Raw genomic sequence first — 115343 nt, forward strand, 5'->3', positions numbered from 1 at the left:
CGAAGCCGATCTGCAGCGCCAGCCCTCCGCTGAGCTCGGGATGCTCCTGGAGCAGGCGATGAGTGGCGAGTGGGATCGAGGCCGCTGAGGTGTTGCCGGTCGTCTCGATGTCGCGAGCGATCACGGTCGTCTCAGGGAGCTTCAGCTGCTTGGCGAACTCGTCGATGATCCGCATGTTCGCCTGGTGCGGGATGAAGGCTGCGAGGTCGGACGCCTCGACGCCGGCGACCTCGAGCGCCTGCTTGGCGACCTTGGCCATCTCCCAGACCGCCCAACGGAAAACGGTCGGCCCCTCCTGTCGCAGCGTCGGCCAAGGCGTCTTTCCGTCGCGAAACTCGGTGAGGGTGTGGTTCATGCCGACCGCGTCCGCCTTGGAACCGTCCGAGCCCCAGACCGTGGCGGAGATCCCCGGGGTGTCGCTCGGGCCGATCACGACCGCGCCCGCGCCGTCTCCGAGCAGGAACGAGATGCTGCGGTCGGCGGGGTCGACGACATCGGAGAGCTTCTCGGCGCCGATCACGAGGGCGTTGCGGGCGGCTCCGGCGCGAACGAGCGCGTCCGCCTGTGCGACCGCATAGGCGTACCCGGCACACGCCGCGTTGACGTCGTAGGCCGCGGCCGGGTTCGCGCCGACCCGGTCGGCCACGATGGCCGAGACCGACGGCGTCTGCTTGGGATTGCTGATGGTCGCCACGATGACGAGATCGATGTCGGAGGGGGCGAGGCCGGACTTTTCGATGGCCTCAGTGGCCGCGGCGGTGGAGAGGTCGATCGCGTCGGTCTCGGGCACGGCCCTGACTCGCGTGACGATGCCTGTACGCTGCCGGATCCACTCGTCGCTCGAGTCGATCGGACCGATGAGGTCTTCGTTCGGGACCGCGTTCTCCCCGCGCGCCGCGCCGACGGCGTAGATGCGGGTGTACGCCGGACCGGTGGCCTGCTTCAGCGTGGTCATGCGCCTTCTCCGTTCGAGGGGGTGTCGTTCAGCAACGCGACTGCCGCGTCGATGTCTTCGGGGCCCTTCACAGCGATCGCTGGCACTCCGCGAAGGCCGCGCTTGGCGAGACCGGTCAGGGCGCCGGCGGGGGCGAGCTCGATGAGCCCGGTGATCCCGTTCTCGGCGAACGATGCCATACAGAGGTCCCAGCGCACGGGCGAGGAGACCTGGTCTACGAGGTTTGCCAGCGCGGTGCGACCGTCGGCGAGGACCGATCCGTCCCGGTTGGTCCACAAGGGGATGCGGGGATCGGCGGGGTCGACGCCGGCGACCGCCGCGCGCAGCTTCTCGACGGCCGAGGCCATGAACGGAGTGTGGAACGCGCCGGCGACCTGCAGCGGGATGACGCGGGAGCCGCGGACCGGGGCATCGGCGAGGGCGGTGAGCGCGGGGAGCGCGCCGGCCGCGACGATCTGCCCGCCCCCGTTGTAGTTCGCAGGCGTGAGGGCGAGGTCTGCCAGCAGGGCGAGGACCGCGTCCTCATCGCCACCGACAACGGCGCTCATGCCGGTCGGAGTCTGCGCGGCGGCGTCCGCCATCGCCCGGCCTCGGACGCCGACCAGTCGCATGGCTTCGAGGGGCGCGATGACGCCGGCGCCGACCAGGGCGGCGAGCTCTCCCACCGAATGCCCCGCGATGCCGTCGGCGAATCGGCCGGAGCGCTCACGCACCTGCGCGGCGGCGATGAGGGAGGCAGCGACGATCAGCGGCTGAGCGATCCGAGTGTCGCGGATCGTGTCGGCGTCAGAGACGGTGCCGTGCCGGATCAGGTCGACCTCTGCTGCCTCGGAGTACGCGGCGAGCTCTTCGGCGACCCCGTCGAGCTCGAGCCAGGGGGAGAGGAAGCCGGGGGTCTGAGAGCCCTGTCCAGGGCAGGCGAAGACGATCACCTGTCCAGTCTGCCAACGATCGGACGGCAACGGTGGCACTTTCCTCACAAGAATCAGTCGAACTGTTGTGAGTGTCGTATAGGCAGGGGGTGGCTTCGCGTCATCAGCGAGGGCGGCGCGGGGCGGTGCGTCGGCGAATGGGCTCCGTCGAGCCGATCGACCCCAAGACGAGAGCCGTCTGCAGGATGAACGCCTCGCGGGGACCGGTGGCGTCCCAGCCGATGACCTCGCTCACGCGCTTGAGCCGGTACCGCACGGTGTTGGGGTGCACGAAGAGCTCTCTGGCTGTGGCCTCCAATGAGCGGCCGTTGTCGAGGTAACTCCACAGTGTGGTGATGAGATCGGTCGAATGGGCCTGGAGAGGGCGATAGATGCGCTCGATGAGCGTCTGCTTGGCGAGGGCATCGCCCGCGATCGCACGCTCGGGGAGGAGGTCGTCGGCCTCGACCGGACGAGGGGCGCTTCGCCAGGCCTTCGCCACCGCGAAACCGGCGAGGGCCGCGCGAGCGCTCTGACCGGCGTCGACGAGGGCGGCGACCTCTGGCCCCAGCACCACGTACCCCGGGCCGAACGACGGCTCCAGCGCCTTGGCGATCTCGGTGAAGCTGAGCTCGGGCTCCTCCTCCTCTGGCCGGTTGCCCACGTGTGCGCGTCCGACCACGAGAACGAGTCGGGAGCCCTGAACGCCGACGAGGACGTCGACGGAGAGCTTGCGCGCCGTGCGCCGGATCTGATCGACGTCGAACTGCGGTGGGGTCGTGCCCACGATCACGCAGACCTCGCCATGCCCGTGCCAGCCGAGTGCGGCGATCCGGCTGGGAAGCTCCTCATCCGCCTCCCCGGTGAGGATCGAGTCCACGACAAGGGCCTCGAGACGGGCGTCCCAGAGTCCTCGTGCCTCCGCGGCGCGTGCATAGACGTCGGCGGCGGCGAAGGCGACCTCTCTGGAGTAGAGGAGGATCGCCTCCCGCAGATGCTCTCCCTTGCCTGTCACCCGCTCCTCGGTGACCTCGACCGTCACGCGGATCAGCTGGAGCGTCTGCTGCAGGCTCACACTGCGCAGCAGCTCTCGCGGCGCGGCGGCGAAGATGTCCGCCGCGATCCAGGGGGTGGAGGTCGGGTCGTCGTACCACTGGATGAACGATGTGATGCCGGCCTGGGCCACCAGCCCGACGGCGGACCGTCGAGCCGGTGGCATGTCGGCGTACCACGGCAAGGAGTCCTCGAGCCGCTGCAGTGTCGCGGTCGCGAGATCTCCGGAGATACGGCGCAGCCAGGTGAGGGTCTCCGCCTTGCTCATCGTGGGGGACGAAGGGGGCACTCGGCGTCAGCTCTCCCCGCCGGCGTTGCCGCTCGTACCGGAATTCACATCGTGCAGGTCGTACTTGGCGATCGCCTGCGCGACGAGCGAGCGGTCCACCTTCCCCTCGGCGGCCAGCGCCTGGAGCGTTCGGACGACGATCGACGGCCCGTCGATCTTGAAGAAGCGGCGAGCGGCGGCGCGGGTGTCCGAGAAGCCGAACCCGTCGGCTCCCAGCGTGTAGTAGCGCTGGGGCACCCACGGGCGGATCTGGTCCTGAACCGCGTTCATGAAGTCGCTGACCGCGACGACCGGTCCCTCGGCACCGGCGAGCTTCGCGGTGAGGTAGGCGGTCCGCGGCTCCGACTCCGGGTACAGGAAGTTGTGCTCGTCTGCGGCCAGGCCGTCGCGGCGGAGCTCGGTCCAGGAGGTGACCGACCAGATGTCGGCGGCCACGCCCCAGTCCTCCTGCAGCAGCTGCTGCGCCTCATAGGCCCAGGGCAGCCCGACGCCCGAGGCGAGGATCTGCGAGCGCAGGCCCGTCCCCTCGCCCGTCGAGACCCGGTGGATCCCGCGGACGATGCCGTCCACATCGACGCTCTCGGGCTCGGCCGGCTGGACCAGGGGCTCGTTGTACACGGTGAGGTAGTACATGACGTTGGGGTCGGGGTGCTCACCGCCGTACATCCGGTCGAGCCCTGCGCGTACGATGTGCGCGATCTCGTACCCGTAAGCGGGGTCATACGACACCGTCGCCGGGTTCGTCGCCGCGAGGAGATGGGAGTGGCCGTCGGCGTGCTGCAGACCTTCGCCTGTGAGCGTGGTGCGTCCGGCGGTCGCGCCGATGATGAACCCTCGGGCCATCTGGTCGCCGGCCGCCCATTGCGCGTCTCCCGTGCGCTGGAAGCCGAACATCGAGTAGAAGATGTAGATCGGGATCAGCGGTTCGCCGTGCGTGGCGTAGGAGGTCCCGGCGGCCGTGAAGGCCGCGATCGCGCCGGCCTCGTTGATGCCGACGTGGACGATCTGCCCCTGTGGGCTCTCCTTGTAGGCGAGGAGCAGCTCCCGGTCGACCGACGTGTAGTGCTGGCCGTTGGGGTTGTAGATCTTCGCCGTGGGGAAGTACGCGTCCATGCCGAACGTCCGTGCCTCATCGGGGATGATGGGGACGATCCGGTGCCCGAAGTCCTTCGCCCGGAGCAGGTCTTTGAGCAGACGGACGAACGCCATCGTGGTGGCGATCTCCTGCGTTCCCGAGCCCTTCTTGGGCAGGGCGTAGGCGGTGTCGTCCGGGAGCGAGAGCCCGACGTGGGTGGTGCGCCGCTCGGGCAGGAATCCGCCGAGGCTGTTGCGCCGCTCCAGCATGTACTGGATCGTCTCGTCCTGCGGCCCCGGGTTGTAGTAAGGGGGCAGGTAGGGGTTCTCCTCGAGCTGCGCGTCCGTGATCGGGATGTGCATGGCGTCACGGAACGTCTTGAGGTTCTCGAGGGTCATCTTCTTCATCTGGTGCGTCGCGTTGCGCCCCTCGAAGTGCGGGCCCAGGCCGTAGCCCTTGACGGTCTTGGCGAGGATGACCGTGGGCTGCCCCTTGTGCTCGACGGCCGCCTTGAAGGCCGCGTAGACCTTCTGATAGTCGTGGCCACCGCGCTTGAGGTTCCAGATCTGCTCGTCCGAGTAGTCCTTCACGAGAGCGGCGGCGCGCTCGTCACGACCGAAGAAGTGCTCGCGGACATACGCCCCGGACTCTGCCTTGTAGGTCTGGTAGTCGCCGTCCGGCGTGACGTTCATGATGTTCAGGAGCGCGCCGTCGGTGTCACGGGCGAGCAGGTCGTCCCACTCCCGACCCCAGATGACCTTGATGACGTTCCAGCCGGCGCCGCGGAAGTACGACTCCAGCTCCTGGATGATCTTGCCGTTGCCGCGGACGGGACCGTCGAGGCGCTGGAGGTTGCAGTTGATCACGAAGGTGAGATTGTCCAGGCCCTCGTTCGCGGCGACCTGGAGCTGGCCGCGGCTCTCGATCTCGTCCATCTCGCCATCGCCGAGAAAGGCCCAGACGTGGGAGCCTGAGGTGTCCTTGATACCGCGGTTCTCGAGGTACTTGTTCGACATGGCCTGATAGATGGCGTTGATCGGGCCGAGACCCATCGAGACGGTGGGGAACTGCCAGTACTCCGGCATGAGGCGCGGGTGAGGGTAGGAGGGGAGCCCGTTCGGCGCCTGCGACTGCTCCTGACGGAACCCGTCGAGCTGCTTCTCGCTGAGCCGGCCCTCCAGGAACGAGCGGGCGTAGATGCCGGGAGAGGCATGGCCTTGGATGAAGACCTGGTCCGCGCCGCCCTGGGCATCCGCCGCATGGAAGAAGTGGTTGAAGCCGACCTCGTACAGCGCCGCCGAGGACGCGTACGTCGAGATATGTCCCCCGACGCCGATGCCAGGACGCTGCGCCCGGTGGACCGTGATCGCGGCGTTCCAGCGGATCCAGGCGCGGTACCGGCGCTCGATCTCCTCGTCGCCGGGGAAAGCGGGCTCGTTCTCCGGGGCGATGGTGTTGATGTAGTCCGTGGTCGGCACCATCGGCACGCCGAGGTGCAGCTCCTTCGAGCGCTTCAGCAGACTGAGCATGATCTCGCGGCCGCGGCCGTGGCCCTTGGCCTCCACCAGCTCGTCAAGCGACTGCTGCCACTCGCCGGTCTCTTCCGGGTCGCTGTCCAGCGGTCCCTGGGAGTACGGATCCTGATCGTGAACGGTCACGTGGAGCCTTTCGTCTGTATGGCAGTTCGTGCCATGGAAACGGGATGCGACGCGGGGGAGCATTGTCGGTTCCGCACAGCGCGCGACCTCCTCAGCCTATCCCTGTTCGGGGCGGAGGTGCGTGGCGCGCCCGGTCGCCCCCGGTGGCGCGCCGGCCGCCCCGGGGGTTCGACGACATGACCGCTAGAATAGGGCGCACGGGCCCTTAGCTCAGCTGGTCAGAGCATCTGGTTTACACCCAGAGGGTCGGGGGTTCGACTCCCTCAGGGCCCACGGGATCGGCCGGGCTCGCCGGGTCGATCGGCGGGAAGAGCGTCGTCCTGCGCGAGGACGGAAGGTCGGAGGCGGAGGACCACTCGAGCGGCGCCGAGCCCAGCGGCTGCGTGCCTCGTTCGAACCCACGTCGGATGTCGCTCATCGATATCAGGGATGGCAGATACGTGATCGGGCCGTAAGGGCTGTCGATCGTCTCTACCGGGAGATCGGACTCGGCGACCAGATCCGCCCAGGAACGCGTCCCGTCATATGCCTCGGCGGCGTCGATCAGCCCGACCTCCTGCGCCCACATTGCCATCCGCGTCAGCGACACGCGGACTCGATAGCTGCCGCCGTCCGCAGCGCGCTTGAGGAGTGCCGACGTGATCGCGGCAGCGCCTACGTAGGCGGCGAGGTAGTCGGCGAAGATCCCCTGGACCGGCATCTGCGGAGCGTCGACGGCGCCCTCGACGTCGACGTAGCCGGCGACGGTGACCGCCATCATGTCGAAGCCACGGAGGTTCGCCCATTCTCCTTCGAAGTCGAAGCAGCGCAGCTCGTGCGCGATGATGCCGGGGCGCGCCTGGGCGAGGATCTCCGGGGAGATCCCCTTGCGGTCCAGGCCGAGGTAGGAACAGGTGAAGACGTCGGCGTCGTGCAGGAGGCGGAAGAACCCCTCCCTGTCCCGCTGATCGCGGAAGTCGCAGTAGGCGGCCCGCTTGCCGAGGTCCGTCTCCAGTCGCCAGTTCGGGTGGTCCGGGTCGTCGACGCGACTCAGGTGCAGGACGTCCGCACCGTACTCCGCCAGGGTCCGTGCCGTCATCGGTCCGCCGATGACGTGAGTGGCGTCGAGAACGCGCACACCTTCCAAGGGGCGACCGCTCGTCGGGAGCCCGCTCGGCAGGGGGATCGGCTCGCTGTCGCCGATCCTCGTCACTTCCACGATCGGCTTCGTGGACAGCGCGCGACCGACCGGGTGGGCGCGCCATTCCTCGGCGCTGCGCACGACGCCCACCGCACCGCCCTCGTCGCGTATCGCGGCCTCGAGATCCTCCGCGTCCCACTGCATGACGGCCTGCTCCACCGCCTCACGGACCGGTGCGCAGCGGAGCACCCTGAAGACGGCGTCACGCAGTCGGGGGTAGAACATCTCCATCTTGATGAAACGGCCGTCCTTGGTCGGGTAGAACTCCGAGGAGATCTCGTCATCGAAGGCGCCAGGGGCGCTGTAGTCCGTGAATCCGAGCACGTGACCACGCTGGCGGAGAAAGGCGATGCCGTGGTGCTGGTGCACGCCCGCCTCCACGTCGGTCGCCACGTTCTGCGCCCGCCCGCCTCGCTGCTGCCAGATCCGGCCCAGGTTCATGCCCAGCGCGGCCTGCGATGCGGCCATCAGCTCACCGAAGCGGTGGCGGGAGGCGAGGACCGGCTCGGCCCCCGTGACCTTCACCGACCCGTCGTACGACCGCTCGTCCTGTCCGATCGCCTCGTTGATCATGTCCAGCGCGTTCTGGACGCTCTCCGTCTGTACCTCGGCCATAGCCCCTCCTCGATCATCTTCCGCTCGCCATCGCGCAGAAGGCTCCGGTGGCGAACAGTTTGGCGACAGCAATTCGACACCTTTTCGGCGGGAAAAGCGGGCGGGCTCGCGATGATCGGGAGGAAGAAGGTCAGGACCCGGGATTTTCCGATAGGGAGAGCGGGTATTGCTCGGCCGAGTCCGGAAGAAGGCCTGGCGTAAGGTTCAGTGACACCTTTCTTTTCGTGTTCGTTTCTTTCTCCTTCCCGAAGGCGGACACGATCCGTTCCTCTGCGGCGGCGTGGTCTACGGGTTTCTCCGTAGACCACGCCCCCGGGGTCGCGCCGCGGGGCTCAAACGCCGCCGGTCTCTCGCCGCGTCTCTCATCGGGCGGGGGCTCGCAGCGCGGTGCGGTGTCGGTGTCTCCGCCGGTCGAGCGCGTCCCTGAGCCGCCGGACGGAGGAGAACCCGGAGGCCATCGCGACCTGTTCGAGAGTGTCCCTGCTGCGAGCCGGCGTGTGGTCGAGCACGGTGTCGGCGGCCGCGAGGCGACGCTCCTCGATGGCCTGAGCCGGAGTGGTCCCCAGGGCTGCGAAAGGACGCCGCAGATGGCGCATCGAGAGGCGCAGCGTTGCGGCAAGCGTGGCGACGTCGAAGGATTCGTCCGTGTAACGCGCCTCGATGACACGCCTCGCCTCCTGAAGGATCCTGCTCAGAGAGGAGGAGAGCTCCTCGGTCTCGTCCGTGGCATCGAGGACGGCGGCCAGCGCCGCCCCCGCGAAGGCGTCCTGGAGTGCGCCTGAGCCGGGGGAGACGCCGAACGCCTCTCTCGTGCTGATGACGTTGGACATCGTCGTGAGGAGTGCGTAGTGCTCGCGGCTCAACGCCAGAGCGCGGCCGAAGTGGGCCCTGAATCTCGGTTGCTGGAGGGCGGGAGCGATCAGCCGCCATTCGAACCGTGCCCACATGTCGGCGCTCTCGGTGCGCACGGCCGTCTCGCCGTCGAGGAGCACTATCTCGTATGGCTCCAGGCGGAGAGTGGTCCGGTTCACAGTGACGTCGGCGGCGCCGGCCACGCCGAGGATGAGTCGGATCGTTCCTGCCTCCAACGGTGAGGAGCGTAGGGTCCCCGCGGTGGACCAGAGGCGGGCGATGGTCCAGGAGCCGCTGGTGACCAGCTCGGCCGATGAGCGCAGCGGAGCCGGGTCGAGGGGCGTCCAGCCGAGGGACAACAGCGGAAGCTGCCGTGTACGGCTTCGTTCGCCGGTCGTCGGTCTTGCGCTCATCTCGTTTCACTGGTCCGGGGAGGGGAGGGCGTCGGAGGGTCGCGTCGGCGCCTCCGTCCGTAGAGCCTCGCCCGAGAGCGACCGGGTGCTGGCGGAGACGCTATCGAGGTGACGGAAAGAGGACGGTCGAACGACGGATCGCAGTCAGAAATCGGAAATGCGCTCGTCGGGTGGCCGGGGCCTCTGTTTCAATGCATTTGCGCACAGCCGTCGAAACGGCGTGCGCCTCTTCATGAGAACAGACTTGGGGGAAGCATTGAACGAAAACACTGCAGTCGAGAACAGGCTCGGACGTGACGGCGTCTCGCGTCGGATGGTCGTCAGGGGGGCCGCATGGTCCATCCCGGTGATCGCGACCGCGGTCGCCGTCCCTCTCGCCTCCGCCTCCGGTGAGATCAGGATCCGCGTCACGATCCCGGGAGCCGGTGGATGCGCGGCGCCGGGCACGGTGCTCGCGGACGCTCTGGACATCGAGGTGGCCGATGACTCCGGTCCGATCGCGGGGGCGGCCGTGACGTTGTCCTTCGCGAGCGTCGACGGAGGAACGCTCACGCACGGCGGGCAGACCTACCCTGGCTCGGTCGTTCCCGTCACGGTGGTCACCGATGCGGCAGGGCGGGCGACGCTGGCGAACGTCACCCTCCTCACGCCGACGACGGTTACCGTCCAGGCGACGGTGACGATGCCTGACGGGCGTACCGCGACGTCGAACGCCGCGGCCTATCAGATCTGCGCGCCCTGCGCCCAAGAGGCGTTCCACGCGAACTACGGCGATCACCGCGACGCGGTCGTGGATGCCGAGGGCAACCTGTATCTGAGCACCTATGCCGCTCCGAACGGCGTGGTCAAGATCAGCCCCACGGGGCAGGAACTCTGGTACGCCAAGGGTCCTGCATGGGAAGAGGGATCGCTCGGCGTCGGCTTCGCTCCTGATGGGCGACTCTATGCCGCGCGCGGGTGGCCGACCGCGGGGCCGGTGATCTATGAGCTCGATCCCGCCACGGGGGCGATCGTCCGCGAGCTCATCGATGCAAGCTGGGTCGCCCCCAACGTCTCCGGCGGTCTCGTCTACCCGTACGGGATCACGTTCTCACCGGACGGTTCCACGCTGTACGTGTCGAGTTTCCGCGACGCGGCGACCGGCCAGATCATCGCCGTCGATCTTGCGACCGGCGCGGCCAGCACCTTCGCCGGCAAGACGAACCTTCAGTCCCTCGTCGACATCATCAGCGATGGCAACGGTGGCTTCTATGGCACCCATTGGGCGTCGGCTGCGACCAATGGCCTGGTCCACATCGACCCGGCGGGGAATGAGACGACGATCGCGTCGTTCCCCGGCGATGGCGTCGTGAACTACTTCACGATCGAGGACGGTCACGCCTATGTCGGCACCCAGGGGAGCAACCACTACCGGGTGAACCTGGCGACGGGCGAGAAGACGCGCCTCGACTGCCTGACGGCGACCTATGTCACGCAGATCGTGCGCATTCCCGGGACGAACGACGCCTATGTCATCCAGTGGAAGGGTCCCGTCCTCAGGGTGCGGAACCTTTTCGTCTGACATGTGGACAGATCCCCTGGCCCTGCACGGGGCCAGGGGATCTGTCCGTCTGCGGGCTCCGTCTGCGAGGGCGTATGGGCCAGCGCGCTCGGGGTCAGGCGCCCGACGATCGCCGGGGCCTCGTGCACGAGCGCGTCGTCGCGGAGCGCCTCGAGCATGAACAGGGCGAAGTCGGTCCGCCGGGTCCGGTTGCTCGCCAGTGCCGGGTCGCCGACGTGTCGTCGCCAGATCGGAAGCCCCTCACTCTCGCCATCCTCCAGATCGCTCGCGCGGACGAGCGTCCAACGGCGATCGCTTGCGAAAATCCGTCGTGCGGCCTCGAGCTGATCGTCGACATCGATCACGCGCAGAGCGCGGGCGATCCAGCCCACGACGGCGTTGCCGATCAGAGTCATGCGGCGGTAGTGGTCGCCGTCTCCGTGGCGGACATGCCATCCGCAGGAGAACACGATCCGTGCCCCCGCGTCCGCGTGGTCGAGCACGGCCTGTGCGGTGCCGGAGGAGTAGTGCCGCACGCCCCACGGAACGAGCACGGTCAGTACCCCGGAGCAGCCGGCGACGGCGCGTGCGATGACGGCTGGGTCATCGGTCGCTCCTGGCAACACCCTGATGCGATCCGCGAGATCCGTGAGCTTGGCGACACTCTGCGGACGGCAGACCCCCACCACGTCGTAGCCTCGGTCCAGGGCGTGTCGTGCCATGAGCTGTCCGAGCTTCCCGGACACGCCGACGATGCAGATCCGTTGCTTCGTCATGTCGTTCCTTCCCGCTTACTTACATTGTAAGCAAGCGTAGGCTTGCGGTGTATTGAGGTCAAGGGCAGGCGGAAGGAGAGCAGGATGGCGCGGTCTCCCAAAGGATCGTCGGTGGTCTCCCCGCCTCGTCGGCTGCCTTTGAGCCGAGCCCGGGTCGTGAAGGCCGCGATCGTGCTCGCCGATGAGGCAGGGCTGTCGAAGGTGACCATGCGTGCAGTGGCGGGACGCGTGGGCGTCGAGGCGATGTCTCTGTACAACCATGTCTCGAACCGTGAGGCCCTCGTCGACGGGATGGTCGATGCGGTGTTCGCAGAGATCCCTCTCCCCAACCCGGACGCGCCGTGGGCAGATGCGCTCCGCGCACGCGCGATCGCCGCCCGCGCCGCCCTGCTGCGACATCCCTGGGCGATCGGTCTGATGGACTCGCGGCGTCGCTCGGGTCCCGCGACCTACCGGCATCATGATTCCGTGCTCGGCGTCCTTCGCGACGGGGGGTTCCCCGTCGCGGCGGCTGTGCACGCCGTCTCGCTCCTCGACAGCTATGTGTACGGCTATGCGCTACAGGAGCGGAGCCTTCCGGCCGGCGCGGACGAGAGCCTGCAGGAGCTCGCACGAAGTGTCCTTGCGGAGCTTCCGGACGGGCAGTACCCGTTTCTGGCCGAGGTCGCGACGGTCCGTGCCGCGAGCGCCGACGACGAGCTGGAGACCGAGTTCCGCTTCGGTCTCGACCTCATCCTCCGTGCCGTCGCGTCGACCGGGACAGTGGACGCGACGAGCACGGACGAATGATCAGCGGGGTGCGATCCGCTCCGGCCGCAGGTCGAGGCGGCGCAGGAGCTGGGCGTTGAGCGCCACGACGATCGTCGAGAGGGACATCAGCACCGCGCCGACCGACATCGGCAGGAGGAAGCCGATCGGGGCGAGCACGCCGGCCGCCAGCGGTACGGCGGCGAGGTTGTAGCCGGCCGCCCACCACAGGTTCTGCGTCATCTTCCGGTAGGCCGCGTGCGACAGCTCGATCGTCGACACGACGGATCGGGGGTCGTCGCTGGCGAGGATCACTCCTGCCGATCCGATGGCTACGTCCGTCCCGGCGCCGATCGCGATGCCGACATCGGCTCGTGCCAGCGCGGGGGCGTCGTTGACTCCGTCGCCGACCATCGCGACGGTCTTGCCCTCGGTCTGGAGGTCGGCGACGCGAGCGGACTTGTCCTCGGGCCGTACGCCGGCGAAATAGCGCGTGATCCCGAGCTCGGCGGCCACCGACGCGGCGACGGCCTCGGCGTCGCCGGTGATCATGACCACGTCGATCCCGCGCCGCTGGAGCTCCTGCACAGCGGCGCGCGACTCCTCCCTGATCGCGTCTGTGAGCCGCAGCGCGCCCGCTGTCCTGCCGTCCACCACCACGTGGAGGATGATCGCTCCCTCTGCGCGCCAGTCGTCGGCCGCCGGGAGCTCGGGCGCTCCGGCGCGTGCGAGCAGCGCCGGGCCGCCCACCTCGACCGTCTTTCCGTCAACGACGGCTCGGACGCCGAGAGCAGGTTCCGAATGGAACTCTGCGGCTGCGCTCATCGCCAGGTCGCGAGCCATGGCGGCGGCCACGATCGCGACGGCGAGCGGATGCTCCGAGTCTGCCTCAGCAGAGGCGGCGAGCCGCAGGACGTCCTCTTCTGAGTGCCCCTCGGCGGACGCGACCGCCGTCACGGCGGGAGCGCCCTGCGTGAGCGTTCCTGTCTTGTCGAAGAGGACGGCGTCGACGAGACGCATGCGCTCCAGCGCCATCCGGTCCTTTACGAGGATCCCTGCCCGTGCCGCACGTTCGGTCGCGATGGAGACCACGAGCGGGATCGCCAGTCCGAGCGCATGAGGGCACGCGATGACGAGAACGGTGACCGCGCGCACGACGGCGGCGTCGGGCATCCCCACGACGGTCCAGACGATCGCGGTCACCACGCCGGCGGCGAGAGCGAACCAGAACAGCCAGCCGGCGGCACGGTCGGCGAGGCGCTGGGCGCGGGACGACGAGCTCTGCGCCTGGGCGACCAGGCGGCCGATTCCGGCGAGCGCCGTGTCGTCGCCGACCGCCGTGACGCGGGCGCGGATGCCGGAGTCGGTCGCGATCGTGCCTGCGACCACGGGATCCCCGATGCCGCGCTCGACCGGTCGCGACTCTCCGGTGATCATCGACTCGTCCACGGCGGCTCGCCCGTGCTCGACGACGGCGTCCGCAGGGACGCGCCCGCCGGGGCGGATCAGCACGAGGTCGCCGACGCGGAGATCGGCGGGGGAGACCCGCTTGACCTCGTCGGCGATCACGCGCTCGGCCTCGTCGGGGATGAGCGCAGCGAGCGAGTCCAATGCGGAGGTGGTCTGCGCCAGCGAGCGCATCTCGATCCAATGCCCCAGAAGCATGATCACGACGAGGAGGGCGAGCTCCCACCAGAAGTCCAGCTCGTGGTGCAACAGCCCCAGCGTCGCGCCCCAGGACGCGACGAAGGCGACCGTGATCGCGAGGGCGATGAGGAGCATCATCCCCGGACGTCGGGCATGCACCTCGCTCATGGCTCCGGTGAGGAACGGACGCCCGCCCCAGAGGAAGATCAGCGTGCCCAGAACAGGCGACACCCATCCGATGCCAGGGAGATCAGGGAGTGGGTAACCGAGGAGCATTGCGAACATGGGCGAGAACGCGACGACCGGGACGGCGAGGAGGAGCATGGTCCAGAACAGGCGACGATACTGTGCGACATGATCGCCGTGGCCGCCGTGGCCGCCGTGCTCCGGGTGCGCCTCGTGGGCGGCGTGCATCGGTGCGGTGCCCGTAGGGTGGCCGTCCTCGTGAGGGGCTCGTGCGCTGTGCTCGTCCATGATGTCCCCAACCATATACCCCACACGGGTATTCCAAGAGAGGGCGTGCGCGCCGATATCGTGAGGGAACGGAGGCGGTCGATGGAAGAGGAAGCGCGGTGCCCGTGCGGCACCGGGGACGTGTACGCCGCGTGCTGCGGTCCGATCATCGGCGGACGAACAGCACCGACGGCGGAGAGGCTGATGCGTTCGCGTTACACCGCGTTCGCGCGGCGGGAGCCGCGACATCTCCTCCGTTCCTGGCATCCGACGACTCGTCCCGAGGCCTTGGATCTCGATGAGACACTCCGGTGGCTCTCGCTGGAGGTGCTCGCAACCGACGGGGGCGGACCGTTCGAGCGCGAGGGTGTGGTCGTCTTCGAGGCCCGGTTCCGCGAGGGGAAGGAACGCGGGAGTCTCCGTGAGCGGAGCCGGTTCGTCCGTGAGGATCGGGAATGGCTTTACGTGGACGGCATGTCCGTCTGAGCAGCGCGTCATGCGCCGGAGATCCGTCGCGAGTGCGCGTCGCCTGACTGGCGTAGGTTTGAGACGTGAAAGCCAATCCCGAACACCAGCGTGTGCTCCTGGACATCGCCGACGTCGACCAGCGTGTGGCCCGCGCCGAGATCGCCCGCACACGCCCGCCCCAGGGGGAGAGGATCGCCGAGCTCGTGACGCTTCGACAGGAGCAGCTGCGAGAGCTCACGATTCTGGCCGGCGCGAGGGATGACGTTCAGGCGGAACTCTCGCGCGTGGAGTCAGACGTGGCGGTCGCGGAGCAGCGACGTGCACGCGACGCGGAAAGGCTGGCGGCGAGCAGCAGCCCCAAGGACGCGATGGCGCTCGAGCAGGAGCTCGCGAGCCTGGCCCGACGGCTGACCGACCTCGAGGATGCGCAGTTGGACGTGATGGGGCGCCTGGAGGAGGCCGAGTCGGCTCTCGCCGCGCAGCAGGCCCTCATCGACACGACGACCGCAGAGGGGGCGGCGCTCAGCGCTGAGGCCAAGGCGCTGATCGCCGCGGCGACCGCCGAGGGCGAGAACCTCTCGCGTGATCGGGCGGCGCTCGCGGACTCGGTGTCGCCCTCGCTGCTCGCCGAATACGACCGACGGGCGACGAGGGCGATCGGCGCGGCGCTCCTGCGAAGGGGGACGTGTGAAGGCTGCCGTATGGTCCTCTCCGGAACCGATCTGAACATGATCCGTCAGGCGGAGCCCGACGAAGTGGTCTCGTGTCCGGAATGCGGCTGCATCCTCGTCCGTACGGAGGAGTCCGGTCTGTAGACGAGCCCGCCGTGATCGGGACTGTCCCGGTCAGAGCTCCTCGTGCGTCGCAGGGTCCGCATCGAAGAGCCGGCCGTCGGGTCGTCCGAGCGCGCTGATCGCCTCGATCTCAGCGGTGTCCAGCTCGACCTCCGCGGCGGCGAGGTTAGCGGTCTGGTGGGCGGGGTCGGCGGCCTTGGGGATCGCGATGCTGCCCCGCGACGCGTGCCAGGCGAGCACTGCCTGGGCGGCAGTGAGTCCGTGCGCGGACGCGACCTCCTGCACGACGGGCTCGCCCAGGAGGTCCCCTGCGCGACCGAGCGGGCTCCACGCCTCGGTAAGGATCTCTCGTTCGCGGTGATAGTCCAGGGCCTCCGCTTGCGGGAAGTAGGGGTGCAGCTCGATCTGGTTCACGACCGGACGGACGCCTGTCGCGGTCTCTATGCGCTCGAGGTGCTCGGGGAGAAAGTTCGACACTCCGATCTGGCGCACCTGACCACGCTCACGCGCCTCGACCAGCGCCTCCCACGCCTCGACGTACTTGTCGACGCTCGGGTTCGGCCAGTGGATGAGCACGAGGTCGATCGCGTCCAGCCCGAGCCGGAACCGGCTCTCTTCGATGGAGACCAGCGCGCGCTCGTGTCGGTGGTGCCGTCCGGCGAGCTTGGTCGTGACGATCAGCTCCGAGCGGTCGACGGCCGCGCCGGAGACACCCCAGCCGACCGCGCCCTCGTTCTCGTAGTTGAACGCGGAATCGATCAGGCGATAGCCCGACTCGATGCCCGCGCGCACCGCATCGGCGCCGGCCTCGCCGCGGAAGTTGTACGTACCGAGCCCCTGTACGGGCAGGACGAAGCCGTTGTGGGCGGTGAAAGTGGCGGTCATGGCGACTCCTCTCAGGGGATGCTGTCGCGTCCCTTTCACGCTAACGCCTATGGCCGGCCTCCGCGCGCGCATCGACACGCAAGGCAACACCCGCGGACGGGGCGCGCCGCAATGTCGGGAGCTGGGCATAGGGTCGGTCCGTGATGCCTCCGACCTCGATCGTCCTGGGCCGCACGCAGGAGGACCGCGGCTGGTGCGCGGTGTTCCTGGACGAGGCGGAGAACGAGCAGGGCCGTGAGCGGATCCCGGACGACGAGCTGAGCGGGAGGGTCGCCTCGTGGGAGGAGCGCTGGTCTCCGCGATGGATCGTCCGGCATCTGCGTGAGGTCTATCCCGCTCTTCTCGCCAGCGGCGTGCGTCTGCGCCGGGCGCACGACCTGCTTCTCTGCCACGTGATCCTGCAGGACACGGCGGCGCTGCCGGTGCCGCTTCTCGGCTCGCCTTCTTGGCGTCGTGCCGAGCCGGTCGACACGGAATCCGTCCGCCCCGTGTTGTTCGCCTGGAACGACGGCGCCGAAGGGCAGGACGGGATCGAGGAGCTGCTTGCGGAGCGAAGACGGCAGGTCGCCGCGCTGGAGCGAGCGCCGGATTCGCGACTGCGGCTGTTGTGCGCGGCGGAGTCCACGGGGGCGCTGGTCGCGGAGGAGATGACGGCGGCAGGACTCCCGTGGAGCACGGACGTGCACCGGGAGATCCTCGTCCGGGCCCTGGGCTCGCGTCCGATGCCGGGCAGCCGACCGCCGCGGATGGCCGAGCTCGCAGCGAAGGTGGGAGAGCTCCTCGGAGACACCGGGGTCAACCCGGACAGTCCTCCTCGTCTGCTCCGGGCGCTCCGCCGTGCCGGGATCCTCGTCGAGTCGACCTCCCGCTGGGAGCTCGCCGAGATCGAGCATCCGGCTGTCGCTCCTCTGCTTGCCTACAAGAAGCTGGCGCGTCTGTTCACCGCCAACGGCTGGACCTGGCTCGACGAGTGGGTACGCGACGGGCGCTTCCGTCCGATCTATCTCACCGGCGGCGTGGTGACGGGACGATGGGCGTCCTCGGGCGGCGGGGCGCTCCAGATCCCGCGAAGCCTCCGCCCGGCGGTCCGTGCGGACGAGGGCTGGCTGCTGGTCTGCGCCGACGTCGCCCAGCTCGAGCCGCGCGTCCTCGCCGCGATGGCACGGGACCGGGAGATGGCGACGGCGGCGCAGGGGAGCGATCTGTACGCGGGGATCGTGCGTTCCGGCGTGGTCGCGACTCGGGAGGAAGCGAAATACGCGGTGCTCGGTGCGATGTACGGCGCGACCACCGGCGACAGCGGACGCCTCGCCCCGCGGCTGCGATCCGTCTTCCCCGCGGCGATGGCCCTCGTCGACGAGGCAGCACGCACGGGGGAGGAAGGCGGAGCGGTCAGCACCCTGTTGGGGCGGAGCTCGCCTCGCCCCGATCAGAGCTGGATCGCCGCCCAGGCACGGGCGAGCGATCCCGACGCAGGGGGTGCGGAGGAGCGAAAGGCGCGGAGCAGCGCGCGTGATCGTGGTCGATTCACACGGAACTTCGTCGTGCAGGGGACGGCCGCGGAGTGGTCGCTGCTCTGGCTCGCGGAGATCCGGCACCGGCTCTCCGCGCTGCCGCCGGCGGCAGCGCCCGCTCCGCGATCGGGACCGATCTTCTCCCGTCGGGCGCACCTGGCCTTCTTCCTGCATGACGAGGTCATCGTGCACTGTCCGGCAGAGCTCGCGGACGAGGTCGCGGATGTCGTGCAGGACGCGGCCGCAGCGGCCACGCACCGGCTCTTCCCCGGCTTCGAGATCGACGTCCCGCTCGATCTCAGGATCGCCCGCGACGCGGGCAAGACCTCGTAGACTGAAGGGGCGAACGGGTCGGCCGGACGGTCGCGTGGCGGGTGACCGCACCGAGGAACGTCCGGGCTCCACAGGGCAGGGCGGTGGGTAACACCCACCCGGAGCGATCCGCGAGACAGTGCCACAGAGAGAAGACCGCCTTCGTCCCTCAGGGGCGAAGGTAAGGGTGAAAGGGTGGTGTAAGAGACCACCGGGGGCCGTGGTGACACGGCTCGCCAGGTAAACCTCGCCCGGAGCAAGGCCAGACAGGGGATGATGACGCGGCCCGCCGAGTCCCCGGGTAGGCCGCTGGAGCGGCGCGGCAACGCGTCGCCGAGAGAGATGACCGTCGATGGGGCCTGTACGCAGGCCTCGGGACAGAACCCGGCGTACAGGCCGGCCCGTTCGCACCGGAACGCCGAGAGGCCCGGCCGCCCCAGGGAGCGGCTGGGCCTCTCGGGACTCTGGGGCCGGACCGTCCGATCAATCGGCGGCGAGCGAGGCGGCGCCGATGATCCCGGAGGAGTTCCGGTGCACAGCCGAGACGATCGGGGTGTCGAGGTCCAAGAGCGGAAGGAACATCTCCGGGTGCTTGGAGACGCCTCCGCCGACGACGAAGAGGTCGGGGCTGAAGAGGAACTCGACGTGGCGATAGAACACCTGCAGCCGCGCTGACCATTCTTCCCAGGAGAGGCTCTCGCGTTCCATCGCCGAGTAGGCACACCACCGCTCGATGGACTGGCCCTCGTGGTTCAGGTGCCCGAGCTCGGTGTTCGGAAGGAGGACGCCGTCGTAGAGAAAGGCCGATCCGATCCCGGTGCCGAGGGTCGTGACGATCGTGAGGCCGCGTGCGTCGCGTGCTGCCCCGTGACGAACCTCGGCGACTCCCGCGGCGTCGGCGTCGTTGACGAAGTGGATCTCGCGGCCGAGTCCGTTCTCGAAGAACTTCTCAGCCTCGAAGTCGAGCCATTCCTTCGAGACGTTCGCCGCGGAGAGGGTCTTGCCGTACTTCACGATCGTGGGGAAGGCGACGCCGAGCGGCAGCCGGGAGTCCGCGACGCCGAGAGTGCTCAACACCTCTTTGACGGCGGTGAGCACGTCGTCCGGCGCCGCGCCGCGCGGGGTGGGGATGCGGATCCGGTCAGAGTCAAGGGTGCCGTGCTCGAGATCGACGACCCCTGCCTTGATGCCGGTGCCGCCGATGTCCACGCCGATCGCTTGTGCCATGCGCTCAGCCTAGCCAGTGGCGCGGCCTCGGATTCACGCAAGTAGGATCGAGTCAACCTCTGACGAAGGAGTTTCCGATGCCTGACGGCGACGAGAAGTACTGGTACAACCTCCGCACCGGTGAGGTCGAGTTCGGCATGCTCTCGCCGTCGGCCGATCGTGTCGGTCCCTTCGACACGGAAGAGGAGGCCTCCCGGGCGCCGCAGAAGCTCGAGGAGAACTCCCGCGCGTGGACCGCGGAGGATGCGCAAGACGATGACTGGGGCGCAGGCTCCCGGACGGAGGCCTGAGCGTCGTGGACAAGCAGCGCGACTTTGTCCTGCGCACGATCGAGGAGCGGGGGGTCAAGTTCGTCCGCCTCTGGTTCACGGACGTGATCGGGACCCTGAAGTCTGTCGCCATCGCGCCGGCGGAGGTCGAAGGCGCGTTCGCCGAGGGCATCGGGTTCGACGGGTCGGCGATCGAGGGGCTCACACGCAGCTTCGAGTCCGATCTGCTCGCCCAGCCGGATCCGACGACGTTCCAGATCCTGCCCTGGCGCGGCGAGATCGATCCGACGGCGCGGATGTTCTGCGACCTGACGACCCCGGACGGCCGACCTGCCGTGGCCGATCCGCGTCACGTGCTCAAGCGCGCCCTGGCGAAGGCCGCCGATGCCGGCTTCACCTTCTACACACACCCCGAGATCGAGTTCTATCTGCTGAAGTCCTCGTCCTACGGTCCAGAGGGGCCGGTGCCGGTGGACGCGGCCGGCTACTTCGACAACGTCCCCGGCGGCACCGCGCACGATTTCCGGCGGCGCTCGGTGCGCATGCTCGAGGACCTCGGCATCTCGGTGGAGTTCAGCCACCACGAGGGCGGCCCTGGCCAGAACGAGATCGACCTGCGCTACGCGGACGCGCTCACGACCGCCGACAACGTGATGACCTTCCGCACGGTGGTCAAGGAGGTCGCGATCGAGCAGGGGGTCTACGCGACCTTCATGCCGAAACCGCTCAGCGGTCATCCCGGGAGCGGAATGCACACGCATATGTCGCTCTTCGAAGGAGACACCAACGCCTTCTACGAGGAGGGCGCGAAGTACCAGTTGTCGAAGACGGGGCGTCAGTTCATCGCCGGGCTCCTTCGACACGCGAACGAGATCTCGGCCGTCACCAACCAGTTCGTCAACTCCTACAAGCGACTGTGGGGCGGCGACGAGGCGCCGAGCTTCGTCACGTGGGGGCACAACAACCGCTCGGCGCTGGTCCGCGTCCCGATGTACAAGCCGCACAAGAGCCAGTCCTCACGCGTGGAGTACCGTGCACTGGACTCTGCCGCAAACCCCTACCTCGCCTACGCGCTCGTGCTGGCTGCGGGTCTGAAGGGGATCGAGGAGGAGTACGAGCTCCCGGCTGAGGCGGAGGACAACGTGTGGTCGCTCAGCGATGCGGAGCGTCGCGCGCTCGGCTATGCGTCGCTTCCGGCGAGCCTCGAACACGCCGTCGAGCTCATGCAGGACTCCGAGCTCGTCGCGGAGACGCTCGGCGAGCAGGTCTTCTCTCACGTCCTGATGAACAAGCGCCGGGAATGGGAGGCCTACCGAGGACAGGTCACGCCGTTCGAGCTCAAGAGCAACCTCGAGCTGCTCTGAGTCGGCGTCCATGCCTCGTCCCGACGCGTCCGTCTCGCTCTCCGCGCTCGCGAGGATCGGCTTCGCCGACCTCTCCACGGCCGCCGCGGCGCTGCACGAGATCGGCGAGCTCACCGGCATCGATCGGGCGGTGCTGATCGACGACGTGAGCGCGGCGGATCCGGACGGAGCCGCCGACGGCCTTCTCCACCTCGCCCGGCGCGCGCCGGACCTGCTCGCGTCGTTGCTCGCGGACGAGAAGTCTCGGCAGCGGGTCTGGCGGGTCTTCGGGGCCTCGGCCGGTCTCGCCCGTTTCTTCGAGCGCAGGCCGGAGGAGCTGGTCGTCCTCGCCGCGGAGCAGGACCGGCTCCCGGCTGCCGACGAGCTGAAGGAGGCGCTACGGGCGGCGGTCCACGCCGTCGACGGCGTCGCGGCCGCGGGCGGGGAGGAAGCGAGGATCGCATTGCGCGTCGCGTACCGCCGCTGTCTCGCCCGGATCGCCGTGTTCGACCTCTTCCTCGAAGATCCCGTCGCCGCCATTCCCGAGGTGTCTGCCGCACTCGCTGACGCCGCAGGCGCGGCTCTCGACGCAGCGCTCGCCGTCGCTCGTCGCGCTCTCGGCGGCGAAGCCGGGTCGACGATGGCGACGGAGATCTCGCTGACCCGGCTCGCCATCGTCGGCATGGGCAAGGCGGGGGCGCGGGAACTCAACTACATCAGCGATGTGGACGTCATCTTCGTGGCTGGCACCGCCGACGAGGAGACGCTGGACGAGGCGCGAGCGATCGACCTGGCCACACGGCTCGCGCGCGAGGCGATGCAGGTGATCGCCGGGGTCTCTGCGGAGCCGGCGCTGTGGGAGGTCGACGCCGCGCTGCGACCGGAGGGCAAGCAAGGCGCCCTCGTCCGCTCACTCCGGTCGCACTTGGCCTATTACGAACGCTGGGCCAAGAGCTGGGAGTTCCAGGCGCTGCTGAAGGCCCGGCCGATCGCGGGTGACTGGGAGCTCGGACAGGCCTACGTCGAGGCCGTACAGCCGAAAGTCTGGTCGAGTGCGGCGCGGGAGGACTTCGTCGACAGCGTCCAGCGCATGCGGGAGCGGGTGACCGCGCACATCGCCGCCGAAGACGTGCCGTTCCAGCTCAAGCTCGGCCCCGGCGGCCTGCGTGACATCGAGTTCACCGTTCAGCTGCTCCAGCTCGTGCATGGCCTCACCGATCCGACGCTGCGGACCCGCGGGACGTTGGAGTCGCTGGACGCGCTGGTGGTCGGCGGGTACATCGGACGGAACGAGGCGGCGACGTTCGCGTTCGACTACCGTCTGCTTCGTCTTCTCGAGCACCGGCTGCAACTGCGCGACCTGCAGCGCACGCACCTGATGCCCCACACCGGTACCGGCCTGCGCTCCCTCGCCAGGGCGACCGGCCTCGCCGACACGGCCGACGGCCTGCAGCGGATGTGGGAGGACGTCCGACGTGAGGTTCGCGATCTGCACACGCGGCTCTTCTACCGCCCGCTTCTGAGCGCTGTCGCCGCGCTGCCGGAGGAGGAGCGCACCCTCTCGGCCACGCAGGCGCATGACCGTCTCGCGGCGATCGGGTTCCGGGACCCCGCCGGGGCGCTCCGGCACATCGGGGCGCTCACGACGGGCATCAGCCGCAAGGCGACTATCCAACGCCACCTCATGCCCGTCATGGTGCGCTGGTTCGCCGACGGGACCGACCCGGACTACGGTCTCATCGCCTTCCGGCGGATCAGCGAGCGGCTCGGCGACACGCCATGGTTCCTCCGCATGCTGCGTGACTCATCGGGCGCGGCCGAGAGCCTGACCCGTCTGCTCTCGTCCTCGCGCTATGTCGGGGAGCTCATGGAGTGGATTCCGGAGTCGGTCGCCTGGCTCGACAACACCGAGCTGCTGCGGCCCCGCGGCTGGGCCGCCCTCGATGAGGAGGCCCGGGCGATCCAGACCCGGCACGATGGCATCGCCTCGGCCTCGCGCGCCGTCCGCGCACTTCGGCGCCGAGAGATGCTGCGCACGGCCATGGGAGCGGTGCTCGACGTCCTCGACATCGACGAGGTGGCTCTCGCCCTCACCGAGACGACCGAGGCAGCGCTCCAGGCGGCCCTGCGTGCGGTTCGTCGCGAGGCGGTGCCTCCGGAGGATGACGCGTTCGACTTCTCGATCATCGCGATGGGCAGGTTCGGAGGCGCGGAGCTCGGCTTCGGGTCCGACGCGGACGTGCTTTACGTCTATGACGCGAACGGCGTGCCGGCCGAGCGCGCGCAGCAGCTCGCCGCGCGGATCGTCGCGGGCCTCCGCGAGCACGTGGCTGATCAGCGGCTCCCGCTCGACCTTGACGCCGATCTCCGTCCTGAAGGACGCAACGGCCCGCTCGTCCGGTCGATCGACGCCTACGCGGAGTACTACCGCCGCTGGTCGCTGTCCTGGGAGGCTCAGGCCCTGCTCCGGGCTCGGGGTGTCGCGGGGAGCGTCAAGCTGATCCGCCGCTTCGAGGACCTCGCCGACTCGGCGCGCTTTCCTGTCGCGGTCGACCTGGCCTCGCTCAGGGAGATCAAGCGCATCAAGGCCAGGGTCGAGGGGGAGCGGCTGCCGCAGGGAGTCGACCCGCGTCGGCATCTCAAGCTGGGCCCAGGGACCCTCAGTGACGTGGAGTGGCTCGTGCAGATTGTCCAGCTTCAGCATGCGCATCGGGTCCCCGCCCTGCGCACCGCCTCGACCTTGGGCGCGCTCGACGCGGCCGTCGCCGCCGGGCTCGTCCCCACGGCCGCGGGGGAGCGCCTGCGAGAGGCATGGCTGCTCTCCAGCCGTCTCCGATCCGCGATGACCCTTCTGACCGGGCAGACGAGAGACGTGCTACCCGCCGACGTACGAGAGCTCGACGGCGTCGGGCGGATTCTCGGCTATCCCGAGCGCGCGGGAGACGTCCTCGAGGAGACCTACCTCGGCGTGACCCGTCGGGCGCGCCGCGTCTTCGAGCAGCTCTTCTACGGCTGAGCCCTCCCGCAGGCGTCCTCCCGGAACAGGCCGGAAGGCGTGTGGCGCCCCGAGTCGTCTCAGGATGGTGACATACGGTGGAAGCGCCTTTGCTCTCGCGACCCGATGGAAGACTGATGACTGATGTGCCCCGCCCCTCCCGTGACCGCCGACTCGTCTGGATCCTCTCCGGGGCGCTGACCCTCGTGGTCCTGCTCCTCATCGCGGCGCTCGTCCGTCCCGACGCATCGGGGTCTTCTGCGCAGCCGTCGTCGGCACCATCAGGGCAGGCTTCGGCGGAAGGGAGCGCGGGGGAGCGGCGACTGCCCGATCTGTCCCGGCGAGTCGCGAACGATCCGACCTCGAAGGGCGCGGTGGACGCGCCTGTCGTGCTGGTCGAGTTCGCCGACTACCGTTGTCCCTTCTGCGGGGTGTACGCGCGGGAGACTCTTCCGAAGCTGGTCGAGGAGTACGTGGACAAGGGACAGCTCCGCATCGAGTGGCGGGATACCCCGATCTTCGGCGAGCAGTCCGTGAACGCGGCCATCGCTGCCCGTGCGGCGGGCGCCCAGGGCAAGTTCTGGGAGTACAGTGCGGCCGTGTTCGCCTATCCGGGCAACGATCATCAGGAGCTTCCGCGCGAGCGGCTTGTGGAGCTTGCCAGTGAGGCCGGCGTCCCCGACCTCGCCACGTTCGAGGCCGCCCTCGCCGATCCGGAGCTGGCGAAGGCGGTGAACGCCGATCAGGCGGAGGCTCGTCGTCTGGGGGTCAGCAGCACGCCGACCTTCGCTGTCGGCGGCGTCCCGCTCATGGGCGCGCAACCGATCGAGGCCTTCCGCGCGGCGATCGACGCGGAGCTCGCCCGCGCCGGCCGCTGATGGATGTCGGGTACCTCGGAGCCTTTCTCGGGGGCGTGCTCTCGCTTCTGAGCCCCTGCTCGGTGATGCTCCTGCCGGCCTTCTTCGCCTACGCCTTCACCGAGAGCTCCCGGCTCCTCTCGCGAGTGGGCCTGTTCCTGCTCGGACTGCTGGTGACCTTGATCCCTCTCGGAGTGTTCTCGGGGGTCTTCGGTTCGCTCCTCGGCGAGCATCGTGGGCTCCTCATCACGGTCGTCGCGGTGCTCGTCATCCTGGTCGGCGCTCTCCAGCTCGTCGGCGTCCCTCTCCCCGGGCTCACCCGTCGGGAGAGCGCGGACGCCGACCGTACGTCAGCGGTCTCGGTGTTCCTCCTGGGCGCTGTGTACGCGGTCGCCGGCGTCTGCACCGGTCCGATCCTCGGCTCGGTGCTGCTGATCGCGTCGGTAGGAGGGTCGCCGATGTACGGAGCGGTGCTCTTGGCGATCTACGCCGCGGGCATGGTGCTGCCGCTGCTCGTGCTCACGCTCCTGTGGAGACGGTTCGGCGGCGGCGCGATGCGGTGGATGCGACCGCGTACGCTCCGCATCGGCCGTTGGCAGAACTCGTGGACCGTGGTCGTCACCGGCCTGCTCTCGATCGGACTCGGCGTCCTGTTGCTGCTCACGGACGGCACGGCGAACCTCGGCGGCCTCGTCAGCATCGGCACGCAGTACGCGCTCGAGTCCTCCGTCAGCGTGGCCGCATCGCGGATCTCCGACGCCTGGTTCGCACTCGGCGCCCTCGTACTCATCGGAGTCGTGGCGGTCATGCTGTTGCTTCTGCGCCGGAGGCGGACCGTCGACGCCGTGCGTGCGGAGGACCCCGCAGACGGCGTCGGAGCCGAGCCCGGTCGGTGACCGCGAGACGCGGAAGAGCCCGCCGCCGCGTGAGCGGGGCGGGCTCTTCCGGGACCGGGAGATCTACCGGTCAGACGCCGTAGTACAGCTCGAACTCGTACGGGTGCGGACGCTGCGCCATCGGCAGGATCTCGTTGTCGTACTTGTAGTCGATCCAGGTGTCGATGAGTTCCTTGGTGAACACCCCGCCCTCGAGGAGGAACTCGTGGTCGTCGCGGAGCGCCTCGAGCGAGTCCAGCAGCGAGTTCGGCACCTGCGGGATGTTCTTGCCCTCCTCGGGCGGGAGCTCGTAGAGATCTTTGTCGATCGGCTCCATCGGCTCGATGCGGTTGCGGATGCCGTCGAGGCCGGCCATGAGCTGTGCGGCGAAGGCGAGATACGGGTTGCCCGAGGCATCGGGGACGCGGAACTCGATCCGCTTGGCCTTCGGGTTCGCCCCGGTGATCGGAATGCGGACGGCCGCTGACCGGTTGCCCGCGGAATAGGCGAGGTTGACCGGCGCTTCGAAGTGCTTGACCAGGCGGTGGTAGCTGTTGAGCGTGGGATTGGTGAAGGCCAGCACCGCGTGCGCGTGCTTGAGGAGTCCGCCGATGTACCAGCGTGCGGTGTCGCTCAGCTGGGCGTAGCCGTTCTCGTCGAAGAAGAGCGGCTTGCCGTCCAGCCACAGCGACTGGTGGGTGTGCATGCCCGAGCCGTTGTCGCCGAAGAGCGGCTTCGGCATGAACGTGGCCGTCTTGCCCCATTCCTCGGCGGTGTTCTTGACGATGTACTTGAACTTCAGGATGTCGTCGGCCGCATGGACCATGGTGTCGAAACGGTAGTTGATCTCGGCTTGACCGGCGGTGCCGACCTCGTGGTGTGAGCGCTCCAGCTCAAGGCCGGCGTCGGCGAGCCGCAGGCAGATGTCGTCGCGGAGATCCGCCAGCTTGTCGACCGGGGAGACGGGGAAGTATCCGCCCTTGAACGGGGTCTTGTTGCCGAGGTTGCCGCCTTCCTCCTCTCGGCCGGAGTTCCAGGCCGCCTCCTCGGAGTCCACCGCGTAGAAGCTGCGTCCGGCGGTGACCTCATAACGCACGTCGTCGAACACGTAGAACTCTGCCTCAGGAGCGAAGTAGGCGGTGTCGGCGATCCCGGTCGAGGCGAGGTACTTCTCCGCCTTCTTCGCGACCTGGCGCGGGTCCTTCGCATAGATCTCGCCGGTCCGCGGGTTGTAGATGTCGAAGACCATGATCAATGTCTTCGCCTCGCGGAACGGGTCGAGGTAGGCGGTCGTGACGTCCGGGATCAGCTGCATGTCTGATTCGTGGATGTTCGCGAAGCCACGGATGGAAGACCCGTCGAAGAGCTGCCCGACCGTGAAGAACTCCTCGTCGACTGTGCCCGCCGGGATGTTGAAGTGCTGCTGCACCCCCGGCAGGTCGGTGAAGCGGATGTCGAGGAACTTGACGTCGTTGTCGCGGATGTACGCGATGACTTCGGCGGGATCGGTGAACATGCATCAACTCCTGAGGGAACGGGTGAGGCCGTGCGGCCTGCCATGAGGTTACGGACGCGCCGTTACCCCATGGTGTCCGCCGTGTTTCCGACATGTTACAAGGCCACACCATGAGCCCTGTGTTTCGGTCTGTGGCTGTGTGTGACGAGAGGTGACGACCGACTGACGGGGAAGGCGCGCGAGATGCTTCGATCCCCTCATGACCAGTTCCCCCCTGCTTCGCGTCCTGTCCGTCGCCGCTCTCGCCGCCGTCAGCGCCCTGGCCGTGGCCGGGTGCGCATCGAACGCCGGGGAGTCGGCCGAGTCATCGGCCGCGGGGAGCCGGGTCGTCCTCGGCGCTGACGACGGCAACGAGGCACACTGGGCGATCCTCAAGGACAAGCTCAAGGCCGAAGGGATCGAGCTCGAGGTGCGCACTCTCAGCGACGGCGTGCAGCTCAACCAGGGCGTGCAGGACGGCGTCCTCGACGTGAACCTCTTCCAGCATCTGATCTTCCTGTCTCAGTTCAACACCAACAACAACGGCACACTCGTCCCCGTGGGAGCGACGGCCGTGTACCCGCTCGCGCTCTACTCCGAGAAGTACAAGGCTCCCGCGGAGCTCCCGGAGGGCGCTGTCATCGCGGTGCCGAACAACCCCACCAACCTCGCGCGGGCTCTGCTGAACCTCCAGACCGCTGGTCTGCTCACCCTGAAGGATGGTGGCAACGCCCTCTCGACTCCTGACGAGGTCGTCAGCTCGCGAATCACGCTGAAGCCGGTCGACGCGAATCAGACGGTCGCCGCTCTGCGAGACGGCAGTGCGCAGGCCGCCGTGGTCAACAACACCCAGGCCCAGAAGGGTGGCCTCGGCGACGACCTCATCATCTTCAAGGAGGATCTGGAGGATCCGAAGCTCGCGCCGTACATCAACGTCTTCGTCGCGCGAGACGACAAGAAGGACGATCCGCGATGGGGGAAGCTCGTCGAGGCCTACCATTCGCCGGAGGTCGAGGCATCGGTCACGACCCTGAACCAGGGAAACCTCAAGTTCGAGGGCGAGTGGACCGCGGCGAGGCTGGGAGAGGAGCTGACGTCTCTTGAGACGCAGCTGAAGAAGAGCAGGTGAATCGCACATGAGCCGGGTCATCGAGTTCGAGCGCGTGACCAAGACGTTCCCCGCCCCGACGAGCGGCCGGGGGAACGGAGAGCTGCATGCGGTCGAGGAGGCGTCCCTCACCGTCGCCCGCGGCTCGATCGTCGGGGTGATCGGCTACTCGGGCGCGGGCAAGTCCACGCTGGTCCGTCTGATCAACGGTCTGGAGCGTCCGACCTCCGGGACCGTGCGCGTGCTCGGGACCGATGTCGGACGAGCCTCCGCGGCGGAGCTGCGGGCGCTTCGACGCCGTGTCGGGATGATCTTCCAGCAGTTCAACCTCTTCTCCGCCCGGAGCGTGCGCGGCAACATCGCCTATCCGCTCAAGGTGGCCGGATGGAGGCGCGAGGCCATCGACCGCCGTGTCGCGGAGCTCCTGGAGTTCGTCGGCCTCGCCGACAAGGCCGCGCAGCGCCCGCGGCGGCTGTCCGGCGGGCAGAAGCAGCGCGTCGGCATCGCGCGCGCCATTGCCGCGAGCCCTGAGCTGCTGCTCGCGGACGAGGCGACAAGCGCCCTCGACCCGCAGACCACAGCGGAGGTCCTCGCCCTTCTCCGTGAGGTCAACCGCACCCTCGGCATCACGATCGTCGTCATCACGCACCAGATCTCGATCGTGCATGAACTGTGCGATCAGGTCGTGGTGATGGAGGGCGGTCGCGTGGTCGACCACGGAGAGACCTACCGGGTCTTCGCCCGGCCGAGGTCTCTGCTGACGGCCCGGTTCGTCGCGTCCGTGACGCAGGGAGTCCCTGTCGGGGAGACGCTGCACGCCCTTCGAGCCGGGGGCGGCGTGCTCCTCAGCGTGGACGTGAACGAGTTCACGAGCGAGGACGTCGCTCGTGTGCTCGAACGCCACGGGCGGCGCGGGACCGTCGTCTACGGCGGTGTGACGGATGTGCGTGGACGCCAGCTGGGCACTCTGACATACCGGATCGACGCGGAACGTGAGACGGTGCGGCGGATCGCCGCAGAGCTGCGTACGCGAACGCGCGCTGTGCTGCCGGGCGAGTCCTCCGTCGGCGAAGGCTCAGGTGCCGTTTCCACCGCGGAGGCCGATCTCACCGCGCAGAGCGGACGGGGCGTCGGGTGATCGGGGCGCTTCTTCCGGCCGGCGAATGGAGCACGCTGACGCCCGTCCTCCTCCAAGCGGTGCAGGAGACGGTCTACATGGTCGTGGTGACCCTCCTGGTCGGCGGTCTCGCCGGGCTCCTCCTCGGCGCGATCCTCTATGCCACCCGGCCGGGGAATCTCTTCGCGAACCCGTTCGTCTTCCAGGTGCTGAACCTCGTGGTCAATCTCGTCCGACCGATCCCTTTCATCATCTTCCTCACCGCTGTGGCGCCGGTCACGAAGGGAATCGTCGGCTCGACTCTCGGCACCAACGCCGCGATCGTGCCCATGACGATCATGGCCACGGTCGTGATCGGGCGGGTCGTCGAGCAGAACCTCGTCGCCGTCGACCCGGGAATCGTCGAGGCGGCGTCCGCGATCGGTGCGCGCCGCCTGTCGGTGCTGTTCACGGTGGTGGTCCCCGAGGCGCTCGCCCCCTTGATCCTCGGCTACACCTTCATGTTCATCGCCGTGGTGGACATGTCGGCGATGGCGGGCTACATCGGCGGCGGAGGGCTGGGGAACTTCGCCATCCTCTACGGCTACCAGCAGTTCGATGCCCAGGCGACCTGGGTCACGGTCGCAATCATCGTGGTGATCGTGCAGGCCGGCCAGTTCCTCGGGAACCGGCTCGCCCAGCGGATCCTGTCTCGATGAGATCACGAAGAGGCGGAAGGCGGTTCCGGAAGGGCCAGTCCGGTCGCTTAGGCTGAAGGAATGCCCGAGCCCGCAGAGTCCTCTTTTCCCGGCGAGCGACTGGGTTTTCCTCAGACGGGCGCAGGGAGCGTCGGGCGGATCGGTCGTCGCATCGCCGCTCTTGTCATCGACTACGCCGCGGCGTCGGTCATCGCCGGCGGGTTCTTCGGGTTCCAGCAGTTCGCCTTGCCCAGTGAGGCGGGCCTGACGCAGTTCGCCCCCCTCCTGGTCTTCGCGATCATCCAGATCCTGTTCATCCCCACGATCGGGGGGAGCCCAGGGCACCGCCTCGTGGGGTTGCGGCTCGTGATGCTTGACGGGAGCTGGGTGGGTCTGTGGCGCCCGATCGTGCGGACGCTGCTGCTTGTCCTGGTCATCCCGGCGGTCGTGTGGGATCCCGATCAGCGGGGACTCCACGACAAGGCGGTCGGCACGGTTCTCGTCCGGGCCTGATCGGCGTTCGCTTCGGGGGTCCTCAGGCGGCCGTGCCGCGGTTCTGGCGGCGGAAGTGCTTGGGTGCCTTCCCCCCGAGGAAGGAGCGTGCAGGATCGACGAGGAATCCTTGGCGCAACGCCTCACGCCCGATGAGCATGCGGAAGCCCATCTCGCTGCGGTTGCTGAGGGTCACCTCGGCCGTCAGCCGGCGCCCGCCGAGCATCAGGTCGAGGAGCACGACGATCCGGCTCTGAGCATGGCCGGAGGAGCTGCGCACGTCCCGGCGATCGAAGATCGGAAGCTCCACCGGGACCAGCTCGTGTGCGCCCTGCCATGGACGGACGTCGAAGCGAACCCACGGATCGCCATCGCGTTCGAGCTCATGGATATGCTGCGCGTGCAGCGAGGAACTGCGAGCGCCGGTGTCGATCTTGGCCTTGATCCAGGGAATCCCGACATCCGGCAGACTGACCCACTCTCGCCACCCGATCGGGGTGCTTGAATGAGAGGACCGGTCCACATCGTCCATCCTGGCAGGAAAATCCCGTGAAGCTTGCCGTGCTCTCGCGCGCCCCCCAGTCCTACTCCACTCAGCGTCTTCGCGCCGCCGCCTTGCAGCGCGGGCACCGGGTGAAGGTGCTCAACACGCTCCGATTCGCGATCGACCTCACCTCCGATGAACCGGATCTCCACTATCGCGGCCGGCCGCTGAGCGACTACGACGCGATCCTTCCTCGGATCGGGAACTCGATCACCTACTTCGGCACCGCGGTGGTGCGGCAGTTCGAGCAGATGGACGTCTACACGCCCAACACGGCGAACGGGATCTCCAGTGCCAGGGACAAGCTCCGCGCCAACCAGATCCTCTCCCGACACAACATCGCGATGCCGGCGACCGCGTTTGTGCGCAATCGCGCGGACGTTCGCCCGGCCATCGAGCGTGTGGGGGGAGCGCCCGTCGTGATCAAGCTCCTGGAAGGGACCCAGGGCATCGGCGTCATCCTCGCGCCGCAGGTCAAGGTGGCCGAGGCCATCATCGAGACGTTGCACTCGACGAAGCAGAACGTCCTGATCCAGAAGTTCATCGCGGAGAGCCGCGGCCGTGACATCAGGGCGCTGGTCGTGGGCGATCGGGTCGTCGCCGCGATGCGGCGTGTGGCCCACGGCGACGAGTTCCGCTCCAATGTCCATCGCGGGGGAACGGTCGAAGCCGTCTCGCTCGACCCGGTGTACGAGCAGACCGCGGTGCGGGCGGCGCAGATCATGGGCCTGCGCGTCGCGGGCGTCGACATGCTGGAAGGGGACGACGGCCCGTTGGTGATGGAGGTCAACTCGTCGCCGGGGCTGCAGGGGATCGAGGCAGCGACGGGCCTTGACGTGGCCGGGGCGATCATCGACTACATCGCGGGTCAGGTCGCCTTCCCCGAGATCGACGTGCGACAGCGCCTCAGCGTCTCGACCGGGTACGGCGTGGCCGAGCTCGTGATGCATGCGGGCGCGGAACAGGTGGGCAAGCAGCTGGGCGAGCTCGGGCTCTGGGACCGCGACATCACCGTGCTGACCCTCCATCGCGGCGTCACGGTGATCCCCAACCCGCGCAAGCATGTCGTGCTGGAGGCCGAGGATCGTCTGCTCTGCTTCGGAAAGCTCGACGAGATGCGCTCCATGATCCCGGAACGACGGCGACGTCGAGCCAAGGTACGCCGTCTCCCGAAGGACCATCTGTCAGATATGTCGTCCTGAGCGACCTGAAAACGACGGAACGCCCGGCCGTGCGGTCCGGGCGTTCCGTCGTTCTCGAGAGTCAGCGGGGGCGCGGAGCGCGCGCCTTCAACGGGTCGATGCCCTTCGGGATCGGCAGCGAGGCCAAGGTCTGCGACACAGACTCCATCCGCTTGACGACCGCCGCCATCGTGGCCTTATCGATCGCCTTGGGAAGCTTCTTGACGGTCTTCGCGAGCTGGTCGAGAGGGATGTCCTCCTCGCCGTGACCGACGTAATAGACGTTCACGGGCACGCCGTGCGCCACACGCAGCGCCTTGGTCTTCTCGTCCTTGACGAGACGGGTCAGGCGCCCGCGGGCGCCTTCGCCCACGATCACGATGCCTCCGCGACCGACGGCCCGATACACCGCGTCCTGCGTCTTCGGGTTCACGCCCACGGGGGTGTCCGAGGCCTGCCAGCTCCGTCCGAGGCTGTTGCCGAGGACGTGGCCGACGGCACCGGGGCGTCCGTCGATCTTCTTGTACATCGCGTTCGTGGAGAGCCGTGTCATGGTGAACATCGCGCCGAGCAGGCCAGCCATGAGACCGGTGACGCCCCACAGGATGAGCGACCAGATCTGGAAGGGCGGGATGAGGTAGCCGACGATGAGGCCGACGAGCACGCCCGCGACGAGGATCGCGATCTGCAGCCAGGGCAGCCACGAGTACTCCTCGCGAGTGAACCGGTAGAGCGACCGGATCTGGGAGAAGAAGCCGGGCCGCTTCTCCGGCTCGGGACGACGATTCGACATGCCACCAGCCTACCGAGTCCGCGGGGGAAACGACGTCGTCTCGCGGTGGGCGAACGCCGATGGTCTCCTGCACCGCGATCGGTTGTCCACAGCTGCCGGAGCTCCGGGCTCCCGCGAGGAGCGGATGAGCTGAGATGACCGGATGACGACAGAAGCGGATGCGTTCCTCGGCGAGACGCATCAGACCATCCGGATCGTGCCCCCCGGTGAAGGGCCCTACCGAGGGCGGCTCGTCGCCGGCGACGATGAGCCCTGGGTGGCGGTGCGGACAGAGGATCTCGGAGCATGGGACGGATGGGCCAGGGAAGACGCCGCGCACCTCGCGGTTCCCGTAGAGCTGATCCGCACCGCGGAAGGGCACGAGGTGCTCCTGCCCTGGTGCACGGAACGGCTCGCCGACTTCCTCACCCGGCGGGAGGCCGCAGCGGCGGCACTCGCGCCAGGAGAGTGTACGACCCTGCTCGCGAGCCTGCTCCGCGGCGCCGTCGAAGCCGCGGACGCGGAGCCTCAGGGGGAGTGGTGGCTCACAGCATCGGCGCGACCGATGTTCGTCATCGGTGCAGGTGCGCCGCTGACAGCCGAGGCGATCGCGATCGTCCGACGGATAGCCGTGGCTTCCGCCGGTGACCGCGCGATCGAGAGGCTGTGCACGCGCGTCGCCGAGATCCTGGGTGAGCGTCGACGGATCCCGCATGAGGCGGCGGAGACCGAGGAGGCGCTGTGCGCATGGGCAGCGCCCAAACCGTTGCGGCGGATGCCGGTCGACGGAGAGGGGGAGGATCGAGAGGGTGAGGTTCGGGCGGGGACCGATCGGTCCCGCGTCTCACCGGCGGAGGCAGCACGGATCGTCCGTGTCCGAGACGGCGACGAGGCGGCGAGAGAGGGGCGTCGGCTCTCCTCGACACGAAGACGTACGGAGAAACGCTCGCGGGAAACGGGGCGACGTCTTCTCGACGCTCCGCTCATGCGGCTTCGCGCTGTCTGCGGGACGATCCGCGAGCCTCTCCACAAGGCGAGGGCGCGGTGGGACGGGCCTCGGGGGAACGGCGCTCGGGGAACGGCGGAGGGGATGACGCGTCGATGGCCGAAGCCGCTGCTCCTCGGGGCGGGCGTGGCGACGCTCTTGGCCGTCGGTGGGCTGCTGTGGCCGTCGGGGGACCCCTCGGGGAAGGCCGCGATCGTCCAGGAGGGCTCGACCGTTCTGCCGTCCGACACCGGAACGCCGAGGTCAGCCGCCGGCGCGACGTCGACGGCGGGCGGGGCCGGCGAGCCTCGGCCAGGGAAGACCCTCTCGAAACGGGCGGAAGAGGCTGGAGCTGGGCTGCCTTCCGAGGCGCCGAGTGTCGCGGTCGAGAGCGGCGCAGAGCCGCTTGCCGCCCTTCCCGTGCTGCTCCGCGGCGTGGTGCAGTGCGAGGCTGATCGAGGTGAAGCATGCGCACGGGCCTGGGCGGACGGAGAGCCTCCGAAGCAGGAGGCGGTCGGGCTCTCCCCGACGGACGCGTCTCATCTCATCGAGGACTTCGGCGACCTCGCGGCGATCCGGGTCGAGAGCCGGCCCACGGCCCGGATGGTCATCGTGGTGCGCACAGACGACGGATGGCGGATCCGCGACGTCTACGACGTGGCAGAACCGCCATCCGAAGAGGGTGCGCCTGACGGAGGTCAGATCCCGAGCTGACCGGCGAAGTCCGCGGACTCCAAGCGTTCCTTCACGGCACCGAGGAAACGGGCGGCATCGGCTCCGTCGATCGTCCGGTGGTCGTACGACAGCGCGAGGTAGACGTAGGAGCGGATCGAGATGGCCTGAGCACCGTCGACGGTCACGACCCCGGGGCGCTTGATCACGATCCCGGTGCCAAGGATCGCCGACTGCGGCAGGAATACCACCGGGGTATCGAACAGTGCGCCACGCGAGCCGGTGTTGGTGAGCGTGAAGGTGCCTCCGGCGAGCTCGTCCGGCTTCAGCTTGTTGTCCCGGGTCCTCGCCGCGAGGTCGGCGATCTCGTGGGCGATCTGTGCCAGGTTCTTCGACGCAGCGTCGCGGAGGACGGGCGTGAGGAGTCCGCGTTCGGTGTCGACCGCGATCGAGAGGTTCTCGGTTGCGGGGTAGACGATCTGGTCGCCGTCCACGGTCGAGTTGATGATCGGGTACGACTGCAGCGCTTCAGCGGCGGCCAGAGCGAAGAAGGGCAGGAAGGAGAGCTTGTCACCCGTCTTCTGCTGGAACTCGCCCTTGACCTGGTCGCGGTATTCGGCGAGACGCGTCACATCGACCTCGACCACGGTGGTCAGCTGCGCCGTCTGCTGCATCGAGGCCACCGCACGTTCGGCGAGGACCTTGCGCAGGCGGGACATGGGCTGGGTCGTGCCGCGCAGCGGGGAGATCTCGCGAGGGGCGGCGGGCGCGGCCGCGGCGATCGGCGTCGTTGCCACGGCAGGAGCGTTCTGCGCGGCGTTGAGGACGTCCTCCTTGCGGATGCGGCCGCCGACGCCGGTGCCCTTGACGGAGCCGAGGTCGACGCCCTGCTGGACGGCGAGACGACGCACGAGGGGGGTGACGTAGAGCTTCTCGCCGGAGTCGGCCGTGGCCTGAGCGGCGGCCCGCGTCGGTGCGGCGGGCGCGGCAGGAGCGGCGGGCACCGCCGGTGCGGCGGGCGCGGCAGGGGTCGCGGGGGCGGAAGCCTCAGCGGCCGGAGCCGGAGCCGGAGCAGGCGCGGCAGCGACCCCGCTCCCGACACGGGCAAGCACCGCGCCGACGGCCACCGTCTCGTCTTCGGCGACCAGGATCTCCTGGACGATCCCGGCGACGGGTGACGGGATCTCCGTGTCGACCTTGTCTGTAGAGATCTCCAGCAGGGCCTCATCGACGGCGATCTCGTCGCCGACCTGCTTCAGCCAGCGGGTGACGGTACCCTCCGTGACGCTCTCGCCGAGCTCGGGCAGGCGCACGTCGGTCGCGTCGCCGGCGGGAGCGGCCTGAGCCGGGACCTCCGGCTCGGCCGCAGCCGGAGGCTCGGCGGCCGGCGCAGCTGCGGGGGCGGCCTCGGCCGCCGGGGCCGTCGAGGCGGGGGCGTCGTCCGAGGACGGAGCGGCGGAGCCGTCCCCGATGCGGGCAAGGATCGCCCCGACCTCGACCGTCTCGTCCTCGGAGACGAGGATCTCCTCGAGCACGCCGGTGACCGGCGACGGGATCTCGGTGTCGACCTTGTCGGTCGAGATCTCGAGCAGGCCCTCGTCTGCCTGCACGGTCTCACCGACCTGCTTGAGCCAACGGGTGACCGTACCCTCGGTGACGCTCTCTCCGAGAGCGGGGAGGACCACGGATGTGCTCATGACGGAGTCTCCTTCAGGAAGTTCGTGACGTTCTCAAGCTTAGTGATGTCGGGGCGACTTGGTGCGTTCCGACGGTCAGAGGGCATGAAGCGGCTTGCCGGCGAGAGCGAGGAAGGCCTCGCCGAGCGCCTCGCTCTGCGTCGGGTGCGCGTGGACGAGGGGTGCGATCTCCTCGGGGTACGCCTCCCAGCTCACCGCCAGCTGCCCCTCGGTGATGAGCTCGCCGACACGGTCTCCGAGCAGATGCACACCGAGGACCGGGCCGTCTTTGAGGCGAACGACCTTGACGAGGCCGCCGGTGCCGATGATCTCGCTCTTGCCGTTCCCCGCGAGGTTGTACTCGTACGACGAGACGGCGTCCGGGCCGTGCTGCTCGATCGCGGCGGCCTCGGTGACGCCGACCGAGGCGAGCTCGGGGCTGCAGTAGGTGACGCGAGGGATCTGCGTCTCCGGGACCGGCGCGGGGGAGAGGCCCGCGATCCGCTCGGCGACCGCGATGCCCTGGAGGAATCCGCGGTGGGCGAGCTGGAGCCCCGGCACGATGTCGCCGACGGCCCATACATTCGAGACGCTGGTGCGCAGCTCCGCGTCGGCGAGGACGAAGCCGCGTTCCATCGCGACGCCCGCCTCGGCGAAGCCGAGACCGTCCGTGGCCGGTCCTCGACCGACGGCGACCAGCAGATAGTCGGCCTCGTACGCGGTGCCGTTCTCGAGCGTGACCGTCACGGCCTCGGGGGTCTGCGTCGCGCTCTGGAACCGCACGCCCAGAGAGGAGGTGATCCCGCGGCGACGGAAGGCGCGCTCGAGCCCCTTGCTGAGTGCCTCGTCCTCGTTCGGAGCCAGATGCGGCAGCGCCTCGACGATGGTGACCTCGGCGCCGAAGGAACGCCAGACGCTCGCGAACTCCACGCCGATCACGCCGCCACCGAGGATGACGACACGCTGCGGGACCTCTTCCAGCGCGAGCGCCTGCTCGCTCGTGAGGATCCGGCCGCCGATCTCAAGGCCAGGCAGCGACCGACTGTAGGAGCCGGTCGCGAGGATGACATCGGAGCCGGCGTACACGTCATCGCCCACATGGACGGAGCGGTCGGCCGCGAGCCTGCCCTCGCCGGCGACGACCGTGATGCCGCGGGCCTTGATAAGACCCTCCAAGCCTTTGTGCTTCTTCGCGACGATGCCCTCGCGATAGGCGCGAACCCCGGCGGGGTCGATGCCCTCGAGGGCGGCCGTGACGCCGTACTTCGCCGCGTCGCGGACGCTCTCGGCGATCTCTGCCGAGTGCAGCAGCGCCTTGGTCGGGATGCAGCCACGGTGCAGGCAGGTGCCGCCGACCTTGTCCTTCTCGATGAGCGCCACGGTCTTGCCGAGCTCGGCGGCGCGGATCGCGGCGGCGTAGCCGCCGCTGCCGCCGCCGAGGATCACGATGTCGAAAGTGTGCGTGGTCATGCCTCGTCTCCGTTCACTCGGCCCGCCGCACGCTTCTCGACGTAGGCGATCAGCGTGCGGACCATGGCGCCGGTCGCGCCCTTGTCGGTGTAGCCATAGGGGGCTCCCTTGTGCTCCGAGGAGCCGGCGATGTCCAGATGCGCCCACGGGATGCGCTCCGCGCCGTCCTCGTCGGAGACCTTGCCGACGAAGCGGCGGAGGAAGAGGCCTGCGAAGAGGGAGCCGCCGGCGGGGTCGCCGATCTTGGCGTTGACCATGTCCGCGATCGGCGACTTCAGGTCTTCCTCCATGTGTGCGGGCAGCGGCATGCGCCATGCGTCCTCGCCGGTGGTCTCAGCGGCCGAGAGAATGCCTTCCACGGGCTCGTCGTCGCTGAACACGCCGGTATGACGCATCCCGAGCGAGACGATGATGGCGCCGGTGAGGGTCGCGACGTCGATCACGACATCCGGCCTCTCTCTGCTGGCGGCGACGAGGCCGTCACCGAGCACGAGGCGCCCCTCGGCGTCGGTGTTGAGGACCTCGACGCTCTGGCCGTCGGCGAGGCGGAGCACGTCCCCAGGGCGGATGGCTTTCCCCGACGGCATGTTCTCGGCGATGCAGAGCCATGAGGTGACGCGGACGGGCAGACCGAGGGTCGCGACGGCACGGACGACCGCGAGGACGCTCGCTGCGCCCGCCATGTCGAACTTCATGCCGACCATGCTGGCCGGCGGCTTCAGGGAGAGTCCGCCGGTGTCGAAGGTGATCCCCTTGCCGACGAGCGCAATGTGGCTCGTCGCCCCCGAGGGGGCATAGTCGACGCGCACGAGGCGAGGGGGACGGTCAGAGCCCTGGCCGACACCGAGGATGCCGCCGAAGCCCTGCTCTGCCAGGGCCGTCTCGTCGAGGACCTCGACCGTGACATCGCCCAGTCCTGCGACGGCTTCGACCGCGCGTCCGGCGAGGTCGGCGGGTCCGAGCCACTCGGCCGGCGTGGTGACGAGATCCTTGGTCATCGCGACCGCGTCGGCGATGACCGTCGCGCGGACGACGTCCTCCGCGGGGAGGTCGGCATGCAGGACGACGGTGCGTGCTCGACCTGGCTCCTCTGCGGAGCGGTAATCGTCGAAGCGGTAGGCCCCGAGCATCGCGCCCTCCGCCGCCGCCACGGCGAAGTCCCCCAGGGCGTCGGCGACCAGGACGGACACCCTCTCGAAGCCGGTGAGCGCGCGGAGCGCGGTGCCCGCCGCCTCCCGGACGCGTCGGGCGTCCGGATCAGGTCCCGCGCTCACGACCGCGAGCGGCAGGGGAGTGATCTCTGGCGCATAGACGCGGGAGAAGGCGTTCGGCGAGCCCGTGAAGCCGGTGGCTCGAAGCGGTTCGCCGAGCGTGGCGAAGGGGGAGAGAGAAGCGGCGTCCTCGGAGATGCCGGGTACGACGAGCACGACCGCGTCCGCGTTCGCATCCGCCGGAGCACCTTGTGAGAGCTCGAGCGCAGGGAAGGTCATGGGTCCATCCTAGGAGCGGAAGCTCCGGCCGCCGGCCTGCGGGCGGCGCCGCGTGTTCGCTCTCAGCGGTCACCGGACCTCGGGCCGCGGTCGGCTCGTAGCATGGAGGCATGCCCTTCTCCGGAGAACTCTTCGACCGCGTCGCCGGGGCCCCCGCGATTCCCGACGGTCTCCCGCTCGTCGTGCTCCTCACCGGCTTCACGGACGCGGGCTCGGCCGTGTCCGGGCTCATCGACCACCTCCAGGAGACGGCGCACCCGCAGGCGCTGCGGGTCTTCGACAATGATCTGCTTCTGGATTACCGTGCACGGCGCCCGATCGTCACCTTCGACCAGGATCACCTGACCGAGTACCGTCCCGCGCGGCTCGAGCTCTCTCTGGCGACGGACGCCCTCGGCCAGCCCTTCCTCCTTCTCTCCGGGTACGAGCCCGACTTCGCGTGGGAGGCCTTCTCCGAGGCCGTCCTGGGCATCTTCGACGAGCTCGCCGCGTCCTCGGTCACCTGGGTGCACGCGATCGCGATGCCCGTCCCGCACACGCGACCCTTCGGCACGACCGTCAGCGGCACGCGTGCGGACCTCACCGCCGCGCTTTCGGTCTGGCGTCCCCGAACCCAGGTGCCGGCGACGGCGGGACACCTGCTGGAGTTCCGGTTCGCAGAGCGCGGCGACAGGGTCGCCGGCTTCGTCCTCCTTATCCCGCACTACCTCGCCGACACCGAGCACCCCGGCGCGGCGATGGCGGCGGCCGACCGCGTGATGTCCGCCACCGGCCTGGTCCTTGCGACGGACGGACTCCGGGAACGGCAGACGGAGTATCTCGCCAGAGTGGAGGAGCAGGTCGAGGGCAACGACGAGCTCCGTCAGATGGTCGCGACGTTGGAGCAGCGACACGATGCGTACATGGCCGGTCTCACGACCGAGATGGGCGGGACCGAGAACGCGGCTCTCGCCTTCGACGAGGGCTCCCTCCCCAGCGCCGACGAGCTCGCTGCGGAGCTGGAGAGGTTCCTCGCCTCACGGCCCACCGGCGACGAGGACAAGAACGGACGCTCCTGACCGTCGAACGTGGTGTGAGGACTTTACGGACGGATCAGGGGCCGATCCGTCGAACACGGCTCCGAAAGCGCGCAAGTGTGCGATACTGAAGAACCGACCCGTTGTCAACCGGTCGTCGCGCGGCGACGAGAGGACTTGACAAGGGTCTTACTAGTGTCCGAATCGGCCCGGGGAGCCCGCGCAGCCCCCGTGAAAGGCAAGACGTGACGACTGCCACGAAGAAGAACTCCCGGACGAAGAAGACGACGGACGCGGCGGACGAGACCGCCGAGGAGCCGACGGCCGCGCCGCCGGCGACCAAGCCCGCCGGCAAGAGCACCAAGGCGGGGGCGAAGGCGAAGACCTCGTCCCGTGCGAAGAAGTCCGATGACGACGAGCCGAACGAGCCCGTCGACGAGGAGCCGATCGAGGACGACGGCACCGACGAGCCGGACGAGGATTCCAAGGACGAGACCGCGGAGAGCGACGCCGCCGACGGCGAAGAAGACGAGGCCAAGAAGCCAGAGTTCGTCGAGCCGCTTCCCACTGGTGCGATCGTCCTGAAGGAGAACGACGAGGACGACGCTCCCGTCTACTCCACTCAGATCACGGGCGCCACGGCCGACCCGGTGAAGGACTATCTGAAGCAGATCGGAAAGGTCGCGCTCCTGAATGCGGCCGAAGAGGTCGAGCTCGCGATGCGGATCGAGGCCGGGCTCTTCGCCGAGGAGAAGCTCTCCACCATGTCTGCGGCGGAGAAGACCAGTCAGCTGGGCCTAGACCTGCAATGGGTCGCCCGTGACGGTCAGCGGGCGAAGAGCCATCTGCTCGGCGCGAACCTGCGCCTCGTCGTCTCCCTGGCCAAGCGCTACACCGGCCGCGGCATGCAGTTCCTCGACCTCATCCAGGAGGGGAATCTCGGTCTCATCCGAGCGGTGGAGAAGTTCGACTACACCAAGGGCTTTAAGTTCTCCACCTACGCGACCTGGTGGATCCGGCAGGCGATCACCCGTGCGATGGCGGATCAGGCCAGGACGATCCGCATCCCGGTGCACATGGTCGAGGTCATCAACAAGCTCGCGCGTGTGCAGCGGCAGATGCTGCAGGACCTCGGACGTGAGCCCACTCCGGAAGAGCTCTCGAAGGAGCTCGACATGACTCCGGAGAAGGTCGTCGAGGTGCAGAAGTACGGCCGTGAGCCCATCTCGCTGCACACCCCGCTCGGCGAGGACGGGGACAGCGAGTTCGGCGACCTCATCGAGGACACCGAGGCCGTGGTGCCCGCCGACGCGGTGGGGTTCACGATGCTCCAGCGTCAGCTCGAGCAGCTGCTCGACTCGCTGTCGGAGCGTGAGGCGGGAGTGATCCGTATGCGCTTCGGCCTCGGGGACGGGCAGCCGAAGACGCTCGACCAGATCGGCGACACGTTCGGGGTGACTCGCGAGCGCATCCGTCAGATCGAGTCGAAGACGATGGCCAAGCTCCGTCATCCGAGCCGTTCGCAGTCCTTGCGGGACTACCTCGAGTGAGCGCCGCGGAACAGCCGAACGACGGCAAGCAGCTCGAGATCGCAGTGGAGGGGGAGCGTTTCGCACGCATCCCCATCCGCACACGGGTGGTCATGCCGGGCGACGACCTCGACGCGATCGTCTCCGAGTACGCGGTCGGTGTCGTACGCCCCGGCGACGTCCTCTTCGTGACGGAGAAGATCGTCGCGATCACGCAGGGGCGATCGTTCCTGCTGGACGAGATCACTCCACGCCGACTGGCTCGGTTCCTGTCGCGGTACGTCACCCGGACGCCGCACGGCATCGGCCTCGGCATGCCGGAGACGATGGAGATGGCTCTCCGGGAGTGTGGGGCGCCCCGTATCCTCTTCGCCGCCGCCGTCTCGGCGGTGACGAAGGCGTTCGGCCGGCGGGGCGACTTCTACCGGATCGCCGGGGACAGAGCGCGCGCGATCGACGGCCCGACAGAGGGCACGATGCCGCCGTATGATCGCGCGGTGGTCCTCGGTCCAGAGCGGCCGCGCGAGGTCGCCGCCCATCTCAAGGCGATGCTCGACGTCGGCTGCGAGGTCGCGATCGTGGACATCAACGATCTCGGGGGCAACATCCTCGGCTCGACCCTGGACCGCGCCGCCGAACGACGTCTGGTCGCGATCCTCAAGGACAACCCGCTGGGGCAGGGGACGGAGTCCACGCCGCTCGGCGTGATCCGCGTCGCCGTCTGACGTCGCGGCCGCAGAGCACGACGAAAGAGGCTGTCCCGGGAGGGACAGCCTCTTTCGTCGTCTCCGCTTCGGAGACCGTGTCAGAACCTGATGGCGGCGCGGTATCGCGGCTTGTGCCCGGTGCGGATGCCGGTGACGCTGGGCTTGTTCTCGTACACCCCGGCGCCCCAGTTGCCCTCGACGAGGACAGGACCGTCGGGGCCGACGACGATGTCCCATCCGACGTACTGCACCTGCGGCACCACGCGGGCAACCTGGTCGACGAACGCCTTGACCTCGTCGATCAGGGGGAGCTGGAAGTCCGCGATCCGGAAGCCGGAGTCAGGGTGGGTCTCGTGCACATGGCCGTGCGAGTCGTACCCGGCGCCGACGGAATGGCCGTCGTCGTCGAGCATCGTGTAGAAGCCGCCGAACGACATCTGGTCGCTCACCTCGCCGCGTCCGAACTTCTGCGCGATGGCGAGGATATGGGTCTTCTCGCCATCGAAGAAGGCGGTGACGCGCGTCGTGTTGACCGTTCCGGGGCAGACCGCTGCGAGATCTGGATGCTGAACGATGACCTCCTCGACGAGGAGCCGACCACGCTCGAGGAGGTCGCGGTGGAACTCCTCCCAGTCGGAGACGTCCGCAGCGTGGTAGCGGAAGACGCCGGAGCCGGCTTGCCCCATCGGCGTCTTCACGATCACGGTTCCCTGACGTTCGACGAAGGCGCGCAGCTCGTCGACGTTGCCGGGCTCGACGACCATCCATTCGCGACGCAGGAACTCGCTGAAGGCCCGGTCGAACTCGATCTTGTCGTGGAACAGGTGCCGGTAGTCCGGGTGCGCGTAGCGCTCGGAGATCTGGTTCGACACCGGATGCGTCATGTACGTGGCGCGTTCGGAGCGACGGAGGATCGCGAAGTCGTAGTCGATGTAGTCCTGGAAGCCCACGTTGTGGAAGGCGGCCGACCAGAGCATGTCCACGACGATCGCCGGCGTGGCCTTGCCGTGTTGGGCGGAGGCCTCCTTGGCACGCTCGAAGACCGAGCTGACGTTGATCCGTCGTGCGCGCTCGGCGAGATAGCGGAGGCGAGAGGTGAGGCCGAGGCCGTTCGAAGGCATGCGTTCTCCGGGATGAGGGCAAAGGGACCCTCCATTCTAGGTCGAGCGTCTTCGTCCTCCGCCGAACGGCGAGTGACGGGACGACCCGGAAGGCGGGCTGCGCCGGAACGATAGGCTGGAGGGGTGAGCGAGCTTTCCCGAAGTGCGACGCTGCGCGCGCTGATCTCGCGTTCCGCTCTCGCCCTCGGCGCGGCGCGGGCGGTCGCGGAGGGCGGGCGAGGGATCGCGGATCTGCGACGTGACGCCTGGGGACACGGCCTTCTCGGGGTCGCCCAGGCGGCGGCCGCGGCTGGGGCGGCGGCCGTCCGGGTGGACGGGCGGGCCGAGGCGGAGACGCTGGCGCTGGAGGGCATCGTCGCCACGGTCGACGAGGAGCCCGATCTCGACCCCCTGCTCCTCTACGGGCTTCCCGACGCATCGGGCGCCCTCCGGGGGGACCCGGTGATGCGCGCGGTCGGTCGGGTGCTGTCGACGAAGGAGATCGCTGCCGGCGGCGGCGTCTCGTATGGCTACACCTATCGCGCCGCCACGGACTCCCGGCTGGCGCTGGTCACCGGCGGCTACGCGCAGGGCCTGGTCAGGGCGCTCGGCAACCGGGCCGAGGTCGAGATCCGCGGGCGCCGGCATCCGATCGTCGGACGCATCGCGATGGACGTCTGCGTGGCCGAGATCGGGGACGCAGAGATCACTCTCGGCGACGAAGCGGTCTATTTCGGCGGACACGGCCCCGCCGCTCCCGCCCTGGCGGCCTGGGCGGGAATCACCGGTATGTCGATCGCGGAGTTGGTGGCGGTCATCGGACAGAAGGCGGAGCGTTCGTGGGAGTCCTGATTCGACCAGAGCTGAGGATCGACGAGGCGCGGTTCCGCGCGAACATCGACGCGGTGCGCTCACGTGTCGCCCCGTCCTCGCTGATGCTCGTCGTCAAGGATGACGCATACGGTCATGGCGTGCGGTGGGCGGCCGAGACGGCGACGGGCTCCGGGGTCGAATGGATCGGAGCGTACGACGTGCCGACCGCGCTGACGTTGCGGGAGACGGTGCCGCCGGAGACCCGGTTGTTCGCCTGGGTGACCTCCGCCGACGACGAGATCGCCGGCGCGGTGCTCGCCGGCGTCGACCTCGGCGTCGGCTCGCCGGATTACCTGCGGCGAGTCATCGCCCAGACCGAACGTCTCGGCGCGAGATCCCGGATCCACCTCAAGATCGACACGGGTCTTCACCGTAACGGCTTCTCCCGCGAGGAGTGGACGGACGGGGTCGAGACCGCGCTTCGCGCGCAGCAGGCCGGAACGGTGGATCTCGTCGGGGTGTGGAGCCATCTGGCCGAGGCCAGCGACGCGGAGGATGACGAGGCGAACGCCCGGTTCCTCAGCGCGGTCTCCGTGGCCCGCGGACTCGGGGCCGGTTCGCTTCGGACGCACCTGACGGCGTCGGCCGCCAGCTGGTCGCGGTCGGAGCTGCGTGGCGACCTCGTGCGCATCGGGGCGTTCTGCTACGGGATCCGTTCCGCCGACGGCCCCGACTTTCCGGGAGTGGCCCCGATCGCCTCGCTCGTGGCCTCGGTCGTCCGGCTGGAGGAGGCGGAGGCGGTCGTCGCGATCGGGGCGTTGGACGGCCTTCCCAGCACTCTCTCCGGCAGGGTGGTCGTGGGCACGCCCGGAGGCGTGCGTCTCCTCCGCACGGTGGGCCTCGACCACGTCCGCGTCGAGGCCTGGCCGGATGCGAGGATCGGCGACGAGGTCGTGCTCTTCGGCCCTGGTGCCCGAGGCGAGGTCTCTGCGACGACGCTCGCAGAGGCCGTCGACACGGTCGGCGAGGAGATCCTCACCCGGCTGGGGCCGCGTGTTCGCCGCCGGCACGTCTGAGCGTCGGCACGGCGACCTCCGTCATCGGCCGGTAGCCGATGCGCGTGCCCCTCGACGCGGAAGACCCGCCGATGGGGAGAAAGCGGAACGCCCGGGGCGCCGAAGCGGACCGGGCGTTCGAAAGTCGGCGTGTGGCCTCCTGATCAGGACTCAAGCAGACGAGCGGTCTCGTCGTGCCAGCTCGTCGCGATGGCACGGAGCTTCTCCTCGTACTTGCGGCCGTGGTGGGCGCAGAACAGGAGCTCGCTGCCGTTGACCTCGGCGGCGATGTAGGCCTGCGCGCCGCAGGAGTCGCAGCGGTCCATGGCCGTGAGGCGGTAGTCGACGATCGGCGCTTCACGTTCGGTAGTGGCGTTCATTTCGATGCCTCCTCGTTGTCGGGTACGCGATGGAGCGTGCTCAATACAACCACGCCCGGCTGGGAGTCATGCCCGTGCTGCGGCGTGTTTCGCTCTGCGCGTACGCGAGCCTCGGCTGTTCGGCGACCGGGGGAGTGTCCTCCGTGGCCTTCCGACGCCCGCCGATAGGATAGGAGACTGTGACAGCCGAATACTCCGCGCATCATCTTCAGGTCTTGGAGGGCTTGGAAGCGGTGCGTAAGCGCCCGGGCATGTACATCGGCTCGAACGGCTCGCCTGGCCTCATGCACTGCCTGTGGGAGATCATCGACAACTCCGTGGACGAGGCGGTCGCGGGCAACGGCACGCGCATTGATGTGGTGCTCCACGGGGACGGCAGCGTCGAGGTGCGTGACCGAGGCCGCGGCGTCCCCGTGGACGTCGAGCCGCGGACGGGGCTGACTGGCGTCGAGGTCGTGTACACCAAGCTGCACGCTGGCGGGAAGTTCGGCGGAGGGTCCTATGCGGCCTCCGGCGGGCTGCACGGTGTGGGCGCCTCCGTCGTGAACGCGCTCTCGGAGCGGCTGGACGTCGAGGTCGATCGCGGCGGCAAGACGTATGCGATGTCCTTCCACCGCGGCGAGCCGGGTGTCTTCGCCGACAAGGGGGGTCCTCGACCGGACGCGTCGTTCACACCGTTCGAGGAGAAGAGCGAGCTGCGTGTGGTGGGCAAGGCCGCACGGGGCGTGACGGGCACGAGGGTCCGCTATTGGGCGGATCGGCAGATCTTCACGAAGGACGCCGAGTTCCAGCTGGCGGACCTGGAGAACCGTGCGCGTCAGACGGCCTTCCTCGTCCCCGGGCTCGAGATCGTCGTCCGAGACGAGCGCACCGACGACGCCAAGGAGACCTCCTACCACTATGAGGGCGGGATCAGCGAGTTCGTGGAGTATCTCGCCACCGACGCCCCGGTCACCGACACCTGGCGGCTGCAGGGGAGCGGCGTGTTCACCGAGACCGTCCCCGTCCTGCAGCCCGATGGTTCGATGCGCGCGACCGAGGTCGAGCGTGAGTGCACTGTGGACATCGCCCTGCGCTGGGGAACCGGCTACGACACGACCGTCCGGTCGTTCGTCAACATCATCGCGACGCCCAAAGGCGGGACGCATCAGCAGGGGTTCGAGCAGGAGCTGCTGAAGGTCCTTCGCAGCCAGGTCGATCAGAACGCCCGCCGGCTGAAGGTCGGCAACGACAAGCTGGAGAAGGACGACGTTCTCGCCGGCCTCTCCGCGGTGCTCACGGTCACCGTGCCGGAGCCGCAGTTCGAGGGACAGACGAAGGAGGTCCTGGGGACGCCCGCCGTGCGCACCATCGTCGCCCAGGTCGTCCGCAAGGAGCTCGGCCTGCGGTTCTCCTCCACCAAGCGGGACGACAAGAACCAGGCCTCGATGCTGCTGGACAAGATCGTCGCGGAGATGAAGGCTCGCGTGTCGGCCCGCGCGCACAAGGAGACGCAGCGGCGCAAGAACGCCCTGGAGTCCTCGTCCCTGCCCGCGAAGCTCGTGGACTGTCGGACCAGCGACGTGTCACAGTCCGAGCTCTTCATCGTCGAGGGTGATTCGGCGCTCGGCACGGCCAAGAACGCGCGAAACAGCGAGTATCAGGCGCTGCTGCCGATCCGGGGCAAGATCCTCAACGTGCAGAAGGCCTCGATCAGCGACATGCTTTCGAACACCGAATGCGCGTCGATCATCCAGGTCGTCGGGGCGGGGTCCGGTCGTTCCTTCGACCTGTCCACGGCGCGGTACGGGAAGATCATCCTCATGAGCGATGCGGACGTCGACGGCGCCCACATCCGGACGCTCCTGCTGACCTTGTTCTTCCGATACATGCGACCGTTGATCGAGGACGGACGCGTCTTCGCCGCGGTCCCGCCGCTGCATCGGGTCATCGTGATGAATCCGGGCTCCAAGCCGAACGAGACGATCTACACTTACACCGAACAGGAGCTGCACAGCCTGCTGGCGAAGCTCCGTAAGCAGAACAAGCGATGGCACGAGCCGATCCAGCGTTACAAGGGTCTCGGCGAGATGGACGCCGAGCAGCTCGCGACGACCACCATGGACCGCTCCGGCCGGCTGCTCCGCCGCGTCCGGATGGAGGACGCCGAGGCTGCGGGTCGCGTGTTCGAGCTGCTCATGGGCAACGAGGTCGCGCCGCGTCGTGAGTTCATCATCGATTCGTCCGACCGCCTGACCCGAGAGTCAATCGACGCCTGACGCCCGCATCGGGCAGGGCCTGCGGAACGCTCCGTATACAGCTGAATGTCGTATCGGCGGCCATAGCATCTGACGCGCGCCGTGCGGGCGGGTGTCCGCTCACGCGCCGAGGACGGAGCCCACGCTCCCGATCACCGCATCAAGCGGCTGGCCGGAGGCGTCGCGCTTCGCTCCGGTCTCGGGGAGCGTGCGCGCCGATCCGTCCGGGCCCACCGCGAGGAGCGGCTCTGGGCCGACCCAGGCGAGCGTGAGCCGGTCCTCGCCCTTGAGGAAGGCATGCGCGCGGACCCCGCCCGTGGCACGTCCCTTGCCCGGGAACTCGGCGAAGCGCGAGACCTTGGCCCGTCCCGCGTCCGTTCCGGCGAGGATGCCCTCCGCGCCGGCAACAGTGACGACGACGACGTTCTCGACCGGTCGGACGGCGGCGAACGCGATCGCCTCGGAGCCGGTGCTGAGCTTGATGCCGGCCATCCCTCCTGCCGGCGCGCCCTGGGGGCGCACGGAGGCTGCCGAGAAGCGAAGCAGCTGCGCATCCGAGGAGACGAAGACGAGCTCTGCGTCCTCCGGCGCCGTGGCCGCCCCGACGACCGTGTCACCGGGCTTCAGAGCGATGACGTCGAGCTCCGGCCGTACCGGAAGGGATGACGGGATGATGCGTTTGACGACGCCGCCGCGCGTCCCGAGCGCGATCGGGGTGTCATCGTCGAAGCGGAGGAGGGCCAGGATGCGCTCGCTCTTGTCGAGCAACCCGACGTAGTCGCGCAGCGACACGCCCGCGGCGAGATGCACGGAGGCCGGCGGGACCGAGGGGAGGTCGACAGGGGAGAAGCGCACCACCCGTCCCGTCGAGGTGACGGCGCCGATCTCGCTTCTCGTCGTCGTGGCGAGCGTCGCGAGCACCGCGTCGTGCTTGCTCCGCCGAGAGCCGGCGGAGAGCCCCTGTCCGTCCTCCAGATCCACGCGAACCGCGCGTCCGGTCGTGGAGAGGACCACGACGGTCGGCGTGTCCGCGATCTGGAGGTCGGCCGGCCCCTTCGCGCTGCGGACCTTGGGCGGAGCGGCGTTGAGGAGCAGAGTGCGCCGGGGGGTTCCGTAAGCCTCCGCGGCCGCGTCCAGCTCGCTGGACACCTGGGCGCGCAGAAGCGCGTCGCTCCCGAGGAGCTCGCGGAGCTCGGCGATCTCCGCCTGCAGCTTGTCGCGCTCGGCCTCCAGCTCGATCCGGGAGAACTTCGTGAGCCGCCGCAGACGCAGCTCGAGGATGTACTCGGCTTGGAGCTCGGAGAGATCGAAGACCTCGCGCAGGCGGGCTCGGGCCTGCTCCGAGTCGTCTGACGTGCGGATGACCTGGATAACCTCGTCGATGTCGAGGATCGCGATCAGCAGCCCTTCGACGAGGTGCAACCTCTCCTCGCGACGAGCCAGGCGGAACCGACTGCGTCGAGTGATGACCTCCAGTCGGTGCCCGACGTAGACCGAGAGCATCTCCTTGAGCCCGAGGGTGCGGGGCTGCCCGCCGACGAGCGCCACGTTGTTGATGCTGAAGGAGTCCTCCAGCGGGGTCAGACGGTAGAGCTGTTCCAGCACGGCATTCGCGTCGAAGCCCGTCTTGATCCCGATCTGGATCCGCAGCCCGTGATTGCGGTCGGTGAGGTCGGTGACGTCGCTGATCCCCTGGAGCTTCTTCGCCTGGACGGAGTCCCTGATCTTCTCGATCAGACGTTCGGGGCCGACCATGTAGGGAAGCTCGGTCACGACGATGCCGGTGCGGCGCGGGCCCAGGGGCTCGATCGAGACCTTTCCGCGGACTTTCAATGCTCCGCGGCCCGACGCGTAGGCGTCCTTTACGCCATCGAGGCCCATCAGGATCCCGCCCGAGGGGAAGTCGGGTCCCGGCACGTACTCCATGAGCTCCTCGGTCGTCGCCTCGGGGTGCTCGAGCAGGTGGGTGGCTGCGGCGACGACCTCGATGAGGTTGTGCGGGGCCATGTTCGTCGCCATGCCGACGGCGATCCCGGACGCGCCGTTCACGAGGAGGTTGGGGAAGGAGGCGGGGAGGACCGAGGGCTGCTGGAACTGCCCGTCGTAGTTGGGCACGAAGTCGACGACGTCCTCGTCGAGGCTCTCGGTGAGAGCGAGTGCGGGGGGAGCGAGGCGTGCCTCGGTGTAGCGCGCGGCGGCGGGGCCGTCGTCGAGCGAACCGAAGTTCCCGTGTCCGTCGACGAGAGGGACACGCAAGGCCCAGGCCTGGGCGAGGCGCACGAGGGCGTCATAGATGGGGGCGTCTCCGTGTGGATGGAGCTTTCCCATCACCTCTCCGACCACGCGCGCGCTCTTGACGTGACCGCGGTCCGGCCGCAGGCCCATCTCGGCCATCTGGTAGAGAATCCGGCGCTGCACCGGCTTGAGGCCATCGCGGGCGTCGGGAAGAGCGCGGGAGTAGATGACGGAGTAGGCGTATTCCAGGAACGAGCCCTGCATCTCGCTCGACAGGTCGATGTCCTGGATGCGCTCGTCGATCGGCTCGGTCGGAGTAGAGCGGGGCATATGCTTCCTGCGTCTTTCGGGTGAACGGCGGAGGCGATCCTCGACACCGGACGGCCGGCCTATCCGCGAAACGGGTTCATGGGAGACTGGCTCGGATGACCAACATGCTACCGGCCGTGCCGGGTTCCGCCCGCAGCATCACCGGGGTGGCGTCGGACCTGAGAGGCGCGCTCTCCGGCGGCGCCTCGGGGCTTCGGCCGGTGCGCTCCGCAGTCCTCGTCGTGATCGACGGGCTGGGTGCCGGCCAGCTTCGCGCCCATGCCGGGCATGCGCGCCGGCTCTCCGGCGCGATGGCGAAGAAGGACGTCGCGCTCTCCGTCTTCCCCTCCACCACGGCGTCGGCGCTCACGAGCATCCTGACAGGGGTCGCGCCCGGTGCACACGGACTGGTCGGCTATCGCGTGCTCGACCGGGCCGGAGGCCGTCTCGTGAACCAGCTGAGCGGGTGGGAGGAGGGTCGGATCGACGCGGCGACCTGGCAGCCGGAGCCCACAGTCTTCGAGCAGGCGAGGGCTGAGGGTCGCCCCGCGTTCGCGGTCGGTCTCGCCGCCTACGCGACGAGCGGGTTCACTGCGGCGACCCTGCGCGGCGCCGAGTTCCGCTCGGCGGCCACACCCGCCGAGCGGGTGGAGCTCTCCTATCAGCTCGCCGCGGAGAACGAGGGAGCCCTGGTCTATTGCTACCTCCCGGAGGCGGACCAGGCGGGGCACAAGCGCGGCGTCGCGTCGTCGCGCTGGGTCGCCGCGGTCGAGGACATCGACGCGGCACTTGGCTTCCGGGCTCCGGACGGCACCGGCGTGCTCGTGACCGCGGATCACGGGATGGTCGATGTCCCTCGTCATCGGCATCTCGTCGTCGAGGACGGGGATCGGATGCTGACGGGAGTGGCTCACATCGGAGGAGAGCCACGGATGCTGCACCTTTATCTCGACGACCCCGCTCGGCTGCCCGAGGTCCATGCGGCCTGGGCCGAGGGGACGGAGGGGATCGCCGACGTCGTCACGCGCGATCAGGCGGTCGCCGGCGGCATGCTCGGCCCCGTGGTGACCGATGCCGCCTCCTCACGGCTCGGCGATCTCCTTGTGATGGCGAGAGGGTCCTGGGCGATCTACGACGGGCGAGAGGAGGACCAGCGCTCCCAGGACATGATCGGCCAGCACGGATCGATCACACCGGAGGAGACGCGTGTCCCGTGGATCCGTCTCGGCGCCTTCGCCGTGGGCTGAACGGGCTCGCGACGCCGCGGCGGCTCACCGCGCTGTCAGTCGTCGGAACGGGCGCCGAAGACGATCTCGTCCCAGGACGGCATCTCGCTGCGGCGCCGACGCCGGGCCGTCGCGTCCTCGGGGGACGTGGAGGGCGTGGGCTCCGCGGTCTTCTGCTTCGGCGTCGCCTCCTCCGTGACGGCGTCGGTCTCGAGGGCGTCGAAGAGGGCGATCGGCGTCTGCGGCCCCGTCTCGTCCTCCGTCGGCGACGGCAGCGGCTCGCGCTGGCCTCGGCGGCGACGGAGGGCTTCGAGGAGGTCGGCGGTGTCTGAGGGCGGCACCGCCGTCTCCGGGGCACGGTTGGTGGCCGCCTCCTGCACGGCCGGGGCGGACCGCTCGGGCGGCTCGGCGACGAGAGGGGCGGCGCCCGGTGTGGACCGTTCCGATCCGGCTTCGTCGTCATCGATCGCTGGTGCAGGCACCAGGCGCGGGCCGAAGGCGCCGGAGTCGAAGCGAGAGTCGTCCTTGTACGGCGAGGGACGATCCTGGTCCAGGGCGCGGAGCCGGGGGATCAGCCCCTCGGGAAGCGAGCCCTGTCGCGACAGCTGCTTGGCATCGGCGTTGAGCGGTGCAAGAGAGCTGCGGCGAGGATCGAAGGCCCATCGCGCGTCGTGATCGACCTCGCTGGCAGTGAACTCGAGCTTGATGATCCAGCCTGAGTCCTCCTTCCAGCTCGCCCAGCGCTCGCCGGAGGCGGCGAGCTCCGCGAGCTTCGCGCGTATCGCCACGCCGAAGGTCGGCTGAGCGTCCGGCTCCACCTCGCTGCCTATGAGCACGGGGACGGACAGAGCCTGACCCACGACATGCTCGCGTTCGGCAAGCACCGGGCCCTCGAACCGTGCGACGTCGTCCGCGCTCACACCGAGCAGCTCGGCGACCTCCGCGGTCCCGAGGCCGGCACGGATCTGCGCCTGGATCTCCCGAGGGCTCGCGGCGAGGGGCGCGGCCTTCTCGTCGCCGCGTCCGGCGGCGCGTCGGATCTCCGCGCGCAGCACCTCATCGATGGGCAGCGCGAAGCGCGTCCCCGACTCCGTGGCGAGGACGAGGAGATTGTCTTCGGTGCCGACGATCGTGACGTGTTCCATGACTGAGCCCCTCTGATGGGTGTGCGCCCATCGTGTCACGCGCTTCCTCGTGCGCCGGGGAATAGCGCGGGCGTGCCGCGAGTTTGGATCGCCGGACTCGCCTCATTTGCCAAATACGCGCGGGTCGTGCAAACTGACGCCGCCGAACACCCGACGGCCCCCCGCCACTCGCACGATGAAAGTGGAGATTCACCGCATGGCAACCGACTACGACGCCCCCCGCAAGAGCGAAGACGAGAGCGAGTCGATCGAGGCGCTCAAGGAGCGCGTCCCTGACAAGCTGTCGGGCTCAGTCGACGTCGAGGACTCGGACAACCCCTCGGGTTTCGAGCTTCCCGGCGCCGATCTGTCCGACGTCGAGCTCGATGTGGTGGTGCTCCCCGCACAGGCGGACGAGTTCACCTGCGTCAGCTGCTTCCTCGTGAAGCATCGCTCGCAGCTGGATCATGAGACCCCTGACGGTCCGATCTGCAAGGAATGCGCCGCCTGATCGGATGCGCATCGCACGCGCCCTGGCCGACTCGGCCATGGGCGCGTGCTGCATTTTCATCGCCCTCTCCCCGGGTCTTCCCAGGTGCGGCGATCGCGGTCAGCGGAGGGAGGCGTCGTCCTCGGCCGTGCCTGCCTCGTCCCCGTCCTCCAGGCGAGCGCGCGCACGGGCGGCCGCGATGGCGGCGGCGAGGCGGTCCGGCGTGCGGGTGGACAGGGTCCAGCTCGGGGCAGGATCGGCGGGGTCCGTGATCGGCACGACGACGATCCCGTCGATCCCTCCGCGGATCAGGTGCCAGCCGCGTGCGGACAGGCCGGGGCCACGTGCCGCGCGTGCCTCCTCGCCGGTCGTCGGCGTGGGCCGGCCGAGCCAGCGGGCGTCGATCCGCGCGCGCCCGGCGTGCAGGGTGCGCCCTCTGACGATCAGGCGAGGCGAGGCGAGGACCATGCACGCGACGATGAGCGCCGTCGCCACAAGGCCCAGGACGAGTGCGAGATCGGCTCCGACGGGGACGAAGCTCAGGCTGACCATGGGGCCGCCCACCGCGGCGGCGAGGAACAGCCACAGGCTCGGGGCGAGGCGCTCCCTGTATGCGAGGGGGGCGTCGGCATCAGCGTTCTGCATTAGCCTCTTTCTCGTGACCGATTCCGTGGACGTCCCTATTATCGCCCCGGCGATCCCCGTCTACGCTCACCCCGGAGACGCGGGTGCCGATCTGGTGGCCGCCGAGGCGGCCACGCTTCTTCCGGGAGAGCGCGTGCTGGTGAGCACCGGCGTCCGGATCGCCCTGCCCGACGGGTACGCGGCCTTCGTGGTCCCGCGCAGCGGTCTGGCTGCGAAGCACGGCATCACGGTCGTGAACTCTCCCGGCACGGTCGACGCCGGCTACCGCGGCGAGATCAAGGTCTGCCTGCTGAACACGGATGCGCGCGAGACCTATGACGTGGCACCCGGCGACCGCATCGCGCAGATGATCGTCATGCCGGTCACACGCGCGCGGTTCCTGCCGGTGGAGTCGCTCGACGAGAGCGCTCGTGGCGTCGGCGGATTCGGGTCCACCGGCTATCAGACGTCCGGCGACGCCGTCCGAGACGAGAATCACAGCCCTGTCGTGACGGGCGTGGAGGAGAGAGCATGAGCGACGAGAACGAGCAGGCCGGGAACGAGTCGTCCGAGCCGCAGCTCCAGGGCGATCGGGCCGTGGACGGGCCGTTCGACGAGTCTGAGGCGAACCCGGTTCGTCCTTACATCGACCTCGGCGGGATCAAGATCCTGCCTCGTGAGGGGTTGAATCTCCGACTCGAGGTCGAGGAGCAGTCGAAGCGGATCGTTGCTGTCGGTCTCGACTACGTCGGCTCCTCGCTTCAGGTCCAGCCTTTCGCCGCATCCCGGTCGACCGGGCTCTGGGAGGAGACGAGAGCACAGATCAGCGAGCAGATCGCCCAGCAGGGAGGCAAGGTGGAGGAACGGGAGGGGCCGTTGGGCACCGAGCTTCTCGCCGAGATCCCCACGGTCGCCGCCGCGGACGGCAGCACTGTCCGTCTGGCCCGGTTCATCGGCGTTGACGGACCGCGATGGTTCCTCCGTGGGGTGGTCGGGGGCGCAGCCACGTCCGACGCCGAGGCGGCGCGCGCCGTCGAGGACCTTTTCCGGTCGATCGTGGTGGTGCGCGGCGGATCGCCGATGCCTCCGCGCGACCTCATCCCCCTGCACATGCCCGCCTCGCCGGGAGCCGCGTGAGCACGGCGAACCGGGATGGCGTCTCCGGCGCAGAGCCGAACGCGGCGTCCCGGCAGGAGCGCCAAGGCGACCCCGTCGCCGGCGTGCCGCTCACGCCGCCTCCCACGCCGTCGGTCTCCGAGGCGCTGAGCGCGGCGTTCGGCAACGCCGCGCTCAAGGCCGGCATCGACCCGGCCACGCAGGCCACGACCGGACATGTCGTCTGGGCCGCGATGGGCGGCTGGCGTGGCGTGGCGGAGTCCGTCCTCCCCAGCCTCGCCTTCATCCTCGCCTTCACCCTCTGGCCGGGCGAGGGGATGGCGAAGCTGCTGCCCGCGCTCGCGATCTCTGTGGGAATCGCGGTGGTCTTCTCCGGCCTGCGCATCGCGATGAGGCAGCCTCCGGCCGCGGCGATCGGCGGTCTCGTCGCGGCGGTCGCCGCCGCCGTGCTGGCGCTTCTCACCGGCAACGCCTCGAACAACTTCGTGCCGGGCCTGCTCACCAACGCGGGTTACGGCCTCGGGATGCTGATCTCGCTCCTCATCGGCTGGCCGATCATCGGCCTCGTCGCCGGCTACCTCATGGGCGAGGGCACCTCCTGGCGTGCGTCGAAGCGTAAGCGCAGGGTCTTCACCTGGCTCACGCTCGTATGGGCAGCGCTCTTCCTGCTCCGACTCGGGGTCCAGCTTCCGGTCTACCTCGCCTCTCTCCAGCCGGGGCAGCAGGAGAGCGCGGTGGCGCTCCTGGGCACCCTGAAGCTCGTCATGGGGCTTCCGCTGTTCGCCCCGCTTCTCGCCGTGACCTGGCTCACCGTGCAGGCGCTCTACCGGCGTGAGCGCGCCGAGAGCGGTGCAGCGGACGCGGACGCCGCGACCTCCGCGTAGCCCCTGACCGTTCGGTCGGCGGGTGGCACACCCGCTCGAACAGCGGCGGCGAGAGCGTCGGCGGGTCGGCGCGATGCCCCGTCGAACCGTGGTAGATTTATCTCGACATCAAGATATTTTTGACCCCTGTCGAATCGGCCTTTCTCGGAGCAGACTGGTGAGGCGCGCCTTACTAGCTCGCGGAGAGCGGAGCCGAGAAGATGGAGGCCTGCGGTGACGACCGACGCAAAGGAGAACCCCTCGTGTCCACGGTGAACAGCTTCGGTGCCAAGAGCACCCTGACGGTCGGCAGCACCGACTACGAGATCTTCCGGATCGACACGGTCGCCGGTTACGAGAAGCTCCCCTTCAGCCTCAAGGTGCTTCTGGAGAATCTCCTGCGCACCGAGGACGGCGCGAACGTGACCAAGGCGCAGATCCAGGCGCTGGGCTCTTGGGATCCCTCGGCCGAGCCGGACACCGAGATCCAGTTCACCCCTGCTCGCGTGGTGATGCAGGACTTCACCGGCGTCCCGTGCATCGTCGATCTCGCCACGATGCGCGAGGCCGTGACCGCCCTGGGCGGCGATCCGAACAAGATCAACCCGCTCTCGCCCGCGGAGATGGTCATCGACCACTCGGTCATCGCCGACCTCTTCGGCCGCCCGGACGCGATCGAGCGCAACGTCGAGATCGAATACGAGCGCAACGGCGAGCGGTACCAGTTCCTCCGCTGGGGGCAGACGGCGTTCGACGACTTCAAGGTGGTCCCGCCGGGAACCGGCATCGTGCACCAGGTGAACATCGAGCATCTGGCGAAAGTCATCTACGACCGCTCGGTCGACGGCGCCCTCCGCGCCTATCCTGACACCTGCGTCGGCACCGACTCGCACACCACGATGGTCAACGGCCTGGGCGTCCTGGGCTGGGGCGTCGGCGGGATCGAGGCGGAGGCGGCGATGCTCGGGCAGCCCGTGTCGATGCTGATCCCGCGCGTCGTCGGCTTCAAGCTGACCGGCGAGATCCCCTCGGGCGTGACCGCGACCGACGTCGTCCTCACGATCACCGACATGCTGCGCAAGCACGGCGTGGTGGGCAAGTTCGTCGAGTTCTACGGTGCCGGCGTGGCCTCGGTGCCGCTGGCCAACCGCGCCACCATCGGGAACATGTCGCCGGAGTTCGGCTCGACCGCCGCGATCTTCCCGATCGACGATGTGACGCTCGACTACCTGCGTCTCACCGGTCGCGACGAGCAGGCTGTCGCTCTCGTGGAGAAGTACGCGAAGGAGCAGTCGCTCTGGCACGATGCGGCGAACGAGCCGCAGTACAGCGAGTACCTCGAGCTCGACCTCGCCACGGTCGTCCCCTCGATCGCAGGGCCGAAGCGCCCGCAGGACCGCATCCTCCTGTCGGAGGCCAAGTCGCAGTTCGAGAAGGACATCCTGAACTACGCCACGGCATCGACGTCGAACGACATCGTCGACCTCGAGTCGAAGCACTCCTTCCCGGCATCCGATCCCGGCACCGTCCCCGGAGAGGAGGAGCCGACGACCCGTCCTGTGCACATCAACAGCGGCGCTCCGGCGAACGCCTCCACGCCGGTCACTGTGACCACGCCAGAGGGGCAGCGGTACATCCTCGACAACGGCGCGGTGACGCTGGCGGCCATCACCTCGTGCACCAACACCTCGAACCCCTCCGTCATGGTCGCCGCGGGTCTTCTCGCCCGCAAGGCGCGTGAGAAGGGCCTGAAGCAGAAGCCGTGGGTCAAGACGACGCTCGGCCCCGGCTCCAAGGTCGTCACCGACTACTACGAGAAGTCCGGTCTCGACAAGGATCTCGAAGGCCTCGGCTTCTACACGGTCGGATACGGGTGCACGATCTGCATCGGCAACTCCGGGCCGTTGATCGACGAGGTCTCGGCCGCGATCAACGAGAACGACCTCGCGGTCACCGCCGTCCTGTCCGGCAACCGGAACTTCGAGGGACGCATCAGCCCCGACGTGAAGATGAACTACCTCGCCAGCCCGCCGCTGGTGGTGGCATACGCGTTGGCCGGCTCGATGAACTTCGACTTCGAGAACGACCCGCTGGGCCAGGACTCGACCGGAAAGGACGTCTTCCTCAAGGACATCTGGCCGGACCCGACCGAGGTGCAGGAGATCATCGACTCCTCGATCTCGCGCGACCAGTTCATCAAGCAGTATGCGACGGTCTTCGACGGAGACGAGCGGTGGAAGAACCTGCCAACACCGACCGGCCCCGTCTTCGAGTGGGACCCTGACTCGACCTACGTGCGGAAGGCCCCCTACTTCGACGGCATGGGTCTCACACCGGCGCCGGTCAGCGACATCTCCGGTGCCAGAGTGCTGGCCACGCTGGGTGACTCGGTCACGACCGACCACATCTCCCCGGCCGGCAACATCAAGGCGGGCACCCCCGCCGCGCAATACCTCACCGAGCACGGCGTGGCGCAGAAGGATTTCAACTCCTACGGCTCGCGTCGCGGGAACCACGAGGTCATGATCCGCGGCACGTTCGCGAACATCCGGCTGAAGAACGCCCTCGTCAAGGCGGTCAACGGCGGCGAGCAGATCGAGGGCGGCTTCACGCGGGACTTCACCCAGCCCGGCGGACCGCAGGCCTACATCTACGACGCCTCGGAGAACTACCAGGCGCAGGGCACCCCGCTGGTGATCTTCGGCGGCAAGGAGTACGGCTCCGGCTCGTCGCGCGACTGGGCGGCCAAGGGCACGAACCTCCTCGGGGTGAAGGCGGTCATCACCGAGAGCTTCGAACGCATCCACCGCTCGAACCTCATCGGCATGGGCGTCGTGCCGCTGCAGTTCCCCGTCGGCGAGTCCTGGGAGTCGCTGGGCCTCGACGGCACCGAGATCGTCTCGATCGAGGGGCTTGAGCAGCTGAACGAGGGAGTCACGCCGAAGACGGTCAAGGTCACGGCGACGCCGAGCGAGTTCTCTCCGGAGGGCAAGCAGCCGATCGAGTTCGACGCGGTCGTCCGCATCGACACCCCCGGCGAGGCCGACTACTACCGCAACGGCGGCATCCTGCAGTACGTGCTCCGCTCGCTCGTCTGAGCGCACCGCACGAGGCCCTCGGCGTTCCCGCGCCGGGGGCCTCGTCGTATCCGGAAGCGGCGCAGGCCCGGCGACAGGAGGGAGGGTTCGATGCTGGACCCGGCTCCGAGGGCACGGCAGGATGACCGGCTGAACACCTATGTGCGTCCGTCGATCGCCCCCCGAGCTTCCGCGATGCCGACGGTCGTGTCATCTCCTATGGGAGCAGGTGGGGCGGCTCGCCTCCGGAGGACAGCTACTCGGTGGAGACGAACCTGGAGCGATTCGCGCCGTTGCACACCGTCGCCGACGCTCTATCGGCCACCTCCGCGACACCTACGATGTCGGCGCGAGTGGCCTCGTGCCACCGGATCCGGCGCGGGATGACGGCTAGCCCCGCGCCGGCCAGGGGCACGGCGAAGGCGGCTCCAGCGACAGCGCAGAGCATCCCGGCTGTACGGCTCCGAAGGGACAGGCGGGGCGGGCCGTGGAGCCGCGCCGATCGGCCGGCCGGCCCCGCTCAGGAGGCCGGCTCTCCGACGTAGCGGGAGGACGGACGGAAGATCTTCCCTTCCTGCGCCTGCTCGCAGGCATGTGCGCCCCAGCCGATGAGCCGGGCCGAGGCGAACGTCGGTGTGAACAGCTCGCGGGGGATTCCGCACGCCTCCATGACGACGGCCGCATAGAGCTCGACGTTGGTGCGGAGCGTCCGTCCCGGCTTCAGCTCGTCGAGGACCCGGAGGACGGTCTGCTCGACCGTCACGGCGAGGTCCACCCGTTCGCCGGCCAGTCCCTCGGCGCGCAGGCGACGGGCCACGTCGCGGAGGAGTCGCGACCGGGGGTCTTCGGTGCGGTACACAGCGTGGCCGAACCCCATGACACGACCACCGTGGGCGAGCCGCTCCCGCACCCATTCCTCGGCTCGTTCCGGCGTGCCGATCTCATCCAGCATCTCGAGGGTCCGTGCTGGCGCACCGCCGTGGAGCGGGCCGGCGAGGGCGCCCAGCGCCCCGCCGATGCAGGAGGCGAGATCGGCGCCGGTCGAGGCGATGACCCGCGCGGCGAAGGTCGACGCGTTGAATCCGTGGTCGATCGCCGCGGTGAGGTAGACGGCGAGGGCGGTCACGAGTCGTGGGTCCGGTTCGGCCCCGGTCAGCATCCGCAGGTAGTCGGAGATCGGGTCCCGTGCCGGATCGGGGGCGAGTGGCACAAGGCCGTGCGCCTGTCGATGCGATGTCGCGATGAGCGCCGGCGCCGCGGCAGCGAGGCGGACCGCGTCGTCCTCTCGCGCCGCGGGCGTCTCGTCGTAGAGAGGGAAGCGGCCGTCGGCCGCGGACAGCAGGGCGAGACCTGTGCGGAGGGCAGCCATCGGATCGAGGGTCGCACCGGCCTGCGCGGACGTGCTGAGGCCGGTGACGACCGCCCCGGGGAGGACGCGGGCCTCACCGATGCGCTCCCGGAACGTGGCGGCCTCCCGAGGATCGCGGGGGAGCGAGCCCAGGGCGACAAGACGCCAGGCATCTTCGAATCGGGCCTGGGCTGCGAGAGCGACGCCGGAGACGCCGCGGTAGTGGAAGAACCCCTCGGCGCCGCGGACGTCGCCGATGCGGGTCTCGGCGGCCACGACGTTCGCGAGGCCGCGAGGTACGTCGATGAGGTGGTCGTCGTCGCGTTCGATCGTGATGGCCATGTGCCGGCTCCTCTTCCTCGGAGCCCTGCTCTGTCGCCCTGAAGGCGCGTGGCTCCTGGGGAACACGATCTGACATGGATCACGGTAGCGTCAATGTTGATTAGATCAATGGAGATGACGATGGAACGACTCACGGCCACGCAAGCCGCGGCTCGGCTCGGAGTGCGCACCGAGACCCTTTACGCCTATGTCTCCCGCGGGCTGATCGACAGGGTGCGGACCGCGCGCGGCTCTTCGTTTGACGTCCTCGAGGTCGAACGTTTTGCACGGAGCCGGCGCCGTCTCTCCACGGTGTCTTCAAGACCGGTGCGCTTTGCCGGGTCCGAAGGCAGACCTCTGGGCGTGATCGACACCGACATCGCCCTGGCGGAGGACGGCGAGCTCTGGTTCCGCGGGGTGGAGGCCGCCCTGGTGGCGGGGATCGACGAAAGCGGCGCCGCCATCGGAGACGGCCGTTTCGATGCGCTGGTGCGTTGGCTGTTCGAGCGGACCGCCGAACCGCGTGCCGATGCTCTACCGTTACGTGCGGCGCGGATCGTGGGGGAGGGCGGACGGACGGGGACCGTGATGGCGACGCTTCCCGCGGGCGCACCGACGTTCACCCGCCTGCTGACGGCCGTCGCGATCCTTGCCGCGGAGGACCCGGAGAGGTTCGATCTGACAGCGCCGGCCGTGGCACGGACCGCTGAACGTCTGATCGCCGGCATGGTGTCGGCCCTCCCCGCGTGCGGCCCTGAGCCCGAAGAGCACGCGCCGCTCGCCCGCCGTCTCTGGAGCCGGCTGAGTCCGCTGCCGGCGACCGCGGCTCGCGTCGGTCTGCTGGACGCCACGCTCGTCCTGCTGGCCGACCATGACATGGCCGCGTCGACCCTCGCTGCGCGGGCGGCGGCATCCGCCCGCGCGCATCCCTATGCGGTCGTCACCGCTGGACTCGGTGCGCTGGACTCCGCTCTGCATGGGGCGGTCAGCACGGCCTGTCACACGATGCTCCGTGCCGTCGGAGACGGTGCCGATCCGGTGTCGACGGTCGCCGCCGCTGCCCGGGCGGCGGGGACCGGCGTGCCGGGGTTCGGTCAGCCGCGCTACCCAGAGGGCGACCCACGGGCGAGAATCCTCCTGGAGGCGTTGCGGGCCTCCGCCCCGCAGGATCGAGCGGTCAGCGAGACGCTGGGAGTCGTGGACGCCGTGACGTCCGTCGTGAGGGAGCGCACCGGTGCGCTCCCGACGATCGACATGGCCTTGGCGGCGATCTCGATCGTCGGGGACATGTCCGAGGACGCGGGGGAGCTCGTGTTCGCGATCGCCCGGTCGGCGGGCTGGTGCGCGCACGCGGCGGACGAGTACACACAGACACCCCTGCGTCTTCGTCCGATCGGACGCTACGTCGGTCCGGACCCGGCGGATCTCCAGCCCTCCGGCCCGGATGGTCGGTAGTCTTGGTCGATGCGGCGAGGTCGTGTGGGGGACCGCTCGGCACGGCGCTCCCGTTTCGCTCACAGGAGGCAGACACGTGGCGATTCTCCCCGGTATCACCGGTCCGAGGGACCTCGACGCCCTCTCGACAGAACAGCTCACGGAGCTCGCGAACGAGATCCGTGCCTTCCTCATCGAGAACGTCGCACGTACAGGCGGTCATCTGGGACCCAATCTCGGCGTGGTCGAGCTCACGATCGCGCTGCACCGGGTCTTCTCCTCGCCCGATGATCCTTTCATCTTCGACACCGGGCATCAGTCCTATGTGCACAAGCTCCTCACGGGACGCCAGGACTTCTCAGGCCTGCGCTCGAGGGGAGGCCTCGCCGGGTACCCCCAGCGGTCGGAGAGCCCGCACGATGTCGTGGAGTCCTCCCACGCGTCCAGCTCGCTGAGCTGGGCCGACGGCGTCTCGCGTGCGCTCACCGCGACCGGGCGCGGCGATCGCCATGTCGTCGCGGTCGTCGGCGACGGAGCCCTCACCGGCGGCATGACCTGGGAGGCCCTCAACAACATCACGGACGACAACGACCGCAACCTCGTGATCGTGGTCAACGACAACGGACGCTCCTATGCGCCGACCATCGGGGGGATGTCCCGCTACCTCAACCGCGTCCGCACGGCGACGGCGTACCGTGACCTGCACCGCACGTCGGATCGTCTCTTCCGCGCACTGGGCCCGTTCGGACGCGCCGTCTATCGCGGTGTCCGCGGAGGCACCCATGGCTTCCTCTCTCGATTCACGAACAACGAGGCGCTGTACTCCAACCTCGACATCAAGTACCTCGGGCCGGTGGACGGGCATGACATCGATGCGCTGCTGGAGACCCTGAAGCTGGCGAAGGACTTCGGCGCTCCGGTCATCGTGCACGCGATCACCGAGAAGGGACGCGGGTACCAGCCGGCCCTCGATGACGAGGCCGACCAGTTCCACTCGGTCGGGAAGATCGATCCGAAGACCGGCGGATCGCTCGGCTCGTCCGGCCCCGCGTGGACCGACGTCTTCGCCGACGCGCTGGTCGAGGTGGGTCATCGCGATCCCCGCGTGATCGCGATGACTGCCGCGATGCTGCGTCCGACAGGGCTCGCGCCGTTCGCTGAGCGCTTCCCCGATCGCGTCTACGACGTGGGGATCGCGGAGCAGCATGCGGTCGCCTCGGCCGCGGGCCTCGCGTACGGCGGTCTGCACCCGGTGGTCGCGATCTACGCCACCTTCATGGGGCGGGCCTTCGATCAGGTGCTGATGGACGTCGGCCTCCACCGCGCCGGGGTCACCTTCGTGCTCGACCGCGCCGGCGTCACCGGCCCGGACGGTCCCAGCCATCACGGCATCTGGGACCTGTCCATGCTGCAGATCGTGCCGGGGATCCGCATCGCTGCGCCTCGGGATGGGGAGCGCCTGCGAGAGCTCCTGGACGAGGCGGTCGCGATCGATGACGCGCCGACCGTGATCCGGTTCCCGAAGGGGGCGGTCGCGGAGGAGATCCCTGCGCTCGAGCGCCTGGACGACGGTGTCGACGTTCTGTATCGCGGGGAGGCCGAGGACGTCCTCCTCATCGGCATCGGACCCTTCGCGTCGCTCGCGACGGACGTGGCCGCGCGTCTCAAGGCGCAGGGCATCGGGGCGACCGTGATCGATCCGCGCTGGGCAATACCGGTGCGGTCGTCCATCGTCGACCTCGCCGCCCGGCACCGCCTCGTCATCACCATCGAGGACGGCATCAGGGTGGGGGGGATCGGGACACGTGTCCGTCAGGTCCTTCGCGAGGCCGGGATCGACACGGCCGTCGACGAGCTCGGGGTCCCGGACGAGTACATCGACCACGCGTCGCGGGAGCAGGTGCTCGAGGACGCGGGGCTGACCGCCGCGAAGATCGCGCACGACGTCGTCGCCCAGGTCCTCGGCCGACGTGTCCCGATGGCACGTCAGACCGGGGAAACCGGAGCGATCGACCTCCCGGTCCGCGAGTCGCGCTGACGCCGGCCGCGACTCCGTCCGCTTTCTAGACTGGAGGCATGCCTGTCGTCCCCGCGTTCGACCAGTCAACGTACCAGGTGCGATTCGAATGGGGGATCGAGGGGCTTCGCCGCTTGGCGCGAGCCGATGTGGTCGTGGTCGTCGACGTCCTGCAGACCGCCCCCTCGGATGGGACCGATCCGATCGCGACGGCGGCACACGAGTCGGGCGCGCTGGTGCTCCAGGGCGGACTGCGCAATGCGAGTGCGGTGGGCACATACATCTGCGCCGAGCAGGTCCGTCGGGATCGGCGTACGAGCGTGGCGGTCGTCGCCCGCGGCGAGCCGGTGCCGGACCGGGGCGATCTTCGCTTCGCCGTGGAGGATCTCTTCGGGGCCGGCGCGGTCCTTGACGGCCTCATCGAGCGCGGTCTTGACCATACCTCGCCAGAGGCCGTGGCAGCCGCGGAGTCGTTCCGCAGTCTCCGCGGCGCGCTTCAGCATCTCGTGAGCGCGTCCGGCTCAGCTCGTGCGCTTCGTGGCGGTCCCGGTCGACTCGCCGCCGTGGAGGAGGCGATCCGGACGGCGGCGTGGCTCGACGCATCCGGAACGGTCCCGGTCTTCCGTGACGGCCGATTCGTCGTCTGACGCGTCGAGATCGTCGTCGACCGCCAGCCCGGAGGTGACGAGGAGGGGGCTCGTGGAGAGTCCCCTCCTCGGGCACGGATCAGCTGCTCGCGATGCCGCGGATGACCGGGGTGTGGAACGTCGTGCCGAAGACCCGTTCGGAGGCTCCCTCGCGGTCGAGATACGGCGAGGCGCCTCCGTCGATGAACGGCCAGCCGGCACCGAGGATGAGGCAGAGGTCGATGTCCTGGACCTCCGGCACCACGCCTTCGTCGAGCATGAGCCTGATCTCCTGCGCGAGCCCGTCCTGCACACGTCGCAGGATTTCGGCGGCGGGTGTCGGAGTGGAGCCCGCGGCCCCCTTCACGAGCTTCTCCGCAGCCTTGGTGAAGCCGGTCACACGACCGGCCTTGTCCTTCTCGACGACCTCGGAGAGGTCGGCGAGAAGGTGGAAGTTCTCGTTCGCGTAGAACCGCTCAGGGAACGCCTGCACCATCGTGTCCTGTACGTGGGCGGCGACCTTCCACCCGACGAGGTCGATGAGCTGGAACGGCCCCATCGGCAGGCCGAGCGGCGCGAAGGCCTTCTCGACGTCGGCGACAGGGGTCCCCTCGTAGACGGCGCGTGCCGCCTCGCCCATGACCTTGGCGAGCAGGCGGTTCACGACGAAGCCGGGCGCGTCGGCGGTGAGCACGGCATTCTTGCCGAGGCCCTTCGCGACGACGAACGCGGTCGAGAGCGACTGCTCGTTCGTCACCGGCGTCTTCACGATCTCGATCAACGGCATGACCGCGACCGGGTTGAAGAAGTGGAAGCCCACCAGGCGTTCGGGGTGCGAGAGCTTCGAGCCGATCTCCTCGACCGAGAGCGAAGAGGTGTTGGTCGCGAGGATCGCGTCCTCGGCGACGATCTGCTCGATCTCACCGAACACCTGCTGCTTGACGCCCACCTCCTCGAAGACCGCCTCGATGACGAAGTCGCAGTCGGCGTACAGGCTCTTGTCGGTCGTTCCCGTCACGAGCGCGCGCAGTCTGTTCGCCGTGTCGGCGTCGACGCGACCCTTGGCCTCGAGCTTGCCGATCTCCTCGTGGATGGAGGCGACACCCTTGTCGACTCGTGCCTGATCCAGGTCGGTGATGAGGACGGGGACCTGGAGCTTACGGACGAAGAGCAGCGCGAACTGGCTCGCCATGAGGCCGGCGCCGACGATGCCGACCTTCGTGACTTTCTTTGCGAGCTCTTTGGCCGGCGCCCCGACCGGGCGCTTGGCGCGCTTCTGGACGAGGTCGAAGGCGTACATGGAGGCGGCGAACTGGTCGCCGGTCACCAGGTCGGCGAGGGCCTCGTCCTCGCGGGCGAACCCTTCGGCCTTGGTGCCGCTGCGGGCCTTGTCCAACAGATCCAGAGCGACGTACGGTGACCGAGGGACAGTGCCGATCTTGGATTCGAGCATGCTGCGCGCCATCTTGATCGCGATCGGCCACTTCGTGAGCCGCTCGATCTTGCCCGGCTCGTTCTTGCGCTCGACCTTCTTGCCGCCCAACACCGCATCAGCCCAGACGAGCGAGTCCTCGAGGAAGTTCGCGGCGGGGAAGATCGCGTCCATGATGCCGAGATCGAACGCCTGCCGTGGCTTGAGCATGCGGTTCTGCTTGAGCGGGTTCGAGATGACGACCTCGAGCGCGTTCTCGATGCCGATGAGGTTCGGCAGCAGGTAGGCGCCGCCCCAGCCCGGGATGATGCCGAGGAAGACCTCGGGCAGGGCGAGCGCAGCGGCGGAGGCGTCGACCGTCCGGTAGGTCGAGTTCAGCGCGATCTCCATCCCTCCGCCGAGCGCGAGCCCGTTGACGAAGGCGAACGTGGGGACGCCGATCTCACCGAGCGAGCCGAGGACCTTGTGGCCGAGCTGGGCGACGAGCCGGGCGTTGTCACGCGAGCCCACACGAGAGATGTCGGACAGATCGGCGCCGGCGGCGAGGATGTACTGCTTGCCCGTGATGCCGACCGCGTGGATCTCGCCGACGGCGGCGCGATCCTTCAGTCCTGCGATGGTCTCACCGAGCTCGGTGAGCGTGGCGGGTCCGAGCGTGTTCGGACGGGTGTGATCGCGACCGTTGTCAAGGGTGATCAGGGCCAGAATGCGGCCGGACGCGAGACGGATGTCGCGCACGGGAGAGTGGGTGACGACTTCACCCTCCGTGAGGGACTGGATGGGCGAGAAGTCGATCTCGTCGTAGTTCGTCATGGCCGTCACTTCCTCTTCTTGCCGTCGTAGAAGGGGTTCTCCCAGATGACCGATCCGCCCTGACCGAGCCCGACGCACATCGCGGTCAGTCCGTAGCGCACGTCCGGGCGCTCGGCGAACTGGGCGGCGAGCTGGATCATCAGGCGCACCCCGGAGGCGGCGAGCGGGTGGCCGAAGGCGATCGCACCGCCCCAGGGGTTGACCCGGGGGTCGTCGTCGGCGACGCCGAAGTGGTCCAGGAGCGAGATCACCTGGATCGCAAAGGCCTCGTTGAGCTCGAACAGCCCGATGTCGTCGATCGTGAGACCCGCCTTGCGCAGCGCCTTCTCGGTCGAGGGGATCGGGCCGATGCCCATGATCTCGGGTTGCACGCCAGCGAACGCGAACGACACCATCCGCATCTTCGGCTGGAGACCGAGCTCCTTCACCGCGTCGCTGCCGGCAAGCAGCGACATGGTGGCGCCATCGGTGAGCGGCGACGAGGTCCCCGCGGTCACCCTGCCGTGCGGACGGAAGGGCGTCTTGAGCCCGGCGAGGTCCTCCATCGTCGTCTGCGGGCGGCGTCCCTCGTCCTCGGTGGCCAGCCCCCAGGCGCCGTCGGCTCCCTTGACCGCGATCGGGACGAGGTCGGGCTGGATCTTGCCGGCATCGTACGCAGCCTGCACCTTGTGCTGGCTGCGCATGCCGTAACGGTCGGAGCGTTCCTTGGTGAGGTGCGGGAAACGGTCGAAGATGCGCTCGGCGGTAACGCCCATGTTCAGTGCGCCGGGATCGACCATCCGCTCGGCGACGAAACGCGGGTTGGGGTCGGCGTTGCCGCCGATCGGATGGTGTCCCATGTGCTCGACGCCTCCGGCAAGCGCGATGTCGTACATGCCGATGCCGATCGAGGCGGCCATGGTCGTCACACTGGTCATCGCTCCCGCGCACATGCGGTCGATCGCCAGGCCTGGCACGGTCTGCGGAAGGCCGGCGAGGATCGCGATCGATCGGCCGAGGGTCAGTCCCTGGTCGCCGGTCTGCGAGGTCGCCGCGATCGCCACGTCGTCGACGCGGTCAGAGGGGATCTGCGCGTTCCGCTCCATCAGGCCGATGGTCGCCTTGACGGCGAGGTCGTCCGCGCGGGTGTTCCAGTACATGCCTTTCTCGCCGGCGCGCCCGAACGGGGTGCGCACTCCATCGACGAAGAAGACGTCCGAGATCTCGGCCACTCTGCCTCCAGGTATCAGGGTCAGCTCCAGCCTAGGAGGCGCGTTCGGGCTCGAGAGGAATCGATTAGATCGAACCTACGAACGTCAGACGGACGCCTCGTCGGCTGTTTGCGTGGCTTCGACAAAAGCCTCTGCGATTCGCTGTGCGGTCTCCTCAATCTGCCACGCACGTGCCCCGAGCGCGGAGAGGGCCTCGCCGATGCGGGTGGCGTCGATCGGCTCCGGGGGCTCCCAGGCGACACGACGAAGGAGGTCAGGGGTGAGAAGGTTCTCTGTGGGCATCCCGAGAGCCTCGGCATGCGCCTCGATGATCGGACGCGCCGCCTTCAGCCGCGCATCCGCCGGCGGATTACGGTCGCTCCAGGATCGGGGCGGAGGCGGTCCGTCACCCGGAACGCGTTCCCGGGGCAGGCTCTCGGCGGCTCGTCCTCGTTCGATCGCCGCCCACCATCGATCGAGCTGGCTACGACTTGCCCGGCCGATGAAGGCGGGCACGGCCGCGAGCGCGGTCTTCGACGTCGGCGCCGCGAGCACGGCGGCCACGAGTGAGCGGTCGGGCACGAGGCGGCCAGGGGAGACGTCCTGTTCGCGCGCGTAGTCCTCGCGTGCCTGCCAGAGCTCGCGGGCAACGGCGAGGTTCCGTGCGCCGCGGACCTGATGCAGCCCACTGAGCCGGCGCCAGGGCTCCTCCCTCGGCGGCTTCGGCGGACGCGTCCGTGTCGCCTCGAATTCCTGCGCCGCGAACACGGTCTTGCCCTGCTCCTCGAGTTCGGCGGTCAGCGCGTCGCGCACGTCGACGAGGTGCAGCACGTCGAGGGCGGCATACTCGAGCCAAGCCGCCGGGAGGGGACGGGTGGACCAGTCCGCAGCGGAATGCTCCTTGGCCAGGGCGATGCCCAGCGTGTGCTCGACGACGGCGGCGAGTCCGACGCGCTCATGCCCGAGCAGACGCGCGGCGAGCTCGGTGTCGAAGACACGCGTCGGGAGCAGACCCAGCTCGACGAGGGACGGCAGATCCTGGCTCGCGGCATGGAAGACCCATTCGAGGCCGTGCAGGGCCTGCTGCAGGGGCGCGAAGTCAGGGATACCGAGCGGATCGAAGAGAAAGGCACCGGCGTCGCGGCGGAAGACCTGCACGAGGTAGGCCCGCTGCGAGTAGCGGAAGCCAGAGGCTCGCTCCACGTCGACGGCGGCGGGCCCGCTGCCGGCGGCGAGGGCGAGACAGGCGTCATGGAAGCCGCCAACGGTGTCGACGACGAGATAGTCAGTCACGGATTGGTTCTCCTGGCGCCGAACACGGCGATGTCTTCTGAGCCCGGCGGCAGTCCCGCGAGCATTCCGACCAGCTCCGCCCACGCCTCCGCATGCGGGGCGAGCGGACCGTCCGGGGACCATGAGGCGCGCAGCTCGATCTGTGCGCCATCGCCCTCCGCGGCGAGGCCACCGAAGCCTTTGGAGAGGGTCTTGGTCGATGTCCCGGACGCGGAGTGATAGCCGGCGCCACGAGACTCCAGCGCGTCGACGAGCCAGGACCAGGTGACGTCCGAGAGCAGGGGATCGGTGCCGATCTCCGGCTCGAGCGGCGCTTGCGCGAAGGCCACGATCCGCCAGGGACCGCCCCAGGCATCCGGCGCGATCGGGTCGTGCAGCAGGACGAGGCGGCCGGAGCCGTAGATCGACTCGCCCGTCCCGTCGGGGCGGACGTCGGCGGCGAGCGCGAGCGACCGCGGGGCCAGACCGCTGGGCGCCGGGATCTCGCGGACGACGATGTCGTCACGGAAGCGGATCGCGCGGAGCTCAGCGGCGGCGCTCTCGAAGGCGTCGTCGTAACCGGGATGAGCGCTCACGCGGACAGACTAGAGTCGGGAAGCGATGAAGAGTCTCAGGCACGCCGCGACGATCGGGGTCGTCGCTCTGGCCGGCGCCGCCGCTCTCGGAGCCGTTGTGGCCTCGGCGACGGTTTTCCGGATCGCCCGTCGTGTGGTGACGCCGTCCGCTCGGCAGCCGGACACCGAGATCCTCGCGGTCGACACCGGCGCGCAGACCATCGAGCTCACCCGGACGCCGGACACCGAGCAGCCTGGCCGTTACGGGCTCTTCGTCGGGGGGACACCAGGCCACGTGAAGCTGGGGGCAGTCCTCGGCGCCGACGCGCGAAGCGTCCGGCGCAAGCTGCTCACCCAGATCGAGCCCGGCGCGCGCATCGAGCGGGCCGCGGCGTTCAGTGGTTACTACTATCTCGCTCCGGGCGAGCTCCACATCCCCTACGAGCCTGTCCTGATCGGCACGCCGGGAGGCCCATGCCCGGCGTGGTCCTTCCCTGCTCCCGCATCGAGGCCTTCGTCGACCTGGGTGATCCAGGTGCACGGGCGTGGCGCCACGCGGGCCGAGTGTCTGCGGGCCGTCCCGGTCCTGCACGCCGCGGGTCTCCCCGTCCTCGTCGTCTCCTACCGGAACGACGGCGAGGGGCCGCGGACCCGCGGCGGATCCTATGCGCTGGGGGCGGCCGAGTGGCGTGACGTCGACGCCGCGATCGACTACGCGCTCCGGCACGGCGCCGAACGGGTGATCCTCATGGGATGGTCGATGGGCGGCGCGATCGTGCTGCAGGCGGCCGTCACATCGCCGCGGCGCGAGGCCGTCGTCGGCGTGATCCTGGATTCCCCGGTCGTGGACTGGCGCACGGTCCTGCGTTTCCAGGCGAGAGAGATGGGGCTCCGCGAGCCCCTGCCTCGACTGGCCATGGATGCCCTCTCGACCGGATGGACCGCACGCCTCAGCGGCGCGGAGCAGGTGATCCCCTTCGACGCCCTGGACATGGTCGCACGAGCCGACGAGCTCTCGGCCCCCATCCTTCTCCTGCACAGCGACGATGACGGCTTCGTCCCTGCGGACGCCTCGCGCGCCCTGGCAGCGGCTCGTCCTGACATCGTGACGATGCCATCCTTCACCGGCGCCCGGCACACCAAGCTGTGGAACTACGATCAGAGTCGCTGGTCCGCGGCGATCACGGAATGGCTGGAGGAGCACGGCTTCGCGACAGCCGTCGAGGCCCGTGGACCGGCATCGGCAGAGTAGCTCCTCGTCCGGCTCACGATGAGCTCGTGTCTGCCCGACGACCCCTCAGCGTGGAGGCGGGGTGAGTCCCGTCCGCTCCCGCACCTGCCGCTTGGTGCGCAGGAGCATCCCGGTCATCCCGGCGATGCGGAGCGGTGAGACCGCACGGGTCAGGCCGATGGTCTGCGGGAAGTCGTCCGGGATCGCCAGGACCTCCTCGGCGGAGAGCCCGGTGATGCCCTGGGCGAGGATGCTCGCGAATCCCCTCGTCGTCGGAGCCTCTGCCGGTGCGGTCGCGTGCAAGGCAACCACGCCGTCGTCGACCGCGACGTGGATGTAGACGGGGGATTGGCACTCCGCGACGCGCTCGGACATCTCCGGGTGTGCCGCGATCTCCTCGGGCACGGGAGGAAGCTCGCCGGAGAACTCGAGGAGGAGCTGGAGCCGTTCCGGCTCCGGGAGCCCCAGGAACTCGTCGCGGATCTCGGCGAGGGCGGCAGGGAGTGCGCTGGTCATCTCTGCCATCGTCTCACGGCCGGAGCTTGCGGAGGCGGAGAGGGCGTCTCAGCCGGGCAGCGAGCCGGGCTCGGAGCCGGTCGCGATCGGGACGCGCACGGCACTGCCCCATTCGGTCCACGAGCCGTCATAGTTGCGGACGTCGTCGAAACCGAGCAGGTGCTTGAGCACGAACCAGGTGTGGCTGGACCGCTCGCCTATCCGGCAGTAGGCGACGATCGGATCGCCGTCCCGGAGGCCTGCGCCCTCACGATAGATCGCGTCCAGCTCGGCACGAGGCCGGAAACCACCGTCGTCCGCAACGGCTTTCGCCCAGGGAATGCTCTGCGCGGTCGGGATATGCCCCGCGCGCAGAGCGCCCTCCTCAGGGTACGCCGGGGCGCTGGTGCGTTCGCCGCTGTACTCCTCCGGGGAACGGACGTCGATGAGCGGGCTGCCGAGGTGCTCGAGGACGTCGTCCTTGTACGCGCGGAGGACAGAGTCGTCGCGTTCGACGACCGGGTACTCGGTCGGTGCGGGGGACGGGACCTCGGTCGTGATCGTCCGCCCTTCGGCGATCCAGCGATCGCGGCCGCCGTCGAGCAGGCGGACGTCCTCGTGGCCGAAGAGCGAGAAGACCCAGAGCGCGTAGGCGGCCCACCAGTTGTTCTTGTCGCCATAGATCACGACCGTGTCGTCACGGGAGATGCCCTTGCGGCTCAGCAGCGCGGCGAAGCCGGCGCCGTCGACATAGTCGCGCACGACGGGGTCGTTCAGCTCGGTGTGCCAGTCGACCTTGACCGCGCCGGGGATGTGGCCCGTCTCGTACAACAGGACGTCCTCGTCGGACTCGACGACCACGAGTCCAGGAGCGCCCAGACGCTCCTGGAGCCAGGCGGTCGTCACGAGGCGTCCCGGCTCCGCATACTCGGCGAACTTTGCGGACGAGGTGTCGAGATCGACGGTCACAGCGGGCTCCTCGGGGTGGGTGCGGAAGGGGCGAAGGCTCGACGGCGTAGGGTTGATCCGTCCCTTCGACGATAGATCCCCTCGCGCGCACGCGCACCCGATCCGTAAGACTTCGACTCAGGAAACGAATGACCGACCAGGCGCCCCGCGCGGGCATCGTCCACCTCATCGATCGCCAGCCGCAGGTCACGGGCGCCGAGATGCTCGCCAGCCTCGTCCCGCCGCCGCAGTTCGACGACGCGACCTTCGACAGCTATCGCTCCGATCCCGCCTACCCCTCGCAGGAGGAGGCGAAGCAGGCGCTCCTCCGTTTCGCCGGTGGGGCGGGCCCGGTCAGACGACAGGGACTGTTCCGGAGAGCGCCCAAGGAGCCGGAATCGAAGCCCGGCGTCTACCTGGACGGCGGTTTCGGCGTCGGCAAGACCCATCTCCTCGCCTCGATCTACCATGCGCTCCCGGCACGCAGGAAGTACTTCGGCTCCTTCATCGAGTACACGGCTCTCGTCGGCGCGCTCGGCTACAAGAACACGGTCGATCTGCTTCGCGGCGCGGATCTGCTCTGCATCGACGAGTTCGAGCTCGACGATCCCGGCGACACCATGGTCATGACGAGACTGCTCGGCGAGCTCGTGGGCTCGGGGACCAAGCTCGCCGCCACCTCGAACACCCCGCCCAACGCGCTCGGCGAGGGGCGTTTCGCGGCTCAGGACTTCCTCCGTGAGATCCACCAGATGGCGGACAGCTTCCAGACGATCCGGATCGACGGCGTCGACTTCCGGCAGCGGGCGCTCGACGGGCACGCGGTCGCGCTCGCGGACGACGAATACGCACAGGAGATCGCGCGTCTCGCGGGTGAGGGAGCTGCCTCTGACGACCTCTTCGACGACATCGTGCGCCATCTCGCCAGGGTCCACCCTTCGCGCTACATCCGCCTCCTCTCCGGCCTCTCGGCTCTGGGGCTGCGCGACGTGCGCCAGCTGACGGACCAGTCCGAGGCGCTTCGCTTCGTCGCCTTCGTGGACCGCGCCTACGATGCGCAGATCCCGATCCTCGCGACCGGCCGAGGACTGGACGACGTGTTCTCGCCGGAGATGCTGGACGGCGGGTACCGGAAGAAGTACCTGCGGGCGATCTCGCGCCTGAACGCCCTCACCCACGCCGCGCGATGAGCGAAAGCGTCTCCGTCGTCTCCGCGCCGCCGTTACACGGCGTTCACACGGCACGTCCTCTGTAACAGGACGGCAACACGCCGGCTCTTCCCCCGAAACACGTCAGGGCCACACTGGCCTGCACCGGATGTGGCGCTCGACGGCGCGCATCCTCGCAGACCCGATGAAGGCGAGGACGATATGGAAGAGACGGGCAACATCTCCTGGGCGGTGACGGCCACGGCGCTCGTGCTGTTGATGACTCCCGGCGTGGCGTTCTTCTACGGCGGGCTCGTCAAGGCAAAGAGCGTCGTCAGCATGATGATGATGAGCTTCGGCGCGATCGGCCTGGTCGCGGTGCTGTGGATCCTCTACGGATCCTCGATGAGCGCGGTCTCCGACCCCTCGCAGTTCGCGGGGAACCCCTTCGCCGACTTCGGGCTCGTCGCCGCCACCGGGGGGACCGGCGCGAACCTCGCATTGCTGACAGTCGGCTATGGGGCGACGTTCGCGATCATCACGGTGGCCCTGATCTCCGGTGCGATCGCCGATCGGGCGCGGTTCGGTCCGTGGCTCATCTTCGTGGGCCTTTTCGCCACGCTGGGGTACTTCCCGATCGCCGCCTGGGTATGGGGCGGCGGCTGGATCATGCATCTCGGCTCGCTCCTCTTCGGCGAGGACAGCGGCATCGCGGTGATCGACTACGCGGGCGGGACGGCTGTGCACATCAACGCCGGTGCCGCGGCCCTCGCGCTGGCGATCGTGCTGGGCAAGCGCATCGGGTTCCAGAAGGGCATCCAGAAGCCGCACAACGTTCCTCTCACCCTGCTCGGCGCCGCGCTGCTGTGGTTCGGATGGTTCGGCTTCAACGCCGGCGCCCAGTGGACCACGGAGGGCATGGACGGCATGGGCCTCATCGTGATCAACACCTTCGGCGCGGCGGCGGCGGGCATCCTCGGATGGATCCTCGTGGAGCGGATCCGCGGCGGCAAGGCGACGTCGATTGGCGCGGTGTCCGGAGCCGTCGCCGGGCTCGTCGCGATCACGCCGGCGTGCGCCAACCTCACCCCGGCGTGGGCCCTTCTGCTCGGTGCCCTGGCTGGCGGCCTATGCGCCCTGGCGGTCGAGCTCAAGTTCCGTTTCGGCTTGGACGACTCGCTCGACGTCGTCGGCTTGCACCTCGTCGGCGGGCTCATCGGCACCGTCTACCTCGGGTTCTTCGCCACCGGACAGGGGCTCTTCGTGGGCGGAGACGCACGGCTTCTCGTGGTGCAGCTTCTCGCGTCCGGCGGCGTGCTGATCTACTCGTTCGTGGTCGCGTTGCTCATCGGCTTCGCGATCGAGAAGACGATCGGCTTCCGGGTCACCAGCGAGGATGAGATCGCCGGAGTCGACCTCGTCATGCACGGAGAGGAAGGCTACGCGCTGACCTCCTGAGCAGCCAGCCTCACGGCACGAGCCGTGGAACGGGGCAGAGGGCGGATAGGGTGTCGTCGTGAGCAGATCTGGCAACGGCATCCTGTCCGCCCTCGTCGACGCAGCGGTGGCGATCGTCCGGGCTCTCGCGGGCTCTCAGGCGCGCGGATCGGCCGGCGTCGGTTCCCGCTCCGCTCCCGCGGCGACGGGCCGAGAGACCCCCTCCGAGCAGGCGCCTGGCACCGAGACGGTCGAGGTCGACCCGCAGACAATCGGCCGTCTCGACCTCGCGTACAGCCCGCGACGCGACGGCGACCCGGACGCGGGGGAAGTCATCTGGACCTGGGTGCCCTACGCGGAGCGCGACGGGCGGGGGAAGGACCGACCGGTGCTCGTGATCGCCCGGCAGGGCGCGGAACGGGTCTACGCGGTGAAGCTCACGAGCAAGTCGCACGATCAGGACCGCGACTACCTCTCGATCGGCACGGGCCCCTGGGACGGACAGGGCCGCGAGTCGTGGGTCGACATCGACCAGCTCTACAGCGTCCATCGGAGAGGGATGCGGCGTGAGGCGGCGGCGCTCGACAGGTCCCGCTATGAGCGCGTCGCCGCCGTGCTGCAGCGTCGCTACGGCTGGGGCCGCGCGGCCTGACCACGCAGCCCGGCCCCGGGGCGGTCGCCGTCCGTCTGCGCCTGCCTCCTCGGGTTCGATCCTCCCGCAGGACGACCCAGCGCCGCGGAGTGGTGCGGATGGCCCCCCGCCCGCCGGTCGAACAAGGAGGATGGCAGCATCCGGGACGTGGCGGAGGCCGCCTCCGAACCGCGAAGGAGAGCGGGCCGATGAGCGATTTCCATGAGCTGACGATCGAGGGTGACTGCCCGATCAGTGTGCGCGACTTCGGGGGAGACGGCCCTCACGTCTTGCTCGTGCCGGGGCGGGGCGGACCCTGGAGGACTGGACCCGCTTCGTCGATGTCCTCCTGCCCGACCGTCGTGTCGTCGCGATGGACCTCCGAAACCATGGCCGTTCCGGGCGGGGAACGTGGGGCTCCGATGCGGTGCTGGATGACATCGGCCGCGTGATCGCCGCCACTGGGCTGGTCGCCCCCGTCCTCGTCGGGCACTCCCTGGGCGGCATGCTGGGCGCACAGTATGCGGTCGAGCGCGGAGGCGTGTCGGCTGTCGTCAACCTGGACGGCTACGGCCACGGGCGGCCGGAGCAGTACGTCGGCGTCGCGCCGGAGACCGTCGTGGCCTCTCATCGGGCGATGCGTGACGCGGCTGCGGCGCAGGCGGTCGACTCCGGTGCGCCGATGACCGCGGAACGGCTTCTCGGCCTTCTCACCGCGTAGCTCACCCAGGGGGAGACGGTGGGTCTTCCGCTTGCGGGCGAGGTCGCGGGACTCTCCCGATCGGTGTGGACAGGACCGGACGGCGAGACCTTCATGCAGCCGACCGGCCAGGACGTCCTGGAACTGCTCGACGTTCTGGAGAGCGTCGACTGGATGGCTGTGTTCGGCAGGGTCTCTGTGCCTTTCCTCCTCTACCGTTGCGAGGCGCTGCTCGGCGTGGAGGGGGAGGCGCTGGCGCTGACGTCCGCATACGCGAAGGGACTCCGCCGCGAGCTGGAGGAGCTTTCGGCTGGCGCGGCGAACGTCCAGGTGCGCTTCCTCGACACCCATCACGGGTTCACCCTCACGATGCCGCGGGAGCTCGCGGAGGAGGCGAGGGCCTTCATCGCGACGGTCTTCCTCCCCTCGTGAGTCGCCGGCTGAGGTCCCGGCCGGCGTCGAGATACGGCGACGCGCGGGGGACGTACGCTGAGAGGGTGGCGCAGAGCATCTTCATCACGTCCCTCGAAGGCCATTCCGGCAAGTCGCTGATCGCGATGGGCGTGATCGACGCGCTCAGCCGGGCGACACCGCGTGTGGGCGTCTTCCGACCGATCACTCGGACCGCCGACGGCACCGATGATGTGTTGGAGATGTTGCTCGCCAGGGACGGCGTCGACCTCGACGCAGTCGAGTGCGTCGGGGCGACCTATGACGACCTCCGCCGCGATCCGGACGAGGCGATGGGACGGATCGTCGAGCGCTACAGGTCCATGGAATCCCGCTGCGACGCGGTGGTGATCCTGGGCAGCGACTACACCGACGTCGCGAGCCCGGCGGAGCTCGGGGTCAACGCCAGGATCGCGGCGAACCTCGGCGCCCCCGTGCTGCTCGTGCTCGGCGGACGCGCCCATCACGGGCACGGCGAGCAGCTGGGCGTCACATCCGCGCGGTCGGCGGACGAGCTCGGGCAGCTCGCCGCGCTGGCGATGGGCGAGCTCTCCGGCGAACGTGCAGAGCTCAGCGCGGTGATCGTCAACCGGGCCGATCCCGATGCGCTCCCCGCGACGGTGGCCTCCGTCCGGGCAGCGCTCGATGCGGCAGGGCGCTCGTCGGTTCCCGCCTGGGCCGTGCCCGAAGAGCGAAGTCTGGTCGCCCCGTCGGTGCGAGGCGTTCTCAGCGCGCTCGGAGGCCGTATGATCCGCGGCGACGACGAACTGCTCGATCGCGAGGTGCTCGACGTCGTGATCGCCGGGATGTCCATGGTCAACGTCCTTCCGCGTCTTCTGGAGAGCGCGGTCGTCGTGATCCCGGCCGACCGCTCGGACGTGCTCCTGGCCTCGCTCCTCGCCCAGGCTTCCGGCACGTTCCCCTCGGTCTCCGCGATCGTGCTCAACGGGCCGTTCGAGATTCCGGAGCCGATCGATCGGCTCATGGACGGACTGCGGTCTCGGTTGCCCGTCATCGCCACGGATCTCGGGACCTATGAGACCACCGTCCGAGTCATGAACACTCCCGGGCGCCTCTCCACGGACGCACCCCACCGAGTCGACAGGGCCCGCACTCTGTTCGAGCGGCATGTCGACGTCCCGGCCCTGATCGAGGCTCTGGGCGTCGCCCACTCGGACGTCGTGACGCCGCTCATGTTCCAGTACGAGCTGTTCGACCGTGCGCGGACCGAGCGGCGCACGATCGTGCTGCCCGAGGGCGAAGACGACAGGGTGCTCCGTGCCGCAGGGACTGTGCTCGCTCGCGGGATCGCCGATCTCATCGTCCTCGGCGATGAGGAGGCGATCAGGGCCCGTGCGCAGGAGCTCGGTGTCGATCTCGGCAGCGCGCGGATCCTGTCGCCGACCGACCCTGCTTACGTCCGCCCCTTCGCCGATGAGTATGCCCGGCTGCGGGCGCACAAGGGCGTCACCCTCGACCAGGCGTCCGACACCGTCACCGACGTGTCCTATTTCGGCACCCTTCTTGTCCACCTCGGCATGGCCGACGGAATGGTCTCCGGCGCCGCGCACACCACCGCTCATACCATCCGTCCGGCCTTCGAGATCATCAGGACGCGGCCCGATGTCTCGGTCGTCTCGTCGGTCTTCTTCATGGCCCTTGCCGACCGGATCCTCGTGTACGGAGACTGCGCGGTGATCCCTGATCCCACGAGCGAGCAGCTCGCTGACATCGCGATCTCCTCGGCCCAGACGGCGGCTCAGTTCGGGATAGACCCGAGGGTGGCGATGCTGTCCTACTCGACCGGTGAGTCAGGGGCAGGGGCGGAGGTGGAGAAAGTACGAGCCGCGACGGCACTCGTCCGCGAGCGCGCGCGCCAGCTGGCCGTCGAAGGGCCGATCCAGTATGACGCCGCCGCCGACGTCGCTGTCGCGCGGGCCAAGTTGCCGGAGTCCACCGTCGCGGGCAGGGCGACGGTGTTCGTGTTCCCGGACCTCAACACGGGCAACAACACCTACAAGGCCGTGCAGCGCTCTGCGGGCGCGATCGCTGTGGGACCGGTGCTCCAGGGGCTCAACAAGCCGATCAACGATCTCTCCCGGGGCGCGCTGGTCGAGGACATCGTGAACACGATCGCCATCACCGCGATCCAGGCGCAGGACGCCGGCGTGACGGGGGAGAAGGCGTGAGCGTCGTCCTCATCGTCAACAGCGGATCCTCCTCATTCAAGTACCAGCTTCTTGACGTGGAGGCGGCCAGATCCCTCGCGAGCGGTCTGGTGGAGCGGATCGGGGAGCCTCAGGGCCTCGCTGCTCATACGGTGACCGTCGACGATCAGGAGGAGACCTTCGTCGAAGAGCTCGCGATCCCGGACCACGCGGCAGGCTTCACGGCGATGCTGGACGCCTTCGTCGCCCATGGGCCTTCGCTGGAGCGGAACGAGCCGCTCGCTGTCGGCCACCGGGTGGTCCATGGTGGCGCACGGTACTTCGCGCCGACGCCGATCACGCCGGAGGTGGAGCAGGGGATCGATGATCTCTCGGTGCTGGCCCCGCTGCACAATCCTGGGGCGCTTCAGGGCGTCAGGGCGGCCAAGGAGGCGTTCCCCGCCCTCCCGCACGTCGCGGTCTTCGACACCGCGTTCCACCAGACCCTGCCCCCGGAGGCGTACACCTATGCGATCGACAAGGAGCTTGCCGCCGCTCACCGGGTCCGCCGCTACGGCTTCCACGGCACCTCGCACAAGTATGTCTCCGAAGCAGCGGCCGCGTTCCTCGACCGTCCGGTCGAGGAACTGCGGCAGATCGTCTTCCATCTGGGCAACGGCGCCTCGGTGACGGCGATCGACGGCGGGTGCTCGGTGGAGACGTCGATGGGCATGACCCCGCTCGAGGGGCTCGTCATGGGAACGCGGTCCGGCGACATCGACCCTGCCGTCCTCCTCCAGCTCGCTCGGCGGGCGGGCCTATCGGTCGCCGATCTCGACGCGCTCCTCAACAAGCGCAGCGGCCTGCTCGGCCTCGCCGGGGCCTCGGACATGCGCGATGTGCAGCGCCGTGCCGCGGAGGGCGATGCGGACGCCGAGCTGGCGCTGGGGGTGTACATCCACCGGCTCCGGGCGTACGCCGGCGCCTATCTCGCACAGCTCGGCGGCGTCGACGTGATCTCCTTCACGGCGGGCGTCGGTGAGAACAATGTGCTCGTGCGTCGTGAGACGCTGGCGACGCTAGGGTTCGCGGGCATCGAGATCGATCCGGAACGGAACGAGTCGGGTGCTCGGGGGACTCGGATCATCTCCACCGACTCCTCCCGGGCGACCGTGCTGGTCGTGCCCACGAACGAGGAACTGGAGATCGGCCGGCAGACGCTCCAGGTCGCGCTCCGGAGCTGAGAACGCGAAGGCCGGTCGGGTGACTGGTGCCCTCTGATGGGCTCAGGGAACGGGCCGGCCGGGAGGGGGCACGGGGCGGAGAGGAGCACGATGAGAGAGGTCTCACGACGTGGAGTAGCGCTCTCGGTCGCACTCAGCCTCGTCGCCGGGTACGTGGACGCCCTCGGCTTCATCGAGACCGGTGGGCTCTTCGTCTCCTTCATGAGCGGCAACTCGACCCAGGTCGGCGTCGAGCTGTGGGGAGGCGAGGCGGTCGCCGCCCTGCTGCCGCTCGCGCTGGTCGGGAGCTTCGTGCTCGGCGTGACGGGTGGAGCGCTGGTCGCCGGCGCGGAGGGGCGGCGCCGAGGCTTCGTCGTGGGAGCGGCAGCGGTGGCGGTCGCCGTGAGCGCCACCCTCGGACTCGCGGAGACCGGTGCGCCGTGGCGGTTCGCGCTGCTCGCACTCGCGATGGGCTCGCTCAACACGCTCTATCTTGCCGAGGGACGGGCGCGGGTCGCGATCACTTACGCCACCGGCACCCTGGTCAGTCTCGGACTCGCCATCGCTGCGCTGGTCACCGGCCGTGACCGTCGTGCCTGGCGCCGGCCGCTCTTGCTGTGGAGTGCTCTGGCGGCAGGCGCGGTCATCGGTGCCGCTGCCCACCGGTGGACGGCGGCGGGTGCGCTCGTGGCGGCGGCGCTCGCCCTGGGCGTCCTTGCTGCCGGGATCGTGGTCATGGCGCGCCCGCGTTCCATTCGTGCCGAGCGGTGACGGCGCGACATGTGGAGTGGCGGTGCGCAGCAGATGTGGTGGGCGATACCGGACTCGAACCGATGACCTCTTCCGTGTGAAGGAAGCGCGCTACCAACTGCGCCAATCGCCCTCAGGGTGTTTCTGTCGTGCCCCTGCGGCACAGGTAACGAGCATACCCGATCCGCAGCGAGCGTCCGACACGTCGGTGTCCCGGGCGTGCCGTGCGACGGAAGCGGAGACACGCCCGACGACGGGGATCGGTTTGGCGAAGCGCTCAACCTCGGCTAATGTATTTCAAGTGCCCGGGACGCCGGGGACGAACGCGGATGTAGCGCAGTTGGTAGCGCATCACCTTGCCAAGGTGAGGGTCGCGAGTTCGAGTCTCGTCATCCGCTCGAGTGCAGGGATTCCTTCGGGAATCTCGGCATGTGGGTTCGAATCCACCTCGCGGTGGCGTGGCCGAGAGGCTAGGCACCGGCCTGCAAAGCCGTTTACACGGGTTCGAATCCCGTCGCCACCTCTCTGCACAACTGAATAGCCCAGACGGGCGCGATTGGCGCAGCGGTAGCGCGCTTCCCTGACACGGAAGAGGTCACTGGTTCGATCCCAGTATCGCGCACTTCAGAAAACCCCTGATCATCAGGGGTTTTCGTGCGTCTGAAGGTGCGAAAGTGGCTCGCCGTGGGGCCCATGTGGGACCGCTTCTCGGCACGCAAGGGCCATCGCAGCCGTTCTGGGCGCGGAATCTCGCTCGTTTCGACCGCGACAGGGCAGCGTACCAATCAGCAGACTCTCGTCGCTCACCGCGGTGGAGGTTCCCCTCGTCGTCCGCTCGACGGTTCCGCAGCGCACTCACCGTCCTATCTCGTCCAGCGGGATCAGCTGAGCCCCGCCCTGGCCGAGCACGATGGGCATGGCGACGAGGATCAGGACGATGCTGACCAGCGGCACGACCGCGGCCGTGATGAGCTGCGATCGCCGCTCCTGACCCTCAGCTCTGCGCGCGCCGACGACGCTGAGGATGATCGCGACCAGCATGAGTACGGCCCAGACGACGAAGAAGAGCACGCCCACCGCGATCCCCAGGTCGGCCTCGTCATCCCACGACGACGACGCCCAGAACCGTCCGTCGCTCCATACGAGCCCGGACATCCCGAGCCACCAGAGCCCGATGCCCGCCGCGATCGTGCCGAAGCCCCCGCATAGCAGCGCGCCGATGCCTCGACCATCGGCGCGTGTGGATTGGGACGTGGTCTCATCGGACGTGTTCGTCATGACCTCATCCTTGCAATATACGAAGCCGAGAAACAGCGCGACCCTGGCTTTCTGATGCACCGGTCGAACTAGGCATCCGCGTAGAGGCGCGAGAGCGACCACTCCGCGCAGAGGTTGCCGGCACTCGACCGCGGAGTTCATGCGCCCTTGATCCTCCAGGTTGCGCTCGGCGTGCAGACGGCCGACATCGCGACGGCTTTCGCGCTGCCCACTGCGACACTCGCGAAGCGGCTCGTCCGTGCCAAACAGAAGCTGCGCGCCAATCGTGTCTCATTCGAGATCCCCGAAGGCATCCCCTCCGAACGGATCGCGGCCGTGCTCGACGCGATCTACGCCGCCTACTCCGTGGAGTGGCTGCGGATACCTCCGGATGGTGCTGTCGACCTCTTGATCGAACACGCGATCCACGCCAGCTAGCTACTTCTGGCCGCAATGCCGGACAACCATGAAGTGCGCGGACTCGCAGCGCTCCTGCTCTACCTGCACTCCCGTGGCAGCGCGCGACTCAAAGACGGCGCGCTCGTTCCGCTCGACGAGCAAGACCCGAAGCTCTGGGATCACCACCTCATGCGCACGGCCGAGACGATCCTCCGCGACGGCATGAACGGCGACGCTCCGCGAAGGCCAGGGCCCTACGAGCTACAAGCGGTCATTCAGAGCGCACACGCCTCTCGGGCACGCGACGGGCGCACGCTGTGGGACACGATCGTCCAGCTCTACGACGTACTCGTGCTGGTCACTCCCAGCAGAGGAGCCGCCGTTGCCCGCGCAGCGGCGATCGGACAAGCCGACACACCGGCAGCCGGCCTCACAGTGCTCTACACGCTCATCGACGAGGACCCGGCACTGGCGACCTTCCAGCCGTACCACGCGACACGCGCCGCTTTGCTCCGCGATTCGGGAGCTCTTGAAGAGCAGTATCAGGACGCGCTCGAGCGGCCATCAACCTCTGTGCCCACCCGCCGAGCAGGCGCTATCTCGTCGGCCTCCGGCAGGCGAAGGAGCGGCGTTCCGGATGGGTGGCACCCCCTCACACGCAGTCAGGCGAGGGGGTGCCAGGCGAGTCAGTCGGTGACCTTCGACGGGGCGACCGCCTTCGCCAGGTGATCGGCCTGATGACGGTGCCCTACCGTCTCGTAGCCGACTATGACGATCACGGGGGCGAGCACGACCACGATGATGCCGATCGCGATGTCCGTTCCTGCGGCGACGAGCGCGACCGCGGCGACGAGCGCGATGATCGCTCCGACGGCAAGGCCGATGTGCAACGTGTCGACCTGACGGAGCAGCATCCCGTAGAGGAGGAACAAGGCGGTGAGGAAGATCCCCACCGGGATCACCAGTGTGAGAAGCGCCGCGGTGTGGTCGATCGTGGCAGCGCCCTCGATCGAGTAGGCCGCCACGTGGAGCCCCGCACCGGCGGCGGCGACCGAGGCGAAGAGGAAGATGTGGCCGTATCCCCAGAGGAATCCCCGCTCTCGGTGGGCGGACAGCACCTCGGCGGACGGCATGGTGAAGTACAGCCACCAGAGCGCGAACGCGAGCGCCGTCCCGCCGAACGCGACCGCGCCGGCTTCCCAGCTCCACCCCTGCTCCTCGACGACCGCGGAGATCGCGATGATGGTGCCCAGCACCACTTCTCCCAGCGTGATGATGATCAGCAGGCTGTATCGCTCGGCGATATGGTGCGGATGCCAGGGCGTGTTGCCGCCGACGCGCTCCGCGATCACCGGCACGAGCATCTCGAAGATCGCGGCGATCGCGCTCAGGCCCACCATCACCGGGATCGGAGGGTTGATGAAGATGAGGACGACCCAGTAGACCTGCGCGATCGCGATCAGCAGCGCGTAGAGGCGTGCCGTCGTCCGATGCGCCGGGTTGTCGTGAGCGACGCGCAGCCAGAGCGCGATCGTTGACAGGCGCATCACCACGTAGCCGGCGACGACCACGGCATTGTCGATATGGGCGCCTTCCTCGATCGAGGTGAAGAGCGCCGGCATCCCCAGTGCCATGATCAGCACGCCCATCATCTGGACCATCGTCGCGATCCGGAAGAAGACGTCGTCGTTGTCGAACGCCGAGGCGAGCCAGCTGAAGTTGATCCAGGCCCAGCAGATCGCGAACATCGCGAAGGCGAAGGCGCCGATCGCGGGCCCGTAGTGGCCGACTGACAGCAGGTGCGCCATCTGGGTGCCGGCCTGGCTGAAGGCCACCACGAGGGTGAGGTCGTAGAGGAGCTCCAGCGGGCTCGCGGCGCGATGGGGCTCGTGCGGATCGCGTCCCACCATGCGCCGCAGGCGGTGCTCCCGTCCGGTCAGAGAGGTCGTGCTCATGCGAGTAGCCTAGAGGCGACCCCGGATGGAGAGTTTCTGTGCCTGAAATCGACTCGTCGAGTACTCGCGACGGCTTCGCCCTGTTCCCCGATCGTTCCGTCGTCGCCATGCGTGTCAACGGGGTGCTGAAGGACCTCGCGACGACGGTCGCAGACGGCGACGAGGTCGAGGCGGTCACGATCGAGAGCCCGGACGGACTGAACATCCTGCGGCATTCGGCAGCTCACGTCCTCGCCCAGGCGGTGCAAAGGATCAAGCCTCAGGCGAACTTGGGCATCGGCCCGCCCATCGTCGACGGCTTCTACTACGACTTCGGCGTCGAGACGCCCTTCACCCCGGACGACGTCAAGGCGATCTCCAAGGAGATGCAGCGGATCGTTCGCGAAGGGCAGCGGTTCGTCCGCCGCGTCGTGACGGATGACGAGGCGCGCGAAGAGCTCCGCGACGAGCCGTTCAAGCTCGAGCTCATCGGCCTCAAGGGAGGCAAGGAGGCGGCAGAGGGCGCCTCGGTCGAGGTCGGCGAGGGGGAGCTGACGATCTACGACAACGTGACCCGTGACGGCGAGGTGGTGTGGAAGGACCTCTGCCGAGGTCCGCATCTTCCGAGCACCCGCATGATCGGCAACGGCTGGGATCTCACACGCATCGCCGGTGCGTACTGGCGCGGGAGCGAGAAGAACCCCCAGCTGCAGCGCATCTACGGCACCGCGTGGCCGACGAAGGACGAGCTTCGCGCCTACCAGCAGCGGCTGGAGGAGGCGGCGAAGCGCGACCACCGGCGCCTGGGCAAGGAGCTTGACCTGTTCTCCTTCCCGGACGAGCTGGGCTCGGGCATGTCGGTGTGGCACCCGCGCGGAGGGATCGTCCGCGGCGAGATGGAGCAGCACGCGCGCCGTCGGCACATCGAGGGCGGCTACACCTACGTGTACACGCCGCACATCTCGAAGGAAGACCTGTTCTGGCAGTCGAACCACCTCGTCAACTACAAGGACGACATGTTCCCGCCGATGCGGATGGACGAGGAGCGGGACGAGGAGGGAAACGTCACCCGGAAGGGGGTCGACTACTACCTCAAGCCGATGAACTGCCCGATGCACATCCTCATCTACAAGGAGCGCGCGCGCAGCTACCGGGACCTCCCGCTCCGTCTCGCCGAGAACGGGACGGTCTACCGCTACGAGCTCTCCGGCGCCTTGCACGGGCTCACGCGCGTTCGTGGTTTCACCCAGGACGACTCCCACCTCTTCGTCGCCCCGGACCGTCTGCAGGAGGAGGTGGGGAAGGTCCTGGAGTTCATCATCACGATGCTGCGGGACTTCGGCCTGACCGATTTCGAGCTCGAGCTGTCGATGCGCGACGACGAGAAGGACAAGTGGATCGGCTCCGAGGAGTTCTGGGAGTCTTCGACCGATGCCCTGCGACAGGTAGCCCTGGCCAGCGGGCTGAAGCTCACCGAGGTCCCGGGTGAGGCCGCCTTCTACGGCCCCAAGATCGACCTCAAGACCACCGACGCGATCGGTCGTGTCTGGCAGCTGTCGACGGTCCAGGTCGACCCGAACCTCCCCGAGCGTTTCGGACTCGAGTTCACCGACCGGGACGGCCAGAAGAAGCGTCCCATCATGATCCACCGCGCGCTGTTCGGGTCGATCGAGCGCTTCTTCGCGATCCTGCTCGAGCACTATGCCGGCGACTTCCCGCTGTGGCTGTCTCCCGTGCAGGTCGTGGGCGTGCCCGTCGCCGAGGAGTATGCCGAGTACCTCGACGACGCGGTCGCCGCGTTCCGCGCCGTCGGGGTGCGCGCCGAGGTCGACCACTCCGACGATCGGATGCAGAAGAAGATCCGCACCCACACGACGGGCAAGGTGCCGCTCATCCTCATCGCGGGGGAGCAGGACCGTGCGGCCGGAACCGTGTCCTTCCGCTTCCGCGACGGGTCGCAGGAGAACGGCGTCCCGCTCATGGACGCCGTGGAACGTGTCCGTCGGGCGATCTCCTCTCACGCCCTCGTGCAGACGTCCGGGGACCTGGCGTGACGACGGGGGAACAGGGCGCCGAGGTCCCGGGCCCCGGTTCCCTGGAGGAGGAGGCGGCGACGCTCGCCGGGGTTCCGGACGAGTTCCAGCGGCTGTGGACCCCGCATCGGATGGCTTACATCCAGGCCGGCCCGGAGCCGCTTCGCGAGGAGTGCCCGTTCTGTGAGGCGCCGAAGCACGACGATGCGGATCGGCTGATCGTCGCGCGTGGCGAGACCGCCTATGTGCTGCTCAACCTCTTCCCCTACAACTCCGGCCACATCCTCGTCTGCCCGTACCGACACATCGCCACCTATGATCAGGCGACGGCGGAGGAGGTGGCCGAGATCGGCGCGCTGACGCAGACGGCGATGCGGGTCCTCGGCGAGGTCTCACGCTGCGACGGCTTCAACATCGGGATGAACCAGGGTGCCGTCGCCGGAGCAGGGGTGGACGCCCATCTGCACCAGCACATCGTGCCGCGCTGGCGTTCTGACGCGAACTTCTTCCCCATCATCGCCAAGACCAAGGCGCTGCCGCAGCTTCTGGGAGAGGTCCGCTCGACGCTCGCTCAGGCTTGGCCTCGCTGATCGCCCTCGGAGGCCGGAGGCCGGAGGGCGAGCGGCGCGTTCAGCGCACCTTGCGCGCGGTGAACTGCAGCGGCGGGTTCGCGTAGGCGTCCTGGGACTCCACGAGCCGGAGCTCGCGCTCTCCCGATTCGAGCGTGTTCTTCAGCAGTTCGAAGACGCTCGAAACCGTCAGCTCCAGTGCGCTCTTGGCGTCGCGGGCGCTCACGTAGTGGGCCGAGAACAGAGCTGCGGTGACGTCTCCCGAGCCGTTCGCCTTCATCGGCAGATGCGGTGTGGCGACGAGCCATGCGCCGGCGTCATCGACGGCGAGCATCTCGAGCGTCCCCTCCTCGCGGTCAGGACGCTCGACGCTCGTGACGAGCACGGTGCGCGGTCCCATCGCTCTGGCGGCGTCCGCCGAGGCCAGGGTGCTCTCCAACGTGTCAGGGGTCGTGCCCGTGAGGTAGCCGAGCTCGAACTGGTTCGGGGTGATGATGTCTGCGACCGGCACCACCCTGTCGCGCAGGAGGTCGGGGATCGCGGGGGCGACGAAGCATCCGGACTTCGCGTTGCCCATCACTGGATCGCACGCGTACATCGCCGCGGGGTTCGCGGCCTTCACCCGGGCGACGGCGTCGATGATGACCTCGGCGATGCCCTCGCCGCCCTGATACCCCGAGAGCACTGCGTCGATCTGCCCGAAGACGCCGCGTTCCTCGACGCCGGTCAGCACCTCACGCACATCCGCGGGGTCGATCATCGGGCCGCGCCATGCGCCGTAGCCGGTGTGGTTCGAGAAGTTCACCGTGTAGACGGGCAGGACCTCGACGCCGATGCGCTGCAGGGGGAAGACCGCCGCAGAATTGCCGACATGGCCGTAGGCGACGGCGGACTGGATCGAGAGGATCTTCATCCCTCGATCCTCGCACCTCGGAGACGACCAGCGGATCGCGACGCGGAGAGAGGAGGGACTTTGTCCGGATACGCCTGAGTCAGGATATCATTTGGCCTATGACAAATAACGAGACGGGTACCGGTCGAGTGAAGCGTGGTCTTGCGGAGATGCTCAAGGGTGGTGTGATCATGGACGTCGTCACCCCGGAGCAGGCGAGGATCGCGGAGGACGCCGGCGCGGTCGCTGTCATGGCGCTCGAACGGGTCCCTGCGGACATCCGGGCGCAGGGCGGTGTCTCGCGGATGAGCGATCCGGACATGATCGACGGCATCATCGATGCGGTGTCGATCCCGGTGATGGCCAAAGCGCGGATCGGGCACTTCGTCGAGGCGCAGGTGCTGCAAGAGCTCGGCGTCGACTACATCGACGAGTCCGAGGTGCTGTCGCCGGCCGACTATGTGAACCACATCGACAAGTGGGGCTTCACCGTGCCGTTCGTCTGCGGGGCCACGAACCTCGGCGAGGCGCTGCGTCGTATCACGGAAGGCGCCGCGATGATCCGTTCCAAGGGCGAGGCCGGAACCGGTGACGTGTCTGAGGCCATGGGGCACATCCGTACGATCCGCGGCGAGATCGCTCGGCTGGGATCGCTGTCGAAGGACGAGCTCTACGTCGCGGCCAAGGAGCTGCAAGCGCCGTTCGAGCTCGTCGCCGAGGTCGCCGAACGTGGCGCATTGCCGGTCGTGATGTTCGTCGCCGGGGGAGTGGCGACGCCCGCCGACGCCGCCATGATGATGCAGCTCGGCGCGGACGGCGTTTTCGTCGGCTCCGGGATCTTCAAGTCGGGCGACCCTGTCGCCCGTGCGGCAGCGATCGTGAAGGCGACGGCGGCCTACGACGACCCGGGCGTGATCGCGCAGGTCTCCCGGGGGCTCGGCGAGGCGATGGTCGGCATCAACGTCGCGGACCTCCCCGCGCCGCACCGGTTGGCGGAGCGCGGCTGGTGAGGTCGCACCTCCGCGTCGGTGTGCTGGCGCTGCAGGGGGACGTCCGCGAGCACGCAGGGGTGCTGACGGCGCTCGGCGCGGAGGCTATCCCGGTGCGACGGCCGGAACAGCTGGCGGGACTCGATGCGCTGGTGCTGCCCGGTGGGGAATCGAGCGTGATCGACAAGCTGTCCCGGATCTTCGGGCTCCGGGAGCCGATCCGGGCGGCGATCGCGACAGGCCTGCCGGTCTACGGCACCTGTGCCGGGCTCATCCTGCTCGCCGATGAGGTCGAGGGCGCGATCACGGGGCAGCGGACGTTCGGCGGGATCGACGTGACCGTGGCCCGCAACGCGTTCGGCGGGCAAGTGGAGTCCTTCGAGACCCGGCTCGTGGTGGAGGGGATCGAGGGGGAGGTCGAGGCGACATTCATCCGCGCGCCGCTCATCACCCGCGTCGGCGACAGAGCGAAGGCGATCGCGACTCTGCCCGGAGGCGGCGTGGTCGGTGTCGCACAGGGCAGTCTTCTCGGCACCTCCTTCCATCCGGAGATGAACGGCGAGGTCCGTCTGCACGAGCGGCTTCTGGAGCTCGCTCGTGCTCGTGTGTGAGAGGGAGCAGAGGAGGCGGGTCGTAGAATGGACGACGCCCTCTCGGCAGCGGGGGCGAGAGACACGAGCGGAGACATATGTCCGGGCACTCCAAATGGGCGACCACGAAGCACAAGAAGGCCGTCATCGACGCGCGTCGTGCGAAGTCGTGGGCCAAGCTCATCAAGAACATCGAGGTCGCGGCGAAGCTCGGCGGCCCCGACCTGCAGGGCAACCCGACGCTCTTCGACGCCGTCCTCAAGGCGAAGAAGACCTCGGTCCCGAAGGACAACATCGACCGTGCGATCAAGCGCGGAGCCGGCATCGGCGGCGAGTCGGTCGAGTACACCTCGATCATGTACGAGGGCTACGGCCCGAACGGGGTGGCGCTGCTCATCGAGTGCCTCACCGACAACAAGAATCGAGCGGCGGCCGAGGTGCGCACCGCACTCAGCCGGAACGGCGGAACGCTCGCTGACCCTGGCAGCGTCGCGTACAACTTCACGCGCAAGGGCGTGATCGTCGTCGGCGCCGAGGGCACGACCGAGGACGACGTGATGATGGCGGTCCTCGAGGCGGGCGCCGAGGAGGTCGAGCCCCACGCCGAGGGCTTCGAGGTCGTCACCGAGGCCACCGACCTGGTCACCGTCCGCAGCGCGTTGCAGGAGGCAGGCATCGACTACGAGTCCGCCGACGTCGAGTTCGTCCCGAACCTCAAGGTCGATGTGGACGCCGAGACCGCGCGCAAGGTCTTCCGTCTGATCGACGCGCTCGAAGACAGCGACGACGTGCAGAACGTGTATGCGAACTTCGACCTCTCCGCCGAGGTGCAGGCCGAGCTCGAGAACGACGACTGAGCAAGCCGCAGCCCTCTTGCGGGAAGGAGGCAGCGCCGTTCCGGCCCGCTCGGCGGTTCGGCGGCCTCCCTGTCTTCAGCACGCATAGCCTGAGAGGGTGAAGCACCTCGCCAGCCGTCGTGTCCTCGGGATCGATCCCGGGCTGACCCGGTGCGGCGTAGGGGTCGTGGACGTGGATGCGGCTCGTCGCGGCACGCTCGTGCACGTGGAGGTCATCAGGACCCCGGTCGACGCCCCGGTAGGAGAGAGGCTCGCTGCCGTCGCGGCCGGCATTCGTGGGGTGATCACGATGCACGCGCCAGACGCCGTGGCCGTCGAGCGCGTGTTCGCGCAGCAGAACCGGCAGACGGTCATGGGCACCGCCCAGGCGAGCGGCGTCGCGCTGCTCGTGGCCGCCGAGGCCGGTCTTCCGACCGCGACCCATACGCCGAGCGAAGTCAAGGCCGCGGTCACCGGCTACGGGTCGGCGGACAAGCGTCAGGTGCAGGCCATGATCGCGCGCATCCTGCGCCTGGAGGAGCCGCCCCAGCCGCCGGACGCGGCGGACGCCCTCGCCGTGGCCCTCTGTCACGCCTGGCGAGGGGACGCCGTCACCGCGGAGAACGGTGCGCTGACTCCGGCTCAGAAGGCATGGGCCGACGCCGAGCGTGTCGCTCGAACATACATACGAGCCCGCGCCTAGGGTGGAGGCATGATCTCCTCCCTCCGCGGCATCGTGCTCGCGACGAGCGTCGATTCCGTCGTGATCGAAGTGGGCGGTGTGGGCTTCTCCGTGGCGGTACCCGGCGATGTCGCGCATACAGCGCGCCGAGGGGAGGAGCTGCGCCTGCACACCTCGCTGATCGTGCGCGAGGACGCGCTCTCGCTCTTCGGGTTCGCCGCTTCGGAGGAGCTCGAGGTCTTCGGGCATCTCCTCAGCGTGACCGGCGTGGGCCCCAAGTCCGCGCTCGGCGTGCTGTCCCACCTCTCGGTGGATCAGATCGCCGCCGCGGTGGCCGCCGACGACGACGCCCCGTTCCGGCGAGTGTCGGGCATCGGACCGAAGACGGCCAAGCTCATCGTCGTGCAGCTCGCGGGCAAGCTCCAGCGGCCCGCCGTCGCCCCGGTCGCGACGGATCTTCCCACCGCGATTGCCCGGCAGCTGATCGAGGCATTGGTCGGACTCGGCTGGTCCGAGAAGATCGCGGCCGAGGCCGCCGAGCGTAGCGCCGCTGAGGCGAGCGAGACCGAACGCGCCTCGGTCGCACTCCTGCTGCGTCGCACGCTCGCAACGCTCGGTCCGGCACAGCCGTCAGGGCAGGCGGCGAAGGGGAGCGGTCGTGGCTGAGGTCCCTGACTCCGGCGAAGCGCTGGACGAGGCGGAGCGCGCGCTCGAGGGCGCACTGCGGCCGGCGAGCCTCGACGAGTTCGTCGGGCAGCACAAGGTCAGAGGGCAGATGAAGCTGCTGCTCGAGGCAGCGCGTATCCAGGAGCGCCCCGCCGACCACATCCTGCTCTCCGGACCACCAGGACTGGGCAAGACCACCCTCGCGATGATCGTCGCGCATGAGAGCGGTCGCCCTCTGCGTCTCTCCAGCGGGCCGGCGATCCAGCATGCCGGCGACCTCGCCGCCCTGCTGTCGAGCCTGACTCCAGGAGAAGTGCTCTTCATCGATGAGATCCACCGGATGGCACGATCGGCCGAGGAGATGCTCTACCTCGCGATGGAGGACTTCCGGATCGACATCATGGTCGGAAAGGGCGCTGGCGCCACGAGCATCCCGCTGGAGCTCGCTCCGTTCACGCTCGTCGGGGCGACGACCCGATCCGGTCTGCTGCCGAACCCGCTTCGGGACCGCTTCGGTTTCACCGCACACCTGGAGTACTACGAGCCTGGCGAACTGGAAGAGGTCGTGGCCCGCTCGTCGGTCGTGTTGGGGGTCGACGTGCCTTCCGCGGCACGGGAGGAGATCGCGCGGCGTTCCCGGGGCACGCCGCGCATCGCGAACCGCCTTCTCCGGCGAGTGCGGGACTATGCCCTCGTGCATGGGGCCGGCGCCTCCGCGTCGATCGCAGACGTCCGGGCGGCGCTGGAGCTCTACGACGTCGACCCTCTGGGACTGGACCGTCTCGACCGGGCCGTTCTGGATGCCCTGGTGCGGCGCTTCCGCGGGGGGCCGGTGGGTCTCAGCACCCTGGCCGTGTCGGTCGGCGAGGAGCCGGATACCGTCGAGAGCGTGGTGGAGCCCTATCTCGTGCGGATCGGGTTCATGGGGCGTACCCCGAGAGGGCGGATCGCGATGCCCGTGGCGTACGCTCATCTCGGGATCTCTCATCCCGAGGGTGCGGCATTGTTCGATGACCTATAATCACTGAGAACTTCCCCTCCTCGTGTCGCCGCTCTCTCGGTGCGCGCCCGTCATCGAAAGGCACAGCCCGGTATGGAATTCGGCACCTTCATCTCTCAGTACGGTCTCTTCTTCGTCCTCGCCATCCTGCTGGTCTTCATGATCTTCAGCACGCGCCGTCGCACGCAGCGCATGAAGCAGGAGCAGGAGGAGAAGGCGAAGCAGACCGTCCCGGGCGCTCGCGTGCTCCTCCAGGGCGGCCTCTACGGCACGATCGTCGACTTCGACGCGGAGAACCTCGATCAGCCGGCCCGTGTCGAGATCGCTCCCGGCGTCGTCATCGAGGTGCACTCGCAGGCGATCCTGCGCATCGTCACCGACGAGGCACCCGCGGACCAGGCGCCCGCTCCGCTCGACGACACGGTGACGCCTCTCGACGAGCGCGATCTTCCGGCCGCACCGAAGGCGGACGCGCCCGACGTCACCATCGAGACGGCCGAGGAGACCCGTGCGCGCCTCGAGCGCGACGGCGACGGCAGCAAGTAACACGCTGGTCCCCGACAGAAAGCTCTGATCCTTCGTGGCTTCATCCTCTCCCGTCAAGCACGCCTGGCGGGTTCTCATCGGTCTGCTGGTCGTGACCGGCGTCCTCTTCGGCGTCAACGCCCTCGGCGTGTACGTCTTCCAGAAGAGCTCTTGGACGCCGGAGCTGGCGCTGGACCTTCAGGGCGGCACGCAGATCATCCTCAGCGCGCAGACGCCCGACGGGAAGGACCCCGCGCAGGACCAGCTGGACCAGGCCCGGTTGATCATCAGTCAGCGCGTGGACGCCTCCGGCGTCGGCGAGGCAGACATCACCACCGAGGGCGGGCGCAACATCGTCGTCCAGATCCCCGGCAAGGTCGACGACGAGACACGGAACCGTATCGAGAAGAGCGCGAAGCTCGAGCTGCGAGCGGTCCTCGCCGCGACGAACCCGGCGACGAGCTTCGTCGGAGAGGACGGCAAAGAGACGCCTTATCCGACTCCCGACCCCTCGCTGCCCGCGACGCCCACCGCCACGCCGACGGACGGCAGCGACCTGTCGTGGATCACCCCGAGGCTGCAGGCCGAGCTCCTCTCCTATGACTGCGCCACGGCGCGGAAAGACCCGGCCGGCGCGCCGGCCGACCAGCCGCTGATCGCCTGCGATCCATCCGGCCAGGTCAAATACCTCCTGGGACCGGTCGAGCTCGACGGAAACTCCATCACGGACGCGACGAACGGCCGGGAGCAGGACTCGGGCCAGTGGACGGTCAACCTGTCGTTCGACGACAAGGGGACCAAGGCCTTCGGCGACGTCAGCAAGCGCCTCTACGCCTACAAGGGCCAGGGGCTCAGCCCGTGGGACCAGTTCGCCTTCGTGCTGGACGGCTCGGTGATCTCGGCGCCAGCGATGAACGGCATCATCCTCAACGGCAAGCCCAGCATCAGCGGGAGCTTCACCCAAGAGAGCTCCAAGAGCCTCGCCGACCAGCTTCGTTACGGAGCCCTTCCGCTGAGCTTCACGGTGGAGAGCTCCGACACCGTGTCGGCGACCCTCGGATCGCAACAGCTCCAGATCGGCCTCATCACGGGGCTCATCGGCCTGGCGCTCGTGGCCATCTACTCGCTGTTCAGCTATCGAGCGCTCGGCTTCGTCATCATCGCCTCGATCGGCGTGATGGCGGTGCTGACCTATGTGATCGTCTGCATCCTCGCCTGGCGCATGGGCTTCCGTCTCTCGCTCGCCGGGGTCGCGGGCCTCATCGTCTCTATCGGCTTCACCGCCGACTCGTTCATCGTCTACTTCGAGCGGATCAGGGACGAGCTGCGCGACGGCAAGTCCATCACCGGCGCGGTGGAGGACGGTTGGGCGCGGGCCAAGCGCACGATCTACATCTCCAAGTCGATCAACGTGCTCGCCGCCGTGGTGCTGTATATCCTCGCCGACGCGACGGTGAAGGGCTTCGCGTTCACGCTCGGTCTCACGACGCTGATCGACGTGTTCATCTTCGTGATCTTCACACACCCCGTCATGCAGTTGCTCGCCCGTACACGGTTCTTCGGGGAGGGTCACCGGCTGTCGGGAATGGATCCCGAGTCGCTCGGCGCGGTCTACCGCACTCGCACGCAGTATCGGAGCGTCGCGGCGGGGACCACGGGGAAGGCTGCGCGCGCGAGCCGTTCGCGAGGCGAGGCGGAACGGCGTCAGACCATCGCGGAGCGCAAGCGCGCCGAAGCCACGACGAACGACAGATCCGGCGAGACCGGAACGGGAGGCGACGCCTGATGCGTTCCATGAACCAGTTCGGCAACGACCTCTACTCGGGGAAGACCTCCTTCCCGTTCGTGGGCAGACGGCGACTGTGGTTCGTCATCGCCATCCTTCTCGTCATCGGCTCGGCACTCGTGCCGCTCTTCCGGCCGATCCAGTTCTCGATCGAGTTCACGGGCGGATCGCAGTTCACGGTCGAGAGTCCCGCGAGCACGGACCAGGGCCTCGCCGGCGAGGCGGTGCGATCGGTCGTCCCTGGCGCAGCGACCAAGGTCACCACCGTCGGAGGCCGGGACATCCGCGTGCAGACCGACCAGATGACGGACACGGAGACCCGGGAGGTCGCCGCCGCCCTCGCCGAGGCATATGGCGTCGAGGCCGAGGCCATCAGCCCGTCCTACATCGGTCCCAGCTGGGGAGAGAGCGTCACCCGCCAATCCCTGTGGGGCCTGGCGATCTTCCTTGCGCTGACCTTCCTCATCCTCGCGTTCTACTTCCGCACCTGGAAGATGTCGGCAGCCGCGATCCTCGGTCTGCTCGACGTGCTCGTGATCACCATAGGCGTGTATGCGCTGGCCGGGTTCGAGATCTCGCCGGCGGCGGTGATCGGCTTCCTCACCATCCTCGCGTATTCGCTCTACGACACCACCGTCGTGTTCGACAAGATCAGGGAGAACACGACAGAAGAGGGCGAGCATTCGTCGAGGACGTTCGGGGAATCGGTGAACCTCGCGGTGAACCAGACGCTCGTGCGGTCGATCAACACCTCGATCGTCGCGGCGCTTCCGGTCGGCGCGATCCTCTTCATCGGCGCTTTCTGGCTGGGGGCGGCGACGCTGACCGACATCTCGTTGTCGATCTTCGTGGGCATCCTTGTCGCCACCTACTCCACGCTGTTCGTCGCTGCTCCGCTCTACTCGCTGTTCCGCGAGAACGAGAAGCCGATCGCCGAGCATGACAAGCGGGTCCTCGCGGCTCGGGAGCGTGCGGTCACGACGGCTCAGGCCTGAACGGTGGCGACGGTCCCGGCCTCGCATCGCGCGCGTAGGATGATCTCCTCGGGGGAGGAGGCCGGATGAGTGAGACCAGTGCCGTCCAGGGGTCGAGCCTGCGTCGACTGGTGCCGCGGATCTTCTCGCGCGCGCCGCGGATCAACGACCTCGACAACCTCGTCCGCACGGTGCGGCAGAACCATCCGCGCGGGGACCTCGCCATCATCGAGCGTGCCTACGCCGTCGCGGCGGAGAAGCACGAGGGGCAGAAGCGTCAGAGCGGAGAGCCCTACATCACCCATCCGCTGGCGGTGGCGCAGATCCTCGCCGAGCTCGGCCTCGGGCCTCGCGCGATCGCGGCAGCGCTTCTGCACGACACGGTCGAGGACACCGGCTACGCGCTGACCGAGCTGACCGCGACCTTCGGCGACGAGGTCGCGATGCTCGTCGACGGCGTGACCAAGCTCGACAAGGTCAAGTACGGCGAGAGCGCGCAGGCCGAGACGGTGCGCAAGATGATCGTCGCGATGTCCAAAGACATCCGAGTGCTGATCATCAAGCTCGCCGACCGACTCCACAACGCTCGCACCTGGGGCTTCGTGCCGCCGGAGAAGGCGGCACGGAAGGCCACCGAGACGCTCGAGATCTATGCGCCGCTCGCGCATCGCCTCGGGATCCAGGCGATCAAGTCCGAGCTCGAGGACCTTTCCTTCGCCGTGCTGCACCCGAAGATCTACGCCGAGATCGACAGTCTCATCACGCAGCGTACCCCGCAGCGCGACAAGTACATCCGCGAGGTCGTCGAGGCGGTCGAGTCAGATCTCCGTGACCTCCGCATCCGTGGGAAGGTCGCGGGCCGCCCCAAGCAGATGTACTCGGTGTACCAGAAGATGGTGATCCGCGGTCGCGAGTTCGACGACATCTACGACCTCATCGGCATCCGCGTGCTCGTCGGCACCGTCCGCGACTGCTATGCGGTCCTCGGCGCGATCCACGCGCGGTGGACGCCGCTGCCCGGACGGTTCAAGGACTACATCGCGACGCCGAAGTTCAACCTGTACCAATCGCTGCACACGACGGTGATCGGGCCCGCAGGGCGGACGGTCGAGATCCAGATCCGCACGCACGAGATGCACCAGCAGGCCGAGTACGGCGTGGCCGCGCACTGGATGTACAAGGAGCGGATGAACGGCGGGCGCGCCGAACCGCGGGCGTCGGACACCGACATGGCCTGGCTGGCGCACATCTCCGACTGGCAGGCGGAGACCGCCGATCCCAGTGAGTTCCTCGACTCGCTGCGCTTCGAGATCGGTGCCAAGGAGGTCTACGTCTTCACCCCGAAGGGCCGGGTGATCGGGCTTCCCTCCGGCGCGACGCCGGTGGACTTCGCGTACGCGGTTCACACCGAGATCGGCCATCGCACGATGGGCGCGAAGGTCAACGGCCGCCTCGTGCCCCTGGAGACCACGCTGAAGAGCGGCGACGTGGTCGAGGTCTTCACCTCCAAGAACCCGGATGCGGGCCCGAGCCAGGACTGGCTGAGCTTCGTCAAGAGCACCAGGGCGAGGAACAAGATCCGTGGCTGGTTCACCAAGGAGCGTCGCGAGGAGGCGATCGAGCAGGGCAAGGAGGCGATCGCCCGGGCGATGCGCAGGCAGAACCTGCCCCTTCAGCGGTTGATGAGCCAGGACTCCTTCGCGGAGGTCGCCCGGCAGCTGCGCTACGAGGACGTCTCGGCGCTCTACGCAGCCGTCGGCGAAGGGCATGTGTCCACGCAATCGGTGCTGGAGAAGGTCACCGCGCTCGTCGCCGCCGGCGAGGAAGACACGAACACCGGAGCGATCGACCTTCCTGCGCGGGGACGGAGCCGTATTCCCCGGGAAGGGGATTCGGGCGTCCTCGTGCGCGGGGCGGCCGATATCCTTGTCAAGCTGGCGAAGTGCTGCACACCCGTGCCAGGCGACGAGATCGTCGGCTTCGTCACCCGCGGGAGCGGAGTCTCGGTGCATCGCGCGGACTGCGTCAACGTCAAGGCGCTCTCAGCGAACAAGGACCGGCTGGTGGACGTCGAATGGGCGCCGACCACACGCAGCGTCTTCCTCGTGCAGATCCAGGTGGAGGCACTTGACCGCTCGGGACTGCTCTCCGATGTGACGCGTGTGCTCAGCGAGCATCACGTGAACATCCTCTCCGCGACGGTCTCGACGACCTCGGATCGTCTCGCGCTCAGCCGGTTCGTGTTCGAGATGGGCGACACGGTACACCTGGATCGGGTGCTGAACGCGGTCCGCCGGATCGACGCGGTCTACGACGTCTATCGCGTCACGTCGTCCTGAGCCCTGCCGCGACCTCCCGCTCGAGGCTCGCAAGCAGCTCAGCGGCCTGCGATGTCGTCGCGCCGCTGCCGGGAGGGCGGAGGAGGGAGCGGACGGTGTCGACGAGGTCGGGGCGGACGATCCCCAGTGCGACGGCCCAGGGATAGACGACGGGGCGCCGCACCGACCACCGCACGAGATCGAGCAGCGTCCGCGCGGGCGTGGCCACCGGCACCTCGCCGAGGAACAGATGATCGGCTTTGAGCGGAGTCTCGTGCAGCAGGAGCTTCTGCGAAGCCGCGAGCCGGACACGTCGTCCGGTCAGCTGGGCCTCGTGCCACGGCGGCGGGCGATCTCCTGCGCCGTGGATCCATGCCGCGCTCGGTCCGGCGAACGCGAGCCCCGGGCGTCCCTGGAGGCGACCTGCGATCGAGGCGGCGCGCAGGTGGGCGGTCTCGACACGATCGGCCGGGGCGTAGAGATCGCCGAGTTCGACGACGTCTCCGTCTAGCCGCGCCGCGCAGAGCTCCGGAAGGGAGAGGCGTTCACCGGGAACGAGGAGAGGAAGGGAGAGAAGCACACCAACAGCATGCGGGAACACCACAGGGCGGGAGTCCGAGGAGCCCCGCCCTGTGGAGAGAGCGCGATTGTGGAGGCCTGCGCTCAGCCCCCCAGCGCGTCGAGCCACGCCCGACGAGCCTCAAGCGCCTCGGTCGCACTCCTGAGCGCCTTCTCGTCGCCGGACCTCTCCGCGGCCTCGCGTTCGGCCTCCAGCTTCTCGATCGCCTCGAGCAGCTGACGGCTCATATCGTTGGAGCGAGCCTTCGTCTCCGGGTTGTTCCGTTTCCAGTCGACGTCCTCACGAGCCTTCAGCGCCTGCTCGATCACTCGCAGACGGTCGTCGAGTGCCCGTTCCTTGTCGCGCGGGAAGATCCGACCGACCTCGTCCCACTGCCGCTGGATGCGGGTGAGGAGGCTGCGGGCCTTGCCCAGGTTCGGTTCGTCCGCGACGGCCTTGGCCTCTTCGAGCAGTGCTTCCCTCGCCTCGATGTGGGGCGCCGATTCGGCCTGCTCCGCCGCGCTCTGCTCGGCACGTGCCGCGTACAGCGCGTCTCCGGCGGCCTTGAACTTCGCCCACAGGGCGTCGTCGGCCTTTCGTCCCGCCCGGCCTGCGGCCTTCCACTCGTCCAGGAGCCCGCGGTAGGCAGGGATGCCGTCGACACCACGCGGTGCAAGGGCCTCGGCGCGCTCGACGAGGCGGGTCTTCGTCTCCCGAGCGGCCTTGTGGTTCTCGTCGAGCTCGGCGTAGAACGCGCGGCGCTGGCGGTCGATCGTCGATCGGGCGTCCCGGAAACGCTTCCAGAGCTGGTTGGCCACGCCCTTGGGAAGCCGAGGGCCGTTCTGCTGCTGGCTCTGCCAAGCATCGAAGAGATCGGTGAGCTCGGCCGTGACCTGCTTCCACTGGACCGAGCTGAGGTCCTGTCCGGCGATCTCCTCTGCGCGGACCACGAGTGCAGTGCGGTCGGCGATCGCCTGCTCAAGAGCCGCTTTCGCCTCCTCGGCCTCCGCCTCCGTCGCGTCGGCGAGCGAGGCGAGAAGCGTCTCGAGGCGTGCGCGCAGCCCCGCCAGGTCGCCGACAGCAGCAGCGTCGGTGACCTCGTTCACCAGATGACGCGCCTGCTTCACGAGATCGCTCGCGGTGGCGCCGCCGCTCTGTTGACGCTGTTCGAGTGTGCGCACCTTGAAGGCGAGGTCGTCGAACTTGCGAGCGAAGTACGCGAGCGCCTCGGCCGGAGTGCCGTCCGGGTACTGGCCGACGACGCGCCATCCGTCGCCTTCGCGGACCGAGACGGTGCCGTCTTCCTCCGCACGGCCCCAGGCCTCCTCGTCCGCCGAGGCGGCAGAGGTCGACGGGGCTGCCGGGACGATCGGAACCGGTCGGATGGCCGACGGGGGACGAGGGACGCGCGGAGGGGTGGGAACGGGGACGTTCGTGGGCTCTTCGGCAGACACGGTGAACTCCTTGCGCGGCGTCGCCGCGGGAGGCGGAAAGGACAACGCTCAGCCTAGTACGCCCTGCTGACGGGCAGGGATGCGGCTCCGTCGTAGCGTCAGAGCACGAGGTCAGGGAGCAGGCGTCGGCGTGCCATGCTCGGTCGGCTGGGCGACGGGCGACGGGGTCGGCGAGACCGACGGAGCGGGCTCCGGCATGGTCGCCTGGGCGTGGAATGCCTGGCTGACGATCGCCGAGACCACGATGACCGCGCCGGCGACGGCGGCGACGGTGTTGTCCCGCACACGCCGCGCGATGACCCCCTTGTGCCACTGGGAACGGGCCGAGTGCGTCCGTGCGCGGTCCTGCTCGACGCGCGCGCGGCGCTCGCGGGCGTTCGTCGGGCGTCGTCCGGCCATCGGTCCTCCTGTCGAAGCTCGAACGAGCCTACCGCGAGCGTGTCGGCGCCGCCCGCTAGCCTGGAACGATGAGCTCCTCCGCGCCGCTCCTCTCGGGCCAGACGCCGCTCGCCGTGCGGATGCGGCCGGTCTCGCTCGACGAGGTCGCGGGGCAGCAGCACCTGCTCCGCCCCGGATCGCCGATCGTGACGCTCGCGGACGCGTCCGCGGCGACGGCCGCGAGCGTGTCGATGATCCTCTGGGGGCCGCCGGGGACGGGCAAGACGACCCTCGCGCAGGCGATCGCCCGGTCGTCCGGCCGTCGTTTCGTCGAGCTGTCGGCGATCACTGCCGGTGTCAAGGACGTTCGAGAGGTCATGCAGGAGGCGCTCACGCAGCGAGACCTGTATGGCCAGAGCACCATCCTCTTCCTCGACGAGATCCATCGCTTCACGAAGGCTCAACAGGACGCGCTTCTTCCCGGTGTCGAGAACGGCTGGGTGATCCTCATCGCCGCGACCACAGAGAACCCGTCGTTCTCGGTCATCTCCCCGCTGCTCTCTCGATCCTTGCTGCTCACGCTGCGACCGCTGACGGACGACGACATCGGGATGCTCGTGGACCGCGCGGTCACCGATCCGCGCGGCTTCCACGGATCGGTCGTGCTCGAGGACGACGCGCGCGCCGCCTTGATCCGCCTCGCCTCGGGCGACGGGCGCCGTGCGCTGACCGGTCTCGAGGCGGCGGCGTCGGTGGCCTCGGCTCCTGAGCGCCTCGAGGACGGCGTGTCCCCTGCGATCACCGCGGACGACGTCGCGCAGGCGGTGGATCGTGCGCTGCTGAGGTATGACCGTCAGGGTGACGAGCACTACGACGTGATCAGCGCCTTCATCAAGTCGATCCGCGGGTCGGACGTCGACGCCTCTCTGCACTATCTCGCGAGGATGATCGAAGCGGGGGAGGATCCCCGCTTCATCGCACGCCGCTTGGTGATCTCCGCGGCAGAGGATGTCGGCCTGGCCGATCCCCAAGCTCTCGGGATCGCCGTCGCCGCGGCGGACGCGGTCGCCTTCATCGGTATGCCCGAGGGGCGGATCCCGCTCGCCGAGGCCACCGTCTACCTGGCGACGACGGCCAAGTCGAACGCTGCCTACCTCGGGATCGACTCCGCGATCGCAGACGTGAGGGCGGGGGGATTCGGTCGGGTCCCCGTCCATCTGCGCGACGCCCATTACTCCGGTGCCAAGCGGCTGGGCCACGGGAAGGGGTACGTCTATCCGCACGACGCCGAGGCGGGCATCGTCTCGCAGCAGTACCTTCCGGAGGAGCTGCGGGGCCGTCGTTACTACTCGCCCAAGCAGCTCGGCGCCGAGCGTGACGTCCATGCGCGCCTGGAGAAGATCCGTCGCATCCTCGACGAGGGATGAGGGCGAAGCGATCGCCGACGTGCCGGGGTCTGGGCGCCTGATAGGATGAATCGGCTCGAAACCGTGTTTTCGGGCATCCCTCATCCCTTCGACACTCTGCGACATGCCCCGGCGTGCGCGTCGCGGAGGCGGGACCGAGGAGATACGTCCGCGAGCCGTGATGGTCACGGCCGCGTCATGGAAGGAATGCTTCGTGGTCACGAAGTCCCAGGACCGCCGCAAGGTCCGTCTCAGCCGCGCTCTCGGCGTGGCGCTCACCCCGAAGGCCGCCCGCTACCTCGAGAAGCGTCCCTACGCTCCGGGCGAGCACGGCCGCACCAAGCGCAAGGCCGACAGCGACTACGCGATCCGCCTTCGCGAGAAGCAGCGTCTGCGTGAGCAATACGGCATCCGCGAGAAGCAGCTGCGCATCCAGTTCGAGGAGGCCCGCCGCAAGGACGGTCTGACCGGTGAGAACCTCGTCGAGCAGCTTGAGATGCGTCTGGACGCGCTCGTGCTCCGTTCCGGCTTCGCTCGTACCACCGCGCAGGCCCGCCAGCTCGTCGTGCACCGGCACATCCTCGTGGACGGCCAGCTCGTCGACCGCCCGTCGTTCCGTGTGAAGCCGGGCCAGCTCATCCACGTCAAGCCGAAGAGCGAGGGCACTGAGCCCTTCCAGGTCGCCGCCGCCGGTGGTCACGCTGATGTCCTGCCTCCGGTCCCGGGCTACCTCGAGGTCGAGCTCGACAAGCTGCAGGCGCGCCTCGTCCGCCGGCCGAAGCGTGCCGAGGTCCCCGTGACCTGCGATGTGCAGCTCGTGGTCGAGTACTACGCGGCCCGCTGAGCGAGACGGACATCGACTCGGTCGCAGCGCGGCCGTCCAGGAGGCGTCGGGATTCCCCGGCGCCTCCTGGCTTTTGCGCATACGATGGATGGGCCGTGCGGTGCGGCCCGAACAAAGGTGACGACATGAAGAGCATGCTGTGGTTCCTGATCGGCGTGATCGGAGGCTTCGTCGCGGCGCACTTCTTGAACAAGGATCCGCGCGGGCATGACATCCTCAACGAGGTCGACGCGCGCATCAGCGAGTTCACCGGCATCCTCGGCGACGCCTTCCGCGAGCAGGAGGCGCGGCTCTCGTCCGCCGGGCCCGTGCCCGAGGACTGACCCGAGACCAGACACTCTTCGATCCGGCCGAGCCGGATCTTCGCTTCGAACGCAAGGAACCCTCGTACCCCTATGAAGACCGCGGAAGTCGCGCAGCGCTATCTCACCTACTTCGAGAAGAACGACCACGTCATCGTCCCCTCGGCGTCCCTGGTCAGCGACGATCCGACTCTGCTGTTCACGGTCGCGGGGATGGTCCCTTTCGTCCCTTACCTCACCGGGGTCGTGCCCGCGCCGCATTCGCGCATCGCCGACGTGCAGAAGTGCATCCGTACGAACGACATCGAAGAGGTCGGTCGCACCGCGCGCCACGGCACGTTCTTCCAGATGCTGGGCAACTGGTCGTTCGGTGACTACTTCAAGGAAGGCGCGATCCGGTATGCCTGGGAGCTGCTGACATCGTCGGAGTCCGACGGCGGCCTCGGGTTCGACGAGAAAGATCTGTGGGTCACCGTCTTCGAGACCGACGACGAGGCCGAGTCCATCTGGCGGGACGTCGTCGGGCTCAAGCCGGAGCGGATCCAGCGCCTCGGCCGCGCCGACAACTACTGGAACACCGGTCAGTCGGGCCCCGGCGGCCCCGACTCCGAGATCTTCTTCGACCGTGGGCCGAACTACGGCAAGGATGGCGGTCCCGCCGTCGACGACACGAGGTTCCTGGAGATCTGGAACCTCGTGTTCATGCAGGACTTCGTGGAGAACGTCCGAGGCAAGACCGAGTTCGACATCGTCGGGGAACTCCCGCAGAAGAACATCGACACTGGGATGGGCCTCGAGCGCGTCGCCTTCCTCAAGCAGGGCGTCGAGAACATGTACGAGATCGATCAGGTCCGCCCGGTGCTCGACCGCGCCGTCGAGCTCTCCGGTCGCCGGTACGGCGCGGATGCCCAGGACGACGTGCGCTTCCGGGTCATCGCGGACCATGTGCGCTCCTCGCTCATGCTGCTGTCCGACGGTGTACGGCCCTCGAACGAGGGCCGTGGCTACATCCTGCGCCGGCTCATGCGCCGGACGGTGCGGTCGATGCGCCTCTTGGGGGTGGACGCGCCGACCTTCCCCGAGCTGTTCGCGACCTCGCGGGACGCGATGAAGAGCGCCTATCCCGTGCTGGAGACCGAATGGGCCTCGCTCTCGGCCGCAGCATTCGCCGAAGAAGACACGTTCCTGCGCACTCTGGCCCAGGGCTCGACGATCCTCGACCTCGCGCTCGACGAGACGAAGAAGGCCGGGGGTAAGACTCTGAGCGGGCCGGATGCGTTCCTGCTGCACGACACCTACGGATTCCCGATCGACCTGACCCTGGAGATCGCCGAGGAGGCGGGGCTGAACGTGGACCGTCCCGCGTTCGACTCCCTGATGCAGGAGCAGCGGACGCGTGCCAAGGCCGACGCGCGCAGCCGGAAGCGCCAGCTGGCGGACGTCTCGGTCTACCGGGACCTGCGCGCGCTCGGCGAGACCTCCTTCCTCGGCTATGACGATCTGGAGACCGACTCGACCGTCCTCGGGATCCTGGTCGAGGGTCAGCCGACGCCCAGCGCCACGACCGGCCAGATCGCTGAGGTCGTGCTCGCCGAGACGACGCTGTACGCGGAGTCCGGCGGCCAGGTCGCGGACAAGGGCACGATCACCGGGTCGGGCTTCGTGCTCGACGTGCTCGACGTCCAGCGGCCGGTCCCGGGCCTCATCAGCCACACCGTGGAGGTGAGAGAAGGCATCGTGTCCGTCGACGCCACGGCCACGACGGTCGTCGACGCGGCCAACCGTCGGGCGGCCCGGCAGGCGCACTCCGCCACCCACCTGGTCCACGCCGCGCTTCGCGACACCCTCGGCCCGACCGCCACGCAGGCGGGCTCCCTGAACCGGGCCGGGTACATGCGGTTCGATTTCGCCTGGGGGCAGGCCCTCTCGCCTGAGACTCGCAGCGAGATCGAGGAGATCGCCAACCGCGCCGTCCAGGAAAGCCTCGAGGTCACCACGCGGATCGTCTCGCTCGACGAGGCGAAGGCCGCGGGCGCGATGGCGCTGTTCGGCGAGAAATACGGAGACGTCGTGCGGATGGTCGACATCGGCGGTCCGTGGTCCCGTGAGCTCTGCGCGGGCACGCACGTGCGTACGAGCGCGGAGATCGGGCTCATCAACCTCGTCGGCGAGTCCTCGGTCGGTGCTTCCAATCGCCGAGTGGAGGCGCTGGTCGGTCAGGACGCGTTCCGCGAGCTGGCCGCCGAGCGGGCGGTCGTCTCGCAGCTGACCACGGCGCTGAAGACCCCCCGCGACCAGCTGACCGAGCGGATCGCAGACCTGGCGGCGCAGTTGAAGGCTGCGGAGAAGCGGATCGCACGGTTCGAGGCGGCGGAGCGCGCAGGACGCGTGCCTGCGATCGCCCAGACGGCGACGGCCGTGGGACGTTTCCGTCTCGTGGCGCACGACCTGGGCGAGGTGGCAGGGGCGGACGAGGTCCGCGAGGTCGCGACCGCCGTCCGAGACGCGATGGGCGATGCGGCCGTGGCGGCGATCGCCGGTGTCGTCGGCGGACGGGCGATGGTCGTGGTTGCGACGAACGACGCGGCGCGCACCGGGGGAGCGAAAGCCGGCATCCTGGCCAAGGCTGCCGCAGGAGCGCTCGGGGGAGGCGGCGGCGGACGGGACGACGTCGCCCAGGGCGGAGGGACGAGCCTCTCGGCGCTGCCTGCCGCGTTCTCGGCGATCGAAGAGGAGCTGCGGCGCGCGTGAGCGGTTTCCGACGCGGCGTTCGCCTCGGCGTCGACGTGGGCCGGGCGAGGATCGGGGTCGCCCGCTGCGATCCTGACGGTCTCCTCGCGGTGCCGGTCGAGACGGTGCCCCGCGACGAGGCGTCCATCGCCCGCCTCGTGGATCTCGTCATCGAGCACGACCCCCTGGAGATCGTCGTGGGACTGCCGATCAACATGCGCGGCGACGACACCGCGTCGACCGCCGACGCGCGGGAGTTCGCGGCGGGGCTTCTCGCGGCGTCCCGCCGTCCCGTCCGTCTGGTCGACGAGCGATTGAGCACGGTGAGCGCGCACCACGCTCTTCGCTCCTCCGGTCGCACCCAGAAGGGCTCACGTGGCATTGTTGATCAGGTCGCCGCCGTCGTGCTGCTGCAACAGGCCGTCGACACCGAGAAGAGCGTCGGATACCCGACCGGCGCCCTGCTGACTCTCGACGAGGAGACAACCCGATAATGTCCGAGCGCCCCGAACGCACCCCCGAGTCCGGAGCGGATTCTCTCTCCGAGCTCTTCGGTTCGCTGCCCGATCCGCGCCCGCAGGCCCCTCGCCCGAGCACGGAGCCGCCCGCGCCCGGATCTCGGCGGGCTGTACGGGAGCGTGCCGCACAGGCAGCGAGGGAGCAGGCCTCCGGTATTGCGGATGGCCGCCCGGCGATGCCGGTTCCCGACGGCGTGGCGGAGCCCGTTTCTGACGGGGCGCCCGCTCGAAGCCCTTTCGATGCGGAGCCTGTGCCGGCTCCCGGGGTCGCCGGCCCCGGGAGCGAGCCGAGCTCCGCTATGCGGCCGCTCGACGCCGTCGCGCCGGGTGCGGATCGGCGACCGCCGTCCGAGTCTTCCCCCCCCATGGCGGAGATGGGGGAGGAGCCGCGAGAGCACGCGACGATCGACGACCTCTTCCGGCAGGAGTCGGAGGCCTCCTCGCACGAGACCAAGCCGCGCCGACGGCGCACCGGTTGCCTCGTGGCGCTTCTCATCGTCCTTGTCCTCCTCGGTGGTCTCGCCGCCGGAGGAGTCTGGGTCTGGAACACCTACGGCGACAAGATCAGCGAGGCTCTCGGCTGGGGCCCCTCGAAGGACTACGAGGAGGGGCAGGCCACGGGCAACGCCCTCATCACCATCAGCGCCGGTGACACCGGGGCCGACATCTCGACAAAGCTCTACGATGCCGGGGTGACGAAGACGAAGAGCGTCTTCTACGACATGATGGTCTCGGAGAGGATCGCGAAGACCTTCTATCCGGGCGTCTATCAGCTGAAGCTGAAGATGTCGGCCGCCGCCGCCCTCGCCGCGCTGAACGACCCCGCGAACAAGAAGGAGAACTCGGTCCTCCTGAACGAGGGGAACACGGTCGCCCAGATTCTCGCCAAGCTGTCCGAGGGGCTGGACAGGCCGCTCGAGGAGTTCACGGCCGCGGCTGCGGACCCCAAGGTCTATGGTGTGAACGCGCCGTCGCTCGAGGGCTGGCTCTTTCCCGCGCTCTACGAGTTCGCCCCCGAGGACACGGCCACCGACATCATCGCGAAGCTCGTCGACCGTACGCGACAGTCGCTTGCGAGCGCGGGCGTTCCCGCTGGGGACGAGGAGCGCGTCCTCACGATCGCCTCGATCATCGAGCGCGAGGCGGGGGCGGCCGACTTCGGCAAGGTCTCACGGGTGGTCGCGAACCGTCTCGCGCAGGACATGAAGCTGCAGATGGACTCGACCGCGCAGTACGGCTACGGCGAGATACACGACGGCAGTGTGAGCACCTCGGAGCAGGCGCAGAACGATGACAACCCGTGGAACACCTACGTGCATGCAGGGTTGCCTGCCACGCCGATCGCGAACCCCGGCGACGCTGCCATCGAGGCCGCCATGCACCCGGCCGACGGGCCGTGGCTGTACTTCGTCACGGTGAACCTCAACACCGGCGAGACCCAGTTCAGCACCACATACGAGGAACATCTCGGCTACGTCAAGCAGTGGCAGGAGTGGTGTTCCGCGAACCCCGACTCCGGATGCTGACCGACGCCGGGTCCGGCGCAGCGCGGCGACTCGCGGTCTGGGGGGATCCGATCGGCCACAGCCGTTCCCCGGATCTGCACCGCGCCGCCTATCGCGTGCTCGGTCTCGACTGGACGTATGACCGGAGTCGTGTGGAGGCGGCTCGCTTCGAGGACACCGTCGCAGGGCTGGGCACAGAGTGGCACGGGCTGTCGCTGACCATGCCGCTGAAGGAGGAGGCGTTCCGCTGGGCGCGGGCAAGAGACCGCCACTCGGAGCTGACCGGCGCCGTCAACACCCTCGTCCTCGACGGCGAGCAGCGCGGACATGGCTGGAACACCGATGTCGGAGGCCTCGTCCGCGCGCTGAGCGAGGCGGGGCTCGCCGATGCACGTTCCGTACGCATCCTGGGTGCGGGCGCCACCACCGCATCCGCGATCGTGGCGGCGGCGGAGCTCGGCGCGGAGCAGGTCGAGGTGCGCGCACGTCGTCCTGAGACCATCCCTCCTCTCGCACGGATCGCCGCCTCCCTCGGGCTGCCTCTGGCGGGCCGAGGGTTCTCGGAGGCGGCCGGGGTGGTCGACCTCACCGTCTCGGCACTCCCCGGGGGGACGGTGCTCCCTGACGCCGTCGCCGGTCCTCTCGCGGCAAGAGGCGGCACGCTCTTCGACGTGGCATATTCTCCGTGGCCGTCCGCACTCGCTCAGGCGTGGGGCGAGGGCCATGCCGTTCCCGGCCTCGCCATGCTCCTGCACCAGGCGGTGCTCCAGGTCCGGATCTTCCTGCATGGCGACGTGGGCGTCCCGCTGCCAGCGGAGGAGAAGGTCGTGGCCGCGATGCGTCACGCGCTCATGGGAGACTAGGACAATGCTCCGTGTTCTCACCGCCGGCGAATCGCACGGCCCCGAACTCATCGCGGTCATGGAGGGCATGCCTGCCGGCGTGCCCGTCTCCTCCGTGGCGATCCAAGCGGACCTCGCCCGTCGCAAGCTCGGCTACGGACGCGGATCGCGGATGAAGTTCGAGCAGGACGCGCTCAGCATCTCCGGCGGTGTGCGCCACGGGTTCTCCCTCGGCAGCCCGATCGCGCTGCGGATCGGGAACACCGAATGGCCGAAGTGGGTCGAGGTGATGAACCCGGAGCCGGCTGAGCTGACCGACCGCTCACGTGGGCGGGGCGCCCCGCTCACCCGCCCGCGGCCAGGGCACGCGGACCTGGTCGGCATGCAGAAGTACGGGTTCGACGAAGCGCGACCGATCCTCGAGCGCGCGAGCGCGCGGGAGACGGCGGCGCGCGTCGCGCTCGGCGCTCTGGCCCGGGCCTTCCTCGCTGAGCTCGGGATCCGTCTCGTGAGCCACACGCTCTCGATCGGTCCGGTCCAGGTGCCGGACGGCTCCGCCCTCCCGACGCCGGACGACGTCGGCGCCCTGGACTCCGACCCGTTGCGCTGCTTCGACGCGGAGACCTCGGCGCGGATGGTGGCCGAGGTCGACGCTGCACGCAAGGACGGCGACACCCTGGGCGGGATCGTCGAGGTCCTCGCCTACGGCCTCCCGCCGGGCCTCGGGTCCCACGTGCACTGGGACCGCCGGCTCGATGCGCGCCTCGCCCAGGCGCTGATGAGCATCCAGGCGATCAAGGGCGTCGAGGTCGGCGACGGCTTCGAGACGACGCGCCGCCGCGGCTCAGCCGCACACGACGAGCTGTTCCTCGCGGCGGACGGCATCACCCGTGGCTCGGACCGCGCCGGCGGCACCGAGGGAGGGATGACGACCGGGACGGTGCTGCGCGTACGCGCGGGGATGAAGCCGATCGCGACCGTCCCGCACGCTCTTCGCACCGTGGACGTCGCGGCAGGGGAGCCGGCGACCGCGCACCACCAGCGTTCCGACGTCTGCGCGGTCCCGGCGGCCGGGGTCGTGGCCGAGGCGATGGTCGCTGTCGAGCTCGCGAACGCTGCGCTGGAGAAGTTCGGAGGCGACAGCGTCGCCGAGACCCGTCGCAACCTCGAGGCCTACCTGGCTGCGATCCCCGAGGAGCTGCGCACCGCGCCGGCGTCGGAGGCCGCGCTGATCCTTCACGATGAGCTCGGCTGAGCGTGTCCTCGTGCTCGTCGGCCCGATGGGAGCCGGCAAGACGAGCGTCGGCCGCCGTGTCGCGCGTGTCCTCGGCCTTCCCTTCCGGGACACGGACAAGGCGATCGCCCGGGAGCACGGCCCGATCCCGGAGATCTTCGCCACCCATGGCGAGGAGCAGTTCCGAGCGTGGGAGCGCGAGGCGGTCAGCGACGCGATCGCGGAGGGCGGGGTGATCTCGGTGGGTGGAGGAGCCGTGCTCTCCGTGGAGACGAGGAGGCTCCTCGCCACCGTGCCGGTGGTGCTGCTCACCGTCACGCCCGATGCCGTGGCGTCCCGGATCTCCGGAAGCGGGCGGCCTCTGCTCGCCGGCGAGGAGGATCCGCTCCGCCGGTGGACACGCATCATGGACGAGCGGCGAAGCTGGTACGAGGAGGTCGCGGACGTGGTGTTCGACACCTCGCGGACGCCGATGGCCCGCGTCGCGGGACGCGTGGCGGAATGGATGAGAGGACGGGAATGACGGAGCAGACGACGATCTCGGTCGGAGGCAGGGACGCGTACGAGATCACGATCGGGCGCGACATCCTCGACCGGGTCTCCGCAGCTCTCGCGCCCACGGTCCGGAAGGTCCTCGTGGTGCATCCGCCGACGCTCGCCGACCGTGCCGCCGATCTTCGTGATCGCCTCCTCGCCGACTCCGAGAACGAGCCGCGAGAGGTGCTCCTCGCCGAGGTGCCTGACGCCGAGCAGGGCAAGCGCATCGAGGTCGCCGCGTTCTGTTGGCAGGTGATGGGGCAGGCGGATTTCACGCGGACGGACGCCGTCGTGGGATACGGCGGGGGAGCGGTCACCGACCTCGCGGGGTTCGTCGCGGCGACCTGGCTGCGCGGGATCCAGGTCGTCCAGGTCCCGACGACCGTCCTCGGGCTGGTCGATGCGGCGGTGGGAGGAAAGACCGGCATCAACACGGCCGAGGGCAAGAACCTCGTCGGGGCTTTCTGGGCTCCCCGTGCCGTGATCGGTGACCTGCGCGAGCTCGGCAGCCTCAGCGCCAACGAGGCCACCGCCGGGTTCGCCGAGGTGGTCAAGGCAGGCCTCATCTGGGCACCGGAGATCCTCGACATCGTCGAGGCGGACCCGGCCAGGGCGGTCGATCCGTCGACACGGGAGTTCCGGCGTGCGGTGGAGCTCGCGATCGCGATGAAGGCCGAGGTCGTCTCCGAGGACTTCCGTGAGGCCGATCGTCGCGAGATCCTGAACTACGGTCACACCCTGGGGCACGCGATCGAGCACGCGGAGCGCTATCGCTGGCGCCACGGGGCGGCGATCTCGGTCGGGATGCTCTACGCCGCGGAGTTGTCACGGTTGGCAGGGCGCCTCTCGGACGACGCGGCGAACCGCCACCGCTCGGTCCTGGAGATGCTCGGGCTGCCGACGTCCTATCGCACAGGGGCATGGCCGCAGCTCCTGGCCACGATGCAGCGCGACAAGAAGAGCAGGGGCGGGATGCTCCGGTTCATCGTCCTCGACGACATCGCGAAGCCGACCGTTCTCCAGGCACCCGACGAGTCACTGCTGTTCGCCGCGTACCAGGAGGTCGGAGCTTGAGCATGAGGGTGCGCCGCATCCGCGCCGACGAGGCGGACCGCGTCCGCGACCTGCGCCTACGGGCCTTGGCCGATCCGGTCGCCGAGATCGCCTTCCTGGACACTCTGGAGAACGCCACGGCCCAGCCGGAGGATTTCTGGCAGGCGCGGGCGAGGCGCGCCGCTGCTGGAGACGAGGCGGCGCAGTTCGTGGCCGTCGCCGAGGACGACGAGTGGTTCGGGACAGCGACAGTGCTGGTGACCGACGAGCGGCGTGCGTTGCGCACGGCGCTCGTCGTCGGCGTCTATGTCGCTGAGGGACACCGGGGTGAAGGAACCGTGGACGCGCTTCTCGACGCCTGTGCGGCCTGGGCGACGGACCGCGGGTTCGCGGAGCTCGTCCTCGAGGTGCACGTCGACAACGCGCGCGCCTCGGCCGCCTATGAGCGCTGTGGGTTCGTGCGGACCGGTGAGATCACGGAGCTGGCGAACGGCCACGAGCACGTCATGACGCGTCCGCTGCATCCTGTCGTGGGCTGAGGAGAGACGATCCCGAAGGATCGTCCGGGTTCTCCAGCCGGGGACGAGGCCCGCGGCTGCTAGCCTGCCGACGTGACCGAACGCCGAATCCTGCTCGTCAACGGCCCGAACCTCAACCTGCTGGGCGCCAGGGAGCCGGAGGTGTACGGCACCGCGACCCTCGCGGACGTGGAGCGGATCGCCCGTGACGCGGCGACAGAGTCGGGCTTCTTCCTCAGGGCCGTGCAGAGCAATCACGAGGGCGTCCTCCTCGACGAGATCCACGCCGCGCGGGCGGACTGCCAGGGGATCGTGATCAACCCCGGCGGCCTCACGCACACGTCCGTGGTCCTCCGCGACGCGTTGACCGGCGTCGCGCTGCCGTTCGCCGAGGTGCACATCTCCGACGTGCACGCGCGTGAGGAGTTCCGCCGCTTCTCCTATCTCGCCGACGTTGCCGCCGTGCAGGTGGTGGGGCGGGGCGTCGACGGGTACGCCGAGGCCGTGCGCCGTCTGGCGGCGCTCATCCCGTAGAATCGACTGTCGCCGCCTGCTCGCACCCGCGTCCGCGGGCGACGAGAGCCTCTCGACCTCACACGAACGGAACCTCCCGCGCATGGCATCGACCGCAGACATCAAGAACGGCGTCGTCCTCTCGATTGACGGACAGCTCTGGAGCGTCGTGGAGTTCCAGCACGTCAAGCCAGGCAAGGGCGGCGCGTTCGTGCGGACCAAGCTGAAGAACGTCGTCTCGGGCAAGGTCGTCGACCGCACCTACAACGCGGGCGCGAAGGTGGACATCGAGAACGTGGACCGCCGTGACTTCACCTATCTCTACACCGACGGCGACAGCTTCGTCTTCATGGACACCGAGGACTACGACCAGATCAACGTTCCTGCCGCCACCGTCGGCGACGCCGCGCACTTCCTGCTGGAGAACCAGCAGGTGACGATCGCCCTCAATAACGGCAACCCGCTCTATGTCGACATGCCGGCCTCGGTCGTGCTCGAGGTCACCTACACCGAGCCGGGACTGCAGGGCGACCGCTCGTCGGCGGGCACCAAGCCGGCGACGCTCGAGACCGGCTACGAGATCCAGGTGCCGCTGTTCCTGGAGACCGGCACGAAGGTCAAGGTCGACACCCGGACCGGCGACTATCTCGGCCGGGTCAACGACTGACCGGCGCGTATCGCACAGATGAGCGCCAGGACCAAGGCGCGCAAGCGCGCCCTCGACATCCTCTTCTCCTCGGACGTCCGCGGCGACGATCTGGCAGTGACCCTCGCCGCGGAGGCCAAGCGCGCGTCGGGGGAGCCTGCACGTGAGGCCTCCTGGCTCTACGCGCGTGAGATCGTCGACGGGATCATCGATCACCACGACGAGATCGACGAGCTGATCACGACGCACAGCAGAGACTGGAAGCTCGAGCGCATGCCGGCCGTCGACCGTGCGCTGCTGCGCATAGGCGTGTGGGAGATCGCCCATAACGACGAGGTGCCGACCGCGGTGGCGATCGACGAGGCCGTGGAGCTCGCCAAGGAGCTCTCCACCGAGGAGTCCGGCTCGTTCGTCCACGGAGTGCTGGCCCGGGTGGCCCGCGCGGTCTGAGCACGGACGTGTCGCGCACGGACGAACGGAGCTGGCGATTCCTGGTCCCCGCCCCCGAGCGCGACCGGATTCCGCTCGCGCTCGGGATGGAGCTGCGCCGCCGTGATGTTCACGACGAACGTCACTGGTCAGCGCGCCCGCTGCGCACGGCGACGGCGCGCGATCTCGTCCGCGATCCGGGCGAGCTCTTCCTCGGCGTCAGGCCTCTACGCTCCGGGACGGGTGAGCGCGCGTGGATCCGCGGCGACGCGACCTGGGATGCGGTGCGCCGGCCAGGCACACGGTTCGCGACGGCCCACTCGCGCTGGTTCGCGGATCTGCTGAGCATCTCCCGCGATTCGCTCCTCTCCGGCACCGCCGGCGACTGGCTGCTGTTGAACCCCGTCGAGTCCCCTCTGCTCTGGGGGCATCTGCGCCAGGCGGGCGAGGTCGGGATCCCGCTCATCGCGACGGAGCGGAACACGACCTTGACCTGGGCGGCGGACGTGCGTGTCGCCATCCGGGCGGACAGGGCCGGCACCGCTTCCGAGCGCCGACAGACGGCAACGGGCGACCCGCCTGAGGCGGGAATCGTGCTCACGGCGGAGGTCGAGCTCGACGGGGAAGCGGTCGAGCCGTCGACGGTGCGTCCGATCGGCTCGGGCGGCTTGCACGCGCATCGGGTGACAGGAGCCTCGATAGAGCTGCGTCTCGCCGAGCATCCGCTGGACGCATCCGTTCGGGCGCTTCTGACCAGCGGCGGCTCGCTGACGGTTGACGCGGGCGATCGGCCGGTGTTCGAGAGGGAGGGACTGCCGGTCCTGCGGCGGCGCGTTCCTCTCGTCATGGGTGAGGGCCTGATGCTGCCCGACCCGCCGCCGCCGCGCCCGGTGCTCTCGCTGATCCATCGGAGCCGCGACGTCGTGGAGTTCCGCTTCGAATGGGAGTATCCGG

General features: G+C 68.8%; 104 protein-coding genes, 5 tRNA genes and 1 other RNA gene (2 of these 110 cut by a window edge). 75 read left to right on the forward strand and 35 right to left on the reverse strand.

What is annotated here, in order from left to right; genetic code table 11:
- From ACP15J_RS01120 to aceE, 4 genes are all read right to left on the reverse strand, one after another.
- Positions 1-955 carry the 5' portion of a beta-ketoacyl-ACP synthase III gene (locus ACP15J_RS01120; protein WP_424935853.1) on the reverse strand. It extends 44 nt beyond the left edge of the window, so the window shows 955 of its 999 coding nt (coding positions 1-955); its start codon is at positions 953-955; the stop codon falls past the left edge of the window.
- Positions 952-1887 carry an ACP S-malonyltransferase gene (locus ACP15J_RS01125; RefSeq protein WP_424935852.1) on the reverse strand — a complete coding sequence of 312 codons (936 nt, stop codon included), beginning with the start codon at positions 1885-1887 and terminating at the stop codon, positions 952-954. The genes ACP15J_RS01120 and ACP15J_RS01125 overlap by 4 nt, the downstream gene beginning before the upstream one ends.
- Before the next feature lie 103 nt (positions 1888-1990).
- A complete protein-coding gene (locus ACP15J_RS01130) occupies positions 1991-3187 on the reverse strand; it encodes a PucR family transcriptional regulator (protein ID WP_424935851.1) in 1197 nt (398 codons plus the stop codon).
- Positions 3188-3214: 27 nt separating this feature from the next.
- The gene (gene aceE / locus ACP15J_RS01135) at positions 3215-5941 is read right to left on the reverse strand and encodes a pyruvate dehydrogenase (acetyl-transferring), homodimeric type (protein WP_424935850.1); all 2727 of its coding nucleotides are present in this window, start codon (positions 5939-5941) and stop codon (positions 3215-3217) included.
- Between the two features lie 199 nt (positions 5942-6140).
- On the opposite strand from aceE, the gene ACP15J_RS01140 reads away from it, so the two are divergent.
- Positions 6141-6214, forward strand: a tRNA-Val gene (locus ACP15J_RS01140).
- Here the strand turns inward: ACP15J_RS01140 and ACP15J_RS01145 are convergent.
- Positions 6174-7736, reverse strand: coding sequence for a CoA transferase (locus tag ACP15J_RS01145; protein WP_424980863.1), 1563 nt, complete (start codon positions 7734-7736; stop codon positions 6174-6176). The two genes, ACP15J_RS01140 and ACP15J_RS01145, sit on opposite strands and share 41 nt — an antisense overlap.
- 362 nt (positions 7737-8098) lie before the next feature.
- Entirely contained in the window at positions 8099-9001 is a 903-nt protein-coding gene (locus tag ACP15J_RS01150; RefSeq protein ID WP_424935849.1) for a helix-turn-helix domain-containing protein, read from the reverse strand.
- A gap of 256 nt (positions 9002-9257) precedes the next feature.
- On the opposite strand from ACP15J_RS01150, the gene ACP15J_RS01155 reads away from it, so the two are divergent.
- Positions 9258-10562 carry an SMP-30/gluconolactonase/LRE family protein gene (locus ACP15J_RS01155; RefSeq protein ID WP_424935848.1) on the forward strand — a complete coding sequence of 435 codons (1305 nt, stop codon included), beginning with the start codon at positions 9258-9260 and terminating at the stop codon, positions 10560-10562.
- Here ACP15J_RS01155 and ACP15J_RS01160 read toward each other — a convergent pair.
- Positions 10508-11317: an NAD(P)-dependent oxidoreductase gene (locus ACP15J_RS01160; RefSeq protein WP_424935847.1), complete on the reverse strand. Its 810-nt coding sequence runs from the start codon at positions 11315-11317 to the stop codon at positions 10508-10510. The genes ACP15J_RS01155 and ACP15J_RS01160 overlap by 55 nt on opposite strands.
- 111 nt (positions 11318-11428) lie before the next feature.
- On the opposite strand from ACP15J_RS01160, the gene ACP15J_RS01165 reads away from it, so the two are divergent.
- Entirely contained in the window at positions 11429-12106 is a 678-nt protein-coding gene (locus ACP15J_RS01165; RefSeq protein WP_424935846.1) for a TetR/AcrR family transcriptional regulator, read from the forward strand.
- Here the strand turns inward: ACP15J_RS01165 and ACP15J_RS01170 are convergent, their stop codons facing one another.
- A complete protein-coding gene (locus ACP15J_RS01170; protein ID WP_424980821.1) occupies positions 12107-14125 on the reverse strand; it encodes a heavy metal translocating P-type ATPase in 2019 nt (672 codons plus the stop codon).
- Here ACP15J_RS01170 and ACP15J_RS01175 point away from each other — a divergent pair.
- Together ACP15J_RS01175 and ACP15J_RS01180 are read left to right on the forward strand one after the other, a co-directional pair.
- Complete coding sequence (locus ACP15J_RS01175; RefSeq protein ID WP_424935844.1) at positions 14066-14650, forward strand: YchJ family protein; 585 nt, start codon at positions 14066-14068, stop codon at positions 14648-14650. The two genes, ACP15J_RS01170 and ACP15J_RS01175, sit on opposite strands and share 60 nt — an antisense overlap.
- A gap of 65 nt (positions 14651-14715) precedes the next feature.
- Positions 14716-15447: a zinc ribbon domain-containing protein gene (locus tag ACP15J_RS01180; protein WP_424935843.1), complete on the forward strand. Its 732-nt coding sequence runs from the start codon at positions 14716-14718 to the stop codon at positions 15445-15447.
- Between the two features lie 30 nt (positions 15448-15477).
- On the opposite strand, the gene ACP15J_RS01185 is transcribed toward ACP15J_RS01180, so the two are convergent.
- Positions 15478-16311, reverse strand: coding sequence for an aldo/keto reductase (locus tag ACP15J_RS01185; RefSeq protein WP_424935842.1), 834 nt, complete (start codon positions 16309-16311; stop codon positions 15478-15480).
- A gap of 143 nt (positions 16312-16454) precedes the next feature.
- On the opposite strand from ACP15J_RS01185, the gene ACP15J_RS01190 reads away from it, so the two are divergent.
- Both ACP15J_RS01190 and rnpB read left to right on the forward strand, forming a co-directional pair.
- Positions 16455-18158 carry a bifunctional 3'-5' exonuclease/DNA polymerase gene (locus ACP15J_RS01190; protein WP_424936063.1) on the forward strand — a complete coding sequence of 568 codons (1704 nt, stop codon included), beginning with the start codon at positions 16455-16457 and terminating at the stop codon, positions 18156-18158.
- Between the two features lie 14 nt (positions 18159-18172).
- Positions 18173-18545: RNase P RNA component class A (rnpB, locus tag ACP15J_RS01195), an RNA gene on the forward strand.
- Between the two features lie 75 nt (positions 18546-18620).
- Here the strand turns inward: rnpB and ppgK are convergent.
- Positions 18621-19364 carry a polyphosphate--glucose phosphotransferase gene (gene ppgK / locus ACP15J_RS01200; protein ID WP_424935841.1) on the reverse strand — a complete coding sequence of 248 codons (744 nt, stop codon included), beginning with the start codon at positions 19362-19364 and terminating at the stop codon, positions 18621-18623.
- Between the two features lie 77 nt (positions 19365-19441).
- On the opposite strand from ppgK, the gene ACP15J_RS01205 reads away from it, so the two are divergent.
- The 5 genes from ACP15J_RS01205 (at position 19442) to ACP15J_RS01225 (ending at position 25724) form a co-directional block, all read left to right on the forward strand.
- Positions 19442-19654 carry a hypothetical protein gene (locus ACP15J_RS01205; RefSeq protein WP_197220605.1) on the forward strand — a complete coding sequence of 71 codons (213 nt, stop codon included), beginning with the start codon at positions 19442-19444 and terminating at the stop codon, positions 19652-19654.
- 5 nt (positions 19655-19659) lie between these two features.
- A complete protein-coding gene (locus ACP15J_RS01210; RefSeq protein WP_424935840.1) occupies positions 19660-20997 on the forward strand; it encodes a glutamine synthetase family protein in 1338 nt (445 codons plus the stop codon).
- A 10-nt stretch (positions 20998-21007) separates the two neighbouring features.
- Positions 21008-23992 carry a bifunctional [glutamine synthetase] adenylyltransferase/[glutamine synthetase]-adenylyl-L-tyrosine phosphorylase gene (locus ACP15J_RS01215; protein WP_424935839.1) on the forward strand — a complete coding sequence of 995 codons (2985 nt, stop codon included), beginning with the start codon at positions 21008-21010 and terminating at the stop codon, positions 23990-23992.
- Between the two features lie 116 nt (positions 23993-24108).
- Entirely contained in the window at positions 24109-24849 is a 741-nt protein-coding gene (locus ACP15J_RS01220; protein ID WP_424935838.1) for a DsbA family protein, read from the forward strand.
- Positions 24849-25724, forward strand: coding sequence for a cytochrome c biogenesis CcdA family protein (locus tag ACP15J_RS01225; RefSeq protein ID WP_424935837.1), 876 nt, complete (start codon positions 24849-24851; stop codon positions 25722-25724). The genes ACP15J_RS01220 and ACP15J_RS01225 overlap by 1 nt, the downstream gene beginning before the upstream one ends.
- A 70-nt stretch (positions 25725-25794) precedes the next feature.
- Here ACP15J_RS01225 and glnA read toward each other — a convergent pair whose 3' ends face one another.
- Positions 25795-27219, reverse strand: a complete 1425-nt coding sequence (gene glnA / locus ACP15J_RS01230) for a type I glutamate--ammonia ligase (protein WP_424935836.1) — start codon at positions 27217-27219, stop codon at positions 25795-25797.
- Between the two features lie 199 nt (positions 27220-27418).
- On the opposite strand from glnA, the gene ACP15J_RS01235 reads away from it, so the two are divergent.
- From ACP15J_RS01235 to ACP15J_RS01250, 4 genes are all read left to right on the forward strand, one after another.
- Positions 27419-28327, forward strand: coding sequence for a MetQ/NlpA family ABC transporter substrate-binding protein (locus ACP15J_RS01235; protein ID WP_424935835.1), 909 nt, complete (start codon positions 27419-27421; stop codon positions 28325-28327).
- 7 nt (positions 28328-28334) lie between these two features.
- Positions 28335-29444: a methionine ABC transporter ATP-binding protein gene (locus ACP15J_RS01240; protein ID WP_424935834.1), complete on the forward strand. Its 1110-nt coding sequence runs from the start codon at positions 28335-28337 to the stop codon at positions 29442-29444.
- A gap of 77 nt (positions 29445-29521) precedes the next feature.
- Entirely contained in the window at positions 29522-30121 is a 600-nt protein-coding gene (locus ACP15J_RS01245) for a methionine ABC transporter permease (RefSeq protein ID WP_424980864.1), read from the forward strand.
- Positions 30122-30181: 60 nt separating this feature from the next.
- Entirely contained in the window at positions 30182-30613 is a 432-nt protein-coding gene (locus ACP15J_RS01250; protein ID WP_424935832.1) for an RDD family protein, read from the forward strand.
- Between the two features lie 22 nt (positions 30614-30635).
- On the opposite strand, the gene ACP15J_RS01255 is transcribed toward ACP15J_RS01250, so the two are convergent.
- The gene (locus ACP15J_RS01255; protein WP_197220587.1) at positions 30636-31124 is read right to left on the reverse strand and encodes an ATP-dependent zinc protease; all 489 of its coding nucleotides are present in this window, start codon (positions 31122-31124) and stop codon (positions 30636-30638) included.
- A 17-nt stretch (positions 31125-31141) separates the two neighbouring features.
- On the opposite strand from ACP15J_RS01255, the gene ACP15J_RS01260 reads away from it, so the two are divergent.
- Positions 31142-32338: a RimK family alpha-L-glutamate ligase gene (locus ACP15J_RS01260; RefSeq protein ID WP_197220588.1), complete on the forward strand. Its 1197-nt coding sequence runs from the start codon at positions 31142-31144 to the stop codon at positions 32336-32338.
- A 61-nt stretch (positions 32339-32399) separates the two neighbouring features.
- Here the strand turns inward: ACP15J_RS01260 and ACP15J_RS01265 are convergent, their stop codons facing one another.
- Positions 32400-33110: a DUF4191 domain-containing protein gene (locus tag ACP15J_RS01265; RefSeq protein ID WP_424935831.1), complete on the reverse strand. Its 711-nt coding sequence runs from the start codon at positions 33108-33110 to the stop codon at positions 32400-32402.
- A 142-nt stretch (positions 33111-33252) separates the two neighbouring features.
- Here ACP15J_RS01265 and ACP15J_RS01270 point away from each other — a divergent pair, with 142 nt between their 5' ends.
- Complete coding sequence (locus tag ACP15J_RS01270; RefSeq protein WP_424935830.1) at positions 33253-34788, forward strand: hypothetical protein; 1536 nt, start codon at positions 33253-33255, stop codon at positions 34786-34788.
- Here the strand turns inward: ACP15J_RS01270 and sucB are convergent.
- The 3 genes from sucB to ACP15J_RS01285 form a co-directional block, all read right to left on the reverse strand.
- Positions 34773-36443, reverse strand: a complete 1671-nt coding sequence (gene sucB / locus ACP15J_RS01275) for a 2-oxoglutarate dehydrogenase, E2 component, dihydrolipoamide succinyltransferase (RefSeq protein ID WP_424935829.1) — start codon at positions 36441-36443, stop codon at positions 34773-34775. The two genes, ACP15J_RS01270 and sucB, sit on opposite strands and share 16 nt — an antisense overlap.
- 75 nt (positions 36444-36518) lie before the next feature.
- Positions 36519-37892, reverse strand: coding sequence for a dihydrolipoyl dehydrogenase (gene lpdA / locus ACP15J_RS01280; protein WP_424935828.1), 1374 nt, complete (start codon positions 37890-37892; stop codon positions 36519-36521).
- Entirely contained in the window at positions 37889-39382 is a 1494-nt protein-coding gene (locus ACP15J_RS01285; RefSeq protein ID WP_424935827.1) for a leucyl aminopeptidase, read from the reverse strand. Before ACP15J_RS01285 ends, lpdA begins: the two co-directional genes overlap by 4 nt.
- 110 nt (positions 39383-39492) lie before the next feature.
- Between ACP15J_RS01285 and ACP15J_RS01290 the strand changes: the two genes are divergently transcribed.
- The 3 genes from ACP15J_RS01290 (at position 39493) to ACP15J_RS01300 (ending at position 42652) form a co-directional block, all read left to right on the forward strand.
- Complete coding sequence (locus ACP15J_RS01290; RefSeq protein ID WP_424935826.1) at positions 39493-40440, forward strand: proteasome assembly chaperone family protein; 948 nt, start codon at positions 39493-39495, stop codon at positions 40438-40440.
- Between the two features lie 203 nt (positions 40441-40643).
- Positions 40644-41948 carry an RNA polymerase sigma factor gene (locus ACP15J_RS01295; protein WP_424935825.1) on the forward strand — a complete coding sequence of 435 codons (1305 nt, stop codon included), beginning with the start codon at positions 40644-40646 and terminating at the stop codon, positions 41946-41948.
- Entirely contained in the window at positions 41945-42652 is a 708-nt protein-coding gene (locus ACP15J_RS01300; protein ID WP_424935824.1) for a coenzyme F420-0:L-glutamate ligase, read from the forward strand. The genes ACP15J_RS01295 and ACP15J_RS01300 overlap by 4 nt, the downstream gene beginning before the upstream one ends.
- Before the next feature lie 80 nt (positions 42653-42732).
- Here the strand turns inward: ACP15J_RS01300 and ACP15J_RS01305 are convergent, their stop codons facing one another.
- Entirely contained in the window at positions 42733-43755 is a 1023-nt protein-coding gene (locus ACP15J_RS01305) for a sugar-transfer associated ATP-grasp domain-containing protein (protein ID WP_424935823.1), read from the reverse strand.
- Positions 43756-43878: 123 nt separating this feature from the next.
- Here ACP15J_RS01305 and ACP15J_RS01310 point away from each other — a divergent pair, with 123 nt between their 5' ends.
- Entirely contained in the window at positions 43879-44586 is a 708-nt protein-coding gene (locus tag ACP15J_RS01310) for an alanine racemase (RefSeq protein ID WP_424935822.1), read from the forward strand.
- Positions 44574-45623 carry an alanine racemase gene (locus ACP15J_RS01315; protein ID WP_424935821.1) on the forward strand — a complete coding sequence of 350 codons (1050 nt, stop codon included), beginning with the start codon at positions 44574-44576 and terminating at the stop codon, positions 45621-45623. Before ACP15J_RS01310 ends, ACP15J_RS01315 begins: the two co-directional genes overlap by 13 nt.
- Positions 45624-45766: 143 nt before the next feature.
- Here the strand turns inward: ACP15J_RS01315 and ACP15J_RS01320 are convergent, their stop codons facing one another.
- Entirely contained in the window at positions 45767-45982 is a 216-nt protein-coding gene (locus ACP15J_RS01320) for a DUF7455 domain-containing protein (protein ID WP_424935820.1), read from the reverse strand.
- 179 nt (positions 45983-46161) lie between these two features.
- Here ACP15J_RS01320 and ACP15J_RS01325 point away from each other — a divergent pair, with 179 nt between their 5' ends.
- Positions 46162-48240, forward strand: coding sequence for a DNA gyrase/topoisomerase IV subunit B (locus ACP15J_RS01325; protein WP_424935819.1), 2079 nt, complete (start codon positions 46162-46164; stop codon positions 48238-48240).
- Positions 48241-48339: 99 nt separating this feature from the next.
- Here the strand turns inward: ACP15J_RS01325 and ACP15J_RS01330 are convergent, their stop codons facing one another.
- Positions 48340-50784 (reverse strand): DNA gyrase/topoisomerase IV subunit A, encoded by a 2445-nt coding sequence (locus ACP15J_RS01330; protein WP_424935818.1) that lies wholly within the window; start codon positions 50782-50784, stop codon positions 48340-48342.
- Between the two features lie 95 nt (positions 50785-50879).
- Between ACP15J_RS01330 and ACP15J_RS01335 the strand changes: the two genes are divergently transcribed.
- Positions 50880-52010: an alkaline phosphatase family protein gene (locus tag ACP15J_RS01335; RefSeq protein WP_424935817.1), complete on the forward strand. Its 1131-nt coding sequence runs from the start codon at positions 50880-50882 to the stop codon at positions 52008-52010.
- Positions 52011-52045: 35 nt separating this feature from the next.
- Here ACP15J_RS01335 and sepH read toward each other — a convergent pair whose 3' ends face one another.
- On the reverse strand, positions 52046-53134 hold the full coding sequence (gene sepH / locus ACP15J_RS01340) for a septation protein SepH (RefSeq protein ID WP_424935816.1): 1089 nt from the start codon (positions 53132-53134) through the stop codon (positions 52046-52048).
- A gap of 196 nt (positions 53135-53330) precedes the next feature.
- Between sepH and ACP15J_RS01345 the strand changes: the two genes are divergently transcribed.
- Positions 53331-53624 carry a DUF4193 domain-containing protein gene (locus ACP15J_RS01345; RefSeq protein WP_424935815.1) on the forward strand — a complete coding sequence of 98 codons (294 nt, stop codon included), beginning with the start codon at positions 53331-53333 and terminating at the stop codon, positions 53622-53624.
- A 99-nt stretch (positions 53625-53723) separates the two neighbouring features.
- Here ACP15J_RS01345 and ACP15J_RS01350 read toward each other — a convergent pair whose 3' ends face one another.
- Complete coding sequence (locus tag ACP15J_RS01350) at positions 53724-54248, reverse strand: DUF3093 domain-containing protein (RefSeq protein WP_424935814.1); 525 nt, start codon at positions 54246-54248, stop codon at positions 53724-53726.
- Positions 54249-54261: 13 nt separating this feature from the next.
- Between ACP15J_RS01350 and dut the strand changes: the two genes are divergently transcribed.
- From dut to ACP15J_RS01375, 5 genes are all read left to right on the forward strand, one after another.
- Entirely contained in the window at positions 54262-54762 is a 501-nt protein-coding gene (gene dut, locus ACP15J_RS01355; RefSeq protein WP_424935813.1) for a dUTP diphosphatase, read from the forward strand.
- Complete coding sequence (locus tag ACP15J_RS01360; RefSeq protein WP_424935812.1) at positions 54759-55364, forward strand: DUF3710 domain-containing protein; 606 nt, start codon at positions 54759-54761, stop codon at positions 55362-55364. Before dut ends, ACP15J_RS01360 begins: the two co-directional genes overlap by 4 nt.
- Positions 55361-56227, forward strand: coding sequence for a DUF3159 domain-containing protein (locus ACP15J_RS01365; RefSeq protein ID WP_424935811.1), 867 nt, complete (start codon positions 55361-55363; stop codon positions 56225-56227). The genes ACP15J_RS01360 and ACP15J_RS01365 overlap by 4 nt, the downstream gene beginning before the upstream one ends.
- Before the next feature lie 242 nt (positions 56228-56469).
- On the forward strand, positions 56470-59304 hold the full coding sequence (locus tag ACP15J_RS01370; protein WP_424935810.1) for an aconitate hydratase: 2835 nt from the start codon (positions 56470-56472) through the stop codon (positions 59302-59304).
- A gap of 191 nt (positions 59305-59495) precedes the next feature.
- On the forward strand, positions 59496-59828 hold the full coding sequence (locus tag ACP15J_RS01375) for a DUF6226 family protein (protein WP_424980865.1): 333 nt from the start codon (positions 59496-59498) through the stop codon (positions 59826-59828).
- On the opposite strand, the gene ACP15J_RS01380 is transcribed toward ACP15J_RS01375, so the two are convergent.
- Positions 59804-60973, reverse strand: a complete 1170-nt coding sequence (locus ACP15J_RS01380) for a citrate synthase (protein WP_424935809.1) — start codon at positions 60971-60973, stop codon at positions 59804-59806. The two genes, ACP15J_RS01375 and ACP15J_RS01380, sit on opposite strands and share 25 nt — an antisense overlap.
- A 120-nt stretch (positions 60974-61093) precedes the next feature.
- On the opposite strand from ACP15J_RS01380, the gene ACP15J_RS01385 reads away from it, so the two are divergent.
- The 3 genes from ACP15J_RS01385 (at position 61094) to ACP15J_RS01395 (ending at position 65050) form a co-directional block, all read left to right on the forward strand.
- A complete protein-coding gene (locus ACP15J_RS01385) occupies positions 61094-62407 on the forward strand; it encodes a citrate synthase (protein ID WP_424935808.1) in 1314 nt (437 codons plus the stop codon).
- 76 nt (positions 62408-62483) lie between these two features.
- Complete coding sequence (gene dxs / locus ACP15J_RS01390; RefSeq protein WP_424935807.1) at positions 62484-64424, forward strand: 1-deoxy-D-xylulose-5-phosphate synthase; 1941 nt, start codon at positions 62484-62486, stop codon at positions 64422-64424.
- A 38-nt stretch (positions 64425-64462) separates the two neighbouring features.
- The gene (locus tag ACP15J_RS01395; RefSeq protein ID WP_424935806.1) at positions 64463-65050 is read left to right on the forward strand and encodes a 2-phosphosulfolactate phosphatase; all 588 of its coding nucleotides are present in this window, start codon (positions 64463-64465) and stop codon (positions 65048-65050) included.
- A 79-nt stretch (positions 65051-65129) separates the two neighbouring features.
- On the opposite strand, the gene ACP15J_RS01400 is transcribed toward ACP15J_RS01395, so the two are convergent.
- The 4 genes from ACP15J_RS01400 to ACP15J_RS01415 all read right to left on the reverse strand — a co-directional run bounded on the left by ACP15J_RS01400 (position 65130) and on the right by ACP15J_RS01415 (position 70332).
- Entirely contained in the window at positions 65130-67274 is a 2145-nt protein-coding gene (locus tag ACP15J_RS01400) for a 3-hydroxyacyl-CoA dehydrogenase NAD-binding domain-containing protein (protein WP_424936061.1), read from the reverse strand.
- 5 nt (positions 67275-67279) lie between these two features.
- Positions 67280-68485: a thiolase family protein gene (locus tag ACP15J_RS01405; RefSeq protein WP_424935805.1), complete on the reverse strand. Its 1206-nt coding sequence runs from the start codon at positions 68483-68485 to the stop codon at positions 67280-67282.
- Between the two features lie 84 nt (positions 68486-68569).
- Positions 68570-69757: a ribonuclease D gene (locus ACP15J_RS01410; protein WP_424935804.1), complete on the reverse strand. Its 1188-nt coding sequence runs from the start codon at positions 69755-69757 to the stop codon at positions 68570-68572.
- Positions 69754-70332, reverse strand: a complete 579-nt coding sequence (locus ACP15J_RS01415) for a DUF3000 domain-containing protein (protein WP_424935803.1) — start codon at positions 70330-70332, stop codon at positions 69754-69756. The genes ACP15J_RS01410 and ACP15J_RS01415 overlap by 4 nt, the downstream gene beginning before the upstream one ends.
- A 25-nt stretch (positions 70333-70357) precedes the next feature.
- On the opposite strand from ACP15J_RS01415, the gene ACP15J_RS01420 reads away from it, so the two are divergent.
- The gene (locus ACP15J_RS01420; protein WP_424935802.1) at positions 70358-71563 is read left to right on the forward strand and encodes an alpha/beta hydrolase family protein; all 1206 of its coding nucleotides are present in this window, start codon (positions 70358-70360) and stop codon (positions 71561-71563) included.
- A gap of 45 nt (positions 71564-71608) precedes the next feature.
- Here the strand turns inward: ACP15J_RS01420 and ACP15J_RS01425 are convergent, their stop codons facing one another.
- Positions 71609-72058 (reverse strand): SufE family protein, encoded by a 450-nt coding sequence (locus tag ACP15J_RS01425; protein ID WP_424935801.1) that lies wholly within the window; start codon positions 72056-72058, stop codon positions 71609-71611.
- 48 nt (positions 72059-72106) lie between these two features.
- A complete protein-coding gene (locus ACP15J_RS01430) occupies positions 72107-73006 on the reverse strand; it encodes a sulfurtransferase (RefSeq protein ID WP_424935800.1) in 900 nt (299 codons plus the stop codon).
- A 128-nt stretch (positions 73007-73134) separates the two neighbouring features.
- Here ACP15J_RS01430 and zapE point away from each other — a divergent pair, with 128 nt between their 5' ends.
- The 8 genes from zapE (at position 73135) to ACP15J_RS01470 (ending at position 81492) form a co-directional block, all read left to right on the forward strand.
- The gene (zapE, locus tag ACP15J_RS01435; protein WP_197220041.1) at positions 73135-74175 is read left to right on the forward strand and encodes a cell division protein ZapE; all 1041 of its coding nucleotides are present in this window, start codon (positions 73135-73137) and stop codon (positions 74173-74175) included.
- Between the two features lie 180 nt (positions 74176-74355).
- On the forward strand, positions 74356-75591 hold the full coding sequence (locus tag ACP15J_RS01440) for an ammonium transporter (protein WP_424935799.1): 1236 nt from the start codon (positions 74356-74358) through the stop codon (positions 75589-75591).
- Between the two features lie 58 nt (positions 75592-75649).
- Positions 75650-76222: a type II toxin-antitoxin system PemK/MazF family toxin gene (locus tag ACP15J_RS01445; RefSeq protein WP_424935798.1), complete on the forward strand. Its 573-nt coding sequence runs from the start codon at positions 75650-75652 to the stop codon at positions 76220-76222.
- A gap of 223 nt (positions 76223-76445) precedes the next feature.
- Positions 76446-76922, forward strand: coding sequence for an alpha/beta fold hydrolase (locus ACP15J_RS01450; protein WP_424936060.1), 477 nt, complete (start codon positions 76446-76448; stop codon positions 76920-76922).
- 18 nt (positions 76923-76940) lie between these two features.
- Positions 76941-77333, forward strand: coding sequence for a hypothetical protein (locus ACP15J_RS01455; protein ID WP_424935797.1), 393 nt, complete (start codon positions 76941-76943; stop codon positions 77331-77333).
- A gap of 65 nt (positions 77334-77398) precedes the next feature.
- Positions 77399-79540 carry a phosphate acetyltransferase gene (pta, locus tag ACP15J_RS01460; protein ID WP_424935796.1) on the forward strand — a complete coding sequence of 714 codons (2142 nt, stop codon included), beginning with the start codon at positions 77399-77401 and terminating at the stop codon, positions 79538-79540.
- Positions 79537-80742, forward strand: a complete 1206-nt coding sequence (locus ACP15J_RS01465; protein WP_424935795.1) for an acetate/propionate family kinase — start codon at positions 79537-79539, stop codon at positions 80740-80742. Before pta ends, ACP15J_RS01465 begins: the two co-directional genes overlap by 4 nt.
- Positions 80743-80832: 90 nt before the next feature.
- The gene (locus tag ACP15J_RS01470) at positions 80833-81492 is read left to right on the forward strand and encodes a YoaK family protein (RefSeq protein ID WP_424935794.1); all 660 of its coding nucleotides are present in this window, start codon (positions 80833-80835) and stop codon (positions 81490-81492) included.
- 36 nt (positions 81493-81528) lie between these two features.
- Here ACP15J_RS01470 and ACP15J_RS01475 read toward each other — a convergent pair.
- Positions 81529-81604 (reverse strand) — tRNA-Val (locus tag ACP15J_RS01475).
- A 192-nt stretch (positions 81605-81796) separates the two neighbouring features.
- Here ACP15J_RS01475 and ACP15J_RS01480 point away from each other — a divergent pair.
- The 3 genes from ACP15J_RS01480 to ACP15J_RS01490 all read left to right on the forward strand — a co-directional run bounded on the left by ACP15J_RS01480 (position 81797) and on the right by ACP15J_RS01490 (position 82093).
- A tRNA-Gly gene (locus ACP15J_RS01480) sits at positions 81797-81869 on the forward strand.
- A gap of 54 nt (positions 81870-81923) precedes the next feature.
- Positions 81924-81994, forward strand: a tRNA-Cys gene (locus ACP15J_RS01485).
- A gap of 27 nt (positions 81995-82021) precedes the next feature.
- Positions 82022-82093, forward strand: a tRNA-Val gene (locus tag ACP15J_RS01490).
- A 233-nt stretch (positions 82094-82326) separates the two neighbouring features.
- On the opposite strand, the gene ACP15J_RS01495 is transcribed toward ACP15J_RS01490, so the two are convergent.
- Complete coding sequence (locus ACP15J_RS01495) at positions 82327-82749, reverse strand: hypothetical protein (RefSeq protein WP_424935793.1); 423 nt, start codon at positions 82747-82749, stop codon at positions 82327-82329.
- 147 nt (positions 82750-82896) lie between these two features.
- Between ACP15J_RS01495 and ACP15J_RS01500 the strand changes: the two genes are divergently transcribed.
- Both ACP15J_RS01500 and ACP15J_RS01505 read left to right on the forward strand, forming a co-directional pair.
- Positions 82897-83166, forward strand: coding sequence for a hypothetical protein (locus tag ACP15J_RS01500; protein WP_197220582.1), 270 nt, complete (start codon positions 82897-82899; stop codon positions 83164-83166).
- Positions 83167-83181: 15 nt separating this feature from the next.
- On the forward strand, positions 83182-83856 hold the full coding sequence (locus ACP15J_RS01505) for a DUF6596 domain-containing protein (protein WP_424935792.1): 675 nt from the start codon (positions 83182-83184) through the stop codon (positions 83854-83856).
- Here the strand turns inward: ACP15J_RS01505 and ACP15J_RS01510 are convergent.
- Positions 83814-85082, reverse strand: coding sequence for a low temperature requirement protein A (locus ACP15J_RS01510; RefSeq protein ID WP_197220584.1), 1269 nt, complete (start codon positions 85080-85082; stop codon positions 83814-83816). The two genes, ACP15J_RS01505 and ACP15J_RS01510, sit on opposite strands and share 43 nt — an antisense overlap.
- A gap of 107 nt (positions 85083-85189) precedes the next feature.
- On the opposite strand from ACP15J_RS01510, the gene thrS reads away from it, so the two are divergent.
- Both thrS and ACP15J_RS01520 read left to right on the forward strand, forming a co-directional pair.
- Positions 85190-87115 carry a threonine--tRNA ligase gene (thrS, locus tag ACP15J_RS01515; protein ID WP_197220585.1) on the forward strand — a complete coding sequence of 642 codons (1926 nt, stop codon included), beginning with the start codon at positions 85190-85192 and terminating at the stop codon, positions 87113-87115.
- Positions 87116-87156: 41 nt separating this feature from the next.
- On the forward strand, positions 87157-87684 hold the full coding sequence (locus ACP15J_RS01520; RefSeq protein WP_424980866.1) for an HIT family protein: 528 nt from the start codon (positions 87157-87159) through the stop codon (positions 87682-87684).
- Positions 87685-87724: 40 nt separating this feature from the next.
- Here ACP15J_RS01520 and pdxY read toward each other — a convergent pair whose 3' ends face one another.
- Positions 87725-88576, reverse strand: coding sequence for a pyridoxal kinase PdxY (gene pdxY, locus ACP15J_RS01525; protein ID WP_424935789.1), 852 nt, complete (start codon positions 88574-88576; stop codon positions 87725-87727).
- Positions 88577-88674: 98 nt separating this feature from the next.
- Between pdxY and pdxS the strand changes: the two genes are divergently transcribed.
- From pdxS to ACP15J_RS01575, 10 genes are all read left to right on the forward strand, one after another.
- Positions 88675-89565 (forward strand): pyridoxal 5'-phosphate synthase lyase subunit PdxS, encoded by an 891-nt coding sequence (gene pdxS / locus ACP15J_RS01530; protein WP_424935788.1) that lies wholly within the window; start codon positions 88675-88677, stop codon positions 89563-89565.
- Positions 89559-90155 carry a pyridoxal 5'-phosphate synthase glutaminase subunit PdxT gene (pdxT, locus tag ACP15J_RS01535; RefSeq protein ID WP_424980867.1) on the forward strand — a complete coding sequence of 199 codons (597 nt, stop codon included), beginning with the start codon at positions 89559-89561 and terminating at the stop codon, positions 90153-90155. Before pdxS ends, pdxT begins: the two co-directional genes overlap by 7 nt.
- A gap of 77 nt (positions 90156-90232) precedes the next feature.
- Positions 90233-90991, forward strand: a complete 759-nt coding sequence (locus ACP15J_RS01540) for a YebC/PmpR family DNA-binding transcriptional regulator (protein WP_424935786.1) — start codon at positions 90233-90235, stop codon at positions 90989-90991.
- A 97-nt stretch (positions 90992-91088) separates the two neighbouring features.
- A complete protein-coding gene (gene ruvC, locus ACP15J_RS01545; RefSeq protein WP_424935785.1) occupies positions 91089-91673 on the forward strand; it encodes a crossover junction endodeoxyribonuclease RuvC in 585 nt (194 codons plus the stop codon).
- A gap of 9 nt (positions 91674-91682) precedes the next feature.
- Positions 91683-92318 carry a Holliday junction branch migration protein RuvA gene (gene ruvA / locus ACP15J_RS01550; protein ID WP_424935784.1) on the forward strand — a complete coding sequence of 212 codons (636 nt, stop codon included), beginning with the start codon at positions 91683-91685 and terminating at the stop codon, positions 92316-92318.
- Positions 92311-93339 (forward strand): Holliday junction branch migration DNA helicase RuvB, encoded by a 1029-nt coding sequence (gene ruvB / locus ACP15J_RS01555; protein WP_424935783.1) that lies wholly within the window; start codon positions 92311-92313, stop codon positions 93337-93339. The genes ruvA and ruvB overlap by 8 nt, the downstream gene beginning before the upstream one ends.
- 72 nt (positions 93340-93411) lie before the next feature.
- A complete protein-coding gene (locus ACP15J_RS01560; RefSeq protein ID WP_424935782.1) occupies positions 93412-93864 on the forward strand; it encodes a preprotein translocase subunit YajC in 453 nt (150 codons plus the stop codon).
- Positions 93865-93898: 34 nt separating this feature from the next.
- The gene (secD, locus tag ACP15J_RS01565) at positions 93899-95629 is read left to right on the forward strand and encodes a protein translocase subunit SecD (protein WP_424935781.1); all 1731 of its coding nucleotides are present in this window, start codon (positions 93899-93901) and stop codon (positions 95627-95629) included.
- Complete coding sequence (gene secF / locus ACP15J_RS01570; protein ID WP_424935780.1) at positions 95629-96624, forward strand: protein translocase subunit SecF; 996 nt, start codon at positions 95629-95631, stop codon at positions 96622-96624. Before secD ends, secF begins: the two co-directional genes overlap by 1 nt.
- Positions 96625-96689: 65 nt before the next feature.
- On the forward strand, positions 96690-98942 hold the full coding sequence (locus ACP15J_RS01575; protein WP_424935779.1) for a RelA/SpoT family protein: 2253 nt from the start codon (positions 96690-96692) through the stop codon (positions 98940-98942).
- Here ACP15J_RS01575 and ACP15J_RS01580 read toward each other — a convergent pair.
- The 3 genes from ACP15J_RS01580 to ACP15J_RS01590 all read right to left on the reverse strand — a co-directional run bounded on the left by ACP15J_RS01580 (position 98929) and on the right by ACP15J_RS01590 (position 101333).
- Complete coding sequence (locus ACP15J_RS01580) at positions 98929-99501, reverse strand: hypothetical protein (protein WP_424935778.1); 573 nt, start codon at positions 99499-99501, stop codon at positions 98929-98931. The genes ACP15J_RS01575 and ACP15J_RS01580 overlap by 14 nt on opposite strands.
- An 83-nt stretch (positions 99502-99584) precedes the next feature.
- Positions 99585-100934: a DUF349 domain-containing protein gene (locus ACP15J_RS01585; RefSeq protein ID WP_424935777.1), complete on the reverse strand. Its 1350-nt coding sequence runs from the start codon at positions 100932-100934 to the stop codon at positions 99585-99587.
- Positions 100935-101045: 111 nt separating this feature from the next.
- Positions 101046-101333 (reverse strand): hypothetical protein, encoded by a 288-nt coding sequence (locus tag ACP15J_RS01590; protein WP_424935776.1) that lies wholly within the window; start codon positions 101331-101333, stop codon positions 101046-101048.
- Positions 101334-101401: 68 nt separating this feature from the next.
- Between ACP15J_RS01590 and ACP15J_RS01595 the strand changes: the two genes are divergently transcribed.
- The 15 genes from ACP15J_RS01595 to ACP15J_RS01665 all read left to right on the forward strand — a co-directional run.
- Positions 101402-102739 carry a replication-associated recombination protein A gene (locus tag ACP15J_RS01595; RefSeq protein WP_424935775.1) on the forward strand — a complete coding sequence of 446 codons (1338 nt, stop codon included), beginning with the start codon at positions 101402-101404 and terminating at the stop codon, positions 102737-102739.
- A 193-nt stretch (positions 102740-102932) separates the two neighbouring features.
- The gene (rpsD, locus tag ACP15J_RS01600; protein ID WP_424935774.1) at positions 102933-103562 is read left to right on the forward strand and encodes a 30S ribosomal protein S4; all 630 of its coding nucleotides are present in this window, start codon (positions 102933-102935) and stop codon (positions 103560-103562) included.
- Positions 103563-103687: 125 nt separating this feature from the next.
- Positions 103688-103885 (forward strand): hypothetical protein, encoded by a 198-nt coding sequence (locus ACP15J_RS01605; RefSeq protein WP_424935773.1) that lies wholly within the window; start codon positions 103688-103690, stop codon positions 103883-103885.
- Positions 103886-103957: 72 nt separating this feature from the next.
- Positions 103958-106615 (forward strand): alanine--tRNA ligase, encoded by a 2658-nt coding sequence (gene alaS / locus ACP15J_RS01610; RefSeq protein WP_424935772.1) that lies wholly within the window; start codon positions 103958-103960, stop codon positions 106613-106615.
- Complete coding sequence (gene ruvX, locus ACP15J_RS01615) at positions 106612-107088, forward strand: Holliday junction resolvase RuvX (RefSeq protein WP_424935771.1); 477 nt, start codon at positions 106612-106614, stop codon at positions 107086-107088. Before alaS ends, ruvX begins: the two co-directional genes overlap by 4 nt.
- 389 nt (positions 107089-107477) lie before the next feature.
- Entirely contained in the window at positions 107478-108638 is a 1161-nt protein-coding gene (gene mltG / locus ACP15J_RS01620) for an endolytic transglycosylase MltG (RefSeq protein WP_424935770.1), read from the forward strand.
- On the forward strand, positions 108605-109480 hold the full coding sequence (locus ACP15J_RS01625; RefSeq protein WP_424935769.1) for a shikimate dehydrogenase: 876 nt from the start codon (positions 108605-108607) through the stop codon (positions 109478-109480). Before mltG ends, ACP15J_RS01625 begins: the two co-directional genes overlap by 34 nt.
- 4 nt (positions 109481-109484) lie before the next feature.
- Positions 109485-110714, forward strand: coding sequence for a chorismate synthase (aroC, locus tag ACP15J_RS01630; protein WP_424935768.1), 1230 nt, complete (start codon positions 109485-109487; stop codon positions 110712-110714).
- Positions 110701-111216 (forward strand): shikimate kinase, encoded by a 516-nt coding sequence (locus tag ACP15J_RS01635; protein WP_424935767.1) that lies wholly within the window; start codon positions 110701-110703, stop codon positions 111214-111216. The genes aroC and ACP15J_RS01635 overlap by 14 nt, the downstream gene beginning before the upstream one ends.
- Positions 111213-112304: a 3-dehydroquinate synthase gene (gene aroB, locus ACP15J_RS01640; protein ID WP_424935766.1), complete on the forward strand. Its 1092-nt coding sequence runs from the start codon at positions 111213-111215 to the stop codon at positions 112302-112304. The genes ACP15J_RS01635 and aroB overlap by 4 nt, the downstream gene beginning before the upstream one ends.
- Before the next feature lie 2 nt (positions 112305-112306).
- Positions 112307-112822 carry a GNAT family N-acetyltransferase gene (locus ACP15J_RS01645; RefSeq protein WP_424935765.1) on the forward strand — a complete coding sequence of 172 codons (516 nt, stop codon included), beginning with the start codon at positions 112307-112309 and terminating at the stop codon, positions 112820-112822.
- A 72-nt stretch (positions 112823-112894) separates the two neighbouring features.
- Positions 112895-113335, forward strand: coding sequence for a type II 3-dehydroquinate dehydratase (gene aroQ / locus ACP15J_RS01650; RefSeq protein WP_424935764.1), 441 nt, complete (start codon positions 112895-112897; stop codon positions 113333-113335).
- A gap of 82 nt (positions 113336-113417) precedes the next feature.
- A complete protein-coding gene (gene efp, locus ACP15J_RS01655; protein WP_424935763.1) occupies positions 113418-113981 on the forward strand; it encodes an elongation factor P in 564 nt (187 codons plus the stop codon).
- Between the two features lie 18 nt (positions 113982-113999).
- Entirely contained in the window at positions 114000-114410 is a 411-nt protein-coding gene (gene nusB, locus ACP15J_RS01660) for a transcription antitermination factor NusB (RefSeq protein ID WP_424935762.1), read from the forward strand.
- Between the two features lie 8 nt (positions 114411-114418).
- On the forward strand, positions 114419-115343 hold the 5' portion of the coding sequence (locus ACP15J_RS01665) for a DEAD/DEAH box helicase (RefSeq protein ID WP_424935761.1). The gene runs 2054 nt beyond the window's last position; only the first 925 of its 2979 coding nucleotides appear in the window; the start codon lies at positions 114419-114421; the stop codon falls past the right edge of the window.

It is taken from the genome of Microbacterium sp. S308A+ (assembly GCF_049800815.1).
Lineage (GTDB): Bacteria > Actinomycetota > Actinomycetes > Actinomycetales > Microbacteriaceae > Microbacterium.

Bases quoted from the DNA above. Each gene is read 5' to 3' on its own strand.
- ACP15J_RS01130 (WP_424935851.1), bottom strand. From the start codon at position 3,187: ATGAGCAAGGCGGAGACCCTCACCTGGCTGCGCCGTATCTCCGGAGAT.
- ACP15J_RS01145 (WP_424980863.1), bottom strand. From the start codon at position 7,736: ATGGCCGAGGTACAGACGGAGAGCGTCCAGAACGCGCTGGACATGATC.
- ACP15J_RS01150 (WP_424935849.1), bottom strand. From the start codon at position 9,001: ATGAGCGCAAGACCGACGACCGGCGAACGAAGCCGTACACGGCAGCTT.
- ACP15J_RS01160 (WP_424935847.1), bottom strand. From the start codon at position 11,317: ATGACGAAGCAACGGATCTGCATCGTCGGCGTGTCCGGGAAGCTCGGA.
- ACP15J_RS01175 (WP_424935844.1), top strand. From the start codon at position 14,066: ATGATCGCCGTGGCCGCCGTGGCCGCCGTGCTCCGGGTGCGCCTCGTG.
- ACP15J_RS01170 (WP_424980821.1), bottom strand. From the start codon at position 14,125: ATGCACGCCGCCCACGAGGCGCACCCGGAGCACGGCGGCCACGGCGGC.
- ACP15J_RS01185 (WP_424935842.1), bottom strand. From the start codon at position 16,311: ATGACCGCCACTTTCACCGCCCACAACGGCTTCGTCCTGCCCGTACAG.
- ACP15J_RS01190 (WP_424936063.1), top strand. From the start codon at position 16,455: ATGCCTCCGACCTCGATCGTCCTGGGCCGCACGCAGGAGGACCGCGGC.
- ppgK (WP_424935841.1), bottom strand. From the start codon at position 19,364: ATGGCACAAGCGATCGGCGTGGACATCGGCGGCACCGGCATCAAGGCA.
- ACP15J_RS01205 (WP_197220605.1), top strand. From the start codon at position 19,442: ATGCCTGACGGCGACGAGAAGTACTGGTACAACCTCCGCACCGGTGAG.
- ACP15J_RS01215 (WP_424935839.1), top strand. From the start codon at position 21,008: ATGCCTCGTCCCGACGCGTCCGTCTCGCTCTCCGCGCTCGCGAGGATC.
- ACP15J_RS01220 (WP_424935838.1), top strand. From the start codon at position 24,109: ATGACTGATGTGCCCCGCCCCTCCCGTGACCGCCGACTCGTCTGGATC.
- ACP15J_RS01225 (WP_424935837.1), top strand. From the start codon at position 24,849: ATGGATGTCGGGTACCTCGGAGCCTTTCTCGGGGGCGTGCTCTCGCTT.
- glnA (WP_424935836.1), bottom strand. From the start codon at position 27,219: ATGTTCACCGATCCCGCCGAAGTCATCGCGTACATCCGCGACAACGAC.
- ACP15J_RS01235 (WP_424935835.1), top strand. From the start codon at position 27,419: ATGACCAGTTCCCCCCTGCTTCGCGTCCTGTCCGTCGCCGCTCTCGCC.
- ACP15J_RS01240 (WP_424935834.1), top strand. From the start codon at position 28,335: ATGAGCCGGGTCATCGAGTTCGAGCGCGTGACCAAGACGTTCCCCGCC.
- ACP15J_RS01245 (WP_424980864.1), top strand. From the start codon at position 29,522: ATGGTCGTGGTGACCCTCCTGGTCGGCGGTCTCGCCGGGCTCCTCCTC.
- ACP15J_RS01250 (WP_424935832.1), top strand. From the start codon at position 30,182: ATGCCCGAGCCCGCAGAGTCCTCTTTTCCCGGCGAGCGACTGGGTTTT.
- ACP15J_RS01255 (WP_197220587.1), bottom strand. From the start codon at position 31,124: ATGGACGATGTGGACCGGTCCTCTCATTCAAGCACCCCGATCGGGTGG.
- ACP15J_RS01265 (WP_424935831.1), bottom strand. From the start codon at position 33,110: ATGTCGAATCGTCGTCCCGAGCCGGAGAAGCGGCCCGGCTTCTTCTCC.
- ACP15J_RS01270 (WP_424935830.1), top strand. From the start codon at position 33,253: ATGACGACAGAAGCGGATGCGTTCCTCGGCGAGACGCATCAGACCATC.
- sucB (WP_424935829.1), bottom strand. From the start codon at position 36,443: ATGAGCACATCCGTGGTCCTCCCCGCTCTCGGAGAGAGCGTCACCGAG.
- lpdA (WP_424935828.1), bottom strand. From the start codon at position 37,892: ATGACCACGCACACTTTCGACATCGTGATCCTCGGCGGCGGCAGCGGC.
- ACP15J_RS01285 (WP_424935827.1), bottom strand. From the start codon at position 39,382: ATGACCTTCCCTGCGCTCGAGCTCTCACAAGGTGCTCCGGCGGATGCG.
- ACP15J_RS01290 (WP_424935826.1), top strand. From the start codon at position 39,493: ATGCCCTTCTCCGGAGAACTCTTCGACCGCGTCGCCGGGGCCCCCGCG.
- ACP15J_RS01305 (WP_424935823.1), bottom strand. From the start codon at position 43,755: ATGCCTTCGAACGGCCTCGGCCTCACCTCTCGCCTCCGCTATCTCGCC.
- ACP15J_RS01320 (WP_424935820.1), bottom strand. From the start codon at position 45,982: ATGAACGCCACTACCGAACGTGAAGCGCCGATCGTCGACTACCGCCTC.
- ACP15J_RS01330 (WP_424935818.1), bottom strand. From the start codon at position 50,784: ATGCCCCGCTCTACTCCGACCGAGCCGATCGACGAGCGCATCCAGGAC.
- ACP15J_RS01335 (WP_424935817.1), top strand. From the start codon at position 50,880: ATGACCAACATGCTACCGGCCGTGCCGGGTTCCGCCCGCAGCATCACC.
- sepH (WP_424935816.1), bottom strand. From the start codon at position 53,134: ATGGAACACGTCACGATCGTCGGCACCGAAGACAATCTCCTCGTCCTC.
- ACP15J_RS01345 (WP_424935815.1), top strand. From the start codon at position 53,331: ATGGCAACCGACTACGACGCCCCCCGCAAGAGCGAAGACGAGAGCGAG.
- ACP15J_RS01350 (WP_424935814.1), bottom strand. From the start codon at position 54,248: ATGCAGAACGCTGATGCCGACGCCCCCCTCGCATACAGGGAGCGCCTC.
- ACP15J_RS01360 (WP_424935812.1), top strand. From the start codon at position 54,759: ATGAGCGACGAGAACGAGCAGGCCGGGAACGAGTCGTCCGAGCCGCAG.
- ACP15J_RS01380 (WP_424935809.1), bottom strand. From the start codon at position 60,973: ATGGCCATCACGATCGAACGCGACGACGACCACCTCATCGACGTACCT.
- ACP15J_RS01385 (WP_424935808.1), top strand. From the start codon at position 61,094: ATGGAACGACTCACGGCCACGCAAGCCGCGGCTCGGCTCGGAGTGCGC.
- ACP15J_RS01395 (WP_424935806.1), top strand. From the start codon at position 64,463: ATGCCTGTCGTCCCCGCGTTCGACCAGTCAACGTACCAGGTGCGATTC.
- ACP15J_RS01400 (WP_424936061.1), bottom strand. From the start codon at position 67,274: ATGACGAACTACGACGAGATCGACTTCTCGCCCATCCAGTCCCTCACG.
- ACP15J_RS01420 (WP_424935802.1), top strand. From the start codon at position 70,358: ATGAAGAGTCTCAGGCACGCCGCGACGATCGGGGTCGTCGCTCTGGCC.
- ACP15J_RS01425 (WP_424935801.1), bottom strand. From the start codon at position 72,058: ATGACCAGCGCACTCCCTGCCGCCCTCGCCGAGATCCGCGACGAGTTC.
- zapE (WP_197220041.1), top strand. From the start codon at position 73,135: ATGACCGACCAGGCGCCCCGCGCGGGCATCGTCCACCTCATCGATCGC.
- ACP15J_RS01440 (WP_424935799.1), top strand. From the start codon at position 74,356: ATGGAAGAGACGGGCAACATCTCCTGGGCGGTGACGGCCACGGCGCTC.
- ACP15J_RS01470 (WP_424935794.1), top strand. From the start codon at position 80,833: ATGAGAGAGGTCTCACGACGTGGAGTAGCGCTCTCGGTCGCACTCAGC.
- ACP15J_RS01495 (WP_424935793.1), bottom strand. From the start codon at position 82,749: ATGACGAACACGTCCGATGAGACCACGTCCCAATCCACACGCGCCGAT.
- ACP15J_RS01505 (WP_424935792.1), top strand. From the start codon at position 83,182: ATGCCGGACAACCATGAAGTGCGCGGACTCGCAGCGCTCCTGCTCTAC.
- ACP15J_RS01510 (WP_197220584.1), bottom strand. From the start codon at position 85,082: ATGAGCACGACCTCTCTGACCGGACGGGAGCACCGCCTGCGGCGCATG.
- thrS (WP_197220585.1), top strand. From the start codon at position 85,190: ATGCGTGTCAACGGGGTGCTGAAGGACCTCGCGACGACGGTCGCAGAC.
- pdxY (WP_424935789.1), bottom strand. From the start codon at position 88,576: ATGAAGATCCTCTCGATCCAGTCCGCCGTCGCCTACGGCCATGTCGGC.
- pdxS (WP_424935788.1), top strand. From the start codon at position 88,675: ATGACAAATAACGAGACGGGTACCGGTCGAGTGAAGCGTGGTCTTGCG.
- ACP15J_RS01540 (WP_424935786.1), top strand. From the start codon at position 90,233: ATGTCCGGGCACTCCAAATGGGCGACCACGAAGCACAAGAAGGCCGTC.
- ruvA (WP_424935784.1), top strand. From the start codon at position 91,683: ATGATCTCCTCCCTCCGCGGCATCGTGCTCGCGACGAGCGTCGATTCC.
- ACP15J_RS01560 (WP_424935782.1), top strand. From the start codon at position 93,412: ATGGAATTCGGCACCTTCATCTCTCAGTACGGTCTCTTCTTCGTCCTC.
- secF (WP_424935780.1), top strand. From the start codon at position 95,629: ATGCGTTCCATGAACCAGTTCGGCAACGACCTCTACTCGGGGAAGACC.
- ACP15J_RS01575 (WP_424935779.1), top strand. From the start codon at position 96,690: ATGAGTGAGACCAGTGCCGTCCAGGGGTCGAGCCTGCGTCGACTGGTG.
- ACP15J_RS01590 (WP_424935776.1), bottom strand. From the start codon at position 101,333: ATGGCCGGACGACGCCCGACGAACGCCCGCGAGCGCCGCGCGCGCGTC.
- ACP15J_RS01595 (WP_424935775.1), top strand. From the start codon at position 101,402: ATGAGCTCCTCCGCGCCGCTCCTCTCGGGCCAGACGCCGCTCGCCGTG.
- ACP15J_RS01605 (WP_424935773.1), top strand. From the start codon at position 103,688: ATGAAGAGCATGCTGTGGTTCCTGATCGGCGTGATCGGAGGCTTCGTC.
- alaS (WP_424935772.1), top strand. From the start codon at position 103,958: ATGAAGACCGCGGAAGTCGCGCAGCGCTATCTCACCTACTTCGAGAAG.
- mltG (WP_424935770.1), top strand. From the start codon at position 107,478: ATGGCGGAGATGGGGGAGGAGCCGCGAGAGCACGCGACGATCGACGAC.
- aroC (WP_424935768.1), top strand. From the start codon at position 109,485: ATGCTCCGTGTTCTCACCGCCGGCGAATCGCACGGCCCCGAACTCATC.
- ACP15J_RS01635 (WP_424935767.1), top strand. From the start codon at position 110,701: ATGAGCTCGGCTGAGCGTGTCCTCGTGCTCGTCGGCCCGATGGGAGCC.
- aroB (WP_424935766.1), top strand. From the start codon at position 111,213: ATGACGGAGCAGACGACGATCTCGGTCGGAGGCAGGGACGCGTACGAG.
- ACP15J_RS01645 (WP_424935765.1), top strand. From the start codon at position 112,307: ATGAGGGTGCGCCGCATCCGCGCCGACGAGGCGGACCGCGTCCGCGAC.
- efp (WP_424935763.1), top strand. From the start codon at position 113,418: ATGGCATCGACCGCAGACATCAAGAACGGCGTCGTCCTCTCGATTGAC.
- nusB (WP_424935762.1), top strand. From the start codon at position 114,000: ATGAGCGCCAGGACCAAGGCGCGCAAGCGCGCCCTCGACATCCTCTTC.